The 110,914-nt window shown below is 64.7% G+C and carries 107 protein-coding genes (1 of these 107 running past the window's edge); 33 read left to right on the top strand and 74 right to left on the bottom strand.

What is annotated here, in order from left to right; genetic code table 11:
* Nucleotides 1-92 carry the 3' end of an EscU/YscU/HrcU family type III secretion system export apparatus switch protein gene (locus FAS41_RS05200; RefSeq protein WP_138520555.1) on the top strand. 250 nt of this gene lie to the left of the window's left edge, so only the last 92 of its 342 coding nucleotides appear in the window; its start codon lies beyond the left edge, outside the window; its stop codon occupies nt 90-92.
* Nucleotides 93-98: 6 nt separating this feature from the next.
* Here the strand turns inward: FAS41_RS05200 and FAS41_RS05195 are convergent, their stop codons facing one another.
* On the bottom strand, nt 99-596 hold the full coding sequence (locus tag FAS41_RS05195; protein ID WP_246084812.1) for a hypothetical protein: 498 nt from the start codon (nt 594-596) through the stop codon (nt 99-101).
* 363 nt (nt 597-959) lie between these two features.
* Between FAS41_RS05195 and FAS41_RS05190 the strand changes: the two genes are divergently transcribed.
* The 4 genes from FAS41_RS05190 to FAS41_RS05175 all read left to right on the top strand — a co-directional run bounded on the left by FAS41_RS05190 (nt 960) and on the right by FAS41_RS05175 (nt 6,098).
* Entirely contained in the window at nt 960-2,444 is a 1,485-nt protein-coding gene (locus FAS41_RS05190; RefSeq protein WP_138520554.1) for a ComEC/Rec2 family competence protein, read from the top strand.
* 34 nt (nt 2,445-2,478) lie between these two features.
* The gene (locus tag FAS41_RS05185; RefSeq protein WP_138520553.1) at nt 2,479-3,468 is read left to right on the top strand and encodes a ribonuclease T2 family protein; all 990 of its coding nucleotides are present in this window, start codon (nt 2,479-2,481) and stop codon (nt 3,466-3,468) included.
* A gap of 337 nt (nt 3,469-3,805) precedes the next feature.
* A complete protein-coding gene (locus tag FAS41_RS05180) occupies nt 3,806-4,765 on the top strand; it encodes an integrase core domain-containing protein (protein WP_138520552.1) in 960 nt (319 codons plus the stop codon).
* Between the two features lie 283 nt (nt 4,766-5,048).
* Nucleotides 5,049-6,098: a hypothetical protein gene (locus tag FAS41_RS05175; protein ID WP_138520551.1), complete on the top strand. Its 1,050-nt coding sequence runs from the start codon at nt 5,049-5,051 to the stop codon at nt 6,096-6,098.
* A gap of 16 nt (nt 6,099-6,114) precedes the next feature.
* Here FAS41_RS05175 and FAS41_RS05170 read toward each other — a convergent pair whose 3' ends face one another.
* The 27 genes from FAS41_RS05170 to FAS41_RS05040 all read right to left on the bottom strand — a co-directional run bounded on the left by FAS41_RS05170 (nt 6,115) and on the right by FAS41_RS05040 (nt 31,932).
* A complete protein-coding gene (locus tag FAS41_RS05170) occupies nt 6,115-6,522 on the bottom strand; it encodes a DUF2802 domain-containing protein (RefSeq protein WP_138520550.1) in 408 nt (135 codons plus the stop codon).
* Nucleotide 6,523: 1 nt separating this feature from the next.
* On the bottom strand, nt 6,524-7,003 hold the full coding sequence (locus tag FAS41_RS05165) for a chemotaxis protein CheW (protein ID WP_138520549.1): 480 nt from the start codon (nt 7,001-7,003) through the stop codon (nt 6,524-6,526).
* A 79-nt stretch (nt 7,004-7,082) separates the two neighbouring features.
* Nucleotides 7,083-8,024, bottom strand: coding sequence for a CheW domain-containing protein (locus tag FAS41_RS05160; RefSeq protein WP_138520548.1), 942 nt, complete (start codon nt 8,022-8,024; stop codon nt 7,083-7,085).
* A 112-nt stretch (nt 8,025-8,136) separates the two neighbouring features.
* On the bottom strand, nt 8,137-8,925 hold the full coding sequence (locus tag FAS41_RS05155) for a ParA family protein (protein WP_138520547.1): 789 nt from the start codon (nt 8,923-8,925) through the stop codon (nt 8,137-8,139).
* Nucleotides 8,926-8,974: 49 nt separating this feature from the next.
* On the bottom strand, nt 8,975-9,856 hold the full coding sequence (motD, locus tag FAS41_RS05150) for a flagellar motor protein MotD (RefSeq protein ID WP_138520546.1): 882 nt from the start codon (nt 9,854-9,856) through the stop codon (nt 8,975-8,977).
* A gap of 16 nt (nt 9,857-9,872) precedes the next feature.
* Nucleotides 9,873-10,613 carry a flagellar motor protein gene (locus tag FAS41_RS05145; RefSeq protein WP_138520545.1) on the bottom strand — a complete coding sequence of 247 codons (741 nt, stop codon included), beginning with the start codon at nt 10,611-10,613 and terminating at the stop codon, nt 9,873-9,875.
* Entirely contained in the window at nt 10,613-11,731 is a 1,119-nt protein-coding gene (locus FAS41_RS05140; protein WP_138520544.1) for a protein-glutamate methylesterase/protein-glutamine glutaminase, read from the bottom strand. Before FAS41_RS05140 ends, FAS41_RS05145 begins: the two co-directional genes overlap by 1 nt.
* 77 nt (nt 11,732-11,808) lie before the next feature.
* Nucleotides 11,809-14,019: a chemotaxis protein CheA gene (locus FAS41_RS05135; RefSeq protein WP_138520543.1), complete on the bottom strand. Its 2,211-nt coding sequence runs from the start codon at nt 14,017-14,019 to the stop codon at nt 11,809-11,811.
* Between the two features lie 31 nt (nt 14,020-14,050).
* Complete coding sequence (locus FAS41_RS05130; RefSeq protein WP_138520542.1) at nt 14,051-14,833, bottom strand: protein phosphatase CheZ; 783 nt, start codon at nt 14,831-14,833, stop codon at nt 14,051-14,053.
* Between the two features lie 18 nt (nt 14,834-14,851).
* The gene (locus FAS41_RS05125; protein ID WP_085988857.1) at nt 14,852-15,226 is read right to left on the bottom strand and encodes a chemotaxis response regulator CheY; all 375 of its coding nucleotides are present in this window, start codon (nt 15,224-15,226) and stop codon (nt 14,852-14,854) included.
* A 197-nt stretch (nt 15,227-15,423) separates the two neighbouring features.
* Entirely contained in the window at nt 15,424-16,173 is a 750-nt protein-coding gene (gene fliA, locus FAS41_RS05120; RefSeq protein WP_138520541.1) for an RNA polymerase sigma factor FliA, read from the bottom strand.
* Nucleotides 16,170-16,997, bottom strand: a complete 828-nt coding sequence (fleN, locus tag FAS41_RS05115; protein ID WP_017520297.1) for a flagellar synthesis regulator FleN — start codon at nt 16,995-16,997, stop codon at nt 16,170-16,172. The genes fliA and fleN overlap by 4 nt, the downstream gene beginning before the upstream one ends.
* A gap of 164 nt (nt 16,998-17,161) precedes the next feature.
* Nucleotides 17,162-18,472 (bottom strand): flagellar biosynthesis GTPase FlhF, encoded by a 1,311-nt coding sequence (gene flhF / locus FAS41_RS05110; RefSeq protein WP_138520540.1) that lies wholly within the window; start codon nt 18,470-18,472, stop codon nt 17,162-17,164.
* A 15-nt stretch (nt 18,473-18,487) separates the two neighbouring features.
* The gene (gene flhA, locus FAS41_RS05105) at nt 18,488-20,611 is read right to left on the bottom strand and encodes a flagellar biosynthesis protein FlhA (protein WP_138520539.1); all 2,124 of its coding nucleotides are present in this window, start codon (nt 20,609-20,611) and stop codon (nt 18,488-18,490) included.
* Between the two features lie 142 nt (nt 20,612-20,753).
* Nucleotides 20,754-22,046, bottom strand: a complete 1,293-nt coding sequence (locus FAS41_RS05100) for a TPM domain-containing protein (protein WP_138520538.1) — start codon at nt 22,044-22,046, stop codon at nt 20,754-20,756.
* An 88-nt stretch (nt 22,047-22,134) separates the two neighbouring features.
* Nucleotides 22,135-23,271, bottom strand: coding sequence for a flagellar biosynthesis protein FlhB (gene flhB / locus FAS41_RS05095; protein ID WP_138520537.1), 1,137 nt, complete (start codon nt 23,269-23,271; stop codon nt 22,135-22,137).
* On the bottom strand, nt 23,271-24,047 hold the full coding sequence (fliR, locus tag FAS41_RS05090; protein ID WP_138520536.1) for a flagellar biosynthetic protein FliR: 777 nt from the start codon (nt 24,045-24,047) through the stop codon (nt 23,271-23,273). The genes flhB and fliR overlap by 1 nt, the downstream gene beginning before the upstream one ends.
* Nucleotides 24,047-24,316, bottom strand: a complete 270-nt coding sequence (fliQ, locus tag FAS41_RS05085; protein WP_138520535.1) for a flagellar biosynthesis protein FliQ — start codon at nt 24,314-24,316, stop codon at nt 24,047-24,049. Before fliQ ends, fliR begins: the two co-directional genes overlap by 1 nt.
* Before the next feature lie 166 nt (nt 24,317-24,482).
* The gene (gene fliP, locus FAS41_RS05080) at nt 24,483-25,193 is read right to left on the bottom strand and encodes a flagellar type III secretion system pore protein FliP (RefSeq protein WP_425049018.1); all 711 of its coding nucleotides are present in this window, start codon (nt 25,191-25,193) and stop codon (nt 24,483-24,485) included.
* A 77-nt stretch (nt 25,194-25,270) separates the two neighbouring features.
* Nucleotides 25,271-25,750, bottom strand: coding sequence for a flagellar biosynthetic protein FliO (gene fliO / locus FAS41_RS05075; RefSeq protein ID WP_138520533.1), 480 nt, complete (start codon nt 25,748-25,750; stop codon nt 25,271-25,273).
* A 1-nt stretch (nt 25,751) separates the two neighbouring features.
* Nucleotides 25,752-26,219, bottom strand: a complete 468-nt coding sequence (gene fliN / locus FAS41_RS05070; protein ID WP_081519290.1) for a flagellar motor switch protein FliN — start codon at nt 26,217-26,219, stop codon at nt 25,752-25,754.
* 22 nt (nt 26,220-26,241) lie between these two features.
* On the bottom strand, nt 26,242-27,213 hold the full coding sequence (gene fliM, locus FAS41_RS05065; RefSeq protein WP_054907284.1) for a flagellar motor switch protein FliM: 972 nt from the start codon (nt 27,211-27,213) through the stop codon (nt 26,242-26,244).
* 9 nt (nt 27,214-27,222) lie between these two features.
* On the bottom strand, nt 27,223-27,744 hold the full coding sequence (gene fliL, locus FAS41_RS05060) for a flagellar basal body-associated protein FliL (protein ID WP_138520532.1): 522 nt from the start codon (nt 27,742-27,744) through the stop codon (nt 27,223-27,225).
* A gap of 388 nt (nt 27,745-28,132) precedes the next feature.
* Nucleotides 28,133-29,437 (bottom strand): flagellar hook-length control protein FliK, encoded by a 1,305-nt coding sequence (locus tag FAS41_RS05055; RefSeq protein ID WP_138520531.1) that lies wholly within the window; start codon nt 29,435-29,437, stop codon nt 28,133-28,135.
* Between the two features lie 66 nt (nt 29,438-29,503).
* Nucleotides 29,504-29,845 carry an Hpt domain-containing protein gene (locus tag FAS41_RS05050; RefSeq protein WP_138520530.1) on the bottom strand — a complete coding sequence of 114 codons (342 nt, stop codon included), beginning with the start codon at nt 29,843-29,845 and terminating at the stop codon, nt 29,504-29,506.
* Nucleotides 29,846-29,900: 55 nt separating this feature from the next.
* On the bottom strand, nt 29,901-31,598 hold the full coding sequence (locus FAS41_RS05045) for a SpoIIE family protein phosphatase (RefSeq protein WP_138520529.1): 1,698 nt from the start codon (nt 31,596-31,598) through the stop codon (nt 29,901-29,903).
* A gap of 28 nt (nt 31,599-31,626) precedes the next feature.
* Nucleotides 31,627-31,932, bottom strand: coding sequence for an STAS domain-containing protein (locus FAS41_RS05040; RefSeq protein WP_081519284.1), 306 nt, complete (start codon nt 31,930-31,932; stop codon nt 31,627-31,629).
* 248 nt (nt 31,933-32,180) lie between these two features.
* On the opposite strand from FAS41_RS05040, the gene FAS41_RS05035 reads away from it, so the two are divergent.
* The 3 genes from FAS41_RS05035 (at nt 32,181) to FAS41_RS05025 (ending at nt 34,511) form a co-directional block, all read left to right on the top strand.
* Nucleotides 32,181-32,897 (top strand): TorF family putative porin, encoded by a 717-nt coding sequence (locus FAS41_RS05035; RefSeq protein WP_138520528.1) that lies wholly within the window; start codon nt 32,181-32,183, stop codon nt 32,895-32,897.
* 143 nt (nt 32,898-33,040) lie between these two features.
* Nucleotides 33,041-33,844 carry a helix-turn-helix domain-containing protein gene (locus tag FAS41_RS05030; protein ID WP_138520527.1) on the top strand — a complete coding sequence of 268 codons (804 nt, stop codon included), beginning with the start codon at nt 33,041-33,043 and terminating at the stop codon, nt 33,842-33,844.
* Nucleotides 33,845-33,893: 49 nt separating this feature from the next.
* On the top strand, nt 33,894-34,511 hold the full coding sequence (locus FAS41_RS05025) for a LysE family translocator (RefSeq protein WP_138520526.1): 618 nt from the start codon (nt 33,894-33,896) through the stop codon (nt 34,509-34,511).
* A gap of 7 nt (nt 34,512-34,518) precedes the next feature.
* On the opposite strand, the gene FAS41_RS05020 is transcribed toward FAS41_RS05025, so the two are convergent.
* The 16 genes from FAS41_RS05020 to FAS41_RS04945 all read right to left on the bottom strand — a co-directional run bounded on the left by FAS41_RS05020 (nt 34,519) and on the right by FAS41_RS04945 (nt 50,705).
* Nucleotides 34,519-35,172 (bottom strand): DUF1345 domain-containing protein, encoded by a 654-nt coding sequence (locus tag FAS41_RS05020; protein ID WP_138520525.1) that lies wholly within the window; start codon nt 35,170-35,172, stop codon nt 34,519-34,521.
* Nucleotides 35,160-35,996: an aminoglycoside phosphotransferase family protein gene (locus FAS41_RS05015; RefSeq protein WP_138520524.1), complete on the bottom strand. Its 837-nt coding sequence runs from the start codon at nt 35,994-35,996 to the stop codon at nt 35,160-35,162. The genes FAS41_RS05020 and FAS41_RS05015 overlap by 13 nt, the downstream gene beginning before the upstream one ends.
* Before the next feature lie 52 nt (nt 35,997-36,048).
* Nucleotides 36,049-36,492 carry a flagellar export protein FliJ gene (gene fliJ / locus FAS41_RS05010; protein WP_138520523.1) on the bottom strand — a complete coding sequence of 148 codons (444 nt, stop codon included), beginning with the start codon at nt 36,490-36,492 and terminating at the stop codon, nt 36,049-36,051.
* Nucleotides 36,493-36,616: 124 nt separating this feature from the next.
* Nucleotides 36,617-37,972, bottom strand: coding sequence for a flagellar protein export ATPase FliI (fliI, locus tag FAS41_RS05005; RefSeq protein WP_138520522.1), 1,356 nt, complete (start codon nt 37,970-37,972; stop codon nt 36,617-36,619).
* Nucleotides 37,962-38,750, bottom strand: coding sequence for a flagellar assembly protein FliH (gene fliH, locus FAS41_RS05000; protein ID WP_138520521.1), 789 nt, complete (start codon nt 38,748-38,750; stop codon nt 37,962-37,964). The genes fliI and fliH overlap by 11 nt, the downstream gene beginning before the upstream one ends.
* A 1-nt stretch (nt 38,751) precedes the next feature.
* Nucleotides 38,752-39,768, bottom strand: coding sequence for a flagellar motor switch protein FliG (gene fliG / locus FAS41_RS04995; protein WP_138520520.1), 1,017 nt, complete (start codon nt 39,766-39,768; stop codon nt 38,752-38,754).
* Nucleotides 39,761-41,554 (bottom strand): flagellar basal-body MS-ring/collar protein FliF, encoded by a 1,794-nt coding sequence (gene fliF / locus FAS41_RS04990; RefSeq protein WP_138520519.1) that lies wholly within the window; start codon nt 41,552-41,554, stop codon nt 39,761-39,763. Before fliF ends, fliG begins: the two co-directional genes overlap by 8 nt.
* Before the next feature lie 19 nt (nt 41,555-41,573).
* Complete coding sequence (gene fliE / locus FAS41_RS04985) at nt 41,574-41,903, bottom strand: flagellar hook-basal body complex protein FliE (RefSeq protein WP_138520518.1); 330 nt, start codon at nt 41,901-41,903, stop codon at nt 41,574-41,576.
* Between the two features lie 347 nt (nt 41,904-42,250).
* Nucleotides 42,251-43,666 (bottom strand): sigma-54-dependent response regulator transcription factor FleR, encoded by a 1,416-nt coding sequence (fleR, locus tag FAS41_RS04980; RefSeq protein ID WP_138520517.1) that lies wholly within the window; start codon nt 43,664-43,666, stop codon nt 42,251-42,253.
* A gap of 5 nt (nt 43,667-43,671) precedes the next feature.
* The gene (locus FAS41_RS04975; protein WP_246084811.1) at nt 43,672-44,901 is read right to left on the bottom strand and encodes a sensor histidine kinase; all 1,230 of its coding nucleotides are present in this window, start codon (nt 44,899-44,901) and stop codon (nt 43,672-43,674) included.
* 121 nt (nt 44,902-45,022) lie between these two features.
* Entirely contained in the window at nt 45,023-46,498 is a 1,476-nt protein-coding gene (locus tag FAS41_RS04970) for a sigma-54 dependent transcriptional regulator (RefSeq protein WP_138520516.1), read from the bottom strand.
* A 269-nt stretch (nt 46,499-46,767) separates the two neighbouring features.
* Nucleotides 46,768-47,064 carry a flagellar protein FliT gene (fliT, locus tag FAS41_RS04965; RefSeq protein ID WP_138520515.1) on the bottom strand — a complete coding sequence of 99 codons (297 nt, stop codon included), beginning with the start codon at nt 47,062-47,064 and terminating at the stop codon, nt 46,768-46,770.
* Between the two features lie 26 nt (nt 47,065-47,090).
* Entirely contained in the window at nt 47,091-47,471 is a 381-nt protein-coding gene (fliS, locus tag FAS41_RS04960; RefSeq protein ID WP_138520514.1) for a flagellar export chaperone FliS, read from the bottom strand.
* 142 nt (nt 47,472-47,613) lie between these two features.
* The gene (gene fliD / locus FAS41_RS04955; protein ID WP_138520513.1) at nt 47,614-49,014 is read right to left on the bottom strand and encodes a flagellar filament capping protein FliD; all 1,401 of its coding nucleotides are present in this window, start codon (nt 49,012-49,014) and stop codon (nt 47,614-47,616) included.
* 114 nt (nt 49,015-49,128) lie between these two features.
* Nucleotides 49,129-49,470, bottom strand: coding sequence for a flagellar protein FlaG (locus tag FAS41_RS04950; protein ID WP_138520512.1), 342 nt, complete (start codon nt 49,468-49,470; stop codon nt 49,129-49,131).
* Between the two features lie 77 nt (nt 49,471-49,547).
* Nucleotides 49,548-50,705 (bottom strand): flagellin N-terminal helical domain-containing protein, encoded by a 1,158-nt coding sequence (locus FAS41_RS04945; protein WP_138520511.1) that lies wholly within the window; start codon nt 50,703-50,705, stop codon nt 49,548-49,550.
* Between the two features lie 207 nt (nt 50,706-50,912).
* On the opposite strand from FAS41_RS04945, the gene FAS41_RS04940 reads away from it, so the two are divergent.
* Both FAS41_RS04940 and FAS41_RS04935 read left to right on the top strand, forming a co-directional pair.
* Nucleotides 50,913-52,550: a tetratricopeptide repeat protein gene (locus FAS41_RS04940; protein WP_171049438.1), complete on the top strand. Its 1,638-nt coding sequence runs from the start codon at nt 50,913-50,915 to the stop codon at nt 52,548-52,550.
* Nucleotides 52,551-52,582: 32 nt separating this feature from the next.
* Nucleotides 52,583-53,884, top strand: coding sequence for an FkbM family methyltransferase (locus FAS41_RS04935; protein WP_171049437.1), 1,302 nt, complete (start codon nt 52,583-52,585; stop codon nt 53,882-53,884).
* Nucleotides 53,885-53,913: 29 nt separating this feature from the next.
* Here FAS41_RS04935 and FAS41_RS04930 read toward each other — a convergent pair whose 3' ends face one another.
* From FAS41_RS04930 to flgF, 8 genes are all read right to left on the bottom strand, one after another.
* The gene (locus tag FAS41_RS04930) at nt 53,914-54,519 is read right to left on the bottom strand and encodes a class I SAM-dependent methyltransferase (RefSeq protein WP_138520508.1); all 606 of its coding nucleotides are present in this window, start codon (nt 54,517-54,519) and stop codon (nt 53,914-53,916) included.
* Nucleotides 54,520-54,542: 23 nt separating this feature from the next.
* On the bottom strand, nt 54,543-56,138 hold the full coding sequence (locus FAS41_RS04925; RefSeq protein WP_246084810.1) for a flagellar hook-associated protein 3: 1,596 nt from the start codon (nt 56,136-56,138) through the stop codon (nt 54,543-54,545).
* Between the two features lie 10 nt (nt 56,139-56,148).
* On the bottom strand, nt 56,149-58,146 hold the full coding sequence (gene flgK / locus FAS41_RS04920) for a flagellar hook-associated protein FlgK (protein ID WP_138520507.1): 1,998 nt from the start codon (nt 58,144-58,146) through the stop codon (nt 56,149-56,151).
* 34 nt (nt 58,147-58,180) lie between these two features.
* Nucleotides 58,181-59,422: a flagellar assembly peptidoglycan hydrolase FlgJ gene (flgJ, locus tag FAS41_RS04915; protein WP_138520506.1), complete on the bottom strand. Its 1,242-nt coding sequence runs from the start codon at nt 59,420-59,422 to the stop codon at nt 58,181-58,183.
* A gap of 10 nt (nt 59,423-59,432) precedes the next feature.
* Nucleotides 59,433-60,500 (bottom strand): flagellar basal body P-ring protein FlgI, encoded by a 1,068-nt coding sequence (locus FAS41_RS04910; RefSeq protein WP_246084817.1) that lies wholly within the window; start codon nt 60,498-60,500, stop codon nt 59,433-59,435.
* A gap of 110 nt (nt 60,501-60,610) precedes the next feature.
* Complete coding sequence (gene flgH, locus FAS41_RS04905; RefSeq protein WP_138520505.1) at nt 60,611-61,303, bottom strand: flagellar basal body L-ring protein FlgH; 693 nt, start codon at nt 61,301-61,303, stop codon at nt 60,611-60,613.
* A gap of 42 nt (nt 61,304-61,345) precedes the next feature.
* Nucleotides 61,346-62,131: a flagellar basal-body rod protein FlgG gene (flgG, locus tag FAS41_RS04900; protein ID WP_138520504.1), complete on the bottom strand. Its 786-nt coding sequence runs from the start codon at nt 62,129-62,131 to the stop codon at nt 61,346-61,348.
* 57 nt (nt 62,132-62,188) lie between these two features.
* A complete protein-coding gene (gene flgF / locus FAS41_RS04895; protein ID WP_138520503.1) occupies nt 62,189-62,932 on the bottom strand; it encodes a flagellar basal-body rod protein FlgF in 744 nt (247 codons plus the stop codon).
* A gap of 423 nt (nt 62,933-63,355) precedes the next feature.
* Between flgF and FAS41_RS04890 the strand changes: the two genes are divergently transcribed.
* The 4 genes from FAS41_RS04890 to FAS41_RS04875 all read left to right on the top strand — a co-directional run bounded on the left by FAS41_RS04890 (nt 63,356) and on the right by FAS41_RS04875 (nt 67,728).
* Entirely contained in the window at nt 63,356-64,948 is a 1,593-nt protein-coding gene (locus FAS41_RS04890; protein ID WP_171049436.1) for a flavin monoamine oxidase family protein, read from the top strand.
* An 11-nt stretch (nt 64,949-64,959) separates the two neighbouring features.
* Complete coding sequence (locus FAS41_RS04885; protein ID WP_138520502.1) at nt 64,960-65,400, top strand: c-type cytochrome; 441 nt, start codon at nt 64,960-64,962, stop codon at nt 65,398-65,400.
* A gap of 3 nt (nt 65,401-65,403) precedes the next feature.
* Nucleotides 65,404-65,913, top strand: coding sequence for a RidA family protein (locus FAS41_RS04880; protein ID WP_138520501.1), 510 nt, complete (start codon nt 65,404-65,406; stop codon nt 65,911-65,913).
* A 96-nt stretch (nt 65,914-66,009) separates the two neighbouring features.
* Nucleotides 66,010-67,728, top strand: coding sequence for a thiamine pyrophosphate-dependent enzyme (locus FAS41_RS04875; RefSeq protein ID WP_138520500.1), 1,719 nt, complete (start codon nt 66,010-66,012; stop codon nt 67,726-67,728).
* A gap of 95 nt (nt 67,729-67,823) precedes the next feature.
* On the opposite strand, the gene flgE is transcribed toward FAS41_RS04875, so the two are convergent.
* From flgE to flgB, 4 genes are read right to left on the bottom strand one after another with little or no spacing between them, the layout of a single operon-like run.
* On the bottom strand, nt 67,824-69,131 hold the full coding sequence (gene flgE / locus FAS41_RS04870; protein WP_138520499.1) for a flagellar hook protein FlgE: 1,308 nt from the start codon (nt 69,129-69,131) through the stop codon (nt 67,824-67,826).
* A 27-nt stretch (nt 69,132-69,158) separates the two neighbouring features.
* Complete coding sequence (flgD, locus tag FAS41_RS04865) at nt 69,159-69,854, bottom strand: flagellar hook assembly protein FlgD (protein WP_425049019.1); 696 nt, start codon at nt 69,852-69,854, stop codon at nt 69,159-69,161.
* A 22-nt stretch (nt 69,855-69,876) separates the two neighbouring features.
* Nucleotides 69,877-70,320, bottom strand: a complete 444-nt coding sequence (gene flgC, locus FAS41_RS04860; protein WP_045212156.1) for a flagellar basal body rod protein FlgC — start codon at nt 70,318-70,320, stop codon at nt 69,877-69,879.
* Nucleotides 70,321-70,325: 5 nt separating this feature from the next.
* Entirely contained in the window at nt 70,326-70,733 is a 408-nt protein-coding gene (gene flgB / locus FAS41_RS04855; protein WP_138520497.1) for a flagellar basal body rod protein FlgB, read from the bottom strand.
* On the opposite strand from flgB, the gene FAS41_RS04850 reads away from it, so the two are divergent.
* On the top strand, nt 70,732-71,052 hold the full coding sequence (locus tag FAS41_RS04850) for a hypothetical protein (protein ID WP_138520496.1): 321 nt from the start codon (nt 70,732-70,734) through the stop codon (nt 71,050-71,052). The genes flgB and FAS41_RS04850 overlap by 2 nt on opposite strands.
* Before the next feature lie 124 nt (nt 71,053-71,176).
* On the opposite strand, the gene cheR is transcribed toward FAS41_RS04850, so the two are convergent.
* Both cheR and FAS41_RS04840 read right to left on the bottom strand, forming a co-directional pair.
* Entirely contained in the window at nt 71,177-71,998 is an 822-nt protein-coding gene (cheR, locus tag FAS41_RS04845) for a protein-glutamate O-methyltransferase CheR (RefSeq protein ID WP_138520495.1), read from the bottom strand.
* Nucleotides 71,999-72,120: 122 nt separating this feature from the next.
* Nucleotides 72,121-73,059 carry a chemotaxis protein CheV gene (locus FAS41_RS04840; protein WP_045212160.1) on the bottom strand — a complete coding sequence of 313 codons (939 nt, stop codon included), beginning with the start codon at nt 73,057-73,059 and terminating at the stop codon, nt 72,121-72,123.
* Between the two features lie 136 nt (nt 73,060-73,195).
* Here FAS41_RS04840 and flgA point away from each other — a divergent pair, with 136 nt between their 5' ends.
* From flgA to FAS41_RS04820, 4 genes are all read left to right on the top strand, one after another.
* Nucleotides 73,196-73,885 carry a flagellar basal body P-ring formation chaperone FlgA gene (flgA, locus tag FAS41_RS04835; RefSeq protein ID WP_138520606.1) on the top strand — a complete coding sequence of 230 codons (690 nt, stop codon included), beginning with the start codon at nt 73,196-73,198 and terminating at the stop codon, nt 73,883-73,885.
* Between the two features lie 141 nt (nt 73,886-74,026).
* Nucleotides 74,027-74,341 (top strand): flagellar biosynthesis anti-sigma factor FlgM, encoded by a 315-nt coding sequence (gene flgM, locus FAS41_RS04830; RefSeq protein ID WP_045212162.1) that lies wholly within the window; start codon nt 74,027-74,029, stop codon nt 74,339-74,341.
* Nucleotides 74,342-74,384: 43 nt separating this feature from the next.
* Entirely contained in the window at nt 74,385-74,846 is a 462-nt protein-coding gene (locus FAS41_RS04825) for a flagella synthesis protein FlgN (protein ID WP_138520494.1), read from the top strand.
* Nucleotides 74,847-74,943: 97 nt separating this feature from the next.
* Nucleotides 74,944-75,693: a flagellar brake protein gene (locus FAS41_RS04820; RefSeq protein ID WP_138520493.1), complete on the top strand. Its 750-nt coding sequence runs from the start codon at nt 74,944-74,946 to the stop codon at nt 75,691-75,693.
* Between the two features lie 43 nt (nt 75,694-75,736).
* On the opposite strand, the gene FAS41_RS04815 is transcribed toward FAS41_RS04820, so the two are convergent.
* The 6 genes from FAS41_RS04815 to FAS41_RS04790 all read right to left on the bottom strand — a co-directional run bounded on the left by FAS41_RS04815 (nt 75,737) and on the right by FAS41_RS04790 (nt 85,626).
* Entirely contained in the window at nt 75,737-77,083 is a 1,347-nt protein-coding gene (locus FAS41_RS04815) for an MFS transporter (protein ID WP_138520492.1), read from the bottom strand.
* A gap of 287 nt (nt 77,084-77,370) precedes the next feature.
* Nucleotides 77,371-78,609 (bottom strand): glutamine synthetase family protein, encoded by a 1,239-nt coding sequence (locus tag FAS41_RS04810; protein WP_171049442.1) that lies wholly within the window; start codon nt 78,607-78,609, stop codon nt 77,371-77,373.
* 432 nt (nt 78,610-79,041) lie between these two features.
* Nucleotides 79,042-80,655 (bottom strand): inorganic phosphate transporter, encoded by a 1,614-nt coding sequence (locus FAS41_RS04805; protein ID WP_138520490.1) that lies wholly within the window; start codon nt 80,653-80,655, stop codon nt 79,042-79,044.
* A gap of 180 nt (nt 80,656-80,835) precedes the next feature.
* Nucleotides 80,836-81,774, bottom strand: a complete 939-nt coding sequence (ppk2, locus tag FAS41_RS04800; protein WP_138520489.1) for a polyphosphate kinase 2 — start codon at nt 81,772-81,774, stop codon at nt 80,836-80,838.
* A gap of 193 nt (nt 81,775-81,967) precedes the next feature.
* On the bottom strand, nt 81,968-84,247 hold the full coding sequence (gene pvdQ / locus FAS41_RS04795; RefSeq protein WP_138520488.1) for a bifunctional acylase PvdQ: 2,280 nt from the start codon (nt 84,245-84,247) through the stop codon (nt 81,968-81,970).
* 347 nt (nt 84,248-84,594) lie between these two features.
* A complete protein-coding gene (locus FAS41_RS04790; protein WP_138520487.1) occupies nt 84,595-85,626 on the bottom strand; it encodes an AraC family transcriptional regulator in 1,032 nt (343 codons plus the stop codon).
* Nucleotides 85,627-85,749: 123 nt separating this feature from the next.
* On the opposite strand from FAS41_RS04790, the gene FAS41_RS04785 reads away from it, so the two are divergent.
* A complete protein-coding gene (locus FAS41_RS04785; protein ID WP_138520486.1) occupies nt 85,750-86,643 on the top strand; it encodes a TauD/TfdA dioxygenase family protein in 894 nt (297 codons plus the stop codon).
* An 11-nt stretch (nt 86,644-86,654) separates the two neighbouring features.
* On the top strand, nt 86,655-87,437 hold the full coding sequence (locus tag FAS41_RS04780) for a 2-keto-4-pentenoate hydratase (RefSeq protein ID WP_138520485.1): 783 nt from the start codon (nt 86,655-86,657) through the stop codon (nt 87,435-87,437).
* Between the two features lie 40 nt (nt 87,438-87,477).
* Here the strand turns inward: FAS41_RS04780 and FAS41_RS04775 are convergent, their stop codons facing one another.
* The gene (locus tag FAS41_RS04775) at nt 87,478-88,380 is read right to left on the bottom strand and encodes a LysR family transcriptional regulator (protein WP_138520484.1); all 903 of its coding nucleotides are present in this window, start codon (nt 88,378-88,380) and stop codon (nt 87,478-87,480) included.
* Between the two features lie 106 nt (nt 88,381-88,486).
* Here FAS41_RS04775 and FAS41_RS04770 point away from each other — a divergent pair, with 106 nt between their 5' ends.
* Nucleotides 88,487-89,557, top strand: a complete 1,071-nt coding sequence (locus tag FAS41_RS04770; RefSeq protein ID WP_138520483.1) for an AbrB family transcriptional regulator — start codon at nt 88,487-88,489, stop codon at nt 89,555-89,557.
* A gap of 178 nt (nt 89,558-89,735) precedes the next feature.
* The gene (locus tag FAS41_RS04765) at nt 89,736-90,980 is read left to right on the top strand and encodes a flavin monoamine oxidase family protein (protein WP_138520482.1); all 1,245 of its coding nucleotides are present in this window, start codon (nt 89,736-89,738) and stop codon (nt 90,978-90,980) included.
* A gap of 139 nt (nt 90,981-91,119) precedes the next feature.
* Here FAS41_RS04765 and FAS41_RS04760 read toward each other — a convergent pair whose 3' ends face one another.
* Complete coding sequence (locus FAS41_RS04760; protein WP_138520481.1) at nt 91,120-91,674, bottom strand: TetR/AcrR family transcriptional regulator; 555 nt, start codon at nt 91,672-91,674, stop codon at nt 91,120-91,122.
* Nucleotides 91,675-91,762: 88 nt separating this feature from the next.
* Between FAS41_RS04760 and FAS41_RS04755 the strand changes: the two genes are divergently transcribed.
* Nucleotides 91,763-92,959, top strand: a complete 1,197-nt coding sequence (locus tag FAS41_RS04755; RefSeq protein ID WP_138520480.1) for an MFS transporter — start codon at nt 91,763-91,765, stop codon at nt 92,957-92,959.
* A gap of 1 nt (nt 92,960) precedes the next feature.
* On the opposite strand, the gene FAS41_RS04750 is transcribed toward FAS41_RS04755, so the two are convergent.
* Complete coding sequence (locus tag FAS41_RS04750) at nt 92,961-93,755, bottom strand: LysR family transcriptional regulator (protein WP_138520479.1); 795 nt, start codon at nt 93,753-93,755, stop codon at nt 92,961-92,963.
* A gap of 112 nt (nt 93,756-93,867) precedes the next feature.
* On the opposite strand from FAS41_RS04750, the gene FAS41_RS04745 reads away from it, so the two are divergent.
* Complete coding sequence (locus tag FAS41_RS04745; RefSeq protein WP_138520478.1) at nt 93,868-94,593, top strand: SDR family oxidoreductase; 726 nt, start codon at nt 93,868-93,870, stop codon at nt 94,591-94,593.
* A 117-nt stretch (nt 94,594-94,710) separates the two neighbouring features.
* Here the strand turns inward: FAS41_RS04745 and FAS41_RS04740 are convergent, their stop codons facing one another.
* Complete coding sequence (locus tag FAS41_RS04740) at nt 94,711-95,943, bottom strand: NADH:flavin oxidoreductase/NADH oxidase family protein (RefSeq protein WP_138520477.1); 1,233 nt, start codon at nt 95,941-95,943, stop codon at nt 94,711-94,713.
* Nucleotides 95,944-96,022: 79 nt separating this feature from the next.
* Between FAS41_RS04740 and FAS41_RS04735 the strand changes: the two genes are divergently transcribed.
* Entirely contained in the window at nt 96,023-96,499 is a 477-nt protein-coding gene (locus FAS41_RS04735; protein WP_138520476.1) for a MerR family transcriptional regulator, read from the top strand.
* A gap of 214 nt (nt 96,500-96,713) precedes the next feature.
* Here the strand turns inward: FAS41_RS04735 and glcC are convergent, their stop codons facing one another.
* Nucleotides 96,714-97,484, bottom strand: coding sequence for a transcriptional regulator GlcC (gene glcC, locus FAS41_RS04730; RefSeq protein WP_138520475.1), 771 nt, complete (start codon nt 97,482-97,484; stop codon nt 96,714-96,716).
* Between the two features lie 258 nt (nt 97,485-97,742).
* Here glcC and glcD point away from each other — a divergent pair, with 258 nt between their 5' ends.
* The 5 genes from glcD to FAS41_RS04705 all read left to right on the top strand — a co-directional run bounded on the left by glcD (nt 97,743) and on the right by FAS41_RS04705 (nt 103,878).
* Nucleotides 97,743-99,242 carry a glycolate oxidase subunit GlcD gene (gene glcD, locus FAS41_RS04725; RefSeq protein WP_138520474.1) on the top strand — a complete coding sequence of 500 codons (1,500 nt, stop codon included), beginning with the start codon at nt 97,743-97,745 and terminating at the stop codon, nt 99,240-99,242.
* Nucleotides 99,242-100,282, top strand: a complete 1,041-nt coding sequence (glcE, locus tag FAS41_RS04720) for a glycolate oxidase subunit GlcE (RefSeq protein ID WP_138520473.1) — start codon at nt 99,242-99,244, stop codon at nt 100,280-100,282. The genes glcD and glcE overlap by 1 nt, the downstream gene beginning before the upstream one ends.
* A complete protein-coding gene (glcF, locus tag FAS41_RS04715; RefSeq protein ID WP_138520472.1) occupies nt 100,282-101,556 on the top strand; it encodes a glycolate oxidase subunit GlcF in 1,275 nt (424 codons plus the stop codon). Before glcE ends, glcF begins: the two co-directional genes overlap by 1 nt.
* The gene (locus FAS41_RS04710; protein WP_138520471.1) at nt 101,535-101,933 is read left to right on the top strand and encodes a heme-binding protein; all 399 of its coding nucleotides are present in this window, start codon (nt 101,535-101,537) and stop codon (nt 101,931-101,933) included. The genes glcF and FAS41_RS04710 overlap by 22 nt, the downstream gene beginning before the upstream one ends.
* A 256-nt stretch (nt 101,934-102,189) precedes the next feature.
* Complete coding sequence (locus tag FAS41_RS04705) at nt 102,190-103,878, top strand: lactate permease LctP family transporter (RefSeq protein ID WP_138520470.1); 1,689 nt, start codon at nt 102,190-102,192, stop codon at nt 103,876-103,878.
* 229 nt (nt 103,879-104,107) lie between these two features.
* Here the strand turns inward: FAS41_RS04705 and arfB are convergent, their stop codons facing one another.
* The gene (gene arfB / locus FAS41_RS04700; protein ID WP_138520469.1) at nt 104,108-104,521 is read right to left on the bottom strand and encodes an alternative ribosome rescue aminoacyl-tRNA hydrolase ArfB; all 414 of its coding nucleotides are present in this window, start codon (nt 104,519-104,521) and stop codon (nt 104,108-104,110) included.
* Between the two features lie 369 nt (nt 104,522-104,890).
* On the opposite strand from arfB, the gene FAS41_RS04695 reads away from it, so the two are divergent.
* Nucleotides 104,891-105,685: a nucleoside-binding protein gene (locus FAS41_RS04695; RefSeq protein WP_246084816.1), complete on the top strand. Its 795-nt coding sequence runs from the start codon at nt 104,891-104,893 to the stop codon at nt 105,683-105,685.
* A gap of 182 nt (nt 105,686-105,867) precedes the next feature.
* On the opposite strand, the gene FAS41_RS04690 is transcribed toward FAS41_RS04695, so the two are convergent.
* The 4 genes from FAS41_RS04690 to hppD all read right to left on the bottom strand — a co-directional run bounded on the left by FAS41_RS04690 (nt 105,868) and on the right by hppD (nt 109,629).
* The gene (locus tag FAS41_RS04690) at nt 105,868-106,245 is read right to left on the bottom strand and encodes an MliC family protein (RefSeq protein WP_138520467.1); all 378 of its coding nucleotides are present in this window, start codon (nt 106,243-106,245) and stop codon (nt 105,868-105,870) included.
* 92 nt (nt 106,246-106,337) lie between these two features.
* Nucleotides 106,338-107,753 (bottom strand): amino acid permease, encoded by a 1,416-nt coding sequence (locus FAS41_RS04685; RefSeq protein WP_138520466.1) that lies wholly within the window; start codon nt 107,751-107,753, stop codon nt 106,338-106,340.
* Nucleotides 107,754-107,853: 100 nt separating this feature from the next.
* Nucleotides 107,854-108,495, bottom strand: coding sequence for a maleylacetoacetate isomerase (gene maiA, locus FAS41_RS04680; protein ID WP_138520465.1), 642 nt, complete (start codon nt 108,493-108,495; stop codon nt 107,854-107,856).
* Between the two features lie 51 nt (nt 108,496-108,546).
* Nucleotides 108,547-109,629 (bottom strand): 4-hydroxyphenylpyruvate dioxygenase, encoded by a 1,083-nt coding sequence (gene hppD, locus FAS41_RS04675; protein ID WP_138520464.1) that lies wholly within the window; start codon nt 109,627-109,629, stop codon nt 108,547-108,549.
* A 315-nt stretch (nt 109,630-109,944) separates the two neighbouring features.
* Here hppD and FAS41_RS04670 point away from each other — a divergent pair, with 315 nt between their 5' ends.
* The gene (locus FAS41_RS04670; RefSeq protein ID WP_138520605.1) at nt 109,945-110,712 is read left to right on the top strand and encodes an AraC family transcriptional regulator; all 768 of its coding nucleotides are present in this window, start codon (nt 109,945-109,947) and stop codon (nt 110,710-110,712) included.
* The last annotated feature ends 202 nt before the right edge of the window (nt 110,713-110,914 follow it).

Raw genomic sequence — 110,914 nt, 5'->3', positions numbered from 1 at the left:
TCAAGGGCAAGAGCCCGCTGAACGACAAGCCAGGGGCACCGCCCGACGCGATGCCCCTGTTGCTGGAAGGCCCGGACTCCCGGCGCAGGTAGTCCTTCTCAGCCGCGGCACTCGCAACCGATGCGGGCCGGCGGCAAGTCAGCGGCCGGAGCGAAGTCACGGAACTCCCCCACCGACTTGCGGATCGGCTGCTGGTCTTCGCTGTGATAGAGCACCATGCTGCCGGTCACTTCACGCAGCTGCGCCAGGGACAACGGCTTGTCCAGCACATCCAGCAACGGTACGCGGTTAGCCCAGGCCCACTGCATCAGGCCACGCTTCTCCTCGGCACTGTAGTTCCCTACCAACAGGAACTGGCGGAAGGTATTGCTCTGGCTAAGCGCCTTCAGGCTCATCAGCTCGTTGGGGCCGGGGCGGAAGTCATCATGGATGAACAGGCTGTAGCGCTGCCGACCCGAGAGCGCCTTGCGCACTTCGTCCAGGTTCAGGCACAGGCTCAGGTGGTAGAACTCCAGGCGATTGAGCAGCACGCTGTAGTTCAACAGCCGGCCGGGGTGCGAGCACAGCACCATGGCCCTACGGGAAATGGTTGCCATATCGATGGCCTCGAAAAATTTTGACGAGGCCAATTTAGCGACGATTTGCCGCTTTTCTTATCAGACGAGTCCTAATCGCATGTAGCGGAATTCCTACAAATCAGGAATCCCGACAGGCGGTCTCACTTCAATCACCACGCGATCCAGAGCACCGTCACCACGACAAGCGCCAGCGCCCCAGGTCCCCCGGCCAGTCAATCGTCAACCCCGCAGCCCGGCCAACCTTGCCCGATATCAACAGGCCATCTATACCGAACGACGCCCGCTCAGAGGTGCACATCAGTCCACTACGACTGCTTGCGCTGCCAGTCCTGACGCCGATTCCCCATCCCACGGTACGGACATCAGCACAAGAGGTGCAGCATGGCGAACGATCTGGTTTTCGCAGGCCCGAAAAACGTCTTCATTCTCGATGCTCAGGACGGCAAACCCATCCAGCAGTTGCTCTGGGGCGATGAAATCGTGGTGCAACAGGACCACGGCGACTGGCTGGAGGTCGAAGCTCGCCGCGAGCGCGGCTGGCTGCGGCGCGACAGGACGACGCCCGAACGGCTGCTGGAAATCAACTTCGTCGATGTCGGCCAGGGCGATGGCGCGTTCATCGTCACCCCTGACAACGAGTTCGCGCTGGTGGATGCAGGCGCTGGCAGCAATATGCTGCGGTTCCTCTCCTGGCGCTTCAATCTGCGAGTTGGCCGCCCCGGCAGCGATCCGAAAAAGGTCGGCTTCAAGTTTGCGGTCATGAGTCACGGCGATGAGGACCACTATGGCGGTTTCGCGACGCTGTTCGAGAGCCCCCACTTCAGCTTCGAACGCATCTACCACAACACACTGGTCCAGCGGAAAGCCGCTTCGACGGCAGGCGGTCTTGGCGAAAGGGAGGATATCCAAGGCACCGCCTGTTATACGGAGCTGATCCGCGCGCCGGAAGACCTCGAGAAACTGCTGGCCGAACACCCAGGCGACTCGTCGAAATACCTGCAAGTACTGAAAGCCGCCGGCCCACAACGCACCCAGGGGATCACGGCCCTGGACAACTACCTGCCGGGCTTCGATCAAAGTCCCCGTGCAGACGGCCGGAAGCCATTGAGCATCGAAATCCTCGGCCCCATTCCGCTGGAAGCGGGAGGCAGGCTGGGCCTCCCCAAGCTCGGCAACACCCTCGGCGAGTCCAAGAACGGCCACTCCATCGTTCTGCTGTTGCGTTACGGTGAGTTGCGCTTCCTGCTGGGCGGCGACCTGAACACCCCGGCAGAAAACCACCTCCTGAAGCAGAAGACAAAACGCGACGCTCCGTCGGAGAATGCCAGCGCAACCGAGTGGGCGGACTACCTGGCGATTGCGAGAAAGCATTTCGGTGCCGATATCGCCAAATCCTGTCACCACGGTTCGGCCGACTTCTCCACCACCTTCCTGCGTGCCATCAACGCCGCAGCCACCGTCATCTCCAGTGGCGACGAAGAGCCCCACTGCCACCCGCGTCCAGACACGCTCGGCGCAATCGGCAGGCATAGTCGCGGAGAACGACCCTGCATCTTCAGCACCGAGCTGATGCGTTCGTCACCGGAATTCAGATCCCTGAGCCCCTACAACAGCGACAAGATACGCAAGCTGTTCGACGAATTTCCGGCTGCCAGCGAAAAGCGCAGGAAGCAGATCGGCAAGGAAATCGATACGCTGCTGAGCGCCAAGGAGCGGGTCGTCGCCACCTACGGCATGATTACCCTCAGGACCGACGGCGAGCGGGTACTCATGGCGCAGAAGCTCGAGCGCCCAAGAGCCGGCGGCGTCGAATTCGATATGCACTGGTTCTCCCGGCAGGGAAAAGTGCTCAGCCTGGATCAATAGACCGCCCCTACCGCACCCGTCAAATGGATGGAACATGACAGGGAAATACACCGCGCTCGGGCTACTCGCCGCCCTGTCGCTTGCTCCGTTCTTCACTGCGCACGCCGTTGAGGCGACCCAGGGGACTTTCGAGGCATCGACCCGCTGCGAGGCCTACCAGTCCTTCAAGAACGGCACCAATCCCGGCTCTCGCTTCGTCCAGCCCGGCGAGACCTACCGGGTCCTGGAGGTCAACAAGGAAGAGTACCAGTGGGTCCGGCTACGGATTCCTGGCGGGGGAAACGACGTGCGCTGGGTATCGGCAGACTGCGGCACGGTCACCGGGCTGCAGCTCGGCAGTGGCGCAGCCGCCCAGTGCAGCATCGCCGACACCTACGACAGCTACGTGCTGGCCCTGACCTGGCAGCCAGGCTTCTGCGTGCATAACCCGGCTGGTGGCGCAAAGCCCGAGTGCCAGGCCATGAAGGATGGCCGGTTGGCGGTGTCGAACTTCACATTGCACGGGTTGTGGCCGAACAAGACGCCATGCGGCAAGCGCTACGGCAACTGCCGAGGGGCATCCCTGGAGCTGAGCAACTCGACCCTGGAGTACATCAAGCCGTGGATGCCCAACTTCCAGTTCAGCACCCAATTCGGCAACTACGAATGGAAGAAGCACGGCGTCTGCCAGACGAGCCTGTCCGACGACGACTATTTCCGCCTGGCGGTGGACCTGACGAAATCCTTCAACGACTCGGCTCCAGGCAGCTATGTCCGCGAACACGTCGGCGGCACGATATCGAAGCGGGAGCTCTATTCGAAACTGACCGATGAATTGGGTAGTACGGCAGCGGCCAACAACGTCCTGTTGATCTGCCGCGGCGGCTACCTGGAAGAAGTGCGCATCACCCTGCCCCGGGACTTCAGGGGCGCACGAACAGTCAAGGCAATCCTGGACAGCCACTTCGCCGCACAACGCAGCGGAGATCGCAAGGAATGCCGCTCAGACGCGATCTCCATCGAGGCCAATGGCTACCGACGCTGACCATGACAGCGCGCGGGCTCAGTCCCGCGCCTTGCCCTGATACAGGTGAAAATTGGGAAAATTTATTTCCCGCACTCCAATCCTCACTCTGCGCATAGTTTTAGAGTAGAAAATAAATCTGTCCCCTTTTTCCTTCGCATAGTTTTAGAGTAGAAAAATAAATCTGTCCCCTTTTCCTCTCAAGAAGAAAATCCGCAATGGTTTCGGAGAAACGTTTTAAAACGTGCGCTATTGAATTTTTTGGCTTTGCCACGGATTAACAAAATCATCACTCCACCTCATTCCCAGATTCGTCGCACTCAGCACTGAACTATCCAGACCTGATCCGCACAGGTCGATGCCACCATTCCGCCAGGGCGGTGCGAAGCATCCTGTTCGCCAAGGGCATGCGATGGTTTTGTTCAAGCGGTGTCAGACAATCCGGCGGTGGCTGGTCAGCCTCTTCCATTTCCTCACACTCAGAAAATTTCCTGCGCCAAGCTCCGGTTGGCATAGAACTCGACGCGGTGCGGCGATTCGCTTGCCGCGTAAACCTCAGTGGGTGATCGATGAACTGATTTGCCTCAAGGCGTTGATGCCCCAGGCGGGCTATCGGCGCATCGCCGATACCTTCAACCGCCTGCATGCTCGGCGACGGCAGATAACGGTGAGTAAGTCCTTCGTCGCCTACACCCTGCGCCGGGAGCGTTATGCCATTGAGTGCAAAAGGCGGGAGTTGCGGCGACGGCAGCCCAGATCACTGAAGAGAAATGCTGTGTGGGCGCTGGACCTGACCGGCAAGCAGGATATCCAGGGACAACAGCACACCCTGATCGGCGTGATCGATCACGGCACGCGGCGCTTGCTCGAATTGAAAGCCGTGCCGAATAAAGCCGCCTGGACGCTGCTGGGTTATCTGTTTCTGGCGATTGGACGCTATGGAAAACCGCGCGCCTTGCGAACCGATAACGAGCGGATATTCACGGGTTGGGTATTTCCCAAAATATTGCGGTGGGCCGGTATTCGCCACCAACGCAGCGAGGTCGGTTGCCCTTGGCAGAACGGGCGCATCGAACGTTTGTTCGGCACCCTGAAACGCAAGCTCGATCAATGGCGCGTCGTGGATGACAAGCAACTGCAAACGGCATTGAAACACTTCACCTTCTGGTACAACGCGGTTCGGCCGCACCAGAACCTGAGTGGACAAACGCCGTCGGAAGCCTGGGACGGCATCGATCCGTATCAGCGCGTGCCAAAACGGGTGGAATGGTTCGAAGCCTGGGGCGGTTTGCTGAACGGTTTCTATCTGAGCGGGTAGCGGTGACTGTGCATTCGCCACTGGAAAACTACCTGTCCACGGAATAGGCGGACTCGCCTGAGCCAGCAGCGAGAAACACAGGAAATCGGGAGGTTTGCGGCGGGACAGTCAGTCGAAAAACTGACGGGCGGGAGGTAGCGGAGGAGCATTTCGACGGCTCATCCACGAAAAACCACCCCGCCAACTGGCGGGGAAGATGGTTTGGACACTTGGACGGGACACCAGATCTACAAAAAAATCTTTTCTTTCAGTCAGTTGGAATCAACGAATAGAGGTTGGCCGAATGAGTCGGACGCTGACTTATCCACACGAGACATCAGCCCAGGCACGTTACGACCACTTGCAGGCCGAAGTGGCACGGGTGGGCATGGAACGGCTGGGGGAGTGGAAGGGATTCGACTCGACCTACTGGTTCCGTTGTCGTAAAGGCCATGAGATCAAGCGCTACATGAGGCCCTTCACCCAACAATCGAAGCTGCCCGAATGCCAGACGTGCCTGAAGACTCAGCGCCTGCAGTTGCTGCGCTCCACGGCCAGGACCGCGGGTATCCGGCTATTGAGCAAAGAGTGGCTGGGAGAGAAAACCAATCATCACTTCCGGTGCGCGCAAGGGCATACCTGGGAGCGTACCGGTCGCACCGCATTGGCGAACATAAGCTGCCCAGTCTGCAACAATGGTCGGCTCAAGCTGGCTGATACGCTGCTGCTCAAAGATGGCCTCAAGCGATTGCGACAGGCAGCGAAAAGACGTGGCGGCAATTGCTTGTCTGATCAGTACCTGGGACTGATGAGGAAATACGACTTCCGTTGTGCCAAAGGGCATGTCTGGCAAGCCCGAGGCTCATCTGTCATGAAAGACAATCTTTGGTGCCCTTATTGCAGCCACCGGCCGATCGATCTGGCTGTCTGGCAAATGGACGGTCTGGCCAGGCTGCACGAAGCGGCCGCACGGCATGGCGGGGAGTGCCTGGCCGACGAGTATGTGGGTGCCAATCCTCGCTACCGCTTTCGATGCATCCAGGGCCACGAGTGGGAGACCAAGGCCGCCCACGTCCTGGCTGGTAGCTGGTGCAAAGCCTGTTTGACGCAATCCCAGCGACTAACCCTCGAAGACGCTCGACGCATAGCTGCGGAGCGCGGCGGTCAATGCCTTTCTGCCGAGTACATACGATGCCAGGAAAAACTGCATTGGCTCTGTCACCGAGGCCATAGCTGGCACAGCGCATTCAGCAATATCCGCTCGGGAAGATGGTGCCCGACCTGCGGGCACATGGATCGCTTATCCAGTAGCAAGTCCAAGGTCAGGCAAAGGTACGAAGCCTACGATCGCTAATCAGGGGCAACCAGTACTAGTCGCGCGCCTTGCCCTGATGCAGGCGGGCGACCAGTTCGGCTTCGGCCTGGGACAGGCCGCAGCTCTGGGTCAGGTCTTCCGGGCTGGCGCCCATGCCGACCAGGCGCGCGGCCTGGCTGAAGGACAGGCTGGTGGGGTCGCGCTGCTCGATGCGCACCAGACGCTCGGGCAGCGGCGCGACCTGCTTGTTCAGCTCACGCAGCTCCTCGCCCATGCGGATATTGATCTGCTGGTACGACTCGATGCGCTTGCCCTGCTCCTTCAGACGCTGCTCGAACACCGCCAGCTGCTTGGCCAGCTGCACCGCCTGGGCCTCCTGGGCGCGCTGCCGGCCGGACAGCCAGACGCAGGCCAGTGCAAGACCGGCGCAGGCGATACCGAGCACAACCAGAGCGATCAGCACCTCAGATGCTCTCCAGCTCCGACCACTCTTCCTCGGTCATCATCTTGTCCAGCTCGACCAGGATCAGCAGTTCGCCGTTCTTGTTGCAGACGCCCTGGATGAACTTGGCCGATTCGTCGTTACCCACGTTCGGCGCAGTCTCGATCTCGGATTGGCGCAGGTAGACGACCTCGGCAACGCTGTCGACCAGGATGCCCACCACCTGCTTGTCGGCTTCGATGATGACGATGCGGGTGTTGTCCGAGACCGGCGCAGGGTCGAGGCCGAAGCGCTGGCGGGTGTCGATCACGGTGACCACGTTGCCGCGCAGGTTGATGATGCCCAGCACATAGCTCGGAGCACCCGGAACCGGCGCGATCTCGGTGTAGCGCAGCACTTCCTGGACCTGCATCACGTTGATGCCGTAGGTCTCATTGTCCAGGCGGAAGGTGACCCACTGCAGAATCGGATCTTCGGCACCTTGCGCTGACGTTTTCTTCATATCCCCTCGCCTCTTCTGGTTCCACGCCGCCTGCGGCGCGGAGGTTGTCTTTCAATTCAGGTGGTTTTCCGGCCCGGCCTCAAGGCTGCAGGCGCTTGGTCGCGCCGCTGGCGATCAGTTCGGCCAGGGCCGAGACGTCGAGCAGCGCGCACATCTGGTCGATCACCGTGCCGGCCAGCCACGGGCGTTGCTGGCGCTGGCTGCGCCACTTCACCTCGGACGGGTCCAGGCGCACAGAGCGGCTGACCTGGTGTACGGCGAGGCCCCACTCGTAGCCCTGCACGGAAATCACATACTGCAGCCCCTCGCGGTAGTCGTCGCGGTAACGCTCGGGCATCACCCAGCGCGCGGTGTCGAGTACCTTCAGGTTGCCGTTCTGGCCCGGCAGGATGCCGAGGAACCAGTCAGGCTGGCCGAACAGCGGGGTCAGGTCGTGCCCCGCCAGTGGATAGATGGAGCCCAGGCAAACCAGCGGCACCGCCAGGGTCAGCCCGGCGACGTCGAACAGCAGGCACTCGAAGGGCTCGGCGGCCCACACCGGGCGACCGTCGTCGAGCAGCTTCAGCGGCGCGGCAGGCATCTCGGCGCTGCCGGGCTGGTGCAGGTCGATGACCTGGCCCATCTGCGCCGGCGGCTCATCGACTGTCGGCTCAGCGATCACCGGCGCTTCGATGACCGGCACAGGCTCGGGCAGGCGCAGCTCGGCCACCGGAGCTCGGGCGGCGACGTTCAAACGTGCATCACGGACCTGTTCTTCGAGTACGGCCGCTTCGAATTCGTCGAGGCTGACACTGGCTTCCGGCGCCTGTACGACGGCAGCCTGAGGCTCGGCGAGCAAGGGCGCGACCGGCTCGCTGACGACCAGCGCCACCGGGGCGACCGGAGCCGGAGCAACAGGCACGGCGACAGGCTGCGCCACCGGTTCCGGGACGAAGTCTTCGAAAGTGGCCTCCTGCAGCAGCGCGTCCAGGTAGGACTGCAGCGCAAGCTGGGGGCGAGTGGCGGTAGCGGAACGACTCATGATGGATAACCGCGCAAGGTGACATTCCAGCCTATCGGCAGCGGACGCGCCGCTCTTGAGCGCATCCGTCGGATTCTTTGGTTCGGGCCGGCCGGCATGGGCAACGACATGCTCAGGCTACCTGGCTCGCCGGCACATGGGCCAGCAGATGCTTGAGCAGCGCGCGGTAGGCGATCACGCCACGGCTGTTGCTGTCGTTGCGCGAGGGCACCATGCCCAGGCGGCTGGCATCACGCAGCTTGGTGTCCACCGGAATGAACGCCTGCCAGAGCGTATCCGGATAGGTATCGCGCAGCACCCGCAGAGTGCCCAGCGACGCCTGGGTACGGCGATCGAACAGGGTCGGCACGATGGTGAACGGCAGCGCCTGCTTGCGCGAGCGGTTAACCATCTTCAGCGTGTTGACCATGCGCTCCAGGCCCTTGAGGGCGAGGAATTCGGTCTGCACCGGGATCACCAGGTGCTGGCTGGCCGCCATGGCGTTGACCATCAGCACGCCCAGCAGCGGTGGGCTGTCGATGATTGCGTAGTCGAATTCGTTCCACAGCTGCGCCAGGCTCTTGGCGATCACCAGGCCCAGGCCGTTCTGCCCGGGCGACTGACGCTCCAGGGTGGCCAGCGCGGTGCTCGAAGGCAGCAGGCGGATGTGTTCGTGGCTGGTGGGCAACAGCAGCGATTCCGGCAGCCCCTCGGGCACGTTGCCCTGGTGCAGGAACAGGTCGAATACGCTGTGCTCCAGGGTGTCCGGGTCATGGCCGAAGTAGCTGGTCATCGAGCCGTGGGGGTCCAGGTCGACGATCAGCACGCGCTTGCCGGCATCCGCCAGCAGGCCCGCCAATGCGATCGAGGATGTGGTCTTGCCGACGCCACCTTTCTGGTTGGCTACCGCCCAGACTTTCATAGTGCTGGCTCCCCGCATGCACAGGATCGGATCAGGGTTTTCATATCGTTCAGTCCCCTGCCGATGACGAAGAATTGACGGCGCCACTGCCGGGCGCCTCACTGGCAATCACTGGTGCAGGTTGCGTGCCAGCATGCCGCAACGCCGGGTCCGGCTGCGCCTTGCCGCTGCCCACACCGCTGATGCTGCGGCGCACCTCCAGGTTGCGGGAGATCACCAGCACCACCCGGCGGTTGCGTGCGCGGCCGTCCGCCGTGGCATTGTCCGCCACTGGCTGGAATTCGCCATAGCCCACCGCCGCCAGCCGACCGGCGTCGAGGCCGTCCTGGGCGAGCATGCGGACGATGCTGGCGGCGCGGGCCGCGGACAGCTCCCAGTTGGTCGGGTACTGCGAATTATGGATCGGTACGTTGTCGGTGAAGCCTTCGACATGCACCGGGTTGCGGTAAGGCGCCAGAATCCTGGCGACCTTCTCGATGATCTCGAAGGCGGCGTCATTGGGAATCGCATCGCCGCTAGGGAACAGCAGGCTGGAATTGAGGGTGATCTCGATCCAGAACTCGTTGCCGCGCACCGACAGCTGATCGGTGGAAATCAGGTCGCCGAAGGCCTGGCGCACGCTGTCGCTGATCTGCTGCAGGGTATCGGGGCTGCCCTGGGCCTGGCCTTCGTCCTCCGGCTCGGTGATCGACTGGTCCGGCTGCTGGGTGCGCGGGCGCTCCTCGCCAACCGGGATCGGACGAATCGAGCGGTCCGGCTGGTTGAATACGCCGGTCAGGGTCTCCGAGAGGATCTTGTACTTGCCCTCGTTGATCGAGGAGATCGAGTACATCACCACGAAGAAGGCGAACAGCAGGGTGATGAAGTCCGCATAGGACACCAGCCAGCGTTCGTGATTCTCGTGTTCCTCATGACGTCTGCGGCGAGGCATGCGCATCCCCTCCTCCTCAGCCGACGAAGCCTTGCAGCTTCAGCTCGATGGAGCGCGGGTTCTCACCCTCGGCGATGGACAGCAGGCCCTCCATCAGCATTTCGCGGTAGCACGACTGGCGCAGCACGATACTTTTCAGCTTGTTGCCGATGGGCAGCAGCAGGAGGTTGGCCAATCCCACGCCGTAGATGGTGGCGACGAACGCAACGGCGATGCCGTTGCCCAGCTGGCTGGGGTCGGCGAGGTTGCCCATCACGTGGATCAGGCCCATCACCGCGCCGATGATGCCGATGGTCGGCGAGTAGCCACCCATGGCCTCGAAGACCTTGGCGGCAGCCAGGTCGCGGCTTTCCTGGTTGAACAGGTCGACTTCGAGAATGCTGCGGATGGCCTCGGGCTCGGTGCCGTCCACCAGCAGTTGCAGGCCCTTGCGCGCGTAGGGGTCACGCTCGGCGTCGGCGACGGTTTCCAGGCCCAGCAGGCCTTCCTTGCGTGCCGTCATGCTCCAGCCGACCACGTGGTTGATGCCGCCGACCAAGTCCACCTTGGGCGGCAGGACCATCCAGCGCAGCATGGTCACGGCGCGCTTGAGCACCGCGACCGGGGTCTGCAGCAGCGCGGCGGCCAGGGTGCCGCCCACCACGATCAGTGCCGCCGGGCCGTTCGCCAGGGCACCGACGTGCCCGCCCTCGAGGAAGTTGCCACCGATGATGGCAACCAGCGCGAGGATCAGGCCGACCAGGCTGAGGACATCCATCAGCCGCAGGCCTCGGTCAGGTGGCGGCCGATGTCGTCCAGGCTGAACACCGCATCGGCCAGGCCGGCCTTGGCGATCGCCATGGGCATGCCGTAGATCACGCAGCTGGCTTCATCCTGGGCCCAGACCTGAGCGCCGCCCTGCTTGAGCATGCGTGCGCCCTCGCGGCCGTCGGCGCCCATGCCGGTGAGAACCACTGCCAGGACCTTGTCGCCGTACGCCTTGGACGCGGAACCGAAGGTCACGTCGACGCAGGGCTTGTAGTTCAGGCGTTCGTCACCCGGCAGGATACGGATCGCGCCACGAGCATCGACCATCATCTGCTTGCCACCGGGAGCCAGCAGGGCCACGCCGGGACGCAGGATGTCGCCATCCTCGGCTTCCTTGACGGTGATCTTGCACAGCTTGTCCAGGCGCTCGGCAAAGGCCTTGGTGAAGGCCGCCGGCATATGCTGGATCAGCACCAGGGGCGCGGGGAAGTTGGCAGGCAGCTGGGTCAGGACCCGCTGCAGCGCCACCGGCCCACCGGTCGAAGTGCCGATGGCTACCAGCCGGTAGGGCTTACGCTTTGGGGCGGCGGAGGTCGCCGGAGCCGGAGCGGCCGGCGCATGGCTGCCGCCCGCCGAAGCGGAAGCGGTCGGGCGCGCCGTGCCGGCAGCGGGAGTCGAAGCCGGAGCGGCCGAGCTCGACGAATACGAAGCGTACGCGGCGAAGCGGCGGTTGCTCTTGGCGATGGTGTGGACCTTCTCGCACAGCAGCTGGCGGACCTTGTCCGGGTTGCGCGAGATGTCCTCGAAATTCTTCGGCAGGTAATCGACGGCGCCGGCGTCCAGCGCGTCCAGGGTCACCCGCGCGCCCTCGTGGGTCAGCGAGGAGAACATCAGGACCGGCGTCGGACAGCGTTGCATGATGGTCCGCACGGCGGTGATGCCGTCCATCAGCGGCATCTCGTAGTCCATGGTGATCACGTCGGGCTTGAGCGCCAGCGCCTGATCGATTGCCTCGCGGCCGTTGGTCGCCGTACCGACCACCTGGATCTGCGGGTCAGCCGAAAGAATCTCCGAGACACGGCGGCGGAAGAACCCCGAATCGTCCACCACCAGGACTTTGACAGCCATAGACACTCCTGAAAAAAACTTCTTCCATCACACGAGCGAGCGCAGCTTGTTTTATTGACTGCGCCCACCCATGGCGGTCAGATACGACGGGCGTAGCGCTTGAGCATGCTCGGCACGTCGAGGATCAGCGCGATGCGCCCGTCCCCTGTAATCGTTGCCCCCGCCATACCCGGCGTGCCCTGCAGCATCTTGCCCAGCGGCTTGATCACCACCTCTTCCTGACCCACCAGTTGGTCGACCACGAAGCCGATGCGCTGAGTGCCCACGGAGAGGATCACCACGTGCCCCTCGCCCGGCTCGTCATACTGCGCGCCCGGCACCAGCCAGCGCTTGAGGTAGAACAACGGCAGGGCCTTGTCGCGGACGATCACCACTTCCTGGCCGTCGACCACGTTGGTGTTCGACAGGTCGAGGTGGAAGATCTCGTTGACGTTGACCAGCGGGAAGGCGAAGGCCTGGTTACCCAGCATCACCATCAGGGTCGGCATGATCGCCAGGGTCAGCGGGACCTTGATGACGATCTTCGAGCCCTGGCCCTTGGTCGAGTAGATGTTGATGATCCCGTTGAGCTGGGAAATCTTGGTCTTCACCACGTCCATGCCGACACCGCGGCCGGAGACGTCGGAAATCTCGGTCTTGGTCGAGAAGCCCGGGGCGAAGATCAGGTTGTAGCAGTCGGACTCGGACAGGCGATCGGCCGCGTCCTTGTCCAGCAGGCCCTTCTCTACGGCCTTGGCGCGCAGAACGTCCGGGTCCATGCCTTTGCCGTCGTCGGAGATCGACAGCAGGATGTGGTCGCCTTCCTGCTCGGCGGACAGCACCACCTTGCCCGAACGCGACTTGCCGGCAGCCTCGCGCTCGTCAGGACCTTCGATGCCGTGGTCCACCGCGTTGCGCACCAGGTGCACCAGCGGGTCGGCCAGGGCCTCGACGAGGTTCTTGTCCAGGTCGGTTTCTTCGCCGATCAGCTCGAGGTTGATCTCTTTCTTCAGGTTGCGAGCCAGATCGCGGACCTGGCGCGGGAAGCGGCCGAAGACCTTCTTGATCGGCTGCATGCGGGTCTTCATGACCGAAGACTGCAGGTCGGCGGTGACCACGTCGAGGTTGGAGACGGCCTTGGCCATCGCCTCGTCGCCGCTGTTCAGGCCCAGGCGCACCAGGCGGTTACGCACCAGCACCAGTTCGCCGACCATGTTCATGATCTCGTCCAGGCGGGCGGTGTCCACGCGCACGGTGGTTTCCGCTTCGTTGGCCGGTTTCTCGGCGGCGGCAGCGGCGGGCTTGGCGGACGCAGGCTTGGCAGCAGCGGCCGGCGCCGGAGCGGCGGCAGGCTTGGGCGCGGGCGCTGCGGTAGCCGGCTTGGCAGCCTCGACCGGCTCTTCCTTTGCGCCGGTGAACTGGCCTTTGCCGTGCAGTTCGTCGAGCAGCTTCTCGAATTCGTCGTCGGTGATGTTGTCGTCGCCGCCGGCCGCCGGAGCTTCCTCGGCTTTCTTCTCGGCAACAGGTTCGGCAGGAGCAGGGGCTTCTTCCTTGGCACCAGTGAACTGGCCCTTGCCGTGCAACTGGTCGAGCAGTGCTTCGAACTCGTCGTCGCTGATCTCGTCACCAGAAGCTGCGGCCGGCGTCTCGGCAGCAGGTGCCGGAGCCACGCTGACGGACTCCTTGGCAGCAGTGCTGAACTGGCCCTTGCCATGCAGCTGGTCGAGCAGCGCTTCGAACTCGTCGTCGGTGATGTCGTCACCACCCGCGCCAACCGGCGCGGCAGGTGCCTCGGCGGCCGGTTCGAGGGCATCCATCAGCTGCTCGAACTCGGCGTCGGTGATGTCGCCATAAGCGGCCGGGGCTTCTTCCGCGACGGGCTCGGCAACGGCCGCCGCGGGAGCCTCGGCAGGAGCGGCGCTCGGGTCAGCCAGGCGCGACAGCGCGGCCAGCAGCTCGGGCGTGGCCGGCGTCGGCTCCTCGGCATCACGTACCTGCTGGAACATGACGTTGACGGTGTCCAGCGCCTGCAGCATCACGTCCATCAGCTCGGCATCCACGCGGCGTTCGCCCTTGCGCAGCATGTCGAACACGTTCTCGGCGATGTGGCAGCACTCCACCAGCGCATTCAGCTGGAGGAAGCCGGCACCACCTTTGACGGTATGGAACCCACGGAAGATTGCATTGAGCAGGTCCATGTCATCCGGGCGGCTTTCCAGCTCGACCAGTTGTTCGGACAGTAGCTCGAGAATCTCGCCGGCCTCCACCAGGAAGTCCTGGAGGATTTCGTCATCGGCGTCGAAGCTCATTCGGTGCTCCCTCTACAGCGTCAGCGGACGCTTAAAAACCAAGGCTGGACAACAGGTCATCGACATCGTCCTGACCGGATACGACGTCCTTTCTTGTATCGGCAGCAATCTGCGGACCTTCACCCTTGGACGATCTTTCTTTTTCCACCGCGTCGCGCATGCTCTCGTGGTCATGCTCGATGCCGGCGTAGCGATCGACCTGTCCCGCCATCCAGACCAGCTTCACCAGGTTCGACTCGACCTCGGTCACCAGCTTGGTGACACGCTTGATCACTTGCCCGGTGAGGTCCTGGAAGTCCTGCGCGAGCAGGATGTCGTTCAGGTGCGCGGAGAGCTTGCGGCTGTCCTGGGCGCTGATGTAGAGGAACTGCTCGACACGCTTGGCCAGGTCACGGAAGGCCTCGGGGCCCAGTTCGCGACGCATGAACCGTGACCAGTCTTCCTGCAGTTCCTTGGCCTGGGTCTCGATGTGCATGACCACCGGGGTGCACTCTTCCACCAGGTCCATGGTGCGGTTGGCCGCTTTCTCGGTCATCGTCACCACGTAGGACAGGCGATCAGTGGCGTCGGCGATCTGCGAGACTTCCTGGGCACGCGGAGAGCTGGGGTCGATCTGGAAGTTGACGATGGCGTTGTGCAGCTCACGGGTGAGCTTGCCCACTTCCTGGTAAAGCCCACGATCGCGCGCCTGGTTGAGCTCGGAGATCAGTTGCACGGCGGTCTGCACGTCGCCCTGCTCGAGGCATTCGACCAACTCGCGCGCGTGTTTTTTCAGGGTCGACTCGAAGTCACCCGCGGATTCGTTGAAATCCATGACGCCCTCTTGTCAGCCTCAGCTGCCGACCCGCTCGAAAATCTTCTCGATCTTTTCTTTCAGCACCTGAGCGGTGAAAGGCTTGACCACATAGCCGTTGACCCCGGCCTGGGCCGCTTCGATGATCTGGTCGCGCTTGGCTTCGGCGGTGACCATCAGCACCGGCAGGTGCTTCAGACGCTCGTCGGCGCGGACCGCACGAAGCAGGTCGATGCCGGTCATGCCAGGCATGTTCCAGTCGGTAACGAGGAAGTCGAAGTTGCCGCTGTGCAGCATCGGCAGCGCAGTGGTGCCGTCGTCGGCTTCTGCGGTGTTGGTGAACCCCAGGTCCCGCAGGAGGTTCTTGATGATGCGCCTCATCGTGGAAAAGTCGTCCACGATGAGAATTTTCATGTTCTTGTCCAAACCTGCCTCCATCGATACCAAACGCGCCCTGGCGGGCGTGCCGTCAATTCATCGAGCGCCGTGCGCTCTTTGCGGTGGGCGCGTCAAAGGAACGTCACCCAAAAATTCGTAAGCCTATAACTTGCCTAAGGAAAATCCCTTCAGCACCGCCCCACAGAGGCAGCCGACGCGAAACTACCCGATGCTCAGCGCGCGCGCCACTCCGCCAGACGCGAGCGCAGGCGCGCGGCGCACTGGCTGTGCAGCTGGCTGACGCGGGATTCGCTGACGCCCAGCACTTCGCCGATCTCCTTGAGGTTGAGCTCCTCGTCGTAGTACAGGGCCAGTACCAGCCGCTCACGCTCGGGCAGCTTGCTGATGGCATCGGCCAGGGCGGCCTGGAAGCGTTCGTCTTCCAGACCGTGGGACGGCTCGTTCTCGTGGTGCGAGGCGTCTTCGGCAAAGCCGCTGCCCTGGTCGCCGTCCTGCAACATGTCATCGAAGCTGTACAGACGGCTGCCCTGGGTGTCGCTGAGGATGCCGTAATAATCTTCGAGGCTCATATTGAGTTCGGCAGCAACCTCCTGATCTTTAGCGTCGCGTCCGGTGCGCGCTTCGACGGCGCGGATCGCGTCACTGACCATGCGGGTGTTGCGGTGGACCGAACGCGGGGCCCAGTCGCCCTTGCGCACCTCATCGAGCATGGCGCCACGGATGCGGATGCCGGCGTAGGTTTCGAAGCTCGCCCCCTTGCCCTGGTCGTACTTCTTCGCTGCCTCCAGCAGGCCGATCATGCCGGCCTGCATCAGGTCCTCCACCTGCACGCTGGCCGGCAGGCGGCCGAGCAGGTGGTAGGCGATGCGCTTCACCAGCGGGGCGTGTTTCTGGATCAGCAGTTCCTGGGAGTTGTGCGCCTGTGCCTTGCTGTACATACGCGCTCCGGAGGCCGCGGTCATACGGCCGAACCCGTGGGATGTTGCACCAGGCGCTCGACGAAGAACTCCAGGTGCCCTCGTGGGTTGGCCGGCAGCGGCCAGCTGTCGACCTTCTGCGCCACCGCACGGAAGGCCAGGGAAGCCTTGCTGCGCGGGAACGCCTCATACACCGAACGCTGCTTCTGCACCGCCTTGCGCACCGACTCGTCGTAGGGAATGGCGCCGACGTACTGCAGCGCCACATCCAGGAAGCGGTCGGTGACCTTGGTCAGCTTGGCGAACAGATTGCGGCCTTCCTGGGGACTGTGGGCCATGTTCGCCAGCACGCGGAAACGGGTCATGCCGTAGTCGCGGTTGAGCAGCTTGATCAAAGCGTAGGCATCGGTGATGGACGTGGGTTCATCACAAACGACCAGCAGCACTTCCTGGGCGGCACGAACGAAGCTCACCACCGAGTCACCGATGCCGGCGGCGGTGTCCACCACCAGCACGTCGATGTTGTCGCTGATGTCGCTGAAGGCCTGGATCAGGCCGGCGTGCTGCATCGGCGTGAGGTGCACCATGCTCTGGGTGCCCGAGGCCGCCGGAACGATGCGGATGCCACCGGGGCCCTGGAGGATCACGTCGCGCAGGTCGCATTCGCCTTCGATCACGTCGGCCAGCGTCCGCTTGGGCGACAGCCCCAGCAGCACGTCGACGTTGGCCAGGCCCAGGTCGGCGTCCAGCAGCATGACGCGGCGGCCGAGATCGGCCAGCGCCAGCGACAGGTTCACCGACACGTTGGTCTTGCCTACGCCACCCTTGCCACCGGTGACTGCGATTACCTGAACCGGATGCATACCCATATCAATACCTTGTCTCGTCGTTCGACCGTCACGCTTCTGGCGTTTCGGCTAATCCGGTTGCAGTGCTCTACCGCCTCCGGCGCTCGCGGATCGTCTTGCAGAGCATCCGCATCGCTTGGGCGGCTCAACCGGCCGCCCCATGCCCCACACGGGGCTCACAATCTTCAGCTGGCGCGACGCACCGGCTGTTGATAAAGACCGGCGAACATGTCCGCCATGGCGTCCTCGCAGGGCTCTTCGGGCGACTGCAGGCTCACCGCACGACTCACCAGTTGGTGCGCGCGTGCCACATGCAGGTCGTCCGGGATCTTCGGCCCGTCAGCCAGATAGGCTACCGGTAGATGCTGGCTGATAGCCAGAGCCAGAGCTTCGCCGAGGCTTCCGGCTTCGTCCAGTTTGGTCAGGATGCACCCGGCCAGCCCACAGGAACGATAGTTCTGCCAGGCGGACTTGAGTACCTGACTCTGGCTGGTCGCCGCCAACACGAGGTAATTCTTCACGTTCAGGCTCAGCGACGACAACGCTTCGAGCTGCATGCGCAGCGCCGGATCATTGGCGGGCAGGCCGGCAGTGTCGATCAGCACCAGACGCTTGCGCGCCAGGGGCGCCATGGCCTGGATCAGCGACTGGCCCGGATCGACCAGGGTCACCGGCACATTGAGAATGCGGCCGAGGGTCTTGATCTGCTCCTGCGCACCGATGCGGAAACTGTCCATGGACACCAGGGCGATGCTCTGCGCGCCGTATTTGAGGACGTAGCGGGCAGCCAGCTTGGCCAGGGTGGTGGTCTTGCCCATGCCAGCCGGGCCGACCAGGGCGATCACGCCGCCCTGCTCCAGCAGGTCGATTTCCGGGGTATTGATCGAGCGCGCCAGATGCGCCAGCAGCATGCGCCAGGCCTGCTTCGGGTCGGCGATGGAAGCCACGCGCTCCAGCAGGTTGCGCGACAGGTCGGCCGGCAGCCCCATGCGTTGCAGGCGACGCCACAGGCCGGCCTGTTTCGGACGCTGGTTCTGCAGCTGGTTCCAGGCGATGGAGCCCAGCTGCACTTCGATCAGCTCGCGCAGGCCATTGAGTTCGAAACGCATGGCTTCCAGCGCCTGCTGGCCGACAGCGGCCGGCGCCGGGGCAGCCGGTGCGTCCATGGCTGCGGCCAGGGTTTCGGCAGCGCTGCGACGCGGCTTCTCGGTGCCGTACATTTGACGGTCCTTGCGCACGCCATCGCTGGCACGGGCGGGAGCCGACAGATCGGCCTTGGCCTGGGCGATCTTCGCCTGGGTCTTGCGCAGCTCGGCTTCCAGCGCCGGGTTCGGCTTGCTGGCCGCCACCGGGGCCTGGTAATCCAGCGCCGCAGTCAGCTCAACGCCACCGGCGACACGGCGATTGCCGATGATCGCGGCGTCCGGGCCCAGCTCGTCACGGACCAGTTTCATGGCCTGACGCATATCAGCGGCGAAGAAGCGTTTTACCTGCATGGCCTTGGACCTCAATCAGTTCTGCCCAACAGTGGCGACAATCGTGACTTGTTTGTTGTCGGGGATTTCCTGGTAAGCCAGCACGTTCATGGTGGGAACCGCCATCCGGGCGAATCGCGACATCATCGCGCGGATGGGACCTGCCACCAGCAGAATCGCCGGCTTGCCGAGCATCTCCTGACGCTGCGCCGCTTCAACCATCGAGCGTTGCAGCTTTTCGGCCATTCCGGGTTCCAGCAACATGCCGTCTTCGGAGCCCTGTCCGGCCTTCTGAAGACTATTGAGCAATATCTGTTCCAACCTGGGTTCCAGGGTGATCACAGGCAGCTCCGGCTCTAGTCCCACAATGGTTTGCACGATTGCGCGGGACAGCGCGACACGAACCGCCGCCACCATCGCGGCGGGATCTTGACTCTTCACCGCCACGTTGGCGATGGCCTCGGCGATGGTACGGATGTCACGTACCGGCACCTGCTCCTGCAGCAGCGCCTGAAGGACCTTGAGCAGCGTCGACAGGGAAATCATCCCCGGCACCAACTCTTCGGCCAGCTTGGGCGAGGTCTTGGCCAGCAGTTGCATCAGTTGCTGGACTTCCTCGTGGCCGAGCAGCTCGTGGGCATGCTTGTGCAGCACCTGGTTCAGGTGGGTGGCGACCACGGTGCTGGCGTCGACCACGGTGTAGCCCAGGGACTGCGCCTGGTCACGCTGCGAGGCCTCGATCCACACGGCCTCCAGGCCGAAAGCGGGGTCCTTGCCGGCAATGCCGTTGAGGGTGCCGAACACCTGACCGGGGTTGATCGCCAGGTCGCGGTCCGGGTAGATCTCGGCTTCCGCCACGCTGACGCCCATGAGCGTCAGGCGATAGGCGTTGGGCAACAGGTCGAGGTTGTCGCGGATGTGCACCGACGGCATCAGGAAACCCAGGTCCTGGGACAGCTTCTTGCGCACACCCTTGATCCGCGCCAGCAATTGGCCGCCCTGGTTGCGGTCCACCAGCGGAATCAGGCGGTAGCCCACTTCCAGGCCGACCATGTCCACCGGGGTCACGTCGTCCCAGCCCAGCTCCTTGGTCTGCTCGGCGCGCTGCGCCGGCAGCAGTTCCTGCTGGGTCTGGGCTTCCTGCTCGGCCTTCTGGCTGGCCTGGCGCTGACGGTGCCAGATCAGGTACGCGCCACCGGCGGCCAGGCCGCCCAGGCCAACGAAGGACACGTGCGGCATGCCCGGCACCAGGCCCATGGCGATCAGGATGGCGGCAGAGATGGCCAGCGCCTTGGGCGAGGCGAACATCTGGCGGTTGACCTGCTGGCCCATGTCCTCGGAGCTGGACACGCGGGTCACCATGATCGCGGCGGCCGTGGACAGCAGCAGGGAAGGCAGCTGCGCCACCAGACCGTCACCGATGGTCAGCAGGGCGTAGACCTTGCCGGCATCGCCGAAGCTCATCGAGTGCTGGATCATGCCGATGGCCACGCCACCGATGAGGTTGATGAAGAGGATCAGCAGACCGGCGACGGCGTCACCACGGACGAATTTGCTGGCACCGTCCATGGAGCCGTAGAAGTCGGCTTCCTGGGCGACTTCGGCGCGGCGCTTCTTGGCTTCCGCCTGCTCGATCAAGCCGGCGTTGAGGTCGGCGTCGATGGCCATCTGCTTGCCGGGCATGGCGTCGAGGGTGAAACGCGCGCTCACCTCGGAGATACGCCCGGCGCCCTTGGTGACCACCACGAAGTTGATGATCATGAGGATCGCGAAGACCACGATACCGACGACGTAGTTGCCGCCGATCACGACCTCACCGAATGCCTGGATCACCTTGCCCGCGGCCGCATGGCCGTCGTGGCCGTGGAGCAGCACGACGCGGGTGGACGCGACGTTCAGCGCCAGGCGCAGCAGGGTGGCGACCAGCAGGATGGTCGGGAAGACGGCGAAATCCAGCGGGCGCAGGGCGTACACGCTGACCAGCAGGACCACGATGGACAGGGCGATGTTGAAGGTGAACAGCACATCCAGCAGGAACGGCGGGATGGGCAGGGTCATCATCGCCAGCATGGCGAGCAACAGCAGGGGCACGCCGAGGTTGCCCCGGCTGAGCCCTACCAGATTGCTGCGAACAGTGCCGATCAGTTGCGTACGATCCACCCGAATTTCCCCTGCGCGTTGGTGACCGAGCCGGCCACCGGATCAAACTTTTGACGCCCAACCGGGCATCCGCACAGGGTTTTGCAGGAAGCGTTCCAACTTTCTCGAAAGACCTGAAATGCCTGAAACAGAGCGGCCCCTCTCACCAGCTCCCGGAAGCGCCGCCACCGCCGCTGGAGCCGCCGCCACCGGAGAATCCGCCACCACCCGAGCTACCGCCGGACGATCCGCTGGACGAACTGCCACCGGAGCCTGACCCTCCTCCCGCACCGCCCTGCCCCGCGCCGAAGACCAACAGCCCTGGCAGGCACATGAAGGGCAACAGCAGCAGCCAGTTCAGCGGAGCGGCCGGCGCACCGATAGCCAGGCCAAGCAGCAGGTAAAGACCGATGAAGACTGCCAGGCGCCAGTAAAAGGCCTTGCGGCCGTTCGCTCCCTTGGCCGCCTTGCGCCCCTTCCGACCCTTGCGGGCCTTGCTCTCGCCGCGCCACACATCGCGCATCATCGAGATCAGCAACCACCACAGGCCCAGGATGATCATCAGCGCCATGGGGGCGGCCAGCGCGTAGACCCAGAGCAGGCTGCCGAATCGCGGCGTCAGGAAGCCGAGCAGAATGCAGTAGGCGATCAGCCCGAGCACGGTATAGAACACCGTGCGAACCGTCCACAGCGCGCCGAAGGTGGCGCCGCCGATCAGCAGGCAGAACGGCGCGATCGCCACGGTCGCCAGCGTGTCGGTACCACCGGCCAGCACCGCCACCCCGATGACGACCACGACACCGAGTGCCAGAGCCCCACGCCAGCCCATTCGACGCGCCGCGAGCAGCACGCCGCCAACGCCGCCCACGACGAAGGACGCCAGCAGCAACCAGGCTTCCAGCGGCAGGCGCAATGGCTCGGGGACGGGGTCGGGCAACGTCTCGCCGTCGACCAGGGTGATCAGCGCGTCCACCGCTGACTCGATACCGCCTGCGTAGTTGCCGTCGCGGAAAGCCGGCGCCATGCGTTCACGGATGATGCGCCCGGCGAGCACGTCGGGGATCGCGCCTTCCAGGCCATAGCCGACCTCGATGCGCATCAGGTGGTCGTCCTTCGCCACCACCAGCAGCACACCGTCATCCACGCCCTTGCGGCCGAGCTTCCAGAGGCTGAAGAGTCGGTTGGAGAAAGCTTCGATGCCCATCTCGCCGACGGTGGGCAACATCACCACGGCAATCTGCGCGCCGCGGCGATCTTCAAGGGCCTTGAGCTTGTCGATCAGGCGGGCCCTGGAGGCTGGGTCGAGGGTACCGGTGACGTCCACCACGCGCTCGTTCAGCGGCAGCAGCACGCCGCCATCGGCGGGCGCGTCGGCCCAACTGGGCTGGACGCAGGTGAGCAGGCAGAGGAAGAGCCAGAACGCAAAGCGCAGGCCGGCGAAGGAGTCCCGAAGCATGTAACGTTTCCTTGGCTGAACAGGCCGCCCGGAGCCTTCGACGCCGAGCGCAAGCCGACCATCCTACTGCACGTGCGGCGCCTGCGGGTCACTCGTCGCGGCGCAGATCCGGCGGGATCGGCAGGTCCGGCATCGGCCCCGGGCGCTTGCCCTTGCCGGCGCGGTATTGCTTGAGCTGGTAGACGTAGGCCAGCACCTGGGCCACGGCAAGGTAAAGCCCGGCAGGAATCTCATGGTCGAGTTCGGTGGAGTAGTACACCGCCCGCGCCAGCGCCGGGGATTCGAGTACCGTGACCTTGTGCTCCTGGGCGATCTCGCGAATTTTCAGCGCCATGAAGTCGTTGCCCTTAGCCAGCAGCCTGGGCGCCCCGCCCTTCTCGGCGTCGTATTTCAGGGCCACGGCGAAGTGCGTCGGGTTGGTGATGATGACGTCGGCTTCGGGCACCGCCTGCATCATCCGCCGGTTGGCCATTTCGCGCTGCATCTGGCGGACCTTGGCCTTGACCTCGGGCTTGCCCTCGGAGTCCTTGTACTCGTCCTTGACCTCCTGCTTGGTCATCATCAGCTTCTTGCGGTTGTCCCAGAGCTGGAAGGGAACGTCCGCGGCGGCGATGAAGAGGATGCTGCAGGCCAGCCAGAAGGCGCTCCAGCCGACGATCCTGACGCTATGGATCATGGCCTGTTCCAGCGGCTCATGGGAGATCGCCAGCAGGTCATCCTGGTCGGCCTTGAGCACCAGGATCGCCACGATCAGCACCAGCACGAACTTGGCGAGGGCCTTGAGCAGCTCGGTCAGCGAGCGCAACGAGAACATGCGCTTGATCCCGGCCAGTGGATTCATCCGGCTGAACTTGGGCGCCAGCGCCTCGGCGGAGAACAGCCAGCCTCCCAGGGCGACAGGGCCGACCAACGCTGCGATCAGCAGCACCGCGAGGACCGGCCAGATCGCATCGGCGCCGATCTTGCCGCCGGCGATCAACAGGTTGAGCATGCTTTCGCTGTTCATCACCGTGGCGCGGTCCAGCTGGAAGCTGCCGCGCATCAGGCGCATCAGCGCATCGGCCAGGCTCGCGCCGAACATCAGCAGGCCGCCGGCGCCGGCCAGGAGCACAGCCAGGGTGTTCAGCTCCTTGGACCTGGGGAGCTGGCCCTTCTCGCGCGCCTCCCGGCGCCGTTTCTCGGTGGGTTCCTCTGTCTTGTCTTCGCTACTGTCGTTCTCGGCCATCAACGGGCCCCCACGAGTTCGCGAAGCAGGCGCAGGCCCTCACTGGCCAGCGCCTGGTACTGAGTGAGAATCTCGGCACTGCCAATCCAGACAATGACGAACCCCATGATGAGGGTGAGCGGGAAACCGATGGAGAAGATGTTCAGCTGCGGCGCGGCGCGGGTCATGGCGCCAAACGCCAGGTTGATCACCAGCAGGGCAGTGATCGCCGGCAAGGCGATCATCAGGCCGGCGCCCAGTACCCAGCCGAGCTTTCCGGCCACGGTGATGAAATGGTTGCTCGACAGTCCCTCGCCCACCGGCAGGGTGGTGAAGCTTTCCGCCAGCACCTCGAACACCACCAGGTGGCCGTTCATGGCGAGGAACAGCAGGGTCACCAGCATGGTGAAGAACTGCCCCAGCACCGGCACCGAAATGCCATTGGTGGGGTCGACCATGGAGGCGAAGCCCAGGCCCATCTGCATGGAGATGATCTGTCCGGAAATGACGAAGGCGTGGAACATCAGCTGCAGGACGAAGCCGAGCATGGCGCCGACGAGGATTTCCTGGGCAATGTAGACCATCGCCTTGAGACTCAGCGCATCCACCTGCGGCATCGGCGGCAGGTTGGGCACCAGCGCCACGGCAATCGCCAAGGACAGGTACAGACGCACGCGAGTCGGCACCAGTTGGGTACCGATGATCGGCATCACCATCAGCATGGCGGCGATGCGGAACAGGGGGAACAGGAAGGCCCCGATCCAGCCGCCGATCTGCGCGTTGCTGAGCTCGAGCATCAGCCGATCAGCGTGGGAATGCTGGTGATCAGGTGCTGGGTGTACTCCATCAACTGGCGCAGCAGCCAGGGGCCCAGCACGATGAGGGTGAGCAGCACCACCAGCAGGCGCGGCAGGAAGCTCAGGGTCTGCTCGTTGATCTGCGTGGCGGCCTGGAACATCGCCACGATCAGGCCCACCAGCAGGCTGGGCAGCACCAGGATGCCGACCATCACGGCGGTCAGCCAGAGCGCTTCACGGAACAGGTCGACGGCGACTTCGGGGGTCATGGTTGTTCCTCTTGCGCGGCGGCCTCAATGGAAAGCTCATTCGTAGGATGGGCGGAGCTTGCGATACCCATCAGGGGATTCGACCCAGGTATCGATGGGTATCGCTTCGCTCCACGCCATCCTACGGTGCCACCGGATACCACTGCGCGGATGGGGATGGGCATCGCTAGACCGTCCCGAAACTGCCGGCGAGCGTGCCGATGATCAATGCCCAGCCGTCCACCAGGACGAACAACATGATCTTGAACGGCAACGAGATGATCAGCGGCGAGAGCATCATCATGCCCATCGCCATCAGTACGCTGGACACCACCAGGTCGATGATCAGGAACGGAATGAAGATCATGAAACCGATCTGGAACGCGGTCTTCAACTCCGAAGTGACGAACGCCGGCACCAGGATGGTCAGGGGCGTGGCGTCGGCGCTGGCGATGTCGGTGCGCTTGGAGAGGCGCACGAACAGCTCCAGGTCCGACTGCCGGGTCTGCGCCAGCATGAAGGACTTGATCGGCCCCTCGGCGCGGCTGATCGCCTCCTGGGCCGGAATCTGCTCGTTCAGGTAAGGCTGCAGCGCAGTGCTGTTGATCTTGTCGAAGACCGGCGCCATCACGAACATCGTCAGGAACAGCGCCAGGCCCACCAGGATCTGGTTCGACGGCGTGCTCTGCAGGCCCAGCGCCTGGCGCAGGATGGAGAAGACGATGATGATCCGGGTGAAGCTGGTCATCAGCATGACGAACGCCGGGATGAAGCTCAGCGCGGTCATGATCAGCAGGATCTGCAGGCTGACCGAATACTCCTGCTGACCTTGCGGATTGGTAGTCACGGTGATCGCCGTCAGCTGCGTCGGATCGGCGGCGAAGGCCTGTGGCGCCATCAACGCCAGCAGACCCAGGAGCAGCGGCGCGACTGCCTTGAGCGCGCCGATCAGAGCGGAGAGATTCGGCGAGCGGGTCACTGTGGGCGGCCCTTGTCCTTGTTCAGCAATTCCAGCAGACGCTGGGCGAATTCCGGCTGCGCCGGTTCCGATTCGGCAGCATGCACCGGCTGGCGCAAGACGTGCAGCGGGGTGATCCGACCGGGTGTCAGGCCCAGCAGCACCTGTTCCTCGCCCACCTGCACCAGCACCAGCCGATCACGCGGGCCGAGCGCCTGGCTGGAAATCAGGCGGATCGCCTGGTTGCCGCGCGGCACAACCTGTTGCACGCGGCGCACCAGCCAGGCGAGCAGGAAGATCAGGCCAACCACCAGCACCAGCCCCAACAGCAACTGCATCAGCTGTGCGCCGGCACTGCCGGTAATCAGGCTCGGCGTGGAGCTGGCATGGACGATGGCCGGATTGGACGCCGGCGCCTTGGCGGCCTCTTCGGCCGAGGCCAGGAGGGACAGCCCTGCCAGCGGCAGGACGGACAGCTTCGCGAGCAGGCGGGCCATGTCAGCGCAGCTTCTTGATGCGTTCGCTGGGGCTGATCACGTCGGTGAGGCGGATGCCGAACTTCTCGTTCACCACCACCACTTCGCCGTGGGCGATCAGGGTGCCGTTGACCAGCACGTCCAGCGGCTCGCCGGCCAGGCGATCGAGCTCGATCACCGAGCCCTGGTTGAGCTGCAGCAGGTTGCGGATGCTGATGTCGGTATGACCGACCTCCATGGAAATGGTCACCGGGATATCCAGGATCACGTCCAGGTTCGGCCCTTCGAGTCCGGCGATGGTCGGCGCCTTGGGCGCCATGCCGAACTCTTCCATCGGCGCGCGCGGTGCGGCAGGCACGGCCGGAGCCGCGGCGCTTGCCATCATGGCGTCGATGTCGTCCTGGTTGGCGTCACCCGATTCGGAGAGCGCCGCGGCCCACTCATCGGCCAGCGCCTGCTCTTCGGGAGTTACGTTTTCTTCGTCTGACATGGTGTGTCCTCTTGGGATTCGCTCAGCGCGGACGCACGAGCGGATCGAGAATCTGCAAGGCCAGGTTGCCCTTGTGCGAACCCAGCTTGACCTTGAAGGAAGGCACGCCGTTGGCGCGCATGATCATGTGTTCGGGCAGCTCCACCGGAATCACGTCGCCCGGCTGCATGTGCAGGATGTCCCGCAGCTTGAGCTGGCGACGCACGACGGTGGCGCCCAGCGGCACGCTGACGTCGAGAATGTCCTCGCGCAGCGCGTTGATCCAGCGCTCGTCCTGGTCGTCCACATCGGACTGGAAGCCGGCGTCGAGCATCTCGCGGATCGGTTCGATCATCGCGTAAGGCAGGGTGATGTGCAGGTCGCCGCCGCCGCCATCCAGTTCGATGTGGAAGGTGGAGACCACCACCACTTCGCTGGGGCTGACGATGTTGGCCATCGCTGGGTTCACCTCGGAGTTCACGTACTCGAAGGTGATCGGCATCACTGCGTGCCAGGCCTCGGCGAGGTCGACGAAGGCCTGCTCGATGACCATGCGCACCACCCGCAGCTCGGTGGGGGTGAACTCGCGGCCTTCGATCTTGGCGTGACGACCGTCACCACCGAAGAAGTTGTCCACCAGCTTGAACACCAGCTTGGCGTCGAGGATGAACAGCGCGGTGCCGCGCAGCGGCTTCATCTTCACCAGGTTGAGGCTGGTGGGCACGTACAGAGAATGCACGTACTCGCCGAACTTCATCACCTGCACGCCACCCACGGCGACGTCCGCCGAGCGACGCAGCAGGTTGAACATGCTGATGCGGGTATAGCGGGCGAAGCGCTCGTTGATCATCTCCAGGGTCGGCATGCGGCCCCGGACGATACGGTCCTGACTGGTCAGGTCGTAGGACTTGATCGCCCCCGGCTCGACGTCGGACTCGGTTTCCACCAAGCCATCGTCGACGCCGTGCAACAGCGCGTCGATCTCGTCCTGGGAAAGTAGATCCTGCATGGCCATGGCCGGTACCTACTGCAATACGAAATTGGTGAAAAGCACTTGCTCCACGGTCAACTGACCGGTCGCCTTCTTCGCCAGTTCCTGAAGACTGGACGTGGCCTGCTGACGGAGCATCTCCTTGCCGACCGGGGTCACCAGATTGTCGAAATTCTGGCTGGAGAACAGCATCACCAGCTGGTTGCGCACCAGCGGCATCTGCTCGCGCAGGGCATCCATCTGCGCCTGGTCGCGCCCCATCAGGGCAACGGCTACCTGAAGATAGCGCTGGCGGCCGTTCTGATTGAAGTTGACCACGAAGGACGGCGCGAGGATCTCGTAGATCGCCTGCTTCTTCGTCGGCTCCGCGTGTTCCGCGGCCTTGGCCTCGGCTTCGTCGGGCTTGGCGCTTTTGTGCAGGAAGAACCAGGTACCGCCCACCGACGCACCGACGGCCAGCAGGAAGGCCAGCACGATGATGATGATGAGCTTCAGCTTGCCCTTGCCGGGCGCCTGGCCATCGGGGAGAGAAGGCGTCTGTTCTTTCTTGGCCATGCCAATAATCCGTCACTTTTGCGGCGCGATGCGCTGATACCGGGGGTAACAGCAAGGGCTGTGCCAGTTCGGACGAGTCCCACTGGCGACGCCGCGGATATTACAGGCTAGACGGAGGATGTCACGGGGAGGTGTAAGAATTTTCGCCTGGGACGATCCAGACAGATTGACCAGGGGGCGAATCCAGGCTGGAGCTTGATGCTCGGCGCTCCCCTCTCCCCAGCCCTGGCTGCGCGCCCCGCTCCGAAGGGAGAGGGAGCTATCCGTGCCGTGCTAAGTGATGTGCCATCCGGCAAGCGCCGATCGTTCAGCGCGCTGCGAACAAGTCCCCTCTCCCTTCAGGGAGAGGGTGCTACAAGACCACGCCCATCGCTCGCAGGATCGCGGATCACGCGTAGTAATCCACCAGCCCCCTGCCCTGCGCCGTCGCCTGCGGGCGGATCTCGGACACGCCACTGATCATCGGTTCGTCATCACCGCTGCCGGTGCCGCCCACGCGCCGCGAGCCGCCGCGATCATCACCCTGCTGCTGTTGCTGCCAGCCACGGGCGGACTGGTCGGAGACGTTGACGTCCAACTGCATGCCCTGCTGGTTGAACATCTCGCGCAGGCGGTGCTGCTGGCTGTCCAACGCCTCGCGAACGTTGGCGTTGGCGCTGACGAAGTTCACCTGGGTCTGGTCCCCGGTCATGTGGATGCGCACTTCCAGGCGGCCAAGGTTGGCCGGGTCCATCTGGATCTCGGCCGACTTGAGATTCTGCGAGGACATCCACATCACCCGGTCCACCACCTGATCGGTCCAGCCGTTCTGCTGCACCGACACGGCCTGCCCCGGCACCAGCGGGTTCACCGGCCGGCTGGTCATGGCCTGCGGCGTGTTCAGCGCCTGTGTCAGCGACTCCAGGCGCGCGGCGAAAGCCTCGTTGCGCGGCATCTCCGGCTTGGCATCGGTCTGCACGTCCGCCAGTTGCTGGGTCAGGTCGACACCATCCTTCAGCGCGCCTTCGGCGAGCTTGCCTTCGGTGCCCTTGGCTGCCGAATCGGTGGTCAGCGCAGCAAGTGCGGCCGCCAGGTCATTCTTGCCGCTGGCATCCAGGGACTTGTCCCCGGCCTTGGCGGCGAGATGGCCAGTGAGCTGGGACTGTTGCACCTGCTGCGCCTGGTCGTCAGCGCCCACGGCGAGCGTCAGGTTTACCCCCGGAATCTCGTTGAGCTTCTGCAGGTCGCCATCGCTGCTGGCATCGGTAAGCTGGCTGGTGCCGCTGCTGACCACCAGCGGAGGCGCTTCGGGCTCCGGTAGCCGGCCGGTCATGCCGAGCATCAGCAGCGGGTCGAGGGTCGCGTCGGGATTGCTCTCGGTATCTGCCACCTTCTCGTCCGCCTTGCTGGCGCCATCGGCCGGCAAGGCCTTGCCGTCGTCGGCAACCTTTGGCTGGTCGGCGGCAGCTGGCGCGGCGGAATCCTTGCTCGCGGCGTCCTTGTCGGCACTGTCCCGCGGCTTGTCGGTCTTCGCCTTCACCGGCTTGTCGGCCCGCTCGCTGGCCGCCGGACGCTGCTCCTTGGCGTAGACGTCGGCGAAGCTGGAACCCTTGTCGCTGCTGGTGCCGGGCGAGCCCTGGGCAGACTTGGAGAGCGCCGCCTTGGGCCGGGTGTCAGGCGTCGACGTCAATAAAATATCCGGGGCGACAGCCATCGGAGTTCTCCGTTGATGTGAATATCCAACACGGAGATAGCAAGGCGCGGGCCAACTCGAAAAAGCTCAGCGGCGGGCAGGCAGCAGCAGGGTACGGACGATGCCGAATTCGTGCTCGACCTTGCCGATCAGGCCCTGCGCGCTGGCCAGGTCGCTCTGCCGTGCGGCCTCCTCCAGGCGCTTGCACAGGCTGCTCAGTACCGAGGCGCCCATGTTGCCGCAGCTGCCCTTGAAGCTGTGCGCGGCATGTCGAAGGGCCGGCGCATCACTGGCGGCGAAGGCCTCGCGGATGCTGCGCAGGCGCTCCTCGGAGTCGCTGAGGAAGGTTTCCACCAGGAGCGGGTACTCGTCTTCCATGATCGACAGCAAATTGCTCAGCACGGCGCCATCGAGATGCGGCTCGGACATGGGGCACTCCCTGAAGGACGGCTCGCCACCCTTCAGGGAGACAAGAAGGCCTCGATTATGCCTGAGCCGACCAGAAGAACTCCACGGAGACGGTCTTGCCATCGGCCGACCACTGACAGCGATCAGACAATTGCCGGACCAGTGTCAGTCCGCGTCCGCAGAGGCTGCCGGCAACTTTCTGCGAAGCCAGTACCGCGCCCACGTCGAAACCGTCGCCGCTGTCCTCCACCCGCACCAGAAGGCGACCGCCATCGCCGTGGGGGGCCAGGTCGAGGTGGAAGCGCACGAAGCCGTCGCGCAGGGTGACCAGGCGCTTGCTGCGCTCCTGGTAATAGCGGGCGAAGCCGGCGGCATCGCACTTGAGCGAGGAATCCAGGCCCATGACGCCGTGCTCCAGGGCGTTGGAGTACAGCTCGGCGAGTACGGTGTAGAGCGCGCCGCCGCGCGGGCGCAGGTCGTGTACTTCCATCAGCAGCTGCAGCAGGAAGGGCAACGGGTTGAAGTTGCGCAGGGTCGGCGCGCGGAATTCGAAGCTGGCAGACCAGTCCAGCGGGCTGCTCAGGCCGTTGTCGGAGAACGCCAGCGGCGGGCGCTGCAGCGAGTCCTCGGGCACCAGCGCGATCTCCAGCATGCTGACGTCGTCCTGGGCCTCGCCACGGAAGCGCGCCAGGGCGGCCTGGATACCGTCGAACAGACGCGCCGGATTCAGCTCGCTGTCGTAGACCTCACGCAGACGCTGCTCGCCGAACATCTCGCCGGCCGCGTTGCGCGCCTCCAGCACGCCATCGGAGAAGAGGAACACGCTGTCGCCCTCCTCCATCGCATAGACCTCGCAATGGTCGCTGAAGGCCGAGGAATCGAGGATACCCAGCGGCAAATGCCGCGACACCAGGGGCACGATTTCGCGCGGCTGCCGGCGCAGCAGGTAGCCATTGGGCAAGCCGCCGTTCCACACCTCCACCAGGCCACGCTGGAAGCTCAGGTTTAGCACGGCGGCGCAACAGAACACGCCCACCGGGAGGATGCGCTTCAGCTTGGCGTTCATCTCCCGGAGGATGTCCGCCATCGGGTAACCCTTGGCAGTCATGCCATAGAACACCTCGGCCAGCGGCATGGCACCGATGGCCGCCGGCAAGCCGTGGCCGGTGAAGTCGCCGAGCAGCACGTGCATGCCGCCGGAAGGCTTGAATGCCGCCAGCAGCAGGTCGCCGTTGAACAGCGCGAAAGGCGATTGCAGGTAGCGGATGTTCGCCGCGTTCAGGCACCCCGAGTGCGCCACCTTGTCGAACACCGCCTTGGCCACCCGCTGCTCGTTGAGCAGGTGCTCGTTGTGCCGGGCGATCAGGTCACGCTGCTCCAGCACCATCCGCTGCAGGTGATGCAGGCGGCCCATGGCGCGGATCTTGGCTTCGAGGATGACGCGGTTGTAGGGCTTGGAGAGGAAATCATCGCCGCCCGCCTCCAGGCTCTGCACCAGCGCTTCGGGCTCGCTCAGCGAAGTGAGGAAGATGATCGGCACCAATTCCTCGCCCGCCTGCCGGCGAATCCGCCGCGCCGCTTCGAAGCCGTCCATCACCGGCATCAGCGCATCCATCAGCACCAGCTGCGGGCGCTCCTGGGCGAACAGCGCGAGCGCTTCCAGCCCGTTGGCGGCGGTGATCACGCGATGCCCCTGGCGGCTGACGATGGTCGACAGCAGCAGGCGATCGGCGGCGTTGTCGTCGGCGATCAGGACGGTGAGCAGTTCGGACATGGCCGTTGCCACTGCAGACGGCGCTGCGTCAGCTGATCTTGAACAGCTGCTCGAAGTTGGAGATGGACAGCACCTTGCGCACATCCGGGTTGCAATGCGCCAGGCTGATCTGCGCGCTCTCGCCGCCGGCGTGGTCGCGTAGCAGCAGGAGCATGCCCAGCGCCGAGCTGTCGAGGTAGGTGGCGCCTTTCAGATCCACCACATAACGCTTGGGCGTGGTCTCGACGCGCTCGTAGGCATTGCGGAATTCCTGGTGTGCGCCGAAATCGAAACGTCCCTGGACCACGATGGTGAGCTCCTGCCCGTCAGCGGAGGGAACGGAAGTGATGGCCATGGGATTCTCCTTATCGATCGATGGTCGCGCACGAGCTTGAAGATGTAGCAGCTAGCGATGACAGCGGCAACCTCGGCGAGCGATGGGAAACCGCCTCGCCAGACCGGTCGAACGGCATCCGGCAGGTCGATTAATGGACCGCCGGTCGCCACAGGCACGCGGAATGCCTTTACCCTTTTACGCGTGTGACGCAGGGCGAAGGTTCGCAAGAAACCTTGGAGGGGTCGCACCCGCAAGAAGGGGGGAGCATGTACAAGTCCATTCTCATCGCGGCCTGCGTGTTGTGCGCGGCGCCGCAAGCCGGTGCCCAGGTGATGCAGCGCGAGCTGGGCGATTTCGACCTCAAGTTCGCCAATTCGCCGACACGCAGCATGGCCCAGGGGCTGGTCCAGCCCGGCCAGGCCAACAGCGCCCAGGGTGGCCTCGACATCACCCACGACAGCGGCTGGTACGTCGGCAGCTGGACCTCGAACATCGAGCAGGAAAAGCCGCTGGAGATCGACAGCTATGCCGGTTTCAAGCACCCGCTGGGCGACGGCAAGCTGGGCTACGAAGTGGGTACCCTGCGCTACACCCGACCGGAACAACCCGACTACGACAGCCAGGCCCTGTACGGTGGCCTCTCGGTATTCGGCAGCCGTCTCGGAGCGGCCTACAGCGCCCAGGCCGGGCGCAGCACCACTACCTTGTTCACCGACCTTGGCGTGCAGCCTGACCTTGGCTTCGACGTGACCTTCAAGTATTCCACCTACAGCCTTGCCTCCCCGGTGAGCCTGGACAGCGGCGGCAGCGTCAGCGCATTCGGCGACTGGTCGGTGAACTTCAGTCGCCCCTGGAACGGCATCGACCTGAACTTCTCCTACAGCGGCAGCAGCCTCACCGGCGGCGACTGTAGCGCCTACTCCGGGCACAACGCCTATTGCGACTCGGCGTTCATGTTCAAGGCGTCGCGGCCATTCTTCTGAGCCGAGTGGCGCTTGCAGAAAGTCAATTTCATTCAAGAGCGCCGCTGCACGGCAGGCTAAGGTTGCAGTCACTTCTCCCGTGATCGGCAACTCCCGGCGCGGCCCCTTCACCCGAACGCGCCCATCACCCAGGTGACCCAGCGATGCTGCACCGTGTGAACTGCACCTCCGCCGCCCTGCCCGGCCTGCGCACGGTCGAGATACTCACCCAGCGCAGCTTCCCGCGTCACGCCCACGACGAATACGGTATCGGCGTGATGCTCGAGGGCGGACATCGTTCCTGGAGCGGACGCGGCGAGATCGAAGCGCGCCCCTGCGACATCATCACCGTCAGCCCCAACGAGCTGCACGACGGCATTCCCCTGCGGGGTGCTCCGCGACGCTGGTGGATGCTGTATGTCGAACCCGCGGTGATCGAGCGGTGGGCCGGCGGCGAGTTGGCCGGACGGGAGTTCTCCCTGCCGGCGCTGGCCGACCCGCCACTCGCCCAGCGTATCGCCCGCCTGTTGCAGCACCTGCCGGGAGCTGGCGCAGACGAAGTTGCCGAGGGCGTACTCGACCTGTTCGGCGAACTGCTCGACGAGCACACCGACACCAGCGTGGCAGCCCTGCCCAGTCGAGGCGTGGCGCGCATGCTCGAGCGGATTCACGACGACCCACGCAACGCCCCCGCGCTGGCGGAGCTGGCCAACATAGCCGGGCTGACACCTTACGCGGCGCTGCGTCGCTTCCGCCGCGAACTGGGCACCACGCCCCGCGCCTACCTCCTGCAGTACCGCGTGCGACAAGCGCACAAGGCCATTGGCGAAGGCCGCACGCTGGCCGATGCCGCCCAGCTCGCCGGCTTCGCCGACCAGTCGCACATGACCCGCGCCTTCGCCCGCCAACTCGGGCTGACGCCGGGGCAATGGCGCACCTCGCTCAGGCAGCGGCCACCGGCACGCTGAATTCGCCAGCGCCACGCCCTTTTCTCATCCACACAGGAAACCCACGGGAATGAACGCAGAATTCCTGCTGACGGCGCTCGTCGTCGTTTTGCTGCCCGGCACCGGCGTGCTCTACACCCTGGCCGTCGGCCTCGGCCTTGGCGCCCGCGCGGCCACTCTTGCGGCACTGGGCTGCACGCTGGGCATGCTGCCGCAACTGCTGCTCGCCACTTTCGGCCTGTCGGTGATCGTGCAGGCCAGCGCAGCCAGCTTCCAGATCATTCGGCTGCTGGGCACGGCCTATCTGTTGTTCGTCGCCTGGCAGGTGTTTCGCGGCAGCGGCGCGCTGGCGCTGGACTCGGCCAGCAGCCCGCGCAGCATCCCGCAACTGGTGGGCACCGGGCTCTGGCTGAACCTGCTCAACCCCAAGCTCGGGTTGTTCTTCCTGGCCTTCCTGCCGCAGTTCGTGCCAACCGGCAGCGAGAACGCCCGAGGGCTGTTCCTGATGCTGGGCCTGGTGTTCGCGCTGATGACCTTTATCGTCTTCATCGGCTACGGGCTGCTGGCGTCCTGGGTGCGCGAGCAAGTAATCGGGCGCCCGGCGGTGATGTCGCTGATCCGCTGGAGCTTCACCCTCGCCTTTGTCGTACTGGCGCTGCGGCTGGCTGTCGAGACGTTCCAGCCCTGATCACCCGCTAGCCGATCAGCCCCGCGCCCATGTTGATCGCCAGCCCCAGGATCGCGGTGTTGAACAGGAAACCGATCACCGAGTGCGCCAGTACCACCCTGCGCATCGAGCGTGAGGCAATCTCCACGTCGGAGGTCTGAACCGCCACGCTGAGGGTGAAGGAGAAGTAGAGGAAGTCCCAGTAGTCCGGGTTCTTTTCACCCTCGGGGAAGCGCAGCACCGGCTCCGCCGTATCGGCCGAGTAGAACTGGCGGGCGTAGTGCATGGTGAAGATGGTGCCAATGAGGAACCAGGAACCCAGCACCGTGCTGGCGGTAAAGGCGTAGCGAACGAACTGCTCGCGGCCATTGGAATGCCCTGCGATGGCCAACTCGACGACGATGGCAACCAGGCTCGCCACGGCTGCGACGGTGACCAGCACCAGCACCGCCTCGGCGTTCTCGTCCTCGATCTCCGCCAGGCGGCGCACTTCCGCTGGCGCCGCGCGCAGGGCCAGCCAGCCGATCAGCAGCACGTAGAGCCAGGCCATGCAGTTCCAGCCCAGTAGCACGCGAGTCATGGGCGCGAACCGGTAGCACGCCAGCGCCACCAATGCGCCGATGACGGCGGAGGTGATCAGGCGCGGATGCGCCTGCAACAGGGCTCGGTTCAAGCGCAGCATGCCATGCGGTCCAGCTCGGCGGCAGCCAGGTGCGCCACGCTCAGGTCACTCTCGGCGGCCATGCCGTCATCGAGGAACCAGGCGGCGGAGAGACCGGCGAATGCCAGCACCCACTCCAGCAGGCGACGGCGGTCGACGCGTGCGTGCTCGACGATCACGTCCAGCTGACGCAGGAAGCGCGCGCGCTCGCGGGAAGTGGGCAAGTCCGGATTGCACAGCAGGTTGGCATAGTCGAACAGGCGCTCACCCTGCAGACGCTTGGGGTCGATGGCGCGCCAACCGCGCTCGGCGAAATCCAGAATGTTGTCGTGGTGAACATCGCCATGCAGCACGCACTGGTCGTGCTCGCTGGCCAGCAGCGCCTCGGCGGTCTCCAGGCAGCGCGGGAACAGCTCGCCATAGCGCACGGCGGCAGGCGCGAGATCGCGGAACCACTCGCGCAGGCCGATCACCTCCGGCAGAGGTTTTTCCCGTGGCTGGTGCAGCTTGCGCACGACATCGCAGACGATGCGGCTGGCCTGATCGTCCTCGCCATGAAGCGCCATGTGCATCAGCGACCGTTCACCCTCGGCGCGCTCCATGAGGATGGTGTCACCGTCGTAGGCATAGACCAGCGCAGCGCCGTCGCCATCCCACCAGTCGAGTACCTTCGAGCCCAGGCGTTCATCGACGTCGAGGGCGCGCTTGAGCATGGCCGCCCGACCTTGCCAGCGAACCGGCAGCAGGTGGCTGCTCAGTGTGATGATCGGCTCGCCTTCGGCGCTGAGGCGCCACAGGGAGAAGACGCGCTGGAAATCCACAGGCACGGGAGTGGGAAGCGGCATGGAAAGGTTCCGGTCGGGATCTGACTGGAGCCTAGCACGGCCGCAGGCCGGATCAGTCGGCGGAAGGCTTCAGGCGCTGGGCGAATTCGTCGAGCTGCTTCTGCTCGTACTTGTCGGCAGCCATACGAGCTTCCTCGCGGTAGCGCTCCACCAGCTTGCGCAGCCCCTCAAGGCGAGCGTACTTCTCCTGCCAGATGACCCGTGCCTTGCCCACGTTGCCCTCGTGGAAGGCCACCGAGCGATTCTGCTGCTCGACGGCGCCCTCGAGCTGGGACAGGAAGCGCTGGTAATTGATCAGCCACTGGCCGCTGACACCCTGCTGGCCATTGGTGATCCATTGTTGCTGGTAGTCGAAGCGGTAGCGCTCCAGCTCGGCGAGCTTGCGCTGCGCCTGCTGCAACTGGCCCTGCATCTGGCCAAGCTGCCGCGCGGCCTCGCGCTCGGCCTTGAGCGCCATGTCCACCACCGGGGCGAGGCGTTCGGCGCGACGGTTCATACACTCTCCTCGCGATGCCGCGTGCGTAGGATGGGTGGAGCGCAGCGATACCCATGCTGCAACTCGCCGCGAACTGCCAGACGATGGGTATCGCAAGCTCCACCCATCCTACGGCCGAGCTTCATCACCCGGCCTTTCCGCTGACCACCGCGTCCAGCAGCAGGCGGCTGTCGTCGAGGTTCTGGCTCTCGTCCAGCGCCTGGCGGAGGAACTGGCGCATGATCGGGAAGCGCTGGATGGCCAGGTCGGTCTCCGGATCACCGCCGGCCACGTAGGCACCGACGCTGATCAGGTCGCGACTCTGCTGATAGCGCGACCACAGTTGCTTGAAGCGCTGGGCGTCGCGCAGGTGTTCGGGCGTGGTGACCTGCGGCATCACCCGGCTGATCGAGGCCTCGATGTCGATGGCCGGGTAATGGCCTTCCTCGGCCAGCCGACGCGACAGCACGAAGTGACCATCGAGCACACCCCGCGCGGCGTCGGCGATCGGGTCCTGCTGGTCGTCGCCTTCACTGAGCACGGTGTAGAACGCCGTGATGGAACCGCCACCCTTCTCGCCGTTGCCGGCACGCTCGACCAGGCGCGGCAGCTTGGCGAACACCGATGGTGGATACCCCTTGGTCGCCGGCGGCTCACCGATGGCCAGGGCGATCTCACGCTGGGCCTGGGCATAACGGGTCAGGGAATCCATCAGCAAGAGCACGTTCTTGCCTTTGTCACGGAAGTATTCAGCGATACGGGTGCAGTACTGCGCAGCGCGCAGACGCATCAGCGGCGCATCATCCGCTGGCGAGGCGACCACCACGGAGCGCTTCAGGCCCTCCTCGCCGAGAATGTGCTCGATGAACTCCTTCACTTCGCGGCCCCGCTCGCCGATCAGCCCGACCACGATGATGTCGGCCTTGGTGAACTTGGTCATCATGCCCAGCAACACGGATTTACCCACGCCGGTACCGGCGAACAGCCCCAGGCGCTGACCACGGCCGACGGTGAGCAGCGAGTTGATCGAGCGGATGCCGACATCCATCGGCTCGTGGATCGGGTCGCGCGCCAGCGGGTTGATGATCGGGCCGTCCATCGGCACCCAGTCTTCGGCGCGCATGCCGCCCTTGCCATCCAGAGCGCGGCCGACACCGTCGAGCACGCGGCCGAGCATCGACATGCCCATGGGCAGGCGACCGGAGTCGGGCAGCGGCACCACGCGGGCACCAGGGGCGATGCCAACGAGGCTGCCGACCGGCATCAGGTAGATCTTGCTGCCGGCGAAGCCCATGACTTCGGCTTCCACCTGCACCGGGTGGTAGCCGCCGTCGTTGATGACCTGGCAACGGCTGCCAACGGCGGCCTGCAGGCCTTCGGCCTCCAGTGTCAGGCCAACCATGCGCAGCAGGCGACCTTCCACCACCGGCTGGGCCGGCAGGCTCACGGCGTCGTTGTAACCCTGCAGGCGGCGGGCGAAGCTGACGCGATCAAGGCGCATCGGACTCGCCCTGGCCGACGCCGAAGTCCACGTGCAGGTCTGGCTCCAATGCATGGGTCGCCTGGTCGCGTTGCTGCTCGAAGAGCTGTTTCACGGCCTGGGCCAGGCGCGTCTCGACCGTGGCGTCGACACGCGAGTGTTCGGTCTCGATACGGCAGCCGCCGGGCAGCAGGCCGTCGTCCTCGATGATCTTCCAGCTTTCCTCGTGGCGATCGCGCAGGGCTTTCACCAGTTCGAAGTCCTGCGGGTTGACCTGGATGCGGATGTTGCTGGCGCCCATCGGCAGCAGCTTGAGCGCCTCGCGCAGGACCAGGCGGATCTGGCTGGAATCGGTGGCCAGCTCGCGCTGTACCACCTGGCGCACCACGTGGGTCACCAGGTTGAGCATGCCCTGTTCGAGCATCTGGTCCTGCTCGGCGATGGGGTCGAGCAAATGCGACATCAGGGTTTCGAGATTCTGCAGGCGCGGCTGCAGCGCCGCGTCAGCTTCCTGGCGCGCCTTGATCTGGCCGGCGTGGAAGCCGTCCTTCTCGCCAGTGGAGAAGCCCTCGTTGTAGGCCTCCTGGCGGATCGCCTCGAGTTCGTCGAGCGTCAGCGGCTTGACCTCTTCCTCCGGCACTTCCTCGATCTGCGGCTGTTCCGCGATCTCGGGTTCCGGTTCAGGCTCCGGCTCCGGAGCCGGCCGCGCCGGATCGAAGCTGGGCAACGACCAGCGGTCGAAACCCGCCACGTCGCGCGCGCGGATCAGCTCGCTGAGTTTGTCCTCGTCCTTGACCAACTTAGATCATCTCCTCGCCGCCCTTGCCACCCAGTACGATTTCGCCGGACTCGGCCATGCGCCGGGCAATGGTGAGGATTTCCTTCTGCGCACCTTCCACCTCGCTGACGCGTACCGGGCCCTTGGCCTCGAGGTCGTCGCGCAGCAGTTCGGCGGCACGCTTGGACATGTTGCGGAAAATCTTCTCGCGGATCGCCTCGTCCGAGCCCTTGAGGGCCAGCACCAGCACGTCCGAGGAAACCTCGCGCAGCAGCGCCTGGATGCCGCGGTCGTCGACGTCGGCGAGGTTGTCGAAGACGAACATCAGGTCTTCGATCTGGCCCGACAGGTCTTCGTCGACTTCGCGAATGGCGTCCATCAGCGAGCCTTCGACCGAGCTGTCGAGGTAGTTCATGATGTCCGCCGCGCGCTTCACGCCGCCCATGGTGGTGCGGGTGGAGTTGGCGTTGCCGGCGAACTGTTTCTCCAGGATCAGGTTGAGTTCCTTGAGCGCGGAGGGCTGCACGGTGTTCAGCGAGGACACGCGCAGGATGATGTCCAGGCGCACCTTGTGATCGAAGTGGCTGAGCACTTCACCGGCCTGGTCCGGGTCGAGGTAGGCGACCACGATGGCCTGGATCTGCGGGTGCTCGTAGCGGATCACGTCGGCCACGGCGCGCGGCTCCATCCACTTCAGGCTGTCCAGGCCGCTGGTGTTGCCGCCCAGCAGGATGCGGTCGATGAGGTTGTTCGCCTTGTCCTCGCCCAGGGCCTGGGTGAGCATCTTGCGGATGTAGCTGTCGGCGCCCACGCCCAGGCTGGTCTGGTCGCCGACGATCTCGACGAACTCGCCCATCACCTGCTCGACCTGCTCGCGATGCACGTTGCGCATCTGCGCCATGGCCACGCCGACCTTCTGCACTTCCTTCGGGCCCATGTGGCGCAGTACCTGCGCGGCATCGGTCTCACCCAGGGAGAGCAGGAGGATGGCAGCCTTGTCGACCTTGTTCAGTTTGGCGCTCATGCGGGCTTCACTCATCGGAATTGATCCAGTCCTTCACTACCTGGGCAACGCGCCCCGGGTCCTGGGCGACCAGTGTCTTGATCGCATTCAATTGTGCATCGTACCCCTCGGACGGGCTGGGCAGCAGGATGCTGGCCGGGCCACCGAGGCTCACACGGTCTTCGGACAACTCGCCCTCCAGACCGCCCAACTCGCCCAGGCCGCCTTCGCCTGCAGCGCCACCGGCCACCAGGGCCTTGCTCTTGTTGCCCGACAGGTTGTTCAGCACCGGCCGCAGTACACCCAGCACCAGCACCAGGATGAAGACGATGCCCAGCACCTGCTTGACCACGTCCCAGAACCAGGGCTGCGAGTAGAACGGCGGCGACGCAATGTCATCACCCAGCTCCGGAGCGAACGGCGCGTTGATCACGCTGACGCTGTCGCCACGGCTGGCGTCATAGCCTACCGCGTCCTGCACCAGGCGGGTGAAGCGGCCCAGTTCGTCGGCGGTCCAGGGCTGGTGGCTGACTTCACCGGTCTTCGGATCGGTGATCATGCGGTCATCCAGCACCACCGCGACGGAAAGCCGGCGCAGGCGCCCCTGCTGCTGCTTGGTGTAGCTCACCGAGCGATCCAGCTCGTAGTTGCGGGTGTTCTGCTGGCGCTTGTCGGTCGGGTACGGCGCCAGTTCCGGCTTGCCGGTCTTCGGGTCGATGATCGGCTGGCCGTTGGCGTCCTTGAGGGGTTGACCCGGGGCGACGAAATCCGCGCCGGCATTCTGACCGGTGGTCTGCGGCGAACTGGCCGGCCCCGGCGGCTGGTTCGACAGTGCACCCGGCACACCCTGCGGGCCGTTGCTGTTCTGACGCTCCTCGTTGTTGCTCTGCTCGCTGCGCAGGGCCGGCTGGTCCGGGTTGAACGACTCCGAGGTGGATTCCACCGCGCTGAAGTCGACGTCAGCAGACACCTCGGCCTTGTAGCGCCCGCTGCCCAGTACCGGCGCGAGGATGCTGTGCACGCGCTGGGTGAAGTTGGTTTCCATGCGACGGGTGAAATCGAACTGCTTCCCGGCCATGGTCAGCTCGGAGAGCTCCTGCTGGTCGGACAGCAGGTTGCCTTTCTGGTCGACCACGGTGACCTGGCCCTTGTCCAGCTCCGGCACGCTGGTGGCGACCAGGTTGACGATGGCCAGCACCTGGCTCGGCTCCAGGGTGCGGCCCGGGTACAGCTCGACCAGCACCGAGGCGCTGGGCTTGCGGTCGTCACGGACGAATACCGAGCTTTTCGGGATCGCCAGGTGCACGCGGGCGCCCTTGACGTTGTTCAGGCTGGAGACGGTACGCGCCAGCTCGCCTTCCAGGCCGCGACGGTAGTTGGTCGCTTCCATGAACTGGCTGGTGCCCAGCGCCTGTTCCTTGTCGAGGATCTCGAAGCCGACGTTGCTGTCGGTCGGTGCCAGGCCGGCACCGGCGACTTTCATGCGCGCACGGCCCAGGTCATCGGCCTTCACCAGCAGCGCGCCGGAGTTGGGCTCGATCTTGTAGCCGATGTCGGCAGCGGACAATGCCTCGACCACCTTGTTGGCATCGACGCCGTTCAGGCTGCCGTACAGCGGCTTGTAGTCAGGCTGCTGCGACCACAGGACCATGCCGAAACCGATGGCGATGCTCGCGGCAAGGCCGACCAGCAGGCCAACCTGGCGCAGCACCGGCATGTCCGCGAGGTTCTCGAGGAAAGTCAGGCCGAGCAGCGGCTTTTTCGGCGCGTCGGCGCCGACCTTGGCCGGAACCTGACTGTCAACAACGGAGGCTTGGGACATTACCTACGATCCTCGCCGCTCAAACCGGCATCTGCATGATGTCCTGGTACGCCTGGACAAGCTTGTTGCGTACCTGGGTCATGGCCTGGAAAGAAACACTGGCCTTCTGGGAAGCGATCATCACGTCGGTGAGATCGACGCCCTTCTGCCCCATCTCGAAGGCAGAGGACAGGTCGGAGGCGGCCTGCTGGGTACCGTTCACTTTTTCCACCGCCTGCCCGAGCATCTGCGAGAAGCTTGGCGCCCCCGGCTCAGCCGGTGCGGCCTGCGTCTTCGCCTTGGCCATGGCCTCCATTTGCATGGAGCGCATTTCCAGCAGCAGACGATTGAACTCGATACCCTGACTCATCACTTACCCCTCCGACTGGCCGCGGTTTTTTGACACTACGCGGCGCTTTGCAGAGGGGATTGCAACTTGGGTGCCAGCTTTTTCAGACGTAGGAAAAATGCGGAGGAAGGCTCTGGGCCGGACCTTTCAAGCAGAGGGAAAGACGGGCCTCAGCTCAGCACTTGCGCCTTGGCCCCGGCTCTTCCTGTAGGAGCGAGCTTGCTCGCGAACAAGACCAACCGACGGCATCAGCGCTAAGCGGTTCGCGAGCAAGCTCGCGCCTACAAACAGCCCCTCGGTCTGTGCCTGGAGACCGTCAAGAAAAGGCCCGCACGAATGCGGGCCAAGAGGGGGTACTTTTTTGCCGGTCAGCTGGCGTAGAGGTAAGCCTCCACATCCATGCCCGCATCGCGCATCTGCGCGAGCTTGTAACGCAGGGTGCGCGGGCTGATGCCCAGTCGTTCGGCGGCCTCCTTGCGGCGGCCGCGCTCGCTGCGCAGGGTATCGATGATCATCTGGAACTCGCGGCGCTTGAGGTCTTCCCCCAGTTGGCCGGGTTCGGTGGAAGCCGGCGACGGAATTTCGACGCTGGTCGGAATCGACGGAGCGACGGGCGCCGGGACCGCCGCCAGCACCGGGCGCGGAGCCAGGCCGATGGGCGCGGTCAGGCACAGGTCGGCGGCCTGCACCTGGCCACCCTGCTGCAGGATCAGCGAACGCTGGATGGCGTTGTCCAGTTCACGCACGTTGCCCGGCCAAGGGTGCGCCAGCAAAGCGGCGCGGGCGTCGTCGGCCAGGGTCACCGGCGCATGGTTCATCTTGCGGGCGTACTTGGCCAGCAAGCGCTCCGCCAGCGGCAGAATATCGGCGGGACGCTCGCGCAGCGGGCGCCAGGCCAGCGGGAACACCGACAGGCGATAGTAGAGATCCTCGCGGAAACGCCCGGCAGCCACTTCGCCCAGCAGGTCTCGGTTGGTGGTGGCGAGCACGCGGATATCGAGGCTGATCGGCTTGCGCGCGCCGACGCGCTCCACTTCCCGCTCCTGCAGCACGCGCAGCAGCTTGGCCTGCAGGGCCAGCGGCATCTCGGAGATTTCGTCGAGCAGAATGGTGCCGCCGTCGGCCAGTTCAAACTTGCCCGGCTGGGCGGCAATGGCACCGGTGAAAGCGCCCTTCTCGTGGCCGAACAGGGTGGCCTCGAGCATGTTGTCCGGGATCGCCGCACAGTTGATCGCAACGAAGGGCTTGTCGACACGCGGCGACTGCTGGTGGATGTACTGGGCCAGCACTTCCTTACCGGTACCGGACTCACCAGAAATCAGCACGGTGGAATCGCTGCGCGCGACACGAGCAGCCAGCTCCAGCAATTGCTGGCTGGCCGGTTCCAGGGCTACCGGACCTTCGCCGACGCTGGCGGACACAGCGCCCAGCGCATGGCGGGCCACCAGTTCCAGCAGCGCACGCGGCTCGAACGGCTTGACCAGGTAATCGGCTGCCCCCTGGCGCATGGCATCCACGGCGCGGTCGACGGCGCCGTAGGCAGTCATCAGCAGCACCGGCAGTTGTGGGTAGCGCTTGCGGATCAGGCCGAGCAACTGGTGCCCGTCCATGCCCGGCATGTTCACGTCGCTGATCACCAGGCTGAAGCTGTCCTTCTCCAGCGCCGGCAGTGCAGCCTCGGCGCAATCGACGGCGATGAAGTCATGCCCGCCGAGGGACAGGGTGTCGGAGAGAGCTTCACGAAGGGCGCGGTCGTCTTCGACCAGCAGGACTTTGGCGGCCATGGATATCACTCCTCGTGGACGACGGGTTGAGCCAGGATCAGAGGCAGGATCAGGGTGGCGCAGGTACCGACACCGGGGCGCGAGCGCAGAAGCAGTTCGCCCTGGTGGGCCTTGGCGACGGCTTTCACTACGGCTAGGCCAAGGCCGGTGCCGGTGGTCTTGGTGGTAAAGAAAGGCTCGCCCAGGCGCGCCAGGGTTTCGGCGCTCATGCCCGGGCCGTTGTCGCTGATGGACAGGCGCAGGCTGTTATCGCGCTGGTACAGGTGCACCTTCAGGCGCACATCGCGGCCGGCGGCCTGGATGGCGTTCTCCACCAGGTTGAGCACGGTGCCGACCAGGGTGTCGCGGTTGCACAGCAGCTCGCCAACGCGAGCGTCGCACTGCCAGCGCAGATTCAGGCCGACGACATGGGATTCGGCGGCGGCGCGCAGGCTGGCGAACAGTTGATTCGGCGCGATGCGATCCGGCAGCGGCAACTCACCGCGGGCGAACACCAGCATGTCGCGCACCTGGCTTTCCAGCTCATGCAGGCGCTCCTTGATGCGCCCGGCGAAGCGTTGCTGCTGCTCGACCGGCAACTCGCCCTCGCTGAGGTGGCCCGCATAAAGCATGGCGGCGGACAGCGGGGTGCGAATCTGATGAGCCAGCGAGGCAACCATGCGCCCCAAGGCAGACAGACGCTCGTGGCGAGCCAGTTGGTCCTGCAGGCGACGGGTTTCCGTCAGGTCATTGAGCAGGATGAGTTGACCGGGCTCGCCATTCAGCGGGCGGATGGCGATGGACACGCGGCGTCCGTCGCGCAGGGAAACTTCGTGGCCGTCATCGGCACGCGGGGCGAAGCTGCGGGCAATGACTTCACGCCAGAGCATGCCCACCAGCGGCTTGCCCAGTAGCGCGACCGCCACCGGATTGGCGTCGCGCACCACGCCCTGGCCGTCGATCATGATGACGCCGCCGGGCAGCACATCGAGCAGGCTCTGCAGGCGGTTGGCCTGACGCTCCTTCTCCGCCAGCTCCTGCATGCGCTGCGCGCTGACCAGGGCCAGTTCGCCCTTCAGCTCGGTGACGCGGGCTTCCAGGAGGCTGTAGGACTGGTTGAGCTGGCTGGACATCTGGCTGAACAGTTCGAAAGTCTGCTCCAGATGGGCACGGCTCTGCTGCTCCACCGGCACCGGCAGCGGTTCCGCTGGCAGCTGGGAAGCAAGTTCAGTCTGGCGATTGGTGGCGTGCATCATGCGGGTTTCCTCATCCGTCCGACGGCGTGAATCTGTCGGTCGGATGAGTCTTAGCAAACCCCGTGCCTAAAATTTACTCGTTATATTTCAATGGCTTGAAAAAACGAGCAAGGCGAAGGCGTCAATCCTCCGCCATTTCCTCTTCGCGACGGCTCATGCCGTACTTGCGCATTTTCTCCACCAGGGTGGTGCGGCGGATGCGCAGGCGTTCGGCGGCACGGGCGACCACGCCACTGGCGTCGTCCAGCGCCTGCTGGATCAGGCCCTGCTCGAGGTTGGCGAGGTAGTCCTTCAGGTCGATGCCCTCGGCCGGCAGCATCGCCGGCGAGTCGAGGCCCGGCAGGCCGGCAGTGATCGCCGCGCGCTCCTCCAGCTCCTCGCGCAGGCTGGTCGCCAGCTGCTCGTCCTCGTCGTCGACATGACGGAATTTCTTCGGCAGCTCGCCCACGCCGATCACGCCATAGGGATGCATGATCGCCAGGCGCTCGACGAGGTTCGCCAGCTCCCGCACGTTGCCCGGCCAGTCGTGGCGGCAGAGCGACATGATGGCGGCGGAGTTGAAGCGGATCGAACCACGCTTCTCGTGCTCCATGCGCGAGATGAGCTCGTTCATCAGCAGCGGGATGTCCTCGACGCGCTCACGCAGCGGGGCCATCTCGATGGGGAAGACGTTGAGGCGGTAGTACAGGTCTTCACGGAAGCTGCCGTCCTCGATCATCTTTTCGAGGTTCTTGTGGGTCGCGGCGATGATGCGCACGTCCACGTTCTGCGTCTTGTTGCTGCCCACGCGCTCGAAGGTGCGCTCCTGCAACACACGCAGCAGCTTGACCTGCATCGGCAGCGGCATGTCGCCGATTTCGTCGAGGAACAGCGTGCCGCCGTTGGCCAGCTCGAAGCGGCCAGCGCGAGTGGTGATAGCGCCGGTAAAGGCACCCTTCTCATGGCCGAACAATTCGCTTTCCAGCAGCTCCGCCGGAATCGCGCCGCAGTTGACCGGCACGAAGGGCGCGTCGCGGCGCTTGGAATGGTAGTGCAGGTTACGTGCGACCACTTCCTTGCCGGTGCCGGATTCGCCGAGGATCAGCACGCTGGCGTCGGTGTCGGCGACCTGCTGCATCATCTGCCGCACGTTCTGGATGGCGCGGCTGGTGCCCACCAGACTGCGGAACAGGTTCGGCTCGCGCTGGCGGCCACGCTCGCGGGCCTGGTCGTACATCTCGCGGTAGACCTGGGCGCGGTGCAGGGAATCGAGCAGCTTGTTGTAACTGGGCGGCATCTCGAGGCTGGCCAGCACGCGGCGGCGCAGTTCCTCAGGCCACTCGTTGGGCACCGGCTCGCCCATCAGCAGCACCGGCAGGTACTCGTCCCAGGCCGCGAGCTGCTTGAGCAGCTCCAGCGCCCCGCCCTTGCTCTCCACCGCGCCTACCAGCACGCAGAGCACGTCGCGGCTGCCGTTGGGCAGCGGGTCGACGATCTGGCGCCAGTCACGGCTGCTGCAGGACAGTTGGTCTTCACCCAGGAAGCTGATGATCACCGAGAGGTCCCGGCAACGGTCCTGGTTGTCATCGATCACGAGGATTTTCGTTTCGCGCCACATCTTAGCTTGTCATCCCGGGCTTGAAGGCCGTACTACGGCGGCTGACACGACCTGGCCACAGCACAATTTCCTCGTGCTAGCCAGCATTTGGCCACTAGTTAAGTCAAAATTGTGGCTCGAGTCAAATTTATGGCGTGTTTTTTTTGGTGCGGCCCGACGAAGGGTGTTGATCCCTGTCATGGCAATTGAAATGGAGCGTAGTTCGAAGCGGAGGCGGCGGCCACCGGCACTTTGCCGATCACCGCCGAAAGAGAGCCAATCCGGATGGATCAGCCGAACATCTGGTAAACCTTGGCGCCCTGGTGCGAACGGTTGACGCGGACGATCTCGGTGGCCACTTCCTCGCGCTGCCGGGTGACCGCCTGAACCAGATCGCGGTACAGCACCAGCAGACCCTCGAGGCTGCGCTTGAGGTCGCTGTCATCGTCCATCGGCTCGACCATCGCGGCATCGACGTGCTCGCGACACTGGAGGTCAAGCTGTGCGACGGCTTCCCAGTCGCCCTGGGCCAGCGCCGCACCAAGAGCAAGGCGGGTCTGTTCGATCTGCTGGACGGCGAGCGTCATGTTCGGTATCTCCTGGCGAGCTGCGATCAATGCGGAATCGCGTCCCAGCCTTCCTTGATGGTACGCAGCAGGCCCGACACCTCGTCGAGGACTTCCAGGTCGTTGCTGCGGTTGGCGTCGCCCAGGCGACGGCTCATGTAGTCGTACAGGTTGGCATAGTTTTCGGCCAGCTCACCACCGGCTTCGAAATTCAGCGCTTCGCGCAGACCGGCGATAATCCCGGTGGCCTTGCCGATCAGCATGCCCTTCTGGGCGAACTGCTCGCGCTCCATGGAGCCGCGGGCCTGAGCGATGCGGCTGAGGCCGCCCTCCATCAGCATCTGGATCAGGCGATGGGGAGACGCGTCGTGCACTTGCGACTGGTTGTTCACGTTCTGGTATTGGCGCAGCGCTGCCGAAGCGTTCATCTCTTTCCCCTTGATTCGCTGAACGATCAAATCGTTGATATTCAAAGTATCGGCGAGGACGGGAAAAGCTTTAGGCAAAAATCTGCACGGGCGTACTGCCGTGCAACGGCGCCGCAGAGCGGCGCAGTGCGCGGCTCAGGGATCAGCTATCGGAGCTACTGGTCTTGTTCAACGCGTTCAGCGTGGTGAGTACGCTGGACTTGGTGGCATTGAGCTGGGCGACCAGGGTGTCCATGGCGGTGTACTTGGCCATGAGCGTCTCGGTCAGCTTGGTCATGCGGTTATCCAGCTTGGTGGACTGGTCGGCCAGGTCGCTCAGGGTGTCGTTCAGTGCGGCCTTCCGCTGATCGAGCAGGCCATTGGACTTGGTGTAGACGTCCATACTGCTGCTCATACGATTGAGCAGGCCGCCGTCACCGGTGAAGAACCCCTGCACCGAAGCAAAGTTTTTCTCCAGCGCCTTGTCGAGCTTGGTGTCATCGACTTCCAGGGTACCGTCAGTCTTGGTAGAGATACCCAGTTGGGACAGCAGCTTGATGCTGCCACCATCAGCCGACGACCCGACCAGTTGGGTGCGCAAGGTGTTGAGCAGGTTGCGAGTCATCGAGTCACTGGCCAGCGAGGCGGCCGTGGTGGTCGGGTTACCGCTGGAGTCGGTGGTATTGGTGACCTTGGTCAGCGAGTTAACGCTGGTGATCAACGCGTTGTACGCCGAGACGAAGGACTGGATGGAAGTCTTCAGGCCGTCGGTGTTGGTGTCCACAGTGACGGTCGACTTGCCCGTGGCCACCAGGTTGAGCTCCACGCCGCTGATGGCACTGGAGATCTTGTTCACCGAACTGCTCATTTCCAGGCCGTCGATGGTGTACTTGGCATTCGCCGCGGGAGCACTGACATAGCCGCCGGCGGTGGCCGAAGCCTTGGTGCCGGCGCCGTCGATCTTGAGCACATCGAGGCTCGAATCGCCGCTGGTGGATACGCTGATATCGCTGCCTGCACCGGTGACACTGGAACCCAAGACCAGACGCGGGCCGCTGGCATCAGTGATGATGTTGGCGGTGAGGCCCTGGTCCTTGAGCTGGGTGTTGATGCTGTCGCGGATGTCAGACAGGCTCGCCCCCGCCTTGACGGTGACATTGTAGGTGCTGCTGCCCTGAGTGATGGTCAGCTTGCCGGCGCCGAAGGTGGCCGACTTGTCGATGTACTGGGTAGCGACCTTGGAGCTGGTGGCCAGGCTTTCCACATCGATGGCATAGGTACCGGCGGCAGCGCCGGTGCCCAGGGTGGCGGTCAGCGCATCAGTGTTCGACGACTTCACCGCCAGGCCGGCGAAGGAGTTGGCGTCGTTGAGCTTGCCCATGGCCGTCTGGAACGTATCCAGGGCACTCTGCAGCGAGCCGATACCGGACAGCGTGGTATTGGTCGCGGTCTTCTGGGTGGCGATCTGGTTCGATTTCGGCGCTTTTTGCGCATTCACCAAAGCAGTCACGATGGAGTCGATGTCGTATCCCGACCCTACGCCATTGATTGAAGTCCCGGCCATTTGCCTACCCTCCTGTCCAAATTTCTGGCGGTATTCTGATTGCCGCCTGCGTCTTGTGACGCTTCATTCAAGAATCGCGCCAGAGCTCTCGAATTCTCTGACTCTCAACCGAGATCAGGCGCGTTCACTGAACAGCAGATTACCCGCTTCCTTCAGGCTTTCTGCCAACTTGAGCGCAACTTCCGAAGGAATCTGCCGTATGACCTCGCCAGTATCGGAGGCCACGACCTTCACGACGGTTTCGCCGCTGGCGTCGTCCACCGAGAACTCGAGGTTGCGCTGTACCGACTGGGCCTGCTCACGCAACTTGCTGACGGCTTCGTTCAGACTGCGCGTCTTGTTGCTGGCCGACGATTCCTTGGCGCTTTGCGGCAAGCTGTTGCCGCTGGCCGGCTTGCTGCCTGCGGCGGCATTGTCGGCCGGGCGCGGGCTGTTGATTCCGAGGCTGGTATCCATCAGGTATTACCCTCCACACGCAAAGCAAGGAAGGGCGCTGGGCGCCCTTCCTTCCGTTTATTGCCTTTCGGCGTCCCTTACTGGAGCAGCTTCAGGACAGCGGAGGGCAACTGGTTGGCCTGGGCCAGTACCGCGGTGGCGGCCTGTTGCAGGGTCTGCTGCTTGGTCATCTCCGCGGTTTCAGCGGCGAAGTCCACGTCCTGGATGGTGCTGCGTGCAGCGGTGGCGTTCTCGGACACGTTCTGCAGGTTCGAGATGGTGCTGTCCAGACGGTTCTGGATGGCACCCAGCGCGGAACGCTGAGTGTCGATCTGCTTCAGGGCGGCGTCGATCACCTGGGTGGCCGACTGGGCGCCTTTGGCACTGGTGATGTCCAGTTGCTGTACGGTGAACGCAGAGCTGGTGGCGGTAGCGGCCGAGCCCGCACCGGCACTCACCAGACCGGCACTGGCAACCACACCGGCGTTGAAGTCGGAGCTGGAGGTCAGGGTGATGACCGGGGTAGCACCGGCGCTGGCTGCACTGTTGACCGCAGCGACGCCGCTGACGTTGGTGTTGATCGCGCCAACGATGTCGTTGACCGTAGCGCCCTTCTCGTAGGACACGGCAGTGCCGTTGATGGCGATGGTGCCGGCGGTGGAAGCCAGGCCAGCGCTGTCGAAGGTGATACCGGTCAGGTTGGCCGAGGCCAGCTGCGAGGAACCTTTCAGCGCGGTGGCGCTCATGTCGCTCAAGGTGAAGCTGACGGTTTCGTTGGCGTTGGCGCCGACCTGGAAGGTCAGGGTGCCGTTGGTGCCGGCGCTGCCGTCGAGCAGTTTGATACCGGAGGTGCCGCCACCAAAGGTGGTGGTCTTGGAGATACGGGTCAGTTCAGCGGTCAGCGACTTGAACTCCTGGTTCAGGGAAGTCTGGTCTTCGCTGCTGTTGGAGCCGTTGGCGGACTGCAGGGACAGTTCACGCATACGCTGCAGGATGTTAGTGGACTCCTGCAGGGCGCCTTCGGCGGCCTGGGCGATGGAGTTGGCATCCTGGGCGTTCTTGACGGCCACGTTCAGGCCGTTGACCTGGCTGGTCAGACGGTTGGAGATCTGCGAGCCGGCGGCGTCGTCCTTGGCGCTGTTGATACGCAGGCCGGTGGACAGACGGGTCATCGAAGTATTCAGGTTGTTGGCGGCCTTGGTCAGGTTCTTTTGAACCGACAGCGAGGCGATGTTGGTGTTGACGGTAAGAGCCATGACGAATTCCTCGTATTAGGGCTGAGTGGCCTCCCTGCCGCGATTTGTTTCGAAATGGCGTGGAGAACCTTCGTTAGGGTTATCGTCCCAAGTCGGAAGGGCTTTAATTTTTTTTCGAAGAATTTTCAGGAACACCTTTTCTTCCTGCTGGCCCCAATCTTGCTGTACCCACGCAAAGCGCCAAACTGCCGCCACATGGAACCGCTCATGTCTGAACAAAACGATCGAGCTGAAATACAACGCATCGCCCATGCTCTCCAGCAAGCAGAACTTGCCGATGACATGCTTGGCCAGGTGCAATTGTACGAACGCCTGGCAGCCATCACGCCTCAGGTAGCTCTGATTCATGCCAAGCTCGGCCACCTCCACTTGCGCCTGAAACAACCGCAGGCCGCCCGCGCCCATATAGAAAAGGCACTCTCGATGCCAGGCGATGACAAGGTGGACGCTGAAATTTTCGATCGCATGGCTGAGGCAACCGAGTTCAGCGATCAGCTTGCGCAGGCACGCACCTGGTACCAGCAGCGGCCGAACCTCTGGCGCTTCAAGCTGTACATCAATGCGCTGCAATCCGCACAGCAGAATGAGGAAGCCGAGAAGCTACTGCTGGAGACTCTGCAAGGCAAACTCGATGCCAGCCAGCAAACCTGGATTCTCTGCGCGCTGTCCAAGCTCTACTTCGACACTGGCCGTTACCATGACTGCATTGCCTGCTGCCAGCTAGGCCTGGAAGCTTCACCGGACGACGTACGCCTGCACTTCAACATGGCCACAGCGCTGGAGCAGGTAGCGCGATATGAAGACGCCTTCCGGCACTACCAGGTGGTCCTGGACAAGGACCCTCAGCACGTGGGCACCCACAATAATCTCGGCCTGCTGATGCTGCGCCTGAAGGAGTTCGAGGCAGGCTGGCCACATTACGAGTGGCGCTGGCCCGCCAGCCAGCAGAACCAGCAGCAGGTATTCAACATTCCCCAGTGGCAAGGCGAGCCGCTGCAAGGTAAGTCGCTACTGGTGTGGGCTGAGCAAGGCATCGGGGACCACATCATGTTCGCCAGCATGCTGCCCAGCCTTCTGGCGCTGGGTGGCAGGATCTGTTTCGAGAGCTACGCAAGACTCGACCCCATCCTCAATCGCAGTTTCCCGCAGGTCGAGTTCATCCGCCGCGAGCAGTCCGGCACGGTGAACGACGGGGTGCAGATGCTGTATCGGCAGAACTGGCCGCGCTGCGACTTCCATATCCCGATGGGCAGCCTGGGCCGCTGGCTTCGCCCGGACCTGCCTTCCTTCGCGAGCCCGTCAGGCTATCTGAAGGCCGATCAGGCCGGTGCTCAAGCCAAGCGTGAAGAGTACAGCAAGCTTTTCCCTGGCAAACGCCTAATCGGCCTCTCCTGGCGTGGCGGCACCAACGTGTCCAACGACATGCAGAGCCGCCGCATCACGATGTCCGAACTGGCCCGTCTATCCAGTCTGCCGGGCGTGCAGTTCATCAACCTGCAGTATGGCGACACTCTGCTGGAACGCTACGAGGCACAGATCCTGGGCCTCAATATCCACCACGATCCAAGCGTGGATCCGCTGACCAGCATGGACGCTCAGGCCAATCAGCTGGCTGCACTGGACACAGTGCTGAGCATCGACAACACGACTGTACATCTGGCCGGCGCCTTGGGCATCCCGACCTATGTACTGCTTCAACTTAACCCCAACTGGCGTTGGGCTCTGAATGACAGCCAGAGCTATTGGTACCCATCGGTCCATCTCGTGCGCAACCTGGAGATCGGCAGGTGGGGCAACGTTCTGGACAAGGCCGTCACCGCGATGCGCGACAACGGCCATCTCTGATCTGACTGCAGGACAAAAACATGAAGTGTTGTGTGATCATCCCCGTAGGCCCAGGCCATCAGGACATCGTGAGCCGCGCGAAGGACTCGGTCGCCCGAGCGGTCGCCCATGGCCAAGGTGCCTTCAACGAAATCCAGGTACTGGAGATGGATGACAGCCAAGGGCTACTCGGCCGCTCGCATGTTCGCAACCTGGCGGTCAAGGAAGCCGGGAATCGCGGTATCGACTGGCTGTTCTTCCTCGACGCCGACGATGTGATGTGCCCCAGCGCCTTTGTTGATGTCGCCAGTCTGCTGCCGACCCATGACGCCATTTGGGGAGCCATTTTCGTCGCCGATCTGAAGGCGGGCCAGGTATCGCGGCGCGAGAACCAGATCAGTCCGATCGATAGCCTGGAGCAGGTGCTGCTGAACGATCCCTACCTGACCCTGCAGATGGGTCACTTCGTTCGCCAGGGCGTGGCTGAAGCGAATGCCTTCAATACGGAACTCGATACCGGCGAAGACTTCGACTACTACCTGCGCCTCTGGAAAGACCAGCGCTGCGTCAAGATCGATACCCCCCTGTTCCTCAACATCCGCGGACAGCATTCGACCGGCCCACGTGCAGCCAGCGGCAACGACTGGCGTGAGGCGATCAATCAAGTGTTCGCAGACTTTTGCCGGAACAACGATGTGGTTGCGTCGATCCCTCTCAGAGAAGGCAGTCTCTCTCTGCGCCTGAGCAATACGCTGGACCCGATCCAGACCCTACTGGCTGGCGAGCGTCTGCATGACGGGGAGGAGCTGATCGAGGTGCTCCGCCGGCTACCACAGGATGCCCAACTGATCGACGTGGGCGCTCACCTGGGTAGCCATTCGCTGTTCCTTGCGCTCGCCGCCAATGCAGCCTCACTCGATAGCTATGAGGTGAACCCGGAACTGGCTCAATACCTGGAGTACAACCTGCGCCTGAACGAGCTTGACCCGGAACGCTATCGAGCTCACCAGATCATTGTCGGCGCGGGTCCGAACAATCCGGATAAAGCGGAAAGCCTGTTTGGCCGCATGGATCTGAAGGATTACAGCCAGGCGCAAGGTTCTGCGCTGGACAGCCTGCACCCCGAGACTGGCTGCCACCTGCTGCGAATCGATCGCCCCGGCCTGGAGATCGGCATCCTTCGTGGCGCCAGGGATCTGATAGAGAGGAACCGCCCACTGATCCTGGTGCGCGCCACTAATGACAACAAGGACAGACTCGTTTCCTGGAGCGTGGAAAACGGCTATCAGGTAGCACGAGCATTCGAGTATACGCTCAGCACTAACTACCTGCTGGCGCCGAACAAAGGGGCCTGATCCCGACCGTCGGGGAGCCCCTCACGGGGTCATCCCTTGCGGCGGTATACGTGAACAGTCAGGCGCACATCGCGCCCGACATTGAAGGCCGGAGTGTCATAACGGGCATACACGGCCTTGCCGTATCGCTCCAGTTCGAAGCCCTGACGCAACATGGCCCCCACATAGGCCTCTGGATCACGATTGAAGATCGGCGGATTGCCATCTCGTCGCCAGCGCTCATCCATCACCTCCCCAATCACCACTCGGTCCACTGCTGCACAGATCGGCGCCAGGAAGCGTCCCAGTTCCTCGTCGGGAATATGGCAAGCCACGGTGTAGATCAAGGCGGTCCCCGCCTTCGGCAATTCCGCTCCGGGCTCGATACATTCGAAGCGATAGCCGGGATGGTTTTCACGCGCCGTGCTGACCGCCGAAACGTTGACATCCACTCCCAAATAGCTCTGTGCAGGGAATGCTTTGCACAGACGGCCATATCCACACCCGACTTCGAGCACACCATCAGTGGCATCGATCATCTGACTGAGCATCAACCGGACATCGAAGCCCTCTGGAAACTCGCCGCCAACATCTGGAATGACATGCCTGAGGCCTTCAGCGTTCCAGAACGCCGCTAGTTCTTCGAGGGTTGCCATGCTACTTCTCTCCCGATACCGAATTAGAGTTTGTTGAACAGGCTCAGCTGGCTGATCCGCGCGAACGCGGCCTGGGCCGCCTCCAACATGGTCTGCTGCAGCACCAACTGCGATGTCGCGGCGGCCATGTCGGTGTCACGGATCGATGACTGCGTGGTGGTGTTGGTCAGGGCCAGGCTCTGATTTTCCTGGTTCAGCACATCGATGGTGTTGAGCCGCGCGCCAATCGAGGACTGGGTGGCGAGCACCTGGTCGCTCGCCTTGTCCAGGTTGGTGATCGCCGTCGCCACCATGTTACGGATGTTCAACTGGGCCTGCGGATCGCCTGCCGTGGACGTATTGAGCGCGTCGCGCAGGTCGCCGATGGTGTTGAGAATATTCTGCCGTTCAGGCGAGCTGGCGGTGACGCTGAACTGATCGCCGGCAGCCGGCGCTGCACTGATGCTCATATCGACGCCGGCCACGGTGACGGTCTGCGGGAAGGTTGCGCCCAGAGTGCCGGTGGAAAGCGGCGTGGCCCCCTGGTTGGTGGGCAGCGCATAAACCTCGAAGGCGGTGGCACTGGTGAACTTGAGCTGCACGCCACTGCTGGGGAACTGCGTGGTGTAGGCCGTGTTGTTGCTCACGGTGGCCGAGGTGATCTGCGCGGTGGAAGTATTGGTGGCACTGCGCTTGATCGACAGGGTGTCCGGTGCGGTACCGAAGCTGAAGCTGTAGCCATTGACCAGGCTGTCCATATTGCTGGCGTCGTCGCTGGACGGCAGCGAAACGTCGAGCTGGAACTGTGCGCCGCGGAAGCTGATGGCATTGCTGTCGGTGGACGTGGCGTCGTAGGTACCGTTGGTGGTGGCCTCGCTGGTGACGTCGTTACCGTCCTTGTCGAGGATCTGGTACTGCGTGCCGCTGAGCACGTTGAGGGTGTACGGCGCACCGTCGCGGAAGCTGGCGTTGTAGTTGCTGTCGCTGGTCACCGTGCCCTGGGACAGGAACACGCGTTGGGTACCATCGGTGCTCGGGTTGCTGGTCACCGAGCTGACGGTACGGCTGGCGTTGGCGGCCATCTCGAAGATGCTCCAACCGTTGTCGTTGGTCGACATGGTCAGGTTATCGGAGATCTGCAGCTTGAGGGTGCTCTGGTCGCCCTGGTAGCTGAAGCTGCCGTCGGCGTTCTGCACGAAGGGCTGCACGGTGCTCTTGCTGCCGGAGAACAGGTAGTTGCCGCTGGCGTCCTTACTGTTCATCAGGGTCAGCAGCTGGTTCTGGATCTCGCCCAGTTCGTCGGCGATGGCGCCGCGGTCCTCGTCGGTCATCGAACCGTCGCCGGCGCGCAGCGTCAGTTCGCGGGCGCGCTGCAGGGCGGTGGTGATGGAGTCGAGAACACTCTGTTCCTGGTTCAGGCTGTTGGTGGCACTGGTCATGTTGCCGCTGTATTGGGTCAGCAGCGCCTGCTGCTGTTCCAGTTGTAGCAGACGTGCGGCGCCGACGGGGTCGTCCGCCGGAGTCTGGATACGCGTGCCGCTGGAGATCTGCTCCTGCAGCTTGGCCAGGCTGGCATAGCCGCGGTTGTAGTTGTCGATATTCGAATTGAAGATCTGCGGGGTGGAAATTCGCACAACCATTTCAGCCTCCTCAGATGTTGTTGATCAGGGTGTCGAAGAGCGTCTGCGCGGTCTTGATGATCTGCGCGGAGGCCGTGTAGTACTGCTGGAACTTCACCAGATTGGCCGCCTCTTCGTCGAGGTTCACTGCCGACAGCGAGTCACGGGTGCCCTGCGCATTGGTCAGCACCGCTTCAGTGGCGGTGGCGTCGAGCTTGGCCTGGTTGGCCGTGGCGCCAACGGTCTCGGTCAGGCTGCTGTAGGCGCCGGTCAGGCTCATGCCGCTACCGCTGCCCGTGCCGCTGCCGACGGTCTTGCTGGTCTGCAGGTCGATGAGCTTCTGCGCGTTGGTGTTGTCGGCGTCGCCGTCGCTGTTGAAGGCCACGGAGAAGCTGTCGCCCTCCCCCGGATAACCGGCGATGGTGGTCTCGAAGGTGAACGACGGCGTTCCCGGCACGGTGATGCTGAGGTCATTGCTCTGCCCCGGCACGATATTGCCGGTGCCCAGCGAATTACCCGCCGAGTCGTAGATGGTATAGCCCTGGGTGCCACCGCTGGCCGCGTCGAACACCAGCTTGACCGGCAGGCCAGCCTTGATCGCCGCCGACATGGCCGCGCTGTTGGTCGAGTCCAGCTGGGAAGTCAGGCTGGTGCCACTGATGGTGCCGCTACCGATGTTGCCGGTGGTGGTGCTGGCGGTCACCGCCGAGGCGAAGGCCAGGCGATTGGAGTCGGTCATGGTGACCGAGATGTCCGAAGCGGCGGTCCGGGTCGGGATCACCGTGAAGCGGTCGCCGGCCTGCACGGTGCCGACGCTCTGCTGGCTGATGCTGAAGCCGTCGAATTCCTTGGGCGGATTATCGGTCAGATCACCGCTGCCCAGCACCGTGCCGTCGGAGGAGCGCTTGATGGTGTAGCCGGTGGCAGAGGTGAAGGTCACCTCATAGTCACTGGTGGTCAGCGCGCTGCTGTCGGTGATGTTGACGTTGAGGTTGCCGGTACCGGTGTTATGGGTGTTGGCCAGGCTACGGTTGCCGATGACGCTGGCGTCGTTGATGTCCTTGAACAGCTGCGCGCCGAAATTGCCGTTCAGGTCCAGGCCCTGGGCGAGCTGGCTGTTGAAGGTATCGGCGAGGACGATGGCCATGCGTCCCAGTTCGTTCTGGGTCGTGTCGAGCACGTCGCTGCGGTAGCGCAGCAAGCCGCCCATCTGTCCGCCGGTGACCACCGAGGTGACGTCCATGGTCGAGCTGCCGGAGCTCAGGCTCAGGCTGAACTGCGACGGGTTGTTGGCGCTCGGGCCTGCGGTCAAGGTAGAGGAATTGGCTCCCACCACCAGAGGCTGGCCGGAGCCCAGGTAGAGGTTGAGGCTGCTACCCTGCTTGACCACGCTGACGCCGATCATGTCCGACAGCTGCAGTACCGCCTGGTCGCGCTTGTCCTGCAAGTCGTTGGCGCTGGCGCCGCCCGCTTCGGCGGCGATGATCGCCTGGTTGTACTGGGCGATGGTCTTGGCCAGGTCGGTGACCTGCCCGGCCAGGCTGTCCATCTGGGTGTTGACGTAGCTGTTCTGGGTGCCCAGCTGGGTGGAAATCGAGTTGAAGCGCTGCGCCAGGTTCGCGGCCTGGGTCAGCACCAACTGGCGCGAGGCGGCGTCTGTCGGCGTCGCCGCGGCGGTCTGCAGCGAGGCGAAGAAGTTCTGCATGACCTTGGACAGACCGGTGGTGCTGTCGGACAGCAGCGAATCGATCTGGTTGACCTGAGACAGGTAGGTCTGCGCATCGCTGTCCACCGAGGTGGCACCGCGCAGCTGGTTGGCCAGGAACTCGCTGTACATCCGGCGGACGTCCTGCACCGTGGTACCGGTGCCGACGTAATACCGCCCCGCGAACTGCTCGGCGGAGGTCACCTGCGACGTCGTCTGGCGGGTATAGCCGGCCGTGTTGACGTTGGTGATGTTGTTGCCGGTGGTGCTCAGCGCCGCTTGCGAGGCGTTGAGGCCGGACAGTCCGATGGATAAGAGGCTCATGGTCTTTCCTTAGCGCAGTCCTTTGTACAGGGCTTCACAGTGTGCGAGTCGGGGTGTCGGCCATCGCAACGGTCTGGTAGACCTGCATCTGCTTGGCGATCTGGTTCACCTTGCGCGCGTACTGCGGGTCAGTGGCATAGCCGGCGCGCTGCATCTCCTTCATGAACTGGTCCGGGCGCGCAGCGGAATCCAGTGCATCCTGATAACGGTCGTTGTTCTGCAGGAAGCTGACGTAATCCTGGAAGCTCTGTTCGAAGGAGTTGTAGGCGCGGAACGACGCCACCTCCTTCACTTCCTTGCCTTTCTCGAATTCGGTAGTGGTGGCGCGGGCGGAGTCGCCCTTCCAGCTCGAGCCGGTCTTGATGCCGAACAGGTTGTGGCTGCTGCTGCCGTCGCGCTGGGCAATCATCTTCTTGCCCCAGCCGGTTTCCAGCGCGGCCTGGGCCACCAGGTAACGCGGGTCGACACCGATGCGCTTGGCCGCGCGCTCGGCCATGGGCAGCATGGTGCTGATGAAGTCGTCGGCCGAGGCGAACATCGACTTGCCCGGCCTGGTGGAGATCGCCGAGGTATCGACATCGGCCACCGGCACGCTGGTGTCGATCTGCTTCGTATAGGCCTGATTGCCACGCCAGTCGTTGCTGGCCAGCTGCGCCGGCTGGTTGGCGGTGGAAGCCACGGAGCCGTCGGCACCCGGCACGATGCCCGCAGCGATACGCTGGGCGAGCTTGCCCGGCAGCGCGAGGCGACGAGCATTCAGCGCCTGGCGATCGTCACGGCCAGCGTCAGGTTGCGGCAAGGCCTTGCCGTTGGCGGCAAACACGCTCGGGGTCTTCTGCCGGTCGGACGCCGCGGCGGTGGCCGCTGCACTCTGGGTACCGTCAGTGGCGGACTGTACGCCAGCCTGGGCAAAGGGATTGTTGCCGGTGTGGCGGACGCCCTGCATCTTTTCCATCTGCTTGACCAGCACGTCGGCCAGGCCGATGCCATGCCCCTGGGTGGCCAGGGACACGGACAGCTGATGGTCGTACATGTCCTGGTACTGCTTGGCTGCTTCGCTGTTCATCGGGTTGTCCTTGGCGAACACCTCGTTGGCCGAACGCATGGACTTCAGCATTTCGTTCATGAACAGCGACTCGAATTCCTGGGCGACCTTGCGGATGTTCCCGGCGCTGTCGCGGTTCGCGCCGGTCTTCATCGCCGACAGGCGATTGAGGTCGGAGTAGGAACCGGAGTCGGTGGTCGAGGTACCAGCAGAAAGCAGTCGGGCGTCCACGGCGGCGTCCTCAGATCACGATCAGGTCGGCTTGCAACGCGCCGGCCTGTTTCAGGGCTTCGAGGATCGCCATCAGGTCGCCGGGCGCGGCGCCCACCTGGTTAACGGCGCGTACGATTTCATCCAGCGTGGTGCCGGGGCCGAACTTGAACATCGGCTTGGCTTCCTGGTTGGCGCTCACGTTCGAGCGCGGCACCACGGCGGTCTGGCCGTTGGAGAACGGGCCGGGCTGGCTGACGATGGGGTCTTCGGTGATGGTCACGGTCAGGCTGCCATGGGTCACGGCGGCCGGCGACACGCGCACGTTCTGACCAATCACGATGGTGCCGGTGCGCGAGTTGATGATGACCTTGGCCACGGCTTCGCCGGCCTGCACGTCGAGGTTCTCCAGCACGGACATGTAGTCCACGCGCTGGTTCGGGTCCAGCGGCGCGCTGACGCGCACCGAGCCGCCGTCTACGGCCTGGGCGACACCCGGGCCGAGCAGTTCATTGATGCGGTCGACGATGTGCTTGGCGGTGGTGAAGTCCGGGCGATTGAGGTTCAGCGTCAGGGTATTGCCCTGGTCGAAACCGCTCGGCACCGCACGCTCGACCGTGGCACCGGCAGGAATGCGACCGGCCGACGGCACGTTGACAGTGATCTTGGAGCCGTCACGGCCTTCGGCATCGAAGCCGCCGACCACCAGGTTGCCCTGGGCGATGGCGTAGGTCTGACCGTCGATACCCTTCAGCTGGGTCATCAGCAGGCTGCCGCCGCGCAGGCTCTTGGCGTTGCCGATGGAAGAGACGGTGACGTCGATGGCCTGGCCCGGTTTGGAGAAAGGCGGCAGGTCGGCATGGATGGACACCGCCGCGACGTTCTTCAGCTGCACGTTGCCCGAACCGGCCGGCACCTTGATGCCGAACTGCGCCAGCATGTTGTTGAAGGTCTGCAGGGTGAACGGCGTCTGGGTGGTCTGGTCGCCCGTACCGTTGAGGCCAACGACCAGGCCGTAGCCGATCAACTGGTTATTGCGCACGCCCTGGATGGTGGCGATGTCCTTGAGCCGTTCGGCATGGGCGGCCGGCACGACCATCAACGCACAGAGCAGCACCAGGCTGCAGGAGCTAGCTTGCTCGCGAACCCGGCGGATCAGAGACTTCGCGAGCAAGCTCGCTCCTACAGTGATCATCACATTCACCCTGCTCAGAACGGGAACAGCGGGCTGAGGAAGAAGCGATCGAACCAGCCCGGTTGGCTCGCATCGGCGAACGCACCGGTGCCCGAGTAGGTGATGCGCGCGTCGGCCACACGGGTGGACGACACGGTGTTGTCGGTAGCGATGTCGTCGGCGCGAATCAGGCCAGCGATGCGCACCAGCTCATTGCCGGTGTTCAGGGTCATCCACTTCTCGCCACGCACGGCGAGGATGCCGTTGGGCATGACATCGGCCACGGTCACGGTGACCGAACCCGTCAGGCTGTTGCTCTGCCCGGCGGCGCTGTCACCCTTGGCTTCGCGGTTGCCCGAGTACTCGGCGGAAAGGCTCAGGTCGCCGCCGCCTACCGGGTTGTTGGTGGTCAGGCTGCTGCCGAACATCGAGGTCAGGCCGAGCTTGTTGCTGCTGTCCTTGGAGATGTCCGAGTTGGCTTTCTTGCTGGCCTGGGTCTTCTCGTTGAGGGTGATGGTGATGATGTCACCCACGCGGAAGGCCTTGCGGTCGCCGTAGAGGTTGTTCTCGAACCCGGCCTGGTAGATCGATCCGTTGTTCTGGGCGGCCGGCGCAGGCGTGCGCGGCAGCACCGGAGCGTAATAGGGATCGTCCGGCTTGGGCGGAGGGCTCACGCACCCTGCCAACGCGGCGATGGCCAGCAGCGGAAGGAGGTGGGAACGGTTCATCTACAGCTACCTCTCGGGGAGAGCGACTACGGGATCAGCGGGTTACAGGTTTTGCGTGACGAAGGAGAGCATCTGGTCAGCGGTGGAGATCACCTTGGAGTTCATCTCGTAGGCGCGCTGGGTGGTGATCATGTTCACCATCTCTTCCACCACGCTGACGTTGGAGTTCTCCAGGGTGTTCTGCAGCACGGTGCCCAGGCCGTTCAGGCCCGGGGTGCCGACCTGGGGCGCGCCGCTGGAGGCTGTTTCCAGGAACAGGTTGTCGCCGGTGGCCTGCAGGCCCGCCGGGTTGATGAAGTCGGCGGTCTGGATGTTGCCGATGATCTGCGGCGTGGCGTTGCCGGCGACGGTGACCGAGACGGTGCCGTCGTTGCCGACGGTGAAGGTCTGGGTTTCCGCCGGGACGACAACGGCCGGCTCCAGGGTATTGCCGTTGGAGGTGACGATCTGACCGTCGGAGTTCAGGTGGAAGCTGCCGTCACGGGTGTAGGCGACGGTGCCGTCCGGGGTCAGCACCTGGAAGAAGCCGCGACCGTTGACCGCTAGGTCCAGCGGGTTGTCGGTGGTCTGCAGGCTGCCGGCGGTGAAGTTCTTCTGGGTGCCGACGATGCGCACACCGGTACCCAGTTGCAGGCCCGAGGGCAGCTCGGTGTCCTGGGTCGAGTTGGCGCCGGGCTGACGCTTGATCTGGTAGAGCAGGTCCTGGAACTCCGCGCGGTCGCGCTTGAAGCCCGTGGTGGACACGTTCGCCAGGTTGTTCGAGATGGTGGTCAGGTTCATGTCCTGGGCGGACAGACCGGTCTTGCTGACCCAAAGTGCCGGAAGCATGTCGTTCTCCTCGGGCGCCGGATTCGTGGCGCCTCGAACGGTTAATCAGGTTCTAAATCAACTGAACTGCAAAACACGCGCCATCGACTGGGAGTCTTCTTCGGCGGTTTTCATCATCTTCACGTGCAATTCGAACTGGCGAGACAGCGCCAGGATCGAGGTCATCTCGTCCACGGCGTTGACGTTGCTGGCCTCCAGCACGCCGGACTGCACACCGGCATTGGCGTCGGCCTGCGGGGCGGGCTGGCCCGACTTCAGGCGAATGAGGCCGTCGCTGCCTTTCTCCAGCTGCTTGGGATCGAGCGTGACCAGCTTGATGCGGTCGACGGTGGCCAGCGCGTTAGGTTGGTTACCCTGGCCGCGGACGGTGATGGTGCCGTCCTGGCCGATGTCGATCTTCTCTTCCGGCGGAATCGCGATCGGCCCGCCATTGCCCATCACCGGCATGCCGTCGCCGGTGCGCAGTTGGCCGAGGGCATCGATTTCGAGGCTGCCGGTGCGCACATAGGCTTCGCCGCCGTCCGGCGCCTGTACGGCAATCCAGGCATCGCCCTTGGCAGCCACGTCCAGGTCACGGCCGGTCTCCTGCAGGGAGCCGGTGGTGAAGTCGGTCGCCGGGCGTTCGCTCATGGCGAAGACGCGCGCCGGAAAGCTGTCGCCGAACACGGGCATGGCGCGAGCTTGTTCGAAGTCGCGGCGGAAACCAGTCGTCGAGATGTTCGCCAGGTTGTTGGCGTGAGCCTGCATGGCTTTGGTGTTCTGGCTCGCGCCGCTCATGGCGACATACAGCATTCTGTCCAAGGCATTCCTCCAGTGCCGAGTCGAATTCCCGGCGGTGCTGGAGTGGAGCTAGCAAGGGCTATGCCAGACCCACAACAACCACATAATCAATTGATATTTAAAGAATTTTTAAAATATCCAGCATCAGCCCGCTACTGAATGGCCGGGAAGCGGCGACAGACTGCCGCCACCGGCAACGTGACGCCAAGTTGAAGAAGTCACTCTTCAGAGGCACGCCCTATCAGAGGGGCTACCTGGAAAATTCTTCGCTCGGAAGAAGTTGAGCGTCCGATTCTTCGCTGTGTTCTGGCCGATCGTTCCACTTCATTCCCACTCAGCCCATCGCCCAAGGGGACGATGCTAATTAAGGAAGACCGGCCCAGCCGGCAGTAGCCACTCAGCTTCTGGTGGCCTTGTTCACTCTCGACGTGAGTACTTCCGAAGATGGTCCATTCCGCTACTGTCACCCGGCGCAATCTGCTGTCCATGATCGGCATGGCTGCCGGCGGCGCCGTGCTGTACCAGGCCACGACCAGCCTGGGCTACGCCGCGGTACCGCCCTACCGCGGGCCGATGAAACTCGAAGGCGCGCCCAAGGGCGCCAGCGTGTTGATCCTCGGCGCGGGCATCGCTGGCCTGGTCTCGGCCTATGAGTTGCGCAAGGCCGGCTACAAGGTGCAGATTCTCGAATTCAACGCCAAGGCCGGTGGCCGCTCCTGGACGCTGCGCGGCGGAGATGAGTTCACCGAACTGAGCGGCATCAAGCAGGTGTGCCGGTTTGACAAGGGCCAGTACATCAATCCCGGTCCGTGGCGCATCCCCTACAACCACTACGCGATGCTGGACTACTACAAGGAACTGGGCGTCGCTATCGAGCCTTTCTTCCAGGTCAACTACAACGCCTATGTCCATGCCTCCGACACTTTCAGCGGCCAGCCACAGCGCTTGCGCCATGTGCAGTGCGACTATCAGGGCGGCGTCTCGGAACTGCTGGCCAAGGTGGTCGGCCAGGGCACCCTCGACTCGTCGCTGACCAAGGAGGACCAGCAGAGGCTGCTCGAATCGCTGAAGGACTTCGGCGCCCTGGACAGCAACTACCGCTATTCCAAGAGCCTGGTCTCCAGCGCGCGGCGCGGTTACGAGATCGACCCCGGCGGCGGCCTGATGCCGGTGGCGAGCTATTCCGAGCCGACGCAGCTGGGCGACCTGCTCAAGTCCGGCCTGTGGGCGGCAATCTCCCAGGGCCAGCTGTATGAATTCCAGACCGCGCTGTTCCAGCCCACCGGCGGCATGGACATGCTGCCCAGGGCCTTCGAACGCGAGCTAAAAGCGGTCCTGCAATTCAACGCCAGGATCAGCAGGATCGAGCAGACCGACAAGGGCGTCACCGCCACCTACACCGACCTGAAGACCGGCAAGACCCAGCACGCCAGCGCCGACTGGTGCATCTGCACCCTGCCCCTGTCGATCCTCAGCCAGCTCGACATCAATGTCAGCGACAAGATGAAGGCCGCCATCGCTGCCGTTCCCTATGACACCGCTTTCAAGGCCGGCATCCAGTTCAAACGGCGCTTCTGGGAGGACGATGAGCGCATCTACGGCGGCATCACCCGCACCAACCTGCCGATCAACCGCATCAGCTACCCCATGGCCGGCATCAACCAACCCGGCAAGGGCGTTCTCATGGCGGCTTACACCTTCGGCGCGGACTCCTACAAATTCACCGCCATGACGCCGGACGAGCGCCTGCAGAAGGTTCTCGAATACGGCGCGCAGATCCACCCGCAATACCACGATGAGTTCGACAACGGCATCACCGTCGGCTGGCACCGGGTTCCCTGGAGCAACGGCTGCTACGGCCTGTGGACCGAAGAAACGCGCAAGGAGCACTACGACAACCTGTGCCAGATCGACGGCCGCATCCTCCTGGCCGGCGAGCACGCTTCCTACATTCCCGGCTGGCAGGAAGGCGCCGCCCTCTCCGCCCGCGACGCTGTCACCCGCCTGCATCGGCGCATCGTCGGCTCAGCCTCCTGAGGATTACTGCCATGCAACCACGCCATTCCTTCTTTGCCCTGCTGACCCTGCTTCCAACCCTTGCGCTGGCCGGCCCCGACCCCATGCGCCGGGACGACGCGATCTTCCAGAACGACCACAACAACTTCACCAGCACCGACGGTGCCGTGCTTTACCAGTCCATCTGCCAGGGCTGTCACATGCCCGAAGGCCAGGGCGCCCACAGCGGCGCGGGGATGTATCCCAAGCTCGCCGACAACCCACGCCTGGCCACTCCGGACTACCCCGCCACCATCATGCTCAACGGCTTGCACGGCATGCCCAGCTTCAGCGCCGACCTGAACGACACGCAGATTGCCGCCGTCGCCAACTACGTCACCACCCACTTCGGCAACAAGAGCACGCAGACCATCACCGCGCAGCAGGTCAAGGAACTGCGACCGCCCAAGCCCATCACCTACCAGGAAGGCTGACCGATGAAACGACTCCAATGCTTCACCCTGCCGCTTGCCCTCATCCTGCTGGCCGGTCCGCTCTACGCCAGCGCCGCCGAGGTGATCCGCTACAAGCTGCCGGACTCCAACTTCCCCATCGCCCTGGCGGTGGAGGTGCCCGAGGGTTCCTCGGAAATCCATGTCAGTGGCCTGACGCCCGGCGCCGTGCCGCAGAAGGACCTCTCCGGCGCCACCGTGGTGTACGGCGATACCAAAACCCAGACCATCAGCGTCCTTCAATCCATCCAGAGCACCCTCAAGTCCATGGGACTGGGCATGGATGACGCAGTGAAGATGCAGGCCTACCTGGTGGGCGACCCGAAGCAGGGCGGCAAGATGGACTTCGCCGGCTTCATGGAAGGTTACAACCAGTTCTTCGGCACCGCGTCTCAGCCCAAGGTGCCGGCGCGCTCAGCCATCCAGGTGGCCGGTCTGTTCGATCCGGGCTGGCTGGTGGAGATCGAAGTCACCGCCGTACGCAAGAAGCCCTGATCCGCCATCCCCGCCAACGGCCCCGTCAGCAAGGGGCCGACGTGCGCACCGAAGAGGCACACACACCCCCTTCCCTGAAGATCCAAGGAACCCGATATGAGCCAGACAGTGGCAGAACTCATGGTCGACATCCTGCTCAGCGCAGGTGCCAGACACTGCTGGGGAATTCCCGGCGATACCCTCAACCATTTCACCGACGCCCTGCGACGCCAGGGCAAAATCCGTTGGGTACACGTGCGTCACGAAGAAGCCGGCGCCTTTGCCGCTGGCGCCGAGGCGTTGATCAGCGAAACCCTGACCCTGTGCGCCGGCAGCTGCGGGCCGGGCAGCCTGCACTTCATCAACGGCCTGTTCGAGTCCCACCGCAACGGCGCGCCGGTGGTACTGATCGCCAGCCAGATCCTCAGCGACACCCAGGGCACGGACTTCCCCCAGGAAGTCGACTTCCTCCAGGTCTACAGCCGTTGCAGCGTCTACTGCGAAGAAATCCACAGCCCGCAACAGGCCGTTCAGAAGACCCGGCAGGCCGTTCAGGAAGCGCTGAACAAGCGCGGCGTCGCCGTGCTGGTGCTGCCGGCCGACATCGCCGGCATGCCTGCGCCGACCGGCGCCAAGGCACTGCCACCGATCAGGCCCCGGCCCAGAGTGAGACCGGCCGACGACGAACTGCAGCAGATCGCCGCGCTACTCAATGCCGGCAAGTCCGTTGCCATCTATGGCGGCATCGGTTGCGCCGGGGCACAGGACGAGGTGAAGAAACTGGCAGCAGCGCTGCAGGCACCCATCGCCCACAGCTCCCGCGCCAAGGACTTCCTCGAACCGGACAACCCGTTCAACGTCGGCATGATAGGCATGATGGGGCACGAGTCCGGCTGCTATGCCGTCAGCCAGTGCGACACGCTGCTGATCCTCGGCTCGGGATTCGCCTGGCGGCAGTTCTACCCGGAGCACGCGACCATCATCCAGATCGACCTGGAAGCCAGCCATCTCGGCCGCCGCCATCCGATCAGCCTCGGTGCGGTGGGCGATGTGCGCAGCACCGTGGAGGCGCTGCTGCCGCTGATCACCCCGCGCCAGGAACGCAGCTTCCTCGACCACTGCCGGGAGCGACACAGCAAGGCACTGGATGGCCTGCGCGAGCATGCCCAACCAACGCACAGCGGCTTGATCCGCCCGCAGTACCTGACCAGCCTGATCGACCGCCACGCTCCGGCGGATGCGATGTTCACCGCCGACGGCGGTTCACCGATGATCTGGATCCTGCGCTACATCAGCGCCCTGCCGGGCCGGCGTACCCTGGCCAGCCTGGTGCACGGCACCATGGCCAACGCCATGCCGCAGGCCATGGGCCTGAAGGTCGCCTTCCCGGAACGTCAGGTCATTGCCCTGTGCGGCGACGGCGGCCTGTCGATGCTGATGGGCGACCTGCTGACACTGGTCCAGGAGAAAATTCCGCTGAAGCTGGTGGTGTTCAACAACAGCGCGCTGTTCTTCGTCGAACTGGAGCAACGGGTGGAAGGCATGCTCGACGCCTTCACCAACCTGCAGAACCCCGACTTCGGCCGCGTGGCAGAGTCCATTGGCTTGTGGGGGCGCAAGGTGACGCACTGCGACGAGCTGGAGGCAGCCGTCGTCGAATGGCTGGCGCAGCCCGGCCCCGCACTGCTGGACGTGGTGGTGAATCAGGAGCTGGTGATGCCGCCCAAGGTTGCCCCCGAAGCGGTCAGGGGCATGGCCCTGTATGCCGCCAAGGCAGTCATCAGTGGGCACGCCGGTGACGTGGTGAAGATGATCGAGAACCACCTCGCTCGCTGACCACTCACCCGCTGACGCGCCATTCGCAGCAAGGCGCGCGGTAAAGAAAAAGGCCCCGCCGGTTTACCCGGCGGGGCCTTTTCTCATGACGCCGATCAGCGCAGGTTGATGATGGTGTCGGAGATGGTGCTTTCGGTCTGGACGGTCTTGGCGTTCGCCTGGTAGTTGCGCTGCGCCACGATCAGGTTCACCAGCTGCGCGGTGAGGTCGACGTTGGAGTCTTCCAGGGTGCCCGAGCCGACCGAACCGAGGGTGCCGGAAGTCGGCGTGCCGATCACCGCCTCGCCCGAGGCCAGCGACTGCTTCCAGCCGGTATTGCCCACCGGAGTCAGGCCCTGGGTGTTGGCGAAGTTGGCCAGGATCACCTGGCCGATCACCTTGGACTGGCCATTGGTGTAGGTGGCGTACATCTGCCCGTCTTCGGCGAACGACAGACCGGACATCTGGCCAGTGGCGTAGCCGTCCTGGGTCACCGCAGTCACGGCGAAGGAGCCATTGGTCTGGGTGGTCTTGGTCAGGTCGATGCTGATGCCGCCGGTAGCGCCCGCTGCGCCGTTGGCGCCCCAGGTCACCGGGCTGGTGGTGGAGTTGGTGACGGCCGCCGGGGTCCAGCCAGTCAGGGTCAGGGTCTTGTCGGCGTTGACGGTCATGCCGGTGGAAGTGATGCCCGTCAGCTGGCCGGCGCTGTTGAAGGTGATGTCACTGCTCAGCGGCGTGGTGCTGGTCGGGGTCTGCGGGTTGCGACCGTCCACCAGGGTGTACATGCTCCAGTTGTTGGCGCTGTCCTTGACGAAGTAGTTCGTCATGGTGTGTGAGTTGCCCTGGGAGTCGTAGATATCCACCGAGGTCGACCAGTTGTAGCTGTCCGAGTCGGTCGCATCGAACGGCGTGGTGGTCGGCGTGGTGGCGTTGGAGTTCAGGCTCAGGGTCGAGGTGATCGTGGAGGTCGGGCTCGGCGGCTGGTTGGCGGTGTCGACCTTCAGGTCGGTGATCACGCCGTTGACGATGTTGCCGTTGGCGTTGACGCCGTAACCCTGCAGGCGGTTGCCCGAACCATCGACGATGTAGCCGCTGGCGTCGGTATTGAAGGTGCCGTTGCGGGTGTAGACGCGGCTGCCGTTGTCGCTGGTCATGAAGAAGCCGTTGCCGCTCACTGCCAGGTCCAGGCTGCGACCAGTGGTGCTCAGGTTGCCCTGGGTGAACTGCTGCGAGACGGCCTGGGTGACCACGCCGTTACCCACGGCAATGCGGCCAGTCCCGAGCATCGAGGAGGCGTAGAGGTCGGCGAACTCGGTGCGCGACGACTTGAAGCCGGTGGTGCCGACGTTGGCGATGTTGTTGCCGGTGACGTTCAGGTCCATCGACGCGGCGTTGAGTCCACTCAGGGCGGTATTGAAAGACATGTGTTGCTCCTGTGCCGAAACGCGGCGTTATTTTCCGATGGTCTGAATGCTGGAGGCGGAAACGGCGCCGATGCCCGCCAGGTTCAGGGACATTTCCCCGCCGTTCTGGCCGAGCGTGACGCTGTTGACCGTGGCCGGCAGGTAGGTGGTCAGGGCGGTACTGGTACCGTCCAGGCTGGCGGTGGCCTTGACGGTGTAAGTGCCGGCACCCACCAGCTCGCCGCTGTCGTCCTTGCCGTCCCACTTGAAGTCGATGTTGCCGGCCTTCTGGCTGCCCATGTCGACGGTGCGCACCAGGTCGCCGGAGTCGTCGTAGATCTTCAGGGTCACGCCGTCGCCGCCGGACGGCATCACCAGGGTGCCGTTGACGCCGGCACTCGGGTCGTCGACCTGTACCTTGCTGGAGTTGACGATCACCGAGCGGCCGACCAGCGAGGAAGCCTGCAGGGCCTGCGACGACTGGAACGAGGAATAGAAGGTACCCAGGGTGGTATCCAGGTTCTGCATGCTCTCCAGGCTGCTGAACTGCGCCAGCTGGGAGACGAACTCGGTGTTGTCCTGCGGGTCCAGGGGGTTCTGGTTGTTCAGCTGGGTGACCAGCAGTTGCAGGAAGGAATCCTTGCCCAGCGCGCTGGTCCCGGTCTCGGTCGTGGACGACGAGCTCTTGGACCCGGCGTTCAGCGACGTCAGGACCGAGTTCGACGTGGTGTTATCGGTATTGATGCTCATGGGGCGTCCTCTGCGCTTACTGACCCAGGGTCAGGACCTTCTGCATCATCTGCTTGGCGGTGTTCATCATTTCCGCGTTGCTCTGGAAAGAACGGCTGGCGGAGATCATGTCGGCCATCTCCTCCACCACGTTGACATTGGGGTAGTAGACGTAGCCGTCCTTGTCAGCGGCCGGGTGGTTCGGCTCGTAGCGCGGCACCAGCGGGCTCTGGTCCTCGACCACGCCCAGCACCTGCACACCCGAACCCGCCTGGTCGGTCTCGCCGAACAGCGAACCCTGGTCGCCGCCCTGGGCGTTCTGCAGCATGGTGGAGAACACCGGGTGACGGGCGCGGTAGGTCTGGTCGATGCTCGAGGAGACGCTCTCGGCGTTGGCGATGTTCGACGCGGTGGTGTTCAGGCGGGTGGTCTGGGCACTCATGCCGGTACCGGCGATGTTGAAGACACTGGCGAGCGACATGGCGATTACTCCCCGCGCAGGGCGTTCATCAGCCCTTTGAACTTGCTGTTGAGGAAGGTGAACGAGGCCTGGAACTGCACGGAGTTCTCCGCGTAGTTGGCCTGCTCGATCTGTTCGTCGACGGTATTCTGGTCGACCGAAGGCTGGTTCGGGATGCGGTACTTCAGCGACTCGTCACCCATGCCGAAACCATCAGCGGCAATGTGATGCGAATTGGTCAGGGTCGCGCTGAAGGTGCCGTTCTTCATCTTGTCCGACTGGGCCGCCAGCACCGAGGCGAAATCCAGGTCGCGCGCCTTGTAGTTGGGCGTGTCGGCGTTGGCCAGGTTGTTGGCCAGAACTTCAGCGCGCTGGGAGCGGAAGCTCAGCGCTTGCTGGTGGATGCCGAGGGCTTTGTCGAAGCTGATGCTCATGGTCACGAACCTGTTTGCCGGTGTGGGCTTGCCAACACTTCAGCAAGGTGCGTGCCATATTTTCATTCCCTTTATTTTCAAGGGTTTGAGCGAATCTTTAGAGCGGCAAGAAGCGGCAAACAGCGGCAAAGCGGCAACTGTTTTCCTTGCCGCCAGAGGCAAGGCGGCAAGCTTGCCGCTGCGCTTTGCCGCCCTTGCTCGGCGCAGAACCGTCCCTGTAGGAGCGGACCTTGTCCGCGATTCCCGAGCACGAGATTCCGCCGTTCCAGAAAAAACAGGGCCACGCCCGGCGCCGGGCTTGTCGGCGGATCGCGGATAGGATCCGCTCCTACACAGGCCGATCCCTGCACAGGAGCGGACTTCGTCCGCGATCGGCTGAATGCGAATGCTGAATGTGAATGCAGTAGCAAGAGCCCCGCCCGAACAGGCGGGGCATCGGCCAATCACTTGGCCTTGTAGATGATCCCCGGGCTGCACTGGACCATCTGGTAATGGTCCGGCAGCGCGTTGAGCGCTTCGGATGCGCCGAGGAACAGATAGCCGCCGGGCTTGAGGGTGGCATGGATGCGCAGCAGGATGTCGCGCTTCACCTCAGCCGAGAAATAGATCAGCACGTTGCGGCAGAACACCATGTCGAACTTGCCCAGCGTCGCGTAGCTGTCCAGCAGGTTCAGCGCGCGGAACTCCACGCGACTCTTGATGGGCGGCTTCACCGTCCAGCGTCCGGGCGTCTTCTGGTCGAAGTAGCGCGCCAGGCGCTCCTGCGACAGGCCACGGCCGATGGCCAGGCTGTCGTACTCGCCGGCCTTGCAGGCAGAGAGCATGGAGCCGGAAAGGTCGGTGGCAACGATCTGCACACCCGCCTTCAACTGGCCGAGGTTGGTGCGCTCGAACTCGTCGATGGCCATCGATAGCGAATACGGCTCCTGCCCCGACGAACAGGCGGCCGACCAGATACGCAGGCGCTGGCCGGGCGAGGCCTTGATCATCTCTGGCAGCACGCGGTTCTTCAGTACCTCGAAGGGGTAGGTATCGCGAAACCACAGGGTTTCGTTGGTGGTCATGGCGTCGACCACCTGCTCGCGCAGCTGGCTGCGTATCTGGATCTTCTGTACCAGTTCGCCCAGGGACTTGATGCCCTGCTGCTCCATCAACTTGTTCAAGCGGCTGGAGACCAGGTACTGCTTGTTGGCGCCCAGGAGGATGCCGCAGGTCTTCTCCAGGAAATCCCGGAACAGCTCGAATTCAGAATTGGTGGATGTCACAGATAAGCCTCTTTGCTCGTGGACGGCTGCCGGCAATACGACGACAGCTGCCTGACCGGTGCTCAAAAAACCATAGACGATGCGGGCGGCACCGGCGCCACCCGCATCTCGTCACTCAGGCATCAGGCCGTCGCGCCATCCACTGCCTTGATGCGGTCCGACACGCGGGCCGCCAGGTCATCGGGACGGAACTTGGCGAGGAAGTCGTCAGCGCCGACCTTTCTCACCATCGCCTGGTTGAACACCCCGGACAACGAAGTATGCAGGAGAATGTGCAGATCCTGCATGCGCGGGTCGTGACGGATTTCCGCCGTGAGCGTGTAGCCATCCATTTCCGGCATCTCGATATCCGAGATCACCATCAACAGATCGCTGCCCGGATGCCCACCGGCTTCCACCATCTGGCGCAGGTAGTCCAGCGCCTGGCGGCCGTCGTTGAGCGCCAGCACTTCCACGCCGACGGTCTCCAGGCAACGCACCAGCTGCTTGCGTGCCACGGAGGAATCGTCCACCACCAGCACGCGCTTGCTCACCGCGCGGGCCTGGGTCTCGGCATCCAGCACGCCTTCGGAGATGTCCTCCGAGGTCGGTGCCACTTCGGCGAGGATCTTCTCCACGTCGATGATTTCCACCAGCTGGTTGTCCACCCGCGTCACCGCCGTCAGGTAGTGATCGCGGCCGGTCCCCTTGGGTGGCGGATGGATCGACTCCCAGTTCATGTTGACGATGCGCTCCACCGAATGCACCAGGAAGCCCTGCACCTTGGTGTTGTACTCGGTGATGATCACGAAGCTGTTGGCAATGTCCCGCAGGGCGTGACGCCCCGTGGCCAGCGCCAGATCGAGGATCGGAATGGTGCCGCCACGGATGTTCGCCACCCCACGCACCACCTGGCTGGACTTGGGCATCACGGTCAGGCGGGGGCACTGCAGCACCTCCTTCACCTTGAACACGTTGATCCCGTACAGCTGGCTGCCGTTCAAGCGGAACAGCAGCAGTTCGAGACGATTCTGGCCAACCAGCTGCGTACGCTGGTTGACCGAATCCATGACTCCGGCCATTGAGCCTCCTGTGCACGCAACGCCGCCCGACTCACGAAGGCGGCATGACCATTGCTTGGATCGTTGCATGAAACAGGCAACGACATTTTTCCGACAGCTGAGACCCGCGCGCGCCCTGATGGCTGCGCTGCTCGGCATGACGGGTGCGCTGACCCTCTCCCCGGCTGGGGCGGAAGGCTTCACCGCGCCTGAAATCCTTATCGGCTCCACCCAGGGCTTTCTTGAGTTCAAGGTGGAAGATTATCTGCAGACTTCGGGCATAGACGCGCGCTACGAGATTGAAGTCGCACGCATCGACCCCCGCCTGCGCCTGACGCAATGCGACAAGGACCTGACGCAGAAGCTGGAAAGCCCGGCACAGCCCGTTGGTCGGGTCACCGTGCGGGTGCTCTGCGAGGGCAGCTCGCCCTGGACGGTGTTCGTGCCGGCGACGGTCAAGCTGTTCCGTCAAGTTGTCGTCACCACCCTGCCGCTGCAGCGCAACCATGTCGTCGAACCGGGTGACGTCAGTGTCGTCGAGCGGGACGTCGGCCAACTGAGCCAGGGCTACCTGACCGATCCGAGCCAGGTGGTCGGCATGAAGCTCAAGCGCCCAACCGTCAACGACCAGGTGCTGGCGCCGGTCTTCCTCGAACAGGCGGCGGCCGTGCGCAAGGGCGACCAGGTGGTGATTCGCGCCAGGACCAGTGCGATCAACGTGTTCATGCCCGGCGAAGCGCTGTCCGATGGCGTAACCGGTGAGCAGATCCGCGTGCGCAACCTGCGCTCCCAGCGTATCGTCAGGGCTCGCGTGGTGGAGCCGGGGACCGTGGAAGTCAGCCTGTAGCGCTCGACCTCGGGCTTTTTCTGGCATGATGAGCGCAGCCCTCTGCAAAATGTGCTCAGGCGCACGAAAATTCGGCCTAAAGTTTCTTTCAGGACGGCCGAAAAGCTTGGCAAGCGTCCAATACCTCCAGAGGTTTCCACCATGGTCATCGACTTCAACCGGCTGAACCCGGCCTCTACGACAGCCAGCACTGGCCGTAGCAGTGCTGCCCAGAGCGGTCGCAGCGAAGCCGCCGCAGAGAATGCCTCCGTCAACGCCCCGGCCAAGAGCGGCGAGTCGGTACAGCTGAGCGACACCGCGCAGCAACTGCAGAAAGTAAGCGATCAACTGAAGGACCAGCCCGTGGTCGACAACGAGAAAGTGGCCCGCATCAAGGCGGCCATCGCTGACGGCAGCTACCAGGTCGACAGCCAGAAAGTCGCCAGCAAGCTGCTCGATTTCGAATCCCAGCGCTGAGTTCACTCAGCGCCTGGTCAACCGCTAGTACGCCGAGCCCAAGATGTCCGATGCCCTGCTTTCCCTGATCAACGGCGACATCGAAGCAGCCAGCAACCTGCTGCAGCTGATCGACGACGAGTACCAGGCGCTGCAAGCACGCGACCTGGACCAGCTGCAGAAGCTGCTCGACAGCAAGCTGCCGCTGCTGCATCAGCTCGAGCAGAACGGTCGCATCCGCACCCAGGCACTGCAACAGGCCGGCGTCAGCGCGGACAGCAAAGGGCTTGCACAGATCGCCCAGGCGACCGGCAACACCGCTCTCACCGCTCGTGCCGAAGAGCTCGGCGCCCTGCTCGAACGCTGCCAGGAAGCCAACCAGCGCAACGGCCGCATCATCCGTTCCGGCCAGGCCAGCACCGAGCGCACGCTCGATATCCTGCGCGGCCAGGACACTCCTCGACTCTATGATCGCTACGGCGGCTCCACCCAGAGCAACCGCCAGCGCCCGCTCAGCCAGGCCTGAACTTCTCTGGCCTGAAGGCCCGCCCTAGGGCAGAATGCCACTATTCGGCCCTGCCCCGTGCACGACTCATAACAAACACAATGGAGACCCGCGGACCGTGTCCAATCTGTTCGCCGAGGAAAATGGCCCTCAACCACCGAAGGTGTTGAAAGCTCCGGTGGAGATCCACGCCAGCCTGAAAATGCTGATGGACAGTCACGATCCCCTGGTAATCACCTTCGAAGGGCGCGGCCAGCGCTTCCAGAGCTTCGTCGTCGAGATCAACCGCGAGCGCAACATCGTCGCCCTCGATGAACTCATCCCCAACGACGGCGAGCGCTTCCTGCAGAACGGCGAGCAATTCCGTATCGAAGCCTTCCACGAAGGCGTGCGCATCGCCTGGGAAAACACCCAGAACGCTTTCTTCTCCGAGATCGACGGCGCTCGCTGCTACTGGCTGCCAGTGCCGTCCGAGATGCTCTACCACCAGCGCCGCAATGCCTTCCGCGCCCCCGTGGGCCAGGGCCAACCGGTGGCCGTGGAGATTGCCGGCAGCAAGCTGAAGTCTCCACTCAAGGGCAGCCTGATCGACATTTCCGCCACTGGCTGCAAGATCCGCCTGGAAGGCAACGCCGCCGAGCGTCTGCAGCCCGGCCAGGTCTACGAGGAATTCACTGCGCGGCTGCCCTTTGGCGCGCTGACCATGGCGGTCGAACTGCGCCACGTGCATTTCGAGGAAAAGGTCGGCTACAGCTTTGCCGGCATGCGCTTCCACCAGATGAGCGGCCTGGCGCAGCGCAACATCGAGCGTTTCGTCTACCAGCTGCAACGCGAAGCCCGGCGCTTCGAGAAGGACGAGCTGTTCTAGTTCGTCCCGGGCGGCAAGCTCTTGCCGCCCTTCCCTTGCGGCCTCAGGCAGGCCGGCTTTCTTCCTCGGCTTCCGTTTCCGCTGCTGGCTCGGGAGTCGGCACGCTGTTGTCGTTGCCCTTCATCTGCTCTTCCACCGCCGATTCGTCGACCCGCGGGTCGAGCGCGGCGGACAGCGGCGAAGACGCCAGGCTGTCCGGCGTGGCGACGTGCTTGACCGGCGCCTCGTCGACGCGGTGCATACCACTGACCTTCTCCGGGCGCACGCGCCAGATCAGTATCAGTGAACAGGCGCAGACGAACGCATAGAGCATGTTCGCGCCGAACAGCTTCATCAGCGCACCGGCCGCCAGTGGGCCGATACAGGCACCCACGCCGAAGGTCACCAGCAGCATGGCCGTCAGCGAAACACGGCGTTCGCCCTCCACATGGTCATTGGAGAACGCCACTGCCAGCGGATAAAGGGTGAACTGGACCAGGCAGACGATAAACCCCATCGGCAACAGCCAGGCCAGCGAGATCGGGGGCAGCGGCAGCATCGGCAACAGTGCCAGCGGCAAAGCCACCACCAGCAGCAGGATCGAGGCATTGCGGATCAGCGCCGCCCGATCGTAGCGATCCGAGAGCCAACCCAGCGGCCACTGCACCACCAGCCCGGCGAAGATACAGCCGCCCATGAACACACCGATTTCCTCGGTGCTCAAGCCCTGGCGCACCGCATAGAGCGGCGCCAGGCCGTAGAAGGAGCCAATCACCAGCCCCGACACCAGCACCGTGGTCAGCGACTGCGGCACCCGCTGGATGAAGAAGCGCGGCTCCAGCGGCGCCGGGCGCAGCGGTGCCGGGTGGACCTTGTGGGTGATCGCCACCGGTATCAGCGACATCGCAAAGCACAGCGCGATCAGCATCGGCAGTTCCGGGCCGAGCCCCGGATGCACCACCAGCACCAGTTGGCCGAGCACCAGCCCCAGGTACGAGGCCACCATGTAGCCGGCGAACACCAGCCCGCGCTGGCGCGCCTCGGCCTGCTCGTTGAGCCAGCTCTCGATGACCATGTACTGGCACATCATCCCCAGGCCGATGGCGACCCGCAGGACCAGCCAGAACCCCATCCACGGCAACAGGCCGATGCCCAGCACGGCGGCGGTCACCAGGCCGCCACAGGCGACATAGGCGCGGATGTGGCCGACACGGGCGATCAGCCGGTGGCCGATCTTGCCGCCCAGTACCAGACCGAGGTAGTAGGCCGCCATCATGGCACCGATCCAGAGTCCATCGACCTTCTCCGCGCCCAGGCGCAAGGCAAGGTAGGTACTGAGCAGACCGGAACCGGTCAAGAGCATGACGGCGGCGAAGTACAGAGCGCGGAAGGCAGTGACGATCCGAAGCATTGGACCTCCTGGTCCAGGACAACCCCGGCACAATGTCCGGGAAGCGGAAAGCGGGACTTGCCGTGACACAGTAGAGGCTGCCAACCGGCGCGTCGAGAGGCCTGCCGGGCCTGGAATTGCGGGCGTCGCACGCGGTCAAGCGGGGCGTTTCGAAGGATATCGGCCGGATGTACGAGGATGGCCGGAAGATCGTCTGGAAATGGCCGCCGATCACAGCTGCATCAGACTTTCGCCGCAGCTGTGTCGGCGGGCACGCGACTCAGGACCTTGACATCAGGCTCCAGGCATCAGGCCTGGGCAGCGAGTACGCGGCGCTCCCACGGGGTGATTTCGTCGAAGAAGCTGGTCAGCTCCATGGACTTGGTCGCGCAGTAGCCGTCGATGAACTCGTTGCCGAACACCTCGCGGGCCAGTTCGCTGCGTTTCAGGCGCTGCATCGCGTCGTACATCGTGCAGGGCAGTAGCAGCTCGTCCGGCACCTCGAACTCACCCTGGATCGGCGCAGTGGGCTCAAGACCCTGCTCGATGCCATGCAGGCCGGCAGCGAGGCTGGCGGCGATGGCCAGGTAAGGGTTGGCATCGGCACCGGCCAGACGGTTTTCCACACGACGGGCTACCGGTGCACTGGCCGGAATGCGCAGGCCTGCGGCACGGTTGTCATGGGACCAGCAGGCATTGTTCGGCGACGCGTACGGATGGCACAGGCGCTGGAAGGAATTCACGTTCGGCGCGAACAGCAGGGTGAAATCCGCCAGGCAGGCCTGCTGGCCGCCGATGAAGTGGCGGAAGAATGGCGTGGCATCACCGTTGGCATCGGTGAAGATATTGCGGCCTTCGCCGTCGACCACGCTCTGGTGGATGTGCATCGAACTGCCCGGCGTGTGCGCCAGCGGCTTGGCCATGCACACCACGATCAGCCCGTGCTTGAGCGCGACCTCCTTGAGCAGGTGCTTGAACAGGAAGGTCTGGTCGGCCAGCAGCACCGGGTCGCCATGCAGGAAGTTGATCTCGAACTGAGTGGTACCCATCTCGTGCATGAAGGTGTCGCGCTCCAGCCCCACCGCTTCCATGCAGCGGTAAACGTCCTGGAAGAACGGGCGCAGGCCGTTGTTGGAGGACACGCTGAAGGCCGAGTGACCGAGCTCACGGCGGCCGTCGAGGCCGAGCGGCGCCTGGAAGGCTTCGTTGGCGTCGGGGTTTGGGGCGAAAACGAAGAATTCCAGCTCGGTCGCCACCACCGGGCTCCAGCCGCGCTCGGCGTAGCGCGCGACGACCTGCTTGAGCAGGCCACGGGTGGACAGGCCGGAGGGCTTGCCGTCGAGCTCCACCGCATCACAGATGGCGAAGGCGCGGGGCTCGTCGCTCCAGGGCAGGCGGTGAATCTGGGTCGGCTCGGCGATCAGGGCGAGGTCGCCGTCGTCGCTGCCGTAGAACTTCGCGGCCGGGTAGCCGCCCATGATGCACTGCAGCAGCACGCCGCGCGCCAGTTGCAGCCGGCGCCCGGTGAGGAAGCCCTCGCCGGTCATCACCTTGCCACGCGGCACCCCGTTGAGGTCGGGGGTGACGCACTCGATCTCTTCCACTCCAGCCAGGCGTTCGGCGAGCGGGTTCGCTAGATCGCTACTCATGACTTCTTATCCTTGTTCTTCTTGTCCTTGTCACAGGACGCCGCGCGAGGTGCGCGAGCCCGTACAAAATACGCACCACGCGTTCAATATTTCAAGCGGGCCAGAATGGGGCCGTTGCTAAAGCCACCGAGCGGAGTAACGGGATGAGCACGCCGTAGGATGGCGTGGAGCGCAGCGATACCCATCGATTCCGTGCGCCGACAGCATGGGTATCGCTGCGCTCTACCCATCCTACAAAGGCCCACGCCGGGAAAATGGTGCGCGCACGTACGGATGCGCAGAATGAAAACGCCGCTCCGGGGAGCGGCGTTTTCACTTCACCCACGACAATCAGAACAGATGGGTGAACAGCCAGTACAGCGAAGCGGAGAGCACGATGGCCGCTGGCAGGGTCAGCACCCAGGCCATCAGCAGGTTGCGGATCGTGCGCATCTGCAGGCCCGAGCCGTTGGCGGCCATGGTGCCGGCCACACCCGAGGACAACACGTGGGTCGTCGACACCGGCAACCCATACATGTCCGCCGCACCGATGGTCATCATCGCCACCAGCTCCGCCGAGGCGCCCTGGGCATAGGTCAGGTGGGTCTTGCCGATCTTCTCGCCGACGGTGACCACGATGCGCTTCCAGCCGACCATGGTGCCCAGGCCGAGAGCGATGGCCACGGCGACCTTCACCCAGAGCGGGATGAAGCGGGTCGACTCGTCGATCTTGCCCTTGAACGCGGCCAGCTTGCTGCTGGTGTCCGCGTCGAAGTTGCCGACCTTGTCCTTGTCCATCAGGCGGATCGCCTCGCTGGTCAGGTACATGTCGTTCCGCACGTTGCCCATGGCTTCGGCCGGCACGCGAGCCAGGCTGCCGTAGCCCTTCACTTCCGCGCCGATGGCGCCGGTCAGCGCCGCCAGGGACGGGATCAGCTCCGGCTTGGCTTCCTTGGTGCGCACATATTCCGACAGCACCGCACGCGGATCAGCCGGAGCCGCCTGCGGCGCGGCGCGAACCAGCGCCTGCTGGGTGACTTCGGCGACCGCGACGAATTGCACGGTCTGGTCCGCCGGCATGGTGCGGTTCAGCGCGTAGGCCATCGGCAGGGTGCCGACCAGGATCAACATGATCAGGCCCATGCCCTTCTGCCCGTCGTTGGAACCGTGGGCGAACGACACACCGGTGCAGGTGAGGATCAGCAGGCCGCGAATCCACCACGGCGGCGGGGTCTTGCCCTTCGGCGCCCTGTACAGCGCGCGGTTCTTCACCAGCAGGCGCAGCGCCAGCAGCAGGAGCGCGGCGCAGACGAAGCCGATCAGCGGCGAGAGCAGCAGCGAATAGCCGACCTTGGTCGCCTGCGCCCAGTCGACGCCGCTGGTGCCATCGCGGCCGTGCATCAGTGCATTGGCGATGCCGACGCCGATGATCGAGCCGATCAGGGTATGCGAGGACGATGCCGGCAGGCCCAGCCACCAGGTGCCGAGGTTCCACAGGATGGCGGCGATCAGCAACGCGAAGACCATGGCGAAGCCGGCCGAGGAGCCGACCTGCAGGATCAGCTCCACCGGCAGCAGGGCGATGATGCCGAAGGCCACCGCGCCGCTGGAGAGCAGCACGCCGAGAAAGTTGAAGCAGCCCGACCAAACCACCGCGAAGTGCGGCGGCAGCGAGTGGGTATAGATGACGGTGGCCACCGCGTTGGCGGTATCGTGGAAGCCGTTGACGAACTCGAAGCCCAGGGCGATGAACAGGGCGACCCCGAGCAGCAGGAACGGCGTCCAGGTGGTAACCGTGGTGGTGACGTCATCGACGTCGCGCACCAGGCTCCAGGCCGAGAACAGCAGGCCGACGGCGAGCACGGCGAAGAAGATGAAGGCGGTAATGCGGCCGGGCTTGCGTTCCAGATGGGGCCGTTCTTCGGCGACGGGAAGATCGCCGGCGGCCAGGGTATCGGTGGTCATGCTGGGAGTCCGCGTGGAGGGATGTCCCAGTCATGATCGGCGGGGAATGTTACAAGTTATGTCTCCATGCAGAGGCCGCCCCTTGTAGGAGCGAGCTTGCTCGCGAACCGCCTGACGCCGCGACAATCGGCCAGGTTCGCGAGCTTGCTCGCTCCTACGAAAATCGTTGCGCTACGAGCCTCAGAAACGTAGGGCGCATAACCTGGAACAGGTTATGCGCCGGCCCTGCTGCGGCGTCGGCGTACGCGAGTAATCCTCGTGGCGTTGGCGTGCAGGCAGGATCACCGCCGGGTGCTCGACGTCCTCGTAGGGAATCAGATTCAGCAGATGGCTGATGCAGTTCAGCCGCGCACGCTTCTTGTCGTCGGCCTGCACCACCCACCAGGGCGCCTCGGGGATGTGGGTACGCTCGAGCATGATTTCCTTGGCCTTGGTGTAGGCCTCCCAGCGGCGGCGCGACTCCAGGTCCATCGGGCTGAGCTTCCACTGCTTGAGCGGGTCGTGGATGCGGCTGAGGAAGCGCAGGTGCTGCTCATCGTCGGAGATGGAGAACCAGTACTTGATCAGTTGGATGCCCGAGCGCGCCAGCATGCGTTCGAACTCCGGCACGCTGCGGAAGAACTCCTCGTATTGCTCGTCGTTGCAGAACCCCATCACCCGCTCGACCCCAGCGCGGTTGTACCAGCTGCGGTCGAACAGCACGATCTCCCCCGCCGCCGGCAGGTGCGAGACGTAGCGCTGGAAATACCACTGGGTCTGCTCGCGGTCGTTCGGCGCGGGCAGCGCGGCGACACGGCAGACACGCGGATTCAGGCGCTGGGTGATGCGCTTGATCACCCCGCCCTTGCCCGCGGCATCGCGGCCTTCGAAGAGGATGACCACCTTGTGGCCGGTCTTCACCACCCAGCTCTGCAACTTCACCAGTTCGCCCTGCAGGCGGAACAGCTCGCTGAAGTAACGACGGCGGGCGAGCTTTTCCTCGTCGACATCGGCGTGCTCGTCGAACAACTCGTCGAGGTTGCGCACATCTTCCAGCAGCTCCAGTTCCAGCTCTTCATCGCTGTGGTCGAGCAGTTCACGGTGGATGCGGCGGATCACGGATTCATTGGTCAGGGGCATGGCGGCGGCCTACGCTTCAGGGGCTTTGCCGCCAGACTAGGGGTGCTCGGTGTCAGGCTGGTGACAGCCGACAGCGCCGGACTTCCCTTGTAGGAGCGAGCTTGCTCGCGAACCGCACGATTCCGAGCCGCCGGAAAGTACCGTTCGCGAGCAAGCTCGCTCCTACGAAAAGCCTCCGCTGCGGAAGCTCACCTTAGCGCTCGCGCAACTCCATCACCTTCAGCTCCGGATCGGCCTTGATCTGCTCGTCGGTGAACGGCAGCTCCGGCCATTGCTGCCGTGCGAACAGCTCGGTCTGGTCGCGATGGTGCGGCGAGCCGGGTTCGCTGGACTGCGAGAACGCCAGCAGCCCGCGCGCCTTCGGGCCGTCAGCGGTGAAGTCCACCAGCTGGATGTAGCTGCTGCCGCTGAGCACGCGGTAATGGTCGCCCTGCCACTCCGAGGTGATGGCGTTGTACACGCCCTCGTTGCCGGTGCCACCGGGGATGCCCAGGGGGTTGGTCTGATCACCGGTCAGCTGCAGCTCTCCCCACTTTTCATCCGCCTGAATCTTGCGGCCATCGATCTCCTGCGCGGCGGCGACCAGGGCTTGCTGCGCCTGCTGGCGCACCTGAGGTTTGTCCAGGGCTATACCCGAGGGCGTGGCCAGGGGCAGCTTGGGATCGAAGGGCAGCCGCCAGCCGCCGTCGATCTTCAGGAAGCGTGCGACGAAGGCCTGGAAGTAGGCGAAGCCCGGGTTGCTGTCGAGGTTGACGTGGCGGTCCCACGACCCCAGCGTGGCGCAGGCCGCCTCGGTGCCCGCCGGGGCCGGTTTGCACAACTGCAACAGATCGTCGAGGAGCATGTCGGCCACGTGGACGCGGTTGTCGGTGACCATCTTCTGCAGGTCGTCCGGGCCGATCTTGCCGTCGCCCTTCAAGCGCTCCAGGGCGAAGCGCGCACGGGCGCTGACCGGGACCGAATCGCGGCTCACCAGCGGCGAGAACCCGGTCAGCGGCTGCGCCGGGTTGCTCATCCAGGCGCTGTCGTTGGAGTTCTGCACGAAGTCCTCGCGCGTAAGCGAAGGCATCTGCTCCGGCGGGGTCAGCCCGGCGTGGCGGGCGCCCGGTGCGCTCGACCAGTTGCAAGCGCGGCGTCCGCCCTGCAGCACCGGCAGGCCCTGCTTCTGGAACTCGGGGAGCACACAGTCGGCCAGTTGCTGCTGGCTCAGGTACGGCACCACCGACTGGTTGAGATAGAGCACCTTGCCCGCCGCATCGGTGGCCAGTGTGTTGACCCACGGGATGCCCTGCACGCGCTCCACGCTGTCACGCAGCTCATCCAGGCTGCGTGCGTGATCAATGGCGTACCACTGCTGCAGCACGCGGTCGTTACCCAGGTTGGCGTCGCGTACCGCGAAAGCTTCGTTGCCATTCCAGGGGAATTTGCCGGGCACGCTGAGCAACGGGCCGTACTCGGACTCGTACAGCGTATGGCTGCGCGTGCCCACTCGGCCATTGGGCTCCAGCACGCGAACGCGCAGGGTGATCTCCTTCAGCGGACGCGACTGGCCGTCGACGCGGTAGCTGTGCGGGTCCTGCGGATCGAGGTCAAGGCGGTACAGGGTGAAGTGGCTGGAAGTGTCCACCGTGTGGCTCCAGGCCACGTCCTTGCTGAAGCCGATGTTCACCAGCGGCATGCCCGGCAAGGATGCGCCCATCACGTCGAGCTGGCCGGGAATGGTCAGGTGCATCTGGTAGAAACGCAGCGCGCCGAACCAGGGGAAATGCGGGTTGGCCAGCAGCAGGCCGTTGCCGTCCATGGAACGCTCACTGCCCACGGCGACAGCGTTGCTGCCATGGTTCTGGTGAAAGCGCTGGCGTCGCTCCATGGCGGCGAGCACCTCGCCGTCTTTGACCACGGAGGAGGTCGCCTGCCCCGGCGGTGTAGCCGCCATCATCGCCTCGGCGAACTGCCCGGCGCCGGCCTGCACCAGCAGGCGGCGGGTCAGGCGCAACAGGTCGTCGGCCTCCAGCGGGCGCAGCCAGGCCTTGCCTGCGCACTGCGTGCCGGCAGCCTGGGTGTCCCACAGCCAGCGGTTGTAGCCGGCGGCGTAGCCATCGAGCAGGTCGCGGATCGGCTGCGGCTGGGCGCTGCGCATCCGGCGTAGGGACTCGTTGTCGTTGAGCCAGGTGTAGAAGAAGTCCGAGGGCAGGTTGCCGATGCCGGCGGAAGATTTGCCATCCACGCCGAAATAGCGCGAACGCTCGCCCCGCGCGGTGAGGACTTCCTCGGCCAGCAGGCAGGCGTTGTCGCGGGCGTAGGCGTAACCGATGCCGTAGCCCAGGCCCAGTTCGTCCCTGGCCTGGATGTGCGGAATGCCGTAGCGGGTCCAGCGGATCTGCGCCTCGAGTTCGGCGCCATAGGCCAGCGCGGGCAGTCCGGCAGCCAGCAGGCTGCCGGCCACGGCGGCCAGTCGGAAGGTCTTGCTCATTGATTCCCTCAATGCTCGGATGTCGGCCGGATGCCCGGCCAGGGGCACGCGGCATTGCCGCTTTCGCGGCCACCGGTGCAAGGGGTTGGGTGGCGGCTCAAGTCCGCCCATGCAGCGCAGTGACGGTCATCGCGCCGCGCCTTCCGAGGCACGCGCGCAGGCAGGTTGCTGAGGACATGGATTCTCCTTTTCTTGTCGGGCGCCTCGCGAAAAATGGCGATGCGTCTCTTGAGGGCAACGGATGGGAAGCGCGCGAAATTAGCCCGTGACCGATGGCAATCGGCCACACCAGAAGGCTCTATCTCGCGGCTTCCACCCGTTCCAGAGGCATCGCGGGCGGTTCGACTTCAGGGCGTCGGGAGGGTTCCGGACTGACGTTTCCAACGACTGGGCGACTGCCCCGTCCAGCGCTGGAAAGCGCGGGAAAAACTCGCCGCCTCGGCATAGCCCAGGCACTGGGCTATGCCTTGCAGGTCCATCCGCGATTCGCGCAGAAGACGTTCGGCGAGGCGCTGCTTGATGCCGTCGTTGAGCGCCTGGAGGTTCTGCCCCTCCTCGGCCAGACGGCGTTGCAGCGTGCGCTCGGAAAGGCCCAGCCGCTCGGCCACCGCGCTGGCACCGAGCAGGCTGGCGGAGTCACGCAGCAGCAGTTGCTGAACCTGCCGCGCGGTGGGTGTGGCGGCCAGCGTCAACGCCAGCTCTCCACACAGGCTTTCGCAGAGTTGCTCGCCGCTGTCGCGGGCGCTGATCTGCGCTTGCGGCAGCGGCGCCTGCAGGTCTTCCAGGGCAAAAAGCATGGCATTGCGCGGCGCATCGAACTCCGGTTCGATGCCGAAAGTGTCGAGGAACGGCGAGGTGTCGCCCGGTGCCGCACTGCGCAATTGGATGGCCAGCGGCCGCAAGGGCCGCTGGAGCAATTCGCCGGAAAGCTGCCAGCACCCGGCGATGCCGCGCTCCACCACGAAGGCGCGGGCATCCTCCGGCAACACCCGGTCGTCGTACACCAGCCAAAGCCCGCGCGCTTCTGCTTCGCTGCTCACCGGGCAGAGCGTCAGCGCCAGGCTCTGGAAACGCCCGAAGGTTTCGAAGGCCTCCTGCAAGGTACGGCTGGCGAGCATGGTGAATCCCAGCAGCCCCAGCGAGGTGAGGTGATAGCGCCACCCCGTCGCCAACCCGAGACCGGGACGGCTGACCCGTTGCAGCAGGTTACGAATCACCGCCAGCTCCTGCCAGGCCTGGATACGCCCGGAACGCGCCTGCAGGTCGGCCAGGGCGATGGCGCTGCCCACCAGGCAATCGTCCACGCCGATGCCCTCCTCGCAGGCGCTGTCGAGCAGGTACTGCACTCCGGTGATCTCGCGGGTCTGGCGCCAGTCCATCGGTGATTCCTCGCGGGCGGCTACTTGGCGGAGATAGTCAATTTTTGGCGGACTTGATCATGGAAGAAAGTGGCGGCGCTGACCATGCTTCAGGTGCCAATAACACTCACAAGAGGCTTCCCCATGTTCGAGTTCTTCTACGCGCTGCCGAGCCAGAACCGCGCCGCCGAGTACAAGCACTTCCGCATCGTCCCGGCCACCGGCGCCATCGGCGCGGACGTCAGCGACGTCGACCTGACCACGCTGGACCAAGCCGGCTACGCCGAGCTGCGCCAGGCGCTGCTGGCGCACAAGGTGCTGTTCATTCGCGACCAGTCGCTCAGCGTGGAAGCCCTCGAAGCCGTGACCCTGCGCTTCGGCGAATTCGGCCGCGAGCCTTACGTGGTCGGCATGGACGATCATCCGCACGTGGTGCGGGTGGTGAAGGAAGCCAACGAAAAGACCCCGGTGGTGTTCGGCGGCGCCTGGCACAGCGACTGGTCGTTCCAGGAGCGCCCGCCCGCCTTCACCCTGCTCTACGGCCAGGACATCCCGCCGTTCGGCGGCGACACCCTGTACGCCAACCTGGCGCTGGCCTACGAATGGCTGTCGCCGAAACTGCGCGCGCAACTGGAAACCCTCGACGCCATCCACAGCCCCGAACGCGCCTACGGCGCCGAGGCCAAGCACAACGATCTGATGGAGAACATGGCAGTGCGCTACGGCAGCCATGACGGCGAAGTGCGCTCGCACCCGCTGGTCACCAAGCATCCGGAGACCGGCAAGAAAGTCCTCTACATCAACCCGGCCTACACCAGCGGCATCAAGGGCATGCGCCCGGCCGAATCGCAGCCGCTGCTCGACTACCTGTTCAGCATCGCCACCCAGCCGGCCTTCACCTGCCGCATGCGCTGGAGCGCGGGCACCCTGGCGATCTGGGACAACCGCAGCACCTGGCACTACCCCGTGTCGGACTACCACGGCATGCGCCGCGAGATGTACCGCACCACCGTCGTCGGCGAAGTGCCGAGCCGCTGAGGAGCCCAACAATGACCACGGACAATCTCCACGCCGCCGCTCGCGCCCTCACCGACGCGCGGGCCAGCCGAACGCCCATCGCCGCGCCCGCGGCACACTTTGGCCTCACCGGACTGGACGATGCCTATCGCGTGCAGTCGCTGGGCATCGACCTCGCGCTGGCCGGCGGCGAACGCCTCGCGGGCGCCAAGGCCGGACTGATCTCACCGGCGATGCAGGTGGCACTGAAGGTCGGCGAACCGGTTTACGGCCGGTTGCTCGCCGGCCTGCGCTGCCAGTCCGGCGCGCGCATCGCCCGCGAACGCCTGCTGCAACCGCGTATAGAGGCGGAACTGGCCCTGCTCATCGGCCGCGACCTGCCGCCGGGAGAGCTCGACCAGGACACGTTCCGCGCCTGTATCGCCGGAGCGGTCGCGGCCATCGAGATCAACGACACCGCCGTGGCCAACTGGCAGATCGGCCTGCTCGACTCGGTCGCCGACAACCTCTGCGCGGGTCTCTACCTGACCGGCGATCAGCCGGTGGCGCTGGAAAAACTGGAAGATGCCGCTCTCGCTGTGCAACTGCTACGCAATGGCGCACCGGCCTTCCCGCCGACCCAGACGAGCCTCGGGGCGATGCTCGACATCGGCCTCTGGCTGGCGCAGCGCATGGCGCGCCTGGACGTGCCGCTGAAGTCCGGCGACGTCCTGCTGTGCGGGGCCCTGGCGCCGATGTCGCCAGTTGCACCAGGGGATGTAGTCGAGCTGGAGATCGAGGGGCTGGGGCGCGTCGGCTGCAGCTTCGAACGATGAGCCGTTGATCGGGCCCGCTCGCGACTCGCGGGCCCGGTTCCTAAAGATCCGCCCCGAACCGCCCCGCATGCTCGCGCAACATCCCGCGCAGCAACTGTGCAGCGGGCGACAGATAAGCTCCCTCCCGCACCGCCAGGCCGATGGTCCGCGTCAGTGTCGTTTCGGCCAGCTGCACCTCGCGCAACTGGTCCATGCCGTGCCCGCCGGCCAGCGCCTCGCGGGCGATGAAACTGAGCAGGCGGGTACGGGCGATCAGGTTGGGCAGCATCGGGATCGCGTTGGTCTCGATCTGCACCTGCGGCATCGGCAACTGGTGAGCCTGGAAGGTGGCGTCCATCCAGCGCCGCGACGACACCCCGGTGGCCGGCAGCACCCAGCGATAGCGGCACAGGTCGGCCATGGCGACGGGTGCGTCGAAGATCGGATGGTCGCGACTGGCTACCACCACCACCTGGTCCTGCAGCAGCGGTTCGCTGCTCAGTTGCGGATCGTCGACGATCCGCGAGCAGATCGCCATGTCCAGCCGCCCGCTGCGCAGTGCCTCGCGCAGCACATCGTCCTGCCCCAGCACCAGGCTCATGGTCACGTCCGGCGCCCGCGCCAGCAGGTCCTCGGTCAGGCGCGGCAACAGGTACTCGGCCATGGTCGCGGCGCAGCCGAGGCGGATATTACCTACGACGCCGCTGGCAAAATCGCGCACCTCTCGGCGGGTTTCCTCGATGTCCTGCCGTAGCTGCCGGGCACGCTGGAGCATCAGTTCGCCGGCCGGTGTCAGGCGAATCCGTCGGCCATCGCGCTGGAACAGCCGCGCACCGAGAGATTCCTCCAGGCGCTGGATGCTCTTGGTCAGTGCCGGTTGGCTACGCCCCAGGCGCTCGGCGGCGCGGCCCAGGTGGCCGAGTTCGGCAATGGTTTCGAAGTAGGCGAGATCGCGCAGGTCCATGGTAGCCAACTGATAAATTTCAGGAATGGATTCATGACTATTAGAAAATAGACTTGATCGATCCGGCTACCGATAATTTGCCCGTCTTCCCCGCCCGGAGCCGTCCGTGTCCAGTCGCCCTGCCCTGTCCGTCGCCCGCATTCCCGTCAGCCTGCAATGGTTGGCCCTGGCGCTCGGAGCCGCAGGCGCCGGGCAACTGCTGACCTGGCTCGGCATCCCTGCCGCGCTGTTCCTCGGGCCCATGCTGGTGGGTATCGCCTTTGGGGTCAGCGGCGCTGAAATCCGTCTGCCGCGCAGCGCCTTCCGCTTGAGCCAAGGCTGCATCGGCCTGCTGGTCGCCCACGCCATGAGCTGGTCGGTGCTGCAGGCAATGGTCGCATCCTGGCCGCTGATGCTCAGCGCTACCGTGCTCACCGTGCTGCTCTCCGGCGCCGTCAGCTACGCCATGGTGCGCTTCGGCGGCATTCCCGGCAGCACCGCCGCCTGGGGCACCGCTCCGGGCGGTGCGGCGGCCATGGTGTCGATGGCCGAAGCCAACGGCGCCGACCCGCGCGTGGTCGCCACCATGCAGTACGTGCGAGTGGTCTGCGTAGTCATGGCCGGCGCCCTGGTCGGCCGCCTGCTGGGCATCGAAGGCGGCGGCTCGGTGGTGCACAGCACACCAATCCTCGACACCGCCACCCTCCCCGACCTGATCAACTGCCTGCTGCTGATCTTCGTCTGCACCACCGCCGGCGCGAAGTTGCCGGCTGGCCCCCTGCTGGTGCCATTGGTGGCCGGCGCCGTGCTGCAACTGACCGGTGTACTGCAGATCACCTTGCCGCACTGGCTGCTGGCCACGGCCTACGGCGTCATCGGCTGCTACATTGGCCTGCGCTTCGACCGCGAAAGCCTGGCCTACGTTGGCCGCCACCTGCCGGCCATGATCGTCAGCGCACTCGGGCTGATCGCCAGCTGCGCGCTATTCGCCTGGGCGCTGGCGGCCATCACCGGGATGGACTTCCTCTCCCTCTACCTCGCCACCAGCCCCGGCGGCCTGGACGCCATGGCGATCATCGCGGTGGACACCCACTCCGACGTCGGCCTGGTGCTGGCAATGCAGACGCTGCGGCTGTTCGTGGTGCTGTTCACCGGCGTCTGGGTGGCTCGCCAGGTCATTCGCCTGAGCCACGCCTGAGTCTGGGTCTGGGTATGGCCCCGTAGGAGCGAGCTTGCTCGCGAATCGCCCGGCCTTGTCGCTGCCGGCTGACTCCATTCGCGAGCAAGCTCGCTCCTACAAAATGCGTCCACCCCTGACCTTGTGCCGGCGAACCCACCCCCGCTAAGGTCGTCGCTCTTTATCGAGCGAGACCGCCATGGATAGCCTTCGCCACCACCCCACCGTCTTCCACGTCACCCACTGGGGTGACGACCCGTTCAGCCGTGGCGCCTACAGCACCCTGCTGCCCGGCGGCACGCCGGAGCATCGGCGCCGGTTGGGCGAGGTCATCGGCGGCAAGCTGATGCTCGCCGGCGAAGCCTGCAATCCCGTCGCCCCGGCCATGACCCACGGCGCCTGGAACGATGGCCTGCGTGCCGCCGAAGTCGCCATTGAAAGCGGCGCCCGCCGAGTGGTAGTGATCGGCGCGGGCTTCGCCGGGCTGGCCGCCGCACGGCGCCTGCGGGAGGCTGGAATCGACTGCGTGGTGCTGGAAGCCCGCGACCGCGTCGGTGGTCGCGTCCACAGCATCACCCTGGGGCCGGTACGGGTCGACGAAGGCGCCGCCTGGCTGCAGCAGTTCGACGACAACCCGCTGGCCGCCCACGCCCAGCACCTCGGTCTGCCGTTGCGGGAAACCGATTTCGGCCAGCCCCTGGCCGCGGCGGCGGATGGTCCGGTGCCGGACATCGACGCAGCCTGGGAAGCCTTGCGCGCCGGAATCGACCGCCGCCTGCCGCTGGCGGACGGTGTCACGCGCTATCTCGAAAATTGCGATGAGCCAACTCGCCGCGCCACCCGTTTCGCCCTGGACGCCAACCTGATCCTGGAAGCCTGCCTGCCGCTGGAATCGCTGTCGGTCGCTGCGCTGGACGAAGAAGGCGTCGGTGCCGGCGACCGTTTCCTGCCGCAGGGGTATTCACAGCTGGTCGAGCAGCTCGCCGCCGGGCTGGATATCCGCCTCAACCGGCCGGTGAGCGCCATCGACTGGTCCGACTCGCCGGTTCGCGTAGACGACGAGGTCGCCGACTTCTGCATCTGCACCGTACCTGTCGGCGTGCTGCGCGATATTCACTTCAATCCGCCTTTGCCACCCGCGCAGCAGACTGCGCTCGACCACCTGGGCATGGGGCAACTGGAGAAAGTCGTGCTGCAATTCGACGAGCGCTGGTGGCCGGTGTCGCCGTCAGGTTACCTGCGCTGGTACGACACGCCGGCCAGCTTCGGCGAGTGGCTGGACCTCACCGACGCCGTAGGCACGCCGACCGTTGCCGGGCTGATCGCGGCGGATGCGCTGGAGCGGGTGTTTGCCGGGCGTAGCGATGAGGAAATTGCGCATGCGGCTTGCAAAGCTCTGCAAGCGTGGGCAGATGCCATTCGAAACAACGGCGCTGACCTGTAGGAGCGCCGAACTGAAACGCAGGATGGGTGGAGCCTAGGCGATACCCATGCTGCCGGTGCCGGGATCGATGGGTATCGCTGCGCTCCACGCCATCCTACGAATACGTCAATGGCAGGCGCGGAGCTTGCCCACGAATCCGTTACAACCCTTCCAGCGTCAAATCGACCAATCGCTCGACATAGGCCACTTCCAGTTCCTCGCCGGAAAACAGGATGCGATAGACCAGCGGCGCCATCAGCCGATCGACGATGCGGTCCAACTCCGGCAGCTTTTCGCCGCGCTCCCTGGCGCGCAGCAGGATGATGTCGAACTGGCCGCAGGCGATGGCCATGCAGCGCCCCGAGCAGCCGCCGCCGGCCGCCAGCAGGTCGAGCACCACCGCACGGCCGGGCACCGAGGCCGTCTCTTCCATGTACTGCTCGCCCCAGGCCAGCAGGTCGCCGCGCAGGCTACCGGTGTCGGCGGGTTCGGCATCCGGACGGATGCGCTCCAGGGCGACGTCGCCCAGCAGTTCGCTGAGATCGCCCCAGCGCCGGTAGATCGTCGAGGGCGTGACGCCAGCGCGTGTGGCGATCAGCGGCACCGTCAGTTCGGCGCGGTCGCGCTCCTCAAGCAACTCCTGCACAGCCTTGTGCACAGACGCCTGTACCCGTGCGCTGCGGCCGCCCGGTCGAACACCCTGATTGATTGCCATAAGCACCTTAAAGCAAAGAATTTGCTTTTATCCCGAAACGGGTCCAGCATCTCGCAAAAGCAAAATCTTAGCCTTTGCGAGCAGAATCATGGCACAGACCACACCCAAAAGCGCGTTCGGCGTTTTCCCGGCGCTGCTGCTGACGGCCATCCTCATGGCCTTCCTCGCCGCCGCCGCGGCGCCCACGCCGCTCTATGCGCTGTACCGCGAGTCCTGGCAGTTTTCCCCCGCCCTGCTGACGCTGGCGTTCAGCATCTACGCCGGCGGGCTGATGCTGGCACTGCTGGTGTTCGGCTCGCTGTCGGACTACCTCGGCCGTCGCCCGCTGATCCGTGCGGCGCTGATCATCGAGTTGCTGGCGATGAGCGTTTTCCTTTACGCCAACTCGGTGGAACTGCTGATTGCCGCGCGCCTGCTGCAAGGCTTCGCCACCGGCATCGCCACCGCCGTGCTGGGCGCCGCCATGCTGGATATCGACCGCGAGCGCGGCCCGCTGATCAACAGCGTGGCGCCCATGCTCGGCATGGCGCTGGGCGCCCTGGGCAGCAGCGCCCTGGTGCAGTTCGGCGGCGACCCGCTGCACCGCGTCTACGTCTGGTTGCTGGTGGTATTCGCGCTGGCACTGATGCTGCTGCGCTGGTTGCCGGAGAGTGTCAGCCCGCAGCCCGGCGCCTGGGCCTCGCTGAAGCCGCGCATCCGCATTCCCCCGCAAGCGCGCCGGGCGTTCTGGAGCGTCGCGCCACTCAACGCCAGCCTCTGGGCGCTGGGCGGTTTCTACCTGTCGCTGGGGCCGACCCTGGCGCGGCAGGTGACGGGCCTTCAGGTCCCGATGATCGGCGGCGGGCTGGTGTCGCTGCTGTGCTTCTGCGGCGCCGTGGCGATCTTCGCCCTGCGCAACCAACCGGCGCCGGCGATCCTGCGTCGTGGCGGCCTGGCGCTGATCTTCGGCCTGCTGGTCACCCTGCTCGGCGTGGACAGCGCCAACCTCTGGCTGTTCTTCCTCGGCACCGCCGTCGCTGGCCTGGGTTTCGGCGGCGCCTTCCTCGGCGCGTTGCGCTCGGTGGTGCCACTGGCCCATGCCCACGAGCGTGGCGCGCTGATGGCAAGCTTCTACGTGCTGAGCTACCTGGCCTTCAGCGTGCCGGCGATTCTTGCCGGGCTGGCGATCCAGCGCTACGGCCTGATCGCCACCACCAACGGCTATGCGAGCCTGCAGATTCTTGCGGCGTCGCTGGTCCTGCTGCTGAGCCTGAGCTCGCCCGCCGCGCAAAAGACCCAAGCCTGAGTCAGGCCGCCTCGCGGGCTCGAAGGAAGTCATAGAGTGCTCGTACCGCCGGCTGCTCAAGCGCCTGGGCAGCGTGGCAGAGGCCGATGCGGCGCACCGGTAACGGCAGGTGCAAGGCCCCGGTCCTGACAGCCGGAGCACCGCTCAGCAGCGAAGCGGGAAGAATCGCCGCGCCCAGACCGGCGCTGACCAGCCGCAGTGCCAGGTTCAGGCTGCTGGCCTGCGCCACCACCGCCGCGCTGCCATAGGCTGACATCAGTCGCTGATGAGACGGGTGCGACGGGCAGGTGATCCACGCGTCAACTTGCACACCCTCTTCGCCGGGCGGCAACGCCACTACGTAGGGGTCGTCCCACACCGGAACGAAGAGTTCGTCCTCGCAACAGAACTCCTCCGCCGCCAACCGCGCTTCCCCCACGCAGCCTTCCTCCAGGTGCAGTTGCAGGTTGGGAATCGCCTGCAGCGCCAGACTGACAAAGCGCTCGATCTGCTCGCCACTGATATCCCCTTCCACGCCCAGGTGCAGCGGCTGCCGCTCCGACGACTGGCGGAACAGGTTGCGCAACCCCTCCGCCTCGGCCAGCAGGGCACGGGCTCGCGGGTACAAGGTGCGCGCCGCCTCGCTGACATCCACGCCGCGCGGCTGACGCAGGAACAGCTCGGTGCCCAGGCTCTCTTCCAACTGGCGCACGGTGGCGGACAGCGTCGGCTGGCTGACGAACAGGCGCTGGGCGGCGGCGGTGATGTTGCGCTCTTCGAAGACGGCGACGAAGGCGGCGAGCTGTCGAATATCCATAGGAAATCCCGATACCAGACACAGGAATAAGCCATTTTTCAGGCGATAACTCCCTAAATATACTTCACTGCATCGTCCAGGCATCCAGATTTTCGATCTCAGGAGAACCACCATGAGCAAGCCACTGATCATCGTCACCGGCGCCAGTTCCGGCATCGGCGAAGCCACCGCCCGCCTCTTTTCCCAGCAGGGTCACCCGCTGCTGTTGCTGGCCCGGCGCATTGACCGCCTGGAAGCGCTGAAGCTGCCCAACGCGCTGTGCCGCGCCGTGGACGTGACCGACCGCGAGGCGCTGGTCGCCGCCGTGGCGGAAGCCGAGAAGCGCTTCGGCCCGGCCGACGCGCTGGTGAACAACGCCGGTGTGATGCTGCTGGGCAACATGGTCGAGCAGGACCCGGCCGAATGGGAGCGCATGCTCGACGTCAACGTGAAAGGCCTGCTCAACGGCGTGCATGCCGTGCTCAAAGGCATGGTCGAACGCAACCAGGGCACCGTGATCAACGTCAGCTCGGTCGCCGGGCGCAAGACCTTCCCCAACCACGTGGCCTACGTCGGCACCAAGTTCGCGGTGCACGCCATCTCCGAGAACCTGCGCGAGGAAGTCGCGGCGCATAACGTCCGTGTCGTCACCATCGCCCCCGGCGCGGTGGAGACCGAACTGCTCAGCCACACCACGGACGAGGCGATCAAGAGCGGCTACCAGGACTGGAAGCGCGACATGGGCGGCAAAGTGCTCAGCGCCGAGGACGTGGCCAACGCCATCGGTTACGCCTACAACCAGCCGCAGGGCGTATGCATCCGCGAGATCGTGCTGGCGGCGACGCGGCAGCAGGCTTGACCGCTCCTACAGCCCCGTAGGATGGGTGGAGCCTAGGCGATACCCATGCTGCCAATGCGGCAGGAGTCGATGGGTATCGCTTCGCTCCACGCCATCCTACGGGAACAACGAACCTGATCAGTTGGTCTGCCGCGCCGCCCAGCGGCGGTACTGTTTGGCCCGACGCAGCGTACGCCACTGTTCCATCACCAGCGTGCGCCACGGCGAAGCCTGCGGGTTGGGCGCACGTCGGGCGCCGATGCGGTGCAGCTGCAGCTTGACCAGCGCCATGTAGGCCAGCGCCGCCAGCGGCTTGGAGCGCCAGCGGATCGGCGGCAGTTCCGGCTGGCTCTGGCTGCCACGCTGCCAATGCAAGACCAACTGCGGTTCCAGCGCCAGGGCGGTGCCGATTCCAACCATTTCCAGCCCGCTGTCCAGCACCTGCTCCGCCACCGGCAGGCGACGGATGCCCCCGGTCACCATCAGCGGCATGCGCGCCGCGTCACGCATCTCGCGAGCGAATTCGAGGAAGTAGGCCTCGCGCGCCAAGGTACGGCCGTCACGGGCGTCGCCCTGCATGGCCGGCGCCTCGTAGCTGCCGCCGGACAGCTCGACCAGGTCGACCTGCTCGTCGTTCAGCCACTCGATCACCTGGCGCGCATCGCTGGCGTCGAAGCCGCCGCGCTGGAAATCGGCGGAGTTGATCTTCACCCCCACGCAAAACTCTGAGGACACTTCGGCGCGCACCGCGCGGACGACCTCCAGCAACAGCCGCGCGCGGTTCTCCAGCGAGCCGCCCCAGCGGTCCTGGCGTTTGTTGGCCAGCGGCGAGAGGAACTGGCTGAGCAGATAGCCGTGCGCCGCGTGGATCTGCACGCCGGTGAAGCCGGCCTGCTCCGCCAGCTTGGCGGCGCGGACGAAGCGCTGGATCACCTCGGCAATATCGCCTTCGCTCATCTCGCGGGCGACGGCGAACAGCTTGGAGAACTTGCCCATCTCCAGCGGCACCACCGACGGCGCGATGGCGCCCTGGCCGAGATTGGTCTGCACCTGGCGACCGGGGTGGTTGAGCTGCAGCCAGAACTGCGCGCCACGGGAACGGCCGATGCGCGCCCATTCACGGAAGCGCTCAAGATGCCGGTCGTTTTCCAGCACTACCCCGCCGGGGCCGGTCATGGCGCGGCCATCGATCATCACGTTGCCGCTGAGGATCAGGCCGACACCGCCGTCCGCCCAGGCCTGGTAGAGGCGCAGCAACGCGGCTGAGGGCGCCTGGTCGGCGTCGGCCATGTTCTCTTCCATGGCGGCCTTGGCGATGCGGTTGGGGACTTCGCCGCCGTTGGGCAGGCGCAGGGGCTGGAAAGGCGACATGAGGCAACTCCGAGGTTGTGGTGCGAGCAAGGCTAAGTTTAAAGTTCACTTCAAGGTCAAGCCCCTTTCGGAGCCCAGCATGAAAATCGGTGAACTGGCCAGTCTCAGCGGCCTGGCTCCCTCGCGTATCCGTTTCTACGAAGCCAGTGGGCTGATCGCCCCGGCGCGGCGCCTGGCCAACGGTTACCGCGCCTATCCGCCGGAAACCCTCGACCTGCTGGAGATCATCCGCAGCGCCCAGCAGACCGGCTTCAGCCTGGAAGAAATCCGCAGCCTGCTACCGCACTCCAATCCCATCGAGAACGGCCACGGCGAACTGGTCGCCGGCCTGCGCCGCAAGGTCGCGGAGATCGAGGTGATGGAGCAGCAGTTGCGTCAGAACCGTTTACGCCTGCTGGAAGTGATCGACGGCATCGAGAACAAACCCGAGGGCATGGGCTGCGCGGCGAATGCCGAACGCATGCTGGCGGAGATGCGCGAGCGCAAGGCGCGCGATGGGCGGACAAAGCCCGCCACTTCGACAAAGCGCACCGAGTCAGCGCCACACGACAGCTAGAGCAGGCGCCGATGCCCCTGTAGGAGCGAGCTTGCTCGCGAACCGCACAGCAGCGGCGCAGCAGGATGGAACCGTTCGCGAGCAAGCTCGCTCCTACGAAGAGCCAGAAACGTAGGGCGGATAACCTGGAACAGGTTATCCGCCGCACGCCTCCGGAACGGCGGATAACGCTGCCGCCTTATCCGCCCGACGATTGCATCACGCGCGGAAGCCGTTAATTCCACCCTTCCAGCCGCAAGGTCGCGCGCACCAGACGCTGTTCCTCCTGCTCGATCTCCCGCAGGTTATCCCTCACGCCGTGGATATGTTCACGAGCGGCACGCTGCGCCTGCTCCGGCTGGCGCTCGCAGAGGGCGCGGTATAGCCGCGCATGCTGGCGGTCGATCTGGCGCTTCTGCGGTGGCCGGTTGTAGAGGTTGTTCACCGAGGCGAACACGGTGCTGAGCATCAGCTCGTTGAGCGACTGCAGCGTGTGCACCAGCACCGGGTTGTGCGAGGCCTCGCTGATGGCCTGGTGGAAGGCGTGATCGCGCCGCGCATGTTCGCGCGGGTCCAGTGGTTGCGGCTCGTCGAAGGCGGCATGCATCTCCTCGAAACGCCGGCCGATCAACAGCAGGTCGACCTCGGTGGCGCGCAAGGCCGCGAGGCGCGCGGACTCCCCCTCCAGCAGCGCGCGCACTTCCAGCAGGTCGTAGAGCGTGCGCGGCTGCGAGCGGAACAGGTGCAGCAGCGGCGATACGTCTTCGCCGCCGTTCAAGTCGGCGACGAACGAACCGCGCCCCTGTTCGGTATCGACAATGCCGCGCCCGCGCAGTGCGCGCAGCCCTTCACGCAATGCCGAGCGCGAACAACCGAGCTTCTCCACCAGGCGCCGCTCCGAAGGCAGCGCCTGGCCGACCTTGAGCACGCCATCGACGATCAGCCGCTCGATCTTCTCGGCCACCTGGTCGGCGACGCGCTGCTTGCCCTGTGCATAAGTCGTCATGGTGGGGCTCCAGTACTGCTGCTTTGGGAACTGGTAGGACCAGCAGGTCCGCACCTGCCTGGCTATCCAGAACCCTAGCTTTCAGGACAGGAGCTTTCCAGTGCACGCCCGTACAAGAACTGGTAGGACCAGTGCCAATGCCTGTGGACGTGGCCCGACCGGCGGTCGCATTTTCACCGTGCCGTGGCTCCACACGACCGCTTGGCGGGCGTGAACCTTACTGTCCAAACAAGAATAAGATCAGAGCACCGTCAGCCTATGAATATCCTCTACGACGAGCGCGTCGACGGCGCGCTGCCTGCCGTCGACAAGTCCGCCCTGCTGGCCGAGCTGCACGCAGCGCTGCCCGACCTCGAACTCCTGCACACCGCCGAAGACCTCAAGCCCTACGAATGCGACGGCCTCTCCGCCTACCGCAGCGTGCCGATGCTGGTGGCGCTGCCCGAACGCATCGAGCAGGTGCAGGCGCTACTCAGGCTCTGCCATGTGCGCAAGGTGCCGGTGGTGGCGCGCGGCGCGGGCACCGGGCTTTCCGGCGGCGCATTGCCGCTGGAGAAAGGCATCCTGCTGGTCATGGCGCGCTTCAATCGAATTCTCGAAGTAAACCCACAAGGGCGTTTCGCCCGCGTACAGCCAGGGGTGCGCAACCTGGCGATCTCCCAGGCCGCCGCGCCGCACGGCCTGTACTACGCACCCGACCCGTCCTCGCAGATCGCCTGCTCCATCGGCGGCAACGTCGCCGAGAATGCCGGCGGCGTGCATTGCCTGAAGTACGGCCTGACCGTGCACAACCTGCTCAAGGTGGACATCCTCACCGTCGAGGGCGAGCACCTGACCCTGGGCAGCGACGCCCTGGACAGTCCCGGTTTCGACCTGCTGGCGCTGTTCACCGGCTCCGAGGGCATGCTCGGCATCGTCACCGAGGTCACCGTCAAGCTGCTGCCCCGCCCGCAGGTGGCGCGAGTGCTGCTGGCCAGTTTCGATTCGGTGGAAAAGGCCGGCCGCGCGGTGGCCGACATCATCGCCGCCGGCATCATCCCCGGCGGGCTGGAGATGATGGACAACCTGTCGATCCGCGCCGCCGAGGACTTCATCCACGCCGGCTACCCGGTGGACGCCGCGGCCATCCTGCTGTGCGAACTGGACGGCGTGGAAGCCGACGTGCAGGACGACTGCGAACGCGTCGACGGCGTGCTGCGCGCAGCCGGTGCCACCGACGTGCGCCTGGCCTGCGACGAAGCCGAGCGCGTGCGCTTCTGGGCCGGGCGCAAGAACGCCTTCCCGGCGGTGGGACGCATCTCGCCGGACTACTACTGCATGGACGGCACCATTCCACGCCGCGAGCTGCCGCGCGTGCTGCACGGCATCGCCGAGCTGTCGGAGGAATTCGGCCTGCGCGTGGCCAACGTGTTCCATGCCGGCGACGGCAACATGCACCCGCTGATCCTCTTCGACGCCAACGTACCCGGCGAACTGGAGCGCGCCGAGGCCATCGGCGGCAGGATCCTCGAACTCTGCGTGGCGGTGGGTGGCAGCATCACCGGCGAGCACGGCGTGGGGCGCGAGAAGATCAACCAGATGTGCGCGCAGTTCAACAGCGACGAGCTGACCCTGTTCCACGCCGTGAAGGCGGCGTTCGACCCGGACCGCCTGCTCAACCCCGGCAAGAACATCCCGACGCTGCACCGCTGCGCCGAGTTCGGTGCGATGCACGTGCACCACGGCCAACTGCCCTTCCCCGACCTGGAGCGTTTCTGATGGCCGACGCCAGCGCCGACCTGCTCGAACAGGTGAACCAAGCGCTCAGCGCGCGAACACCGTTACGCATTCGCGGCGGCGACAGCAAGGCCTTCCTCGGCAGCCCGGTCAACGGCGTGGAGCTGGACACGCGCCCCCACTGCGGCATCGTCAGCTACGACCCGACCGAACTGGTGCTCACCGCCCGCGCCGGCACGCCACTGGTGGAGATCGAAGCGGCGCTGGAGGCCGCCGGGCAGATGCTGCCGTGCGAACCACCGGATCACTCCGGCGCGACCTTCGGCGGCGTGGTCGCTGCCGGGCTCTCCGGACCGCGACGTCCCTGGTCTGGCTCGGTGCGCGACTATGTGCTGGGTACGCGGCTGATCACCGGCCACGGCAAATTGCTGCGCTTCGGCGGCGAGGTGATGAAGAACGTCGCCGGCTACGACCTGTCGCGTCTGCTGGCGGGCAGTTTCGGCTGCCTGGGGGTGATCACCGAAGCCTCGATGAAGGTGCTGCCCAAGCCGCGGATGTGCGCCAGCCTGCGCCTGGAAATGGACGTTCACCAGGCGCTGGGGGAGCTCGCCGAATGGGGTGCGCAACCCATCCCGATCACCGCCGCCTGCCATGACGGCTCGGCGCTGCACCTGCGCCTGGAAGGCGGCGAAGGCTCGGTGTGTTCCGCACGCCTGCGCCTGGGCGGCGAGGACATCGACAGCGGCTACTGGCAGGACCTGCGCGAGCAGCGCCTGGGCTTCTTCGCCGGCCCCGGCACGCTCTGGCGGCTGTCACTGCCCAACGCAACGCCGGCTCTGTCCCTGCCGGGAGACCAATTGATCGACTGGGGCGGTGCGCAGCGCTGGCTGAAATCCGATGCGGACGCCGAACTGATCCGCCACAGCGTCGCCGAAGTCGGTGGCCATGCCCTTCGCTACACGCCGGGCGACGACGGCTTCCACCCGCTGCCCTCCTCCCTGCTGCGCTACCACCAGAGCCTCAAACGGCAACTCGACCCGCAGGGCATCTTCAACCCCGGCCGGATGTACAGGGAGCTCTGATGCAAACCAACCTGAGCGAACAGGCCAAGCACCTGCCACGCGCCGAAGAGGCCGAGCGCATCCTGCGCTCCTGCGTGCATTGCGGCTTCTGCACCGCTACCTGCCCGACCTACCAGTTGCTGGGCGACGAACTGGACGGCCCGCGCGGGCGCATCTACCTGATCAAGCAGGTGCTCGAAGGCACCGAACCCAGCGCCAGCACCCGCGAGCACCTGGACCGCTGCCTGAGCTGCCGCAACTGCGAGAGCACCTGCCCTTCCGGCGTGGATTACCACAACCTGCTGGACATCGGCCGCGCGGTCGTCGAACAGCAAGTGCCGCGCACCTTCAGCGAGCGCGTGTTGCGCCGTGGCCTGCGTGCGGTGGTGCCGAATGCCGCGCTGTTCGGCGCACTGGCCAAGGCCGGGCGAACCTTCTACCCACTGCTGCCGGAAACCCTGCAAAGCAAGCTGCCCCGGCATCCGCAACCGCCAGTGGAGCGCCCGAAGCCGCGCCACACGCGGCGCATGCTGATGCTCGAAGGCTGCGTGCAGCCAGCGCTATCGCCCAACACCAATGCCGCGGCCGCGCGGGTGCTGGATCGCCTCGGTATCAGCCTGATCCCGGCCGCGGACGCCGGCTGCTGCGGCGCTGTGGACTATCACCTGAATGCCCAGGAGCAAGGTCTTGAGCGCGCACGCCGGAACATCGACGCCTGGTGGCCGTCCATCGAAGCCGGCGCCGAAGCCATCGTGCAGACGGCCAGCGGCTGCGGTGCCTTCGTCCGCGACTACGGCCATCTGCTGGAGCGCGATGCGCAGTACGCGGCCAAGGCCCGGCGGGTCAGCGAACTGTCCCGCGACCTGTCCGAAGTTTTACGCGACGAGCCGCTGGAGGCGTTGCACCTGCACGGCGACCGACGTCTGGCCTTCCACTGCCCGTGCACGCTACAGCACGCGCTGAAGCTCGGCGGTGCGGTGGAAGGCGTGCTCACGCGCCTGGGATTCAGCCTCACCGCCGTGCCGGACGGCCACCTGTGCTGCGGCTCCGCCGGGACCTACTCGCTGACGCAGCCGGAACTGTCCCGGCGTCTGCGCGACAACCGCCTGCAAGCACTGGAGAGCGGCAGCCCCGAGGTCATCGTTACCGCCAACATCGGCTGTCAGACGCACCTGGGCGGCGCGGGACGCACGCCGGTGCGGCACTGGATCGAACTGGTGGAACAGGCATTGGCCGACGCGCCACAAACCCACTCCCAAGGCGAGGTGGAAACATGCTCAGCAAAGCCGTTCTGACCCAGCGGGAAGTCGGCCGCATCCTTGCCGCCGCACGAGACGAAGCGCTGCGCAATCAATGGGCAGTCTCCATCGTGGTGGTCGATGACGGCGGCCATCCACTGGCCCTGGAGCGCCTCGACGGCTGCGCGCCGGCCAGCGCCTACATCGCCACCGAGAAGGCCCGCAGCGCAGCACTGGGCCGGCGCGAAACCAAGGGCTACGAGGACATGGTCAACGGCGGCCGCACGGCCTTCGTCACGGCACCACTGATCACCTCGCTCGAAGGCGGCGTGCCCGTCGTGCTGGACGGACAGGTGATCGGCGCAGTGGGCGTTTCCGGGGTGAAAGCCGGCGAGGATGCTCAGGTCGCCAGCGCCGGAGTGGCAGCGCTTTGAAAGCGCTTGCACGGCGCTGGCGACAGGTGCCCACAGGCCCGGTCGAGGTCGTCGTCGGCTTCAAGCGAGCCGGCGGCGACGTCCATCCAGGCTTGTCTGGATCGAGACCCGGAAGCCCCGCTACGCATTGCGTACCGGGGCTTTTTCAATGGGCGCCGTTGCGCCTTCGGTCCCGCGCACCGCCCAACCACTCACCACCGCTCGCGCACTTTCACCGCTGACGCTTTGCCTCCGACAACAACAAGGGACAACCCCCATGCAAACCTGGCAGCAGCTCTATACCCCCCTGGGCAGCCTCGGCCTGTCGGCCCTGGCGGCCCTGGTACCGATCATCTTCTTCTTCCTCGCCCTGGCGGTGTTCCGCCTCAAGGGCCATATCGCCGGCGCCATCACCCTGGTGCTGTCGCTGCTGATCGCCGTGACCGTCTACCACATGCCGGTGGACAAGGCGCTGGCTTCGGCGGTCTACGGCTTCTTCTACGGGCTCTGGCCGATCGCCTGGATCATCGTCGCGGCAGTATTCCTCTACAAGCTGACGGTGAAGAGCGGGCAGTTCGAGATCATCCGCAGCTCGGTGCTGTCGATCACCACCGACCAGCGTCTGCAGGTGGTGCTGATCGGTTTTTCCTTCGGCGCATTTCTCGAAGGCGCGGCGGGTTTCGGCGCACCGGTGGCGATCACCGCAGCGCTGCTGGTCGGTCTGGGCTTCAACCCGCTGTACGCAGCCGGGCTGTGCCTGATCGCCAACACCGCGCCAGTGGCTTTCGGCGCGCTGGGCATTCCGATCATCGTCGCCGGGCAGGTGTCGGGCGTGGATGCTTTCAAGATCGGCGCCATGGCCGGGCGGCAGCTGCCGATCCTCTCGGTGATCGTGCCTTTCTGGCTGGTGGCGATGATGGACGGCTGGCGCGGAGTGCGCGAAACCTGGCCGGCGCTGCTGGTGGCCGGTGGCACCTTCGCCATCAGCCAGTTCTTTACCTCCAACTTCATCGGCCCGGAGCTGCCGGACATCACCTCGGCACTGCTGAGCATGGTCTGCCTGACGCTGTTCCTGCGTGTGTGGCAGCCGGCGAACCTGCGCGAGACGGAGTTCTCCAGCATCAACGCCGATGGCACGGCGACGCTCGGTGGTCTGGGCGGCGGCGGGCAGCGCCAGGAGTCCGAGTACAGCCTGGGGCAGATCATCAAGGCCTGGTCGCCGTTCCTGATCCTCACCGTGCTGGTGACGATCTGGACCATGAAACCCTTCAAGGCGATGTTCCTGCCCGGCGGCGCACTGGAGAACTGGGTGGCAGTGATCGCCGTGCCCTACCTCGACCAGCTTGTCCTGAAGGCGGCGCCCATCGTCGCCAACCCGACGCCGATGCCGGCGATCTACAAGTTCGATCTGGTCTCGGCCAGCGGCACGGCGATCTTCCTCGCGGCGCTGATCTCCATGGCCATCCTGCGCATCGGCGTGAAGAGCGGCGCGGCGACCTTCGGCGAGACGCTGAAGGAGTTGAAGTGGCCGGTACTGACCATCGGCATGGTGCTGGCCTTTGCCTTCGTCACCAACTACTCCGGAATGTCCACCACCCTGGCGCTGGTGCTGGCGGGAACCGGAGCGGCCTTCCCGTTCTTCTCGCCGTTCCTCGGCTGGCTGGGGGTGTTCCTGACGGGGTCGGATACCTCGTCCAACGCCCTGTTCGGCTCATTGCAGGCGACCACCGCGCACCAGATCGGGGTCAGCGACACGCTGCTGGTGGCAGCCAACACCACCGGCGGGGTGACCGGCAAGATGATCTCGCCGCAGTCCATCGCCGTAGCCTGCGCAGCGACCGGCATGGTCGGGCGCGAGTCGGACCTGTTCCGTTTTACGGTCAAGCACAGCCTGATCTTCGCCGCGTTCATCGGGTTGATCACGCTGGCGCAGGCGTATGTGTTCACGGGGATGTTGGTGCACTGACGCTCGGCGATGCAGCTCCTGCTAGCGCAAGAGCCCCTCTCCCTAACCCTCTCCCTGAAGGGAGAGGGGACTGGTTCGGTGACTCGGATGAACGCAGGGTGTCAGCCGGTAACACCCAATTTTCAGCACCCGCCCATGCTTGAGGAGACTCGGAAACTCCCTCTCCCTTCAGGGAGAGGGCTGGGGAGAGGGAACAGCCCGGGCACCAGTATCCAATCGAACCACCGCCTCAGAAATCCACCTTCCCCCGCCCCGCCTTGATCGCTCCGCGCTTGTTCTTGCCTTCCAGGCGGCGTGTCTTCGAGCCCAGCGTCGGCTTGGTCGGTCGGCGCTTCTTCTGCACCACCGTGGCACTGCGGATCAACTCAGCCAGGCGCGCCAGGGCATCGTCGCGGTTCTGCTCCTGGGTGCGGAACTGCTGCGCCTTGATCACCACCACGCCGTCACTGGTGATGCGCTGGTCGCTCAGCGCCAGCAGGCGCTCCTTGTAGAACTCGGGCAGGGATGAGGCGCGGATATCGAAGCGCAGGTGCACGGCGCTGGACACCTTGTTGACGTTCTGTCCGCCGGCGCCCTGGGCGCGGATGGCGTTCAGCTCGATCTCGGCGTCGGGGATCTGCACGGTGTTGGAAATCTGCAGCATGGGGAGGATTCAGGGAGGAAATGATCGTCAGGATACCGCGCACCGCCGCGCCTGTCCCGAAGCCATACAGTTTGCCCCGCAGAGCCCGTTCCTGACTTTCGTGTCAATTTTTGTATACGACTTTGTGTACAAGTTTTTCTTGCAATGTCATCAATTCACCATTAGAACCCAGCCTGTCACCGACCGCAGTTAACCCTGCGGGACGCCGGTCCCGAAGCCGCAAAAACAAGAAAAATACAGAGGTGCAGCATGGTTTCATCCGCGACGACGGCCCTTGATGCCGCCCGCCCCCAACCGCGTTCCAGCCGCCGTCTGAGCAACGGCCGCCGGTTCGCCCTCGGTACAGCACTGGTGCTCGCCCCGCTGGGCATGGCGCAGGCCGAAGACGACCGCTTCTTCGAGTGGACCAGCAACACGCTGGGCTTCCGCTACGGCAAGGGCTTCACCAACCCCAACAACCCCCACGACATCAGCAAGCGCATCTTCAGCTTCAGCCATGCCGACGGTTACCGCTACGGCAGCAACTTCTTCCACCTCGATGTGCTGCAGTCCGACAGCGACGACCCGCGCAAGGGCACCGACCACGGCAGCAGCGAAGTCTACGGGGTGTTCCGCAGCCAGCTGTTCGCCTCGCGGGTGTTTGACGTGCCGCAAGGCAAGGGGCTGATCAAGGACCACGCGCTGACCTTCGGCTTCGATGCCAGCCGCAACAACAACGTCGCCTCGGCGAAGAAGCGCGCACTGGTGATCGGCCCGACCCTGAAGTTCAACGGCCCCGGCGTGCTGGACCTGTCGCTGTTCTACTACCGCGAGAAGAACCACTCGGGCATTCCCAACGTGAAGCACCCAGACCACACCTTCGACCCGACCTACATGGTCAACCTGACCTGGCTGCGGCCGTTCCAGCTGGGCGACCACGGGGCGAAGTTCCAGGGCTTCCTCAACTACACCGGGGAAAAGGGCGAGGACTACAACGACAACGACACCGCGCCGGAAACGCTGATCCGCACCTCGCTGATGTTCGCCACCCTGCCGGGCACCAAGCGCCAGCCTAACCTGTGGCTGGGTGTGGGCTACGAGTACTGGCACAACAAGTTCGGCGTGGACGGCGGGCGCGGCACCCGCACCTCGACGCCGACGGTGAACCTGGAGTTCACCTTCTGAGCGAGGGTTCGACGTAGGATGGGTGGAGCTTGCGATACCCATCGCCGATACCACGAAGAATTGATGGGTATCGCTTCGCTCCACACCATCCTACGGGCACTTCGGCCAACGCATTGAATGTTCCCGCCCATGAAAAAGCCCGGCATCCGCCGGGCTTTTTCATTCGTGCGCTGCAGGAAGAATCAGTTCTCCTTGCAGGCCACGCCATTGCTGGGCTCGCCGCCGGTCCACTCGTTGTAGAGGGTGGCGTCCTGGCCCTTGGTCCACCACACGTAGCGCCCCGCCGCGTAGCGGGCACCTGAGGCAGCGATGACGTTGCTGAACACCAGGGTCGAGGCGTCGGTCACCGGCACCACGGCCAGGCTGTTGTCGCCCTTGTTCAGGTACTGCACGCTGATCTTGCGGCCGTCTTCGCACTTGTACGAGACGCTGCGCGAATCCAGCTTGGCGTCGCCGGGCAGGACCAGCGCGTCGACCTGGGGCGCTTTCTTTTCTTCGCCGCCGCAGGCGACGAGGAGAACCGGCACGGCCGCCGCAAGCAGCCAAAGTGCTTTTTTCATGAGTATCCCTCTGACGAAAAATGGCCCGGTCACTCTAGGAAAGGTCGGGGCGCATGGTCAATCTCGAGCAGCCCGCCTCAAAGTCGGGATGCTCAGTCTGCCAACGCCCTCCGCACCTCGCCATGCACCGCACCCTGGCGCTTCAGGCGATAGCAGCCATACATCACCAGCAGCCACACCGGAATTGCATAGACCGACACCTGGATGCCCGGGGTGAGCAGCATGACGCCGAGGATGAACACCACGAAGCCAAGGCACAGCCAGTTGGCCGCCGGATACGCCACGGCGCGGAAGGCAGTGCGCTTGCCATCGGCATCCATGCGCGCGCGGAACTTCAGGTGTGCCAGGCTGATCATCGCCCAGTTGATCACCAGCGCGGCGACCACCAGCGACATCAGCAGCTCCAGCGCACGGGCCGGCACCAGGTAGTTCACCAGCACGGCGAGGAAGGTCACCGCCGCCGAAACCATCAGCGAGCGCACCGGCACGCCACGGCTGTCCACCTTGGCCAGGGCGCGCGGGGCGTCGCCCTGCTCCGCCAGGCCCACCAGCATGCGGCCGTTGCAGTAGGTACCGCTGTTGTAGACCGACAGCGCGGCCGTGAGCACCACGAAGTTGAGGACGTGGGCTGCGGTACTGCTGCCGATCATCGAGAAGATCTGCACGAAGGGGCTGCCGCTGTAGGAGTCGCCGGAGGCATTCAGGGTTTGCAGCAGACTGTCCCAAGGCGTCAGCGAGAGCAGCACGGTGAGCGCGCCGATGTAGAAGATCAGGATGCGGTAGATCACCTGGTTGATCGCCTTGGGGATCACCTTTTTCGGCTGGTCGGCCTCGGCGGCGGTGAAGCCGAGCATCTCCAGCCCGCCGAAGGAGAACATGATGATCGCCATGGCCATCACCAGCCCGCTGATGCCGTTAGGGAAGAAGCCGCCGTGGGCCCACAGGTTGCTCACCGCCGCCTGCTCACCGCCGGTGCCGCTGGCCAGCAGGTAGCAACCCAGGGCGATCATGCCGACGATGGCGGCGACCTTGATGATGGCGAACCAGAACTCCGTCTCGCCGAAGGCCTTCACGTTGAACAGGTTGATGGCGTTGACCACCACGAAGAAGATCGCCGCCGTGGCCCAGGTCGGTACATCCGGCCACCAGTAGTGGATGTACTTGCCCACTGCGGTGAGTTCCGACATGCCCACCAGGATGTACAGCACCCAACAGTTCCAGCCCGAGAGGAAGCCGGCGAAGCCGCCCCAGTACTTGTGCGCGAAGTGACTGAAGGAGCCGGCGACGGGTTCCTCGACGATCATTTCGCCGAGCTGGCGCATGATCAGGAAGGCGATGAAGCCGGCAATGGCATAGCCGAGGATCATCGACGGGCCGGCGGACTTGAGCACCCCGGCCGAGCCGAGGAACAGCCCGGTTCCGATGGCACCGCCCAGGGCAATCAGCTGGATATGGCGATTCTTCAGGCCGCGCTGGAGCTGGCCTGCGTGTTGAGTTTCACGCGTCATGCGTCACCTGTTGTTTTTATCTGTGACGGGAATCGGCCGCCCGGCTTGTGGCCAGGCGGTGCGGGCAAGGCAAGGCTAAAGAGCGGTGGAGCGAGGGGAATTACTGGGCGTCTGGCTGCACCTCCGGGGCGGCCTGCTGGAAGGCTTCGAGGGATTCGCAGCGCGCGGCGATGGCGAGCAGGCGCGGGCAGCCGGAAAGGTCGCACTCGAAGCGGCGAGCGTTGTACAGCTGGGGAATCAGGCAGGCCTCGAAGTAACCGGGGCGCTCGCCCAGTGACAATGGTCCGGTCCAGTTGGCGACGCCCTCTTCCACCGCACGCAAGCCGGTCTCGACCCAGTGGCGAATCCACTGGGTCTTCGCCTCGTCCGCCACACCCAGCGGGCCACTGAGGTACTGCAGCACGCGCAGGTTGTTCAGCGGGTGGATGTCGCAGGCGATGTGCAGGGACAGCGCGCGGACCTGGGCACGTTGCAGCGGATCGCGCGGCAGCAGGCCGGGTTGCGGGTGGGTTTCGTCGAGGTATTCGAGGATCGCCAGGGACTGGGCAATGCGCGCGTCGCCGTCCACCAGCAACGGCACCAGCTCCTGCGGATTGAGCGACTGGTACTCGACGGCATGCTGTTGCCCGCCGTCCTTCACCAGGTGCACCGGCACCTGGCGGTAGGCCAGGCCTTTCAGTCCGAGGGCGATGCGCACGCGGTAGGCAGCGCTGGAGCGCCAGTAGGAATACAGGGTGAGCATGGCGGTTCTCCGTAGGCGGCCGCGCGGATCTGGCGACCGCCCTCGATCAGGTTACTGCTCGGAGATCACGCCACGGCGAATCTGGTCTTCCTCGATGGATTCGAACAGGGCCTTGAAGTTGCCCTCGCCGAAGCCCTGGTTGCCCTTGCGCTGGATGATCTCGAAGAAGATCGGGCCGATCACCGTGTTGGTGAAGATCTGCAGCAGGATGCCGTCGTCGCCCGGCGCGCCGTCGATGAGGATGTTCAGCTCGCGCAGTTGCTCCAGCGGCTCGCCGTGGCCGGCGACACGGGTATCGACCTTGGCGTAATAGGTGTCCGGGGTGCTCATGAAGTCCACGCCGTTGGCGCGCAGCTGGCGCACGGTGGCATAGATGTCCTCGGTGGTCAGGGCGATGTGCTGGATGCCTTCGCCGTGGTATTCGCGGATGAATTCCTCGATCTGCGATTTGTCGTCCGCCGACTCGTTGATCGGGATGCGAATCTTCCCGCAAGGCGCGGTCATCGCGCGGGACAGCAGGCCGGTGAGCTTGCCTTCGATGTCGAAGTAGCGGATCTCGCGGAAGTTGGCGATACGCTCGTAGAAGCCTGACCAGACGTCCATCTGGCCGCGCTTGACGTTGTGGGTCAGGTGGTCGATGCACAACAGGCCGACGGCGTTATCGTTGGCGCTGCGGCCTTGGATGAACTCGAAGTCGACGTCATAGATGCTCTTGTCGCCATAACGGTCGACGAGATACAGCAGCGAACCGCCGATGCCTTCGACGCAGGGAATGTTCAGTTCGCCGAAATTGGCGTGGCTGCCCACCAGCTTGGCGCCCTGGGATTCGACGTAGGCGGCGGCCTGGGCTGCATTCTTCACCCGGAAGGCCATGGCGCAGGCGCTGGGACCGTGTTTTTTGGCAAACTCGTGGACGTGGCCGGTGGGGCTGCCGTTGAGCACGATGTTGATGTCGTTCTGCTGGAACAGGAAGACTTCCTTGGAACGGTGCTTGGCGGTCTCGGTGAAGCCCATGCCGGTGAACAGCTGGCGCAGCTGCTGGATGCCCTGGGCGTCAGGGGCGGTGAATTCGACGAACTCGAAGCCGTCGGTGCCGATGGGGTTGTGTTGTTCGATCTTGGTCACGGCGTTCATCCGGCCTCCTCGTTGTCGTTATCGGCTGGCTCGGCGCGGGGGCCGTCCAGGCGTCTGGAATGCCTTCATCACAACTGTCGCGGGGCTTTGGAACAAGCCGGGCGTCGAGGGTTTACGGCACGCTTGGCCGCAGAGCCCGGAAAGAAATCCTTACGCGCTGAAAAGCCCCGTGCGGCAAGCCGCCGCAGCGTAAAGAAATCGTGACAAGGTGGTGCGCCAGCCTGCCAGTGCGAGTGCCGCGCTCTCGTCAGGGCGCCGTGCGGCGGCTACCATGCGGCCCATCTCCCCTGCCCGAATGGGACTATGGCCCGCACTATGGCCCGCGCCGCTCCCCCTGATTTCGAAGCCACTCAGGCGACCCTGCGTGCGTTGGCCCGCAGCTATCCGCGCGGCTTGCACATCGAGCCGCACTCCCACGACTGGGGACAGGTGCTCTACGCCATGTCCGGGGTGATGTGGCTGGAAACGCCGTCCGAAGCGCTGCTGGTTCCGCCCAACCGCGCCGTTTGGCTACCGCCGCAGGTGCCCCACGGCATCCGGGTGGTCAGCGAGCTGCAGATGCGCAACATCTACCTGCGGCCAGGGACAGCGGATTCGCTCGGCGAGCAGGTGCAGGCCTTCGAGGTGGGCGGGCTGCTGCGCGAGCTGATCGTCACCCTGGTGCAGCACGAGAGCGAGCCCGACTCCGAGTATTACCAGGCGCTGTCGCAGCTGGCCGTGCTGGAGTTGCAACGCGCTCGCAGCCTGCTGTTGCGCGTGCCGCTGCCGGATGACTCCGACCGCCGCCTGCTGAGCCTGTGCCTGGCGGTGATGGCCGAGCCGAGCCAGGAAATTTCCTTCGAGCAGCACGCCGCCGACGCCGGCGCCAGCGTGCGCACCCTCGCCCGCCTGTTCCAGCGCAGCCTGGGCATGGGCTTCGCCCAGTGGCGGCGGCAGGTGCAGCTGGCCACGGCGGTAGCGCAGCTCAATGAAGGCCTCGCGGTGAGCCAGATCGCCCATGGGTTGGGGTATCAGCCGGGGAGCTTCAGCGAGATGTTCCGCCGTGAGCTGGGCGTGGCGCCTTCGGAATACTGCGCCCGGTAGGCCAGGCCTTTCGTAGGAGCGAGCTTGCTCGCGAACGGCATTGCACCGTGCCTTGCGGGTTCGCGAGCAAGCTCGCTCCTACAGGAAAAGCGTGCTTAACGCTCCGGCTCTGGCTCTGGCTCCGGCTTCTAGAAGACTTCCAGAGAAACATCCAGGCGCTCCGGAATGCCCCGTTCAGGAGGCCTCGTTGAATTGGAGTTTC

Source organism: Pseudomonas nicosulfuronedens (assembly GCF_005877905.1).
Taxonomy (GTDB): Bacteria; Pseudomonadota; Gammaproteobacteria; order Pseudomonadales; family Pseudomonadaceae; genus Pseudomonas; species Pseudomonas nicosulfuronedens.
This window is presented reverse-complemented; position numbering and strand designations above follow the sequence as displayed.

What these genes read in the sequence shown, in the direction of transcription:
- FAS41_RS05195 (WP_246084812.1), bottom strand. Translation starts at nt 596, where the DNA reads ATGGCAACCATTTCCCGTAGGGCCATGGTGCTGTGCTCGCACCCCGGC.
- FAS41_RS05190 (WP_138520554.1), top strand. Translation starts at nt 960, where the DNA reads ATGGCGAACGATCTGGTTTTCGCAGGCCCGAAAAACGTCTTCATTCTC.
- FAS41_RS05185 (WP_138520553.1), top strand. Translation starts at nt 2,479, where the DNA reads ATGACAGGGAAATACACCGCGCTCGGGCTACTCGCCGCCCTGTCGCTT.
- FAS41_RS05180 (WP_138520552.1), top strand. Translation starts at nt 3,806, where the DNA reads ATGCCACCATTCCGCCAGGGCGGTGCGAAGCATCCTGTTCGCCAAGGG.
- FAS41_RS05175 (WP_138520551.1), top strand. Translation starts at nt 5,049, where the DNA reads ATGAGTCGGACGCTGACTTATCCACACGAGACATCAGCCCAGGCACGT.
- FAS41_RS05165 (WP_138520549.1), bottom strand. Translation starts at nt 7,003, where the DNA reads ATGAAGAAAACGTCAGCGCAAGGTGCCGAAGATCCGATTCTGCAGTGG.
- FAS41_RS05160 (WP_138520548.1), bottom strand. Translation starts at nt 8,024, where the DNA reads ATGAGTCGTTCCGCTACCGCCACTCGCCCCCAGCTTGCGCTGCAGTCC.
- FAS41_RS05155 (WP_138520547.1), bottom strand. Translation starts at nt 8,925, where the DNA reads ATGAAAGTCTGGGCGGTAGCCAACCAGAAAGGTGGCGTCGGCAAGACC.
- motD (WP_138520546.1), bottom strand. Translation starts at nt 9,856, where the DNA reads ATGCCTCGCCGCAGACGTCATGAGGAACACGAGAATCACGAACGCTGG.
- FAS41_RS05145 (WP_138520545.1), bottom strand. Translation starts at nt 10,613, where the DNA reads ATGGATGTCCTCAGCCTGGTCGGCCTGATCCTCGCGCTGGTTGCCATC.
- FAS41_RS05140 (WP_138520544.1), bottom strand. Translation starts at nt 11,731, where the DNA reads ATGGCTGTCAAAGTCCTGGTGGTGGACGATTCGGGGTTCTTCCGCCGC.
- FAS41_RS05135 (WP_138520543.1), bottom strand. Translation starts at nt 14,019, where the DNA reads ATGAGCTTCGACGCCGATGACGAAATCCTCCAGGACTTCCTGGTGGAG.
- FAS41_RS05130 (WP_138520542.1), bottom strand. Translation starts at nt 14,833, where the DNA reads ATGGATTTCAACGAATCCGCGGGTGACTTCGAGTCGACCCTGAAAAAA.
- FAS41_RS05125 (WP_085988857.1), bottom strand. Translation starts at nt 15,226, where the DNA reads ATGAAAATTCTCATCGTGGACGACTTTTCCACGATGAGGCGCATCATC.
- fliA (WP_138520541.1), bottom strand. Translation starts at nt 16,173, where the DNA reads ATGACCGCGGCCTCCGGAGCGCGTATGTACAGCAAGGCACAGGCGCAC.
- fleN (WP_017520297.1), bottom strand. Translation starts at nt 16,997, where the DNA reads ATGGGTATGCATCCGGTTCAGGTAATCGCAGTCACCGGTGGCAAGGGT.
- flhF (WP_138520540.1), bottom strand. Translation starts at nt 18,472, where the DNA reads ATGCAGGTAAAACGCTTCTTCGCCGCTGATATGCGTCAGGCCATGAAA.
- FAS41_RS05100 (WP_138520538.1), bottom strand. Translation starts at nt 22,046, where the DNA reads ATGCTTCGGGACTCCTTCGCCGGCCTGCGCTTTGCGTTCTGGCTCTTC.
- flhB (WP_138520537.1), bottom strand. Translation starts at nt 23,271, where the DNA reads ATGGCCGAGAACGACAGTAGCGAAGACAAGACAGAGGAACCCACCGAG.
- fliR (WP_138520536.1), bottom strand. Translation starts at nt 24,047, where the DNA reads ATGCTCGAGCTCAGCAACGCGCAGATCGGCGGCTGGATCGGGGCCTTC.
- fliQ (WP_138520535.1), bottom strand. Translation starts at nt 24,316, where the DNA reads ATGACCCCCGAAGTCGCCGTCGACCTGTTCCGTGAAGCGCTCTGGCTG.
- fliP (WP_425049018.1), bottom strand. Translation starts at nt 25,193, where the DNA reads ATGGCGCCACAGGCCTTCGCCGCCGATCCGACGCAGCTGACGGCGATC.
- fliO (WP_138520533.1), bottom strand. Translation starts at nt 25,750, where the DNA reads ATGGCCCGCCTGCTCGCGAAGCTGTCCGTCCTGCCGCTGGCAGGGCTG.
- fliN (WP_081519290.1), bottom strand. Translation starts at nt 26,219, where the DNA reads ATGTCAGACGAAGAAAACGTAACTCCCGAAGAGCAGGCGCTGGCCGAT.
- fliM (WP_054907284.1), bottom strand. Translation starts at nt 27,213, where the DNA reads ATGGCCATGCAGGATCTACTTTCCCAGGACGAGATCGACGCGCTGTTG.
- fliL (WP_138520532.1), bottom strand. Translation starts at nt 27,744, where the DNA reads ATGGCCAAGAAAGAACAGACGCCTTCTCTCCCCGATGGCCAGGCGCCC.
- FAS41_RS05055 (WP_138520531.1), bottom strand. Translation starts at nt 29,437, where the DNA reads ATGGCTGTCGCCCCGGATATTTTATTGACGTCGACGCCTGACACCCGG.
- FAS41_RS05050 (WP_138520530.1), bottom strand. Translation starts at nt 29,845, where the DNA reads ATGTCCGAGCCGCATCTCGATGGCGCCGTGCTGAGCAATTTGCTGTCG.
- FAS41_RS05045 (WP_138520529.1), bottom strand. Translation starts at nt 31,598, where the DNA reads ATGTCCGAACTGCTCACCGTCCTGATCGCCGACGACAACGCCGCCGAT.
- FAS41_RS05040 (WP_081519284.1), bottom strand. Translation starts at nt 31,932, where the DNA reads ATGGCCATCACTTCCGTTCCCTCCGCTGACGGGCAGGAGCTCACCATC.
- FAS41_RS05035 (WP_138520528.1), top strand. Translation starts at nt 32,181, where the DNA reads ATGTACAAGTCCATTCTCATCGCGGCCTGCGTGTTGTGCGCGGCGCCG.
- FAS41_RS05030 (WP_138520527.1), top strand. Translation starts at nt 33,041, where the DNA reads ATGCTGCACCGTGTGAACTGCACCTCCGCCGCCCTGCCCGGCCTGCGC.
- FAS41_RS05025 (WP_138520526.1), top strand. Translation starts at nt 33,894, where the DNA reads ATGAACGCAGAATTCCTGCTGACGGCGCTCGTCGTCGTTTTGCTGCCC.
- FAS41_RS05020 (WP_138520525.1), bottom strand. Translation starts at nt 35,172, where the DNA reads ATGCTGCGCTTGAACCGAGCCCTGTTGCAGGCGCATCCGCGCCTGATC.
- FAS41_RS05015 (WP_138520524.1), bottom strand. Translation starts at nt 35,996, where the DNA reads ATGCCGCTTCCCACTCCCGTGCCTGTGGATTTCCAGCGCGTCTTCTCC.
- fliJ (WP_138520523.1), bottom strand. Translation starts at nt 36,492, where the DNA reads ATGAACCGTCGCGCCGAACGCCTCGCCCCGGTGGTGGACATGGCGCTC.
- fliI (WP_138520522.1), bottom strand. Translation starts at nt 37,972, where the DNA reads ATGCGCCTTGATCGCGTCAGCTTCGCCCGCCGCCTGCAGGGTTACAAC.
- fliG (WP_138520520.1), bottom strand. Translation starts at nt 39,768, where the DNA reads ATGAGTGAAGCCCGCATGAGCGCCAAACTGAACAAGGTCGACAAGGCT.
- fliF (WP_138520519.1), bottom strand. Translation starts at nt 41,554, where the DNA reads ATGTCCCAAGCCTCCGTTGTTGACAGTCAGGTTCCGGCCAAGGTCGGC.
- fliE (WP_138520518.1), bottom strand. Translation starts at nt 41,903, where the DNA reads ATGAGTCAGGGTATCGAGTTCAATCGTCTGCTGCTGGAAATGCGCTCC.
- fleR (WP_138520517.1), bottom strand. Translation starts at nt 43,666, where the DNA reads ATGGCCGCCAAAGTCCTGCTGGTCGAAGACGACCGCGCCCTTCGTGAA.
- FAS41_RS04975 (WP_246084811.1), bottom strand. Translation starts at nt 44,901, where the DNA reads ATGATGCACGCCACCAATCGCCAGACTGAACTTGCTTCCCAGCTGCCA.
- FAS41_RS04970 (WP_138520516.1), bottom strand. Translation starts at nt 46,498, where the DNA reads ATGTGGCGCGAAACGAAAATCCTCGTGATCGATGACAACCAGGACCGT.
- fliT (WP_138520515.1), bottom strand. Translation starts at nt 47,064, where the DNA reads ATGACGCTCGCCGTCCAGCAGATCGAACAGACCCGCCTTGCTCTTGGT.
- fliS (WP_138520514.1), bottom strand. Translation starts at nt 47,471, where the DNA reads ATGAACGCTTCGGCAGCGCTGCGCCAATACCAGAACGTGAACAACCAG.
- fliD (WP_138520513.1), bottom strand. Translation starts at nt 49,014, where the DNA reads ATGGCCGGGACTTCAATCAATGGCGTAGGGTCGGGATACGACATCGAC.
- FAS41_RS04950 (WP_138520512.1), bottom strand. Translation starts at nt 49,470, where the DNA reads ATGGATACCAGCCTCGGAATCAACAGCCCGCGCCCGGCCGACAATGCC.
- FAS41_RS04945 (WP_138520511.1), bottom strand. Translation starts at nt 50,705, where the DNA reads ATGGCTCTTACCGTCAACACCAACATCGCCTCGCTGTCGGTTCAAAAG.
- FAS41_RS04940 (WP_171049438.1), top strand. Translation starts at nt 50,913, where the DNA reads ATGTCTGAACAAAACGATCGAGCTGAAATACAACGCATCGCCCATGCT.
- FAS41_RS04930 (WP_138520508.1), bottom strand. Translation starts at nt 54,519, where the DNA reads ATGGCAACCCTCGAAGAACTAGCGGCGTTCTGGAACGCTGAAGGCCTC.
- FAS41_RS04925 (WP_246084810.1), bottom strand. Translation starts at nt 56,138, where the DNA reads ATGGTTGTGCGAATTTCCACCCCGCAGATCTTCAATTCGAATATCGAC.
- flgK (WP_138520507.1), bottom strand. Translation starts at nt 58,146, where the DNA reads ATGAGCCTCTTATCCATCGGACTGTCCGGCCTCAACGCCTCGCAAGCG.
- FAS41_RS04910 (WP_246084817.1), bottom strand. Translation starts at nt 60,500, where the DNA reads ATGGTCGTGCCGGCCGCCCATGCCGAACGGCTCAAGGACATCGCCACC.
- flgH (WP_138520505.1), bottom strand. Translation starts at nt 61,303, where the DNA reads ATGAACCGTTCCCACCTCCTTCCGCTGCTGGCCATCGCCGCGTTGGCA.
- flgG (WP_138520504.1), bottom strand. Translation starts at nt 62,131, where the DNA reads ATGCTTCCGGCACTTTGGGTCAGCAAGACCGGTCTGTCCGCCCAGGAC.
- FAS41_RS04890 (WP_171049436.1), top strand. Translation starts at nt 63,356, where the DNA reads ATGGTCCATTCCGCTACTGTCACCCGGCGCAATCTGCTGTCCATGATC.
- FAS41_RS04885 (WP_138520502.1), top strand. Translation starts at nt 64,960, where the DNA reads ATGCAACCACGCCATTCCTTCTTTGCCCTGCTGACCCTGCTTCCAACC.
- FAS41_RS04880 (WP_138520501.1), top strand. Translation starts at nt 65,404, where the DNA reads ATGAAACGACTCCAATGCTTCACCCTGCCGCTTGCCCTCATCCTGCTG.
- FAS41_RS04875 (WP_138520500.1), top strand. Translation starts at nt 66,010, where the DNA reads ATGAGCCAGACAGTGGCAGAACTCATGGTCGACATCCTGCTCAGCGCA.
- flgE (WP_138520499.1), bottom strand. Translation starts at nt 69,131, where the DNA reads ATGTCTTTCAATACCGCCCTGAGTGGACTCAACGCCGCGTCGATGGAC.
- flgC (WP_045212156.1), bottom strand. Translation starts at nt 70,320, where the DNA reads ATGTCGCTCGCCAGTGTCTTCAACATCGCCGGTACCGGCATGAGTGCC.
- FAS41_RS04850 (WP_138520496.1), top strand. Translation starts at nt 70,732, where the DNA reads ATGGTCACGAACCTGTTTGCCGGTGTGGGCTTGCCAACACTTCAGCAA.
- flgB (WP_138520497.1), bottom strand. Translation starts at nt 70,733, where the DNA reads ATGAGCATCAGCTTCGACAAAGCCCTCGGCATCCACCAGCAAGCGCTG.
- FAS41_RS04840 (WP_045212160.1), bottom strand. Translation starts at nt 73,059, where the DNA reads ATGGCCGGAGTCATGGATTCGGTCAACCAGCGTACGCAGCTGGTTGGC.
- flgA (WP_138520606.1), top strand. Translation starts at nt 73,196, where the DNA reads ATGACGGGTGCGCTGACCCTCTCCCCGGCTGGGGCGGAAGGCTTCACC.
- flgM (WP_045212162.1), top strand. Translation starts at nt 74,027, where the DNA reads ATGGTCATCGACTTCAACCGGCTGAACCCGGCCTCTACGACAGCCAGC.
- FAS41_RS04825 (WP_138520494.1), top strand. Translation starts at nt 74,385, where the DNA reads ATGTCCGATGCCCTGCTTTCCCTGATCAACGGCGACATCGAAGCAGCC.
- FAS41_RS04815 (WP_138520492.1), bottom strand. Translation starts at nt 77,083, where the DNA reads ATGCTTCGGATCGTCACTGCCTTCCGCGCTCTGTACTTCGCCGCCGTC.
- FAS41_RS04810 (WP_171049442.1), bottom strand. Translation starts at nt 78,609, where the DNA reads ATGACCGGCGAGGGCTTCCTCACCGGGCGCCGGCTGCAACTGGCGCGC.
- FAS41_RS04805 (WP_138520490.1), bottom strand. Translation starts at nt 80,655, where the DNA reads ATGACCACCGATACCCTGGCCGCCGGCGATCTTCCCGTCGCCGAAGAA.
- ppk2 (WP_138520489.1), bottom strand. Translation starts at nt 81,774, where the DNA reads ATGCCCCTGACCAATGAATCCGTGATCCGCCGCATCCACCGTGAACTG.
- pvdQ (WP_138520488.1), bottom strand. Translation starts at nt 84,247, where the DNA reads ATGAGCAAGACCTTCCGACTGGCCGCCGTGGCCGGCAGCCTGCTGGCT.
- FAS41_RS04790 (WP_138520487.1), bottom strand. Translation starts at nt 85,626, where the DNA reads ATGGACTGGCGCCAGACCCGCGAGATCACCGGAGTGCAGTACCTGCTC.
- FAS41_RS04785 (WP_138520486.1), top strand. Translation starts at nt 85,750, where the DNA reads ATGTTCGAGTTCTTCTACGCGCTGCCGAGCCAGAACCGCGCCGCCGAG.
- FAS41_RS04780 (WP_138520485.1), top strand. Translation starts at nt 86,655, where the DNA reads ATGACCACGGACAATCTCCACGCCGCCGCTCGCGCCCTCACCGACGCG.
- FAS41_RS04775 (WP_138520484.1), bottom strand. Translation starts at nt 88,380, where the DNA reads ATGGACCTGCGCGATCTCGCCTACTTCGAAACCATTGCCGAACTCGGC.
- FAS41_RS04765 (WP_138520482.1), top strand. Translation starts at nt 89,736, where the DNA reads ATGGATAGCCTTCGCCACCACCCCACCGTCTTCCACGTCACCCACTGG.
- FAS41_RS04760 (WP_138520481.1), bottom strand. Translation starts at nt 91,674, where the DNA reads ATGGCAATCAATCAGGGTGTTCGACCGGGCGGCCGCAGCGCACGGGTA.
- FAS41_RS04755 (WP_138520480.1), top strand. Translation starts at nt 91,763, where the DNA reads ATGGCACAGACCACACCCAAAAGCGCGTTCGGCGTTTTCCCGGCGCTG.
- FAS41_RS04750 (WP_138520479.1), bottom strand. Translation starts at nt 93,755, where the DNA reads ATGGATATTCGACAGCTCGCCGCCTTCGTCGCCGTCTTCGAAGAGCGC.
- FAS41_RS04745 (WP_138520478.1), top strand. Translation starts at nt 93,868, where the DNA reads ATGAGCAAGCCACTGATCATCGTCACCGGCGCCAGTTCCGGCATCGGC.
- FAS41_RS04740 (WP_138520477.1), bottom strand. Translation starts at nt 95,943, where the DNA reads ATGTCGCCTTTCCAGCCCCTGCGCCTGCCCAACGGCGGCGAAGTCCCC.
- FAS41_RS04735 (WP_138520476.1), top strand. Translation starts at nt 96,023, where the DNA reads ATGAAAATCGGTGAACTGGCCAGTCTCAGCGGCCTGGCTCCCTCGCGT.
- glcC (WP_138520475.1), bottom strand. Translation starts at nt 97,484, where the DNA reads ATGACGACTTATGCACAGGGCAAGCAGCGCGTCGCCGACCAGGTGGCC.
- glcD (WP_138520474.1), top strand. Translation starts at nt 97,743, where the DNA reads ATGAATATCCTCTACGACGAGCGCGTCGACGGCGCGCTGCCTGCCGTC.
- glcE (WP_138520473.1), top strand. Translation starts at nt 99,242, where the DNA reads ATGGCCGACGCCAGCGCCGACCTGCTCGAACAGGTGAACCAAGCGCTC.
- glcF (WP_138520472.1), top strand. Translation starts at nt 100,282, where the DNA reads ATGCAAACCAACCTGAGCGAACAGGCCAAGCACCTGCCACGCGCCGAA.
- FAS41_RS04710 (WP_138520471.1), top strand. Translation starts at nt 101,535, where the DNA reads ATGCTCAGCAAAGCCGTTCTGACCCAGCGGGAAGTCGGCCGCATCCTT.
- FAS41_RS04705 (WP_138520470.1), top strand. Translation starts at nt 102,190, where the DNA reads ATGCAAACCTGGCAGCAGCTCTATACCCCCCTGGGCAGCCTCGGCCTG.
- arfB (WP_138520469.1), bottom strand. Translation starts at nt 104,521, where the DNA reads ATGCTGCAGATTTCCAACACCGTGCAGATCCCCGACGCCGAGATCGAG.
- FAS41_RS04695 (WP_246084816.1), top strand. Translation starts at nt 104,891, where the DNA reads ATGGCGCAGGCCGAAGACGACCGCTTCTTCGAGTGGACCAGCAACACG.
- FAS41_RS04690 (WP_138520467.1), bottom strand. Translation starts at nt 106,245, where the DNA reads ATGAAAAAAGCACTTTGGCTGCTTGCGGCGGCCGTGCCGGTTCTCCTC.
- FAS41_RS04685 (WP_138520466.1), bottom strand. Translation starts at nt 107,753, where the DNA reads ATGACGCGTGAAACTCAACACGCAGGCCAGCTCCAGCGCGGCCTGAAG.
- maiA (WP_138520465.1), bottom strand. Translation starts at nt 108,495, where the DNA reads ATGCTCACCCTGTATTCCTACTGGCGCTCCAGCGCTGCCTACCGCGTG.
- hppD (WP_138520464.1), bottom strand. Translation starts at nt 109,629, where the DNA reads ATGAACGCCGTGACCAAGATCGAACAACACAACCCCATCGGCACCGAC.
- FAS41_RS04670 (WP_138520605.1), top strand. Translation starts at nt 109,945, where the DNA reads ATGGCCCGCGCCGCTCCCCCTGATTTCGAAGCCACTCAGGCGACCCTG.